Genomic DNA, 113186 nt, shown 5'->3' with positions numbered 1-113186 from the left:
CCAGCCGCTCGGCGATGAAATCGCGCGCGTGGGACAGGATCACCTCCCGCCCCTTGGCGTCGGCATAATCTCTTTCCCTGGGCCCGAGCCGGAAGCGGCTGCGGAACTTGGACCGGGCCAGCCGTTCGAAGAGCTGGTCCGGCGCGTTCATTCCATGCTCTCGAGATAGGTGCGCACTGCGTCCTGCACGTGGCGGAAGCGGTCGCCGCCGAGGTGCTTGCCGCCGTACCAGCGGGTCACCACGATGATGTGGTTGCGCAACTTCTCGCGCTCGAGCATGCGCAGGATCACCATGCCCGCGCCGCTCTCGCCGTCGTCGTTCTTGATCGGCGTCTCCTCGGTCAGCAGGCCCCAGGTGTTATGCGTGGCCTTGGCAAACTTCTTGTTGCGCTTGAGCTCCTTGAGAAAGGCCTTGGCCTCCTCTTCGGAGGCGCAGGGCCCGCCCGAGACGGCGTATTTCGAGCCGCGATCGCTGATGATGTTCTCGAGAATGCGCATGGCAGAGGGGTAAGCCGCACGGGGGCGGGGCGCAAGTCTTCAGCCCCCGAGATAGCCCCGCTCGATCTCCAGCAGCCGCTGCTTGCGCCAGAGGCCGCCGCCGTAGCCGGTGAGCGCGCCATCCGCGCCGATCACCCGGTGACAGGGGATCACCAGCGCGATCTGGTTGGCGCCATTGGCCTGCGCCACCGCCCGCGTGGCCGTGGGCCGCCCCAGCGCCTGCGCCAGCGCGCCGTAGCTGCGGGTCTCGCCCGCCGGGACCTCGCGCAGGGCGCGCCAGACCGACTTGGTGAACTCCGAGCCGTGCAGCGCCAGCGGCGTGTCGAAGGCGGCGCTCTCCCCGGCGAAGAAGCGCGCCAGCTCCTCGCGGATCTGTTCCGAGGGGCCGAACGTCCCCACGCCGATCTCGCCGCCCGCGCCCCTGCGCAGCTTTTCCAGCTCGCGCGGCAGCGCCTTGCGGTCCATGAACTCCAGCAGGTGCAGGTGCGACGTGGAGCACACGGACACCATGTCGCCGAGCGGCGTGGCGATCCAGTCCGCCCGCAGCAGCGCATCCGGCTTCAGCGCGCCCGGTGCCACGCCGAGCGCCTTGGCAAAGCCCGCGCGAAAGGCGCTGGCGCTCTCGAACCCGGCGTCGAGCTGCGCCTCGATCACCGGAGCCCCCGAGGCCAGCGCCATGAAGCCCTCGCGCAGCCGGCGCTGGCGGGCCATCTCGAGGAATGTCATGCCGAACTGCCGCTTGAAGGCGCGGCGCACGGTCGAGGGATCGAGCCCCATGGCGACGAGATCCGGTTCCGACCAGCGGAAAGCGGGGCGCGCGTCGAGCGCGTCGAGCATCCGGGCGATCACCGGGTCGCTCTCGGCCATGGGCTTCAGCGGGTGACAGCGCTTGCAGGGCCGGAAGCCGGCGGCGATGCAGTCGCCCGCTGTCTCATGAAAGGTGCAATTGGCGCGCAGCGGTTTGCGCGCCGGGCAGGTCAGCCGGCAGAAGATGCCGGTCGAAGCGACGCAGACATAGGCCCGGCCATCGTAGGACGGGTCTCGGTCGAGCAGCGCCTGGTAGAGCGTGTCGGGATCTGGAAGGGCAAACAGCATGGCACGAGTCTAGCCGATCCGCATGCGGCATGCCGCCGGAAATCGGGCGGCTATTCACATTCCTGCAGAGGCAGCGGCGCGGACCTCTTGCCAAGAGGGCAGGCGGGCCCACATGTGATAAAAGATCGAAATTTCGAGATATGAAAGGAGCCGAGCGATGAAGACCGAGGAAGTGGGCGCCGCCCTGCTGGAGACATGGTCCGTCGACGAGGTCGCCGAGGCTTTCGACCGCAACGAGATCGTGCTGATCGACGTGCGCACGCCGCAGGAATACATGTTCGAGCACATCGAGGGCGCGCTGCTGATGCCCATGGCCTTCTTCAAGCCCGAGAAGCTGCCGGGCCAGGGCGAGAAGCGCATCGTCTTCCACTGCGGCTCCGGGGTGCGCTCCGAGAAGGTCGCCCGCGCCGCCATCGCCGCCGGCCTCGCGCGCGTGGCCCACATGGAAGGCGGTTTCGGCGCCTGGAAGGGCAACCACAAGCCCTACATCGGCACCAACATGGCCACAGGAGCCCCGACGCCGATCAGCTGACCGCCCCCCAGCCCTTCTTCTCTTTCCAAATACGCCGGGGGTGAATTGGCCGTAAGGCCAAGAGGGGGCAGCGCCCCCTCCCCCGCGCGGATCAGCGCGTGCCGGCCTGCATCAGCCCCTGCGCCATGAGCTCGGCATGGGCCTCGTCCAGCGCCTTCCAGGCGCGGGAGATCAGCACGTCGATCTCTTCCTTCGAGATCACCAGCGGCGGCGAGATGATCATCCGGTCGCCGACATGGCGCATGATCAGGTTGTTGGCAAAGCAGCGCTCGCGCGCGATGTAGCCGGCGGTGCCCGCCTCGGCGGCGAAGGGCGCCCGCGCGGACTTGTCCGGGGTCAGAGCGATCGAACCCATCATGCCGGCGATCTTCGCCTCGCCGACCAGCGGGTGATCGGTCAGGCTCTCGAACTTCGCCTTGAGGTAGGGGCCGGTCTCCTCGCGCACGCGGTCGACGATCTTCTCCTCCTCGAGGATGCGCAGGTTCTCCAGCGCCACGGCGCAGGCCACCGGGTGGCCGGAGTAGGTGTAGCCGTGATTGAACTCGGTCTTAGCGATCACGCTGGCCACCTCGTCCGACAGGATAGAGCCGCCGATCGGCTGGTAGCCCGAGCTGAGACCCTTGGCGATGGTCATGATATCGGGCTCGATGCCCATGGTCTGCGAGCCGAACCAGTTGCCGGTGCGCCCGAAACCGCAGATCACCTCGTCGGCGATCAGCAGGATGCCATATTTCTTCACGATGCGGTTGATTTCCGGCCAGTAGGTCTCGGGCGGGATGATCACCCCGCCGGCGCCCTGGATCGGCTCGGCGATGAAGGCGCCGACGCGGTGCGGGCCGATTTCCTCGATCTTGGCTTCCAGCTGGCGCGCGCGCTCGAGGCCGAACTCCTCGGGGGTCATGTCGCCGCCCTCGGCGTACCAATGCGGCTGGTCGATGTGGTGAATGCCCGGGATCGGCATGCCGCCCTGCGCGTGCATGCCCTTCATCCCGCCGAGCGAGCCCGAGCCCACCGAGGAGCCGTGGTAGCCGTTCCAGCGGCTGATGATCACGTCGCGCTCGGGCTGGCCCTTCTCGGCCCAGTAGGTGCGCACGAGGCGGATGTTGGTGTCATTCGCCTCGGAGCCCGACGACGCGTAGAACACCGTGTTCAGATCGCCCGGCGCCAGCTCGGCGATCTTCGCCGAGAGCTGGATGACCGGCACGTGGGTCGTCATGAAGAAGGTGTTGTAATAGGGCAGCTCTTCCATCTGGCGGGCGGCGGCCTGCGCCAGTTCCTTGCGCCCGTAGCCGGCGTTCACGCACCACAGGCCGGCCATGCCGTCGAGGATGCGCTCGCCCTCGCTGTCGGTCAGCCAGCAGCCTTCGGCGCGGGTGATCACCCGCGCGCCGCGCCGCGCCAGGTCCGAGCCGGTGGTGAAGGGGTGCATGTGATGCGCCGCATCCAGAGCCTGCAGCTCGGAGGTCGGCGAGTTCACGGAGATGAGCGTCATGGCGGACACCTTTCGATTGTTCGGGTCGACTGTTCGGAAAGCTGCTGCCGATAATATGATCAAATTATTCCGCGTCAATCACCGTCGCGCGGCAGAGCATCCGAATCAGGAAAGCCCCTCACGGATCTGCGTCATCCCCTGCAGCACGTCGCCCTCCATCGCGTCCGCCGCCGCCTCGGGATCGCCCCGCTCCAAGGCCTCCAGCAGATCCTTGTGACGGTCCGGCAGGTTGCGCGTGCCGAACATGCCGCAGACCACCCGCAGCGACGGGCCGAAGCGCAGCCACAGCCCCTCGACCAGCTCGGTCAGGATCGGCGCGGCGGCAATGGCGTTCAGCTCGGCGTGGAAACGGTGATTCTCCTCGAGGTAGCCGCGCACGTCGCCACGCGCGATGGCGTGGTCGAGCCGGGCATCGGTCTCGCGCAGCCGCTCGATGTCCTCGGGGGTGCAGCGCTCGGCGGCGCGGCGCGCCAGCTGCGGCTCCAGCGCGACGCGGGCAAGAAGAAGCTGCTCCACCGCCTCTTGGTCGAGAACCGGCACGAGAATGCGGCGGTTGCCGCGAAACGCCAGCGCGCCCTCGGAAATCATCCGCCGCAGCGCCTCGCGCACCGGGGTCATGCCGGCACCGAGCTGCTCGACGAGGCCCTGGATGGTCACCGCCTGCCCCGGCTCCAGCTCGCCGAACAAAACCATCTCGCGCAAGCGCCGGTACACCAGCTCATGCGCCGGAGGCCCCGCACCTTCTGCCCTCATATTCATCAGCCGCCTTTCGTTTGATCATATCCGCCGCAACGTCATCTTGCACGCTGACGCGCCTCATGGAAACATCCGGGATGTTGCCAAGAGATGCAACATTTGATCAAATTCGGGAACGGGGCGAGGAAGACCCCGCCACCAACGGGAGCACATAATGAAGACATCTCTTCTGACTTTCACCGCGGGCCTTGCGCTCGTGGCCGCCTCGGCCCAGGCCGACGAGGTCCGCGTCTACAACTGGTCCGACTACATCGACGAATCGCTTCTCGAGAAATTCGAGGAAGAGACCGGCATCGACCTGATCTACGACGTCTTCGACAGCAACGAGGTTCTCGAGACCAAGATGCTCGCCGGCGGCTCGGGCTATGACGTGGTGGTGCCCACCGGCACCTTCCTGCAGCGCCAGATCGCCGCGGGTGCCTTCCAGAAGCTCGACAAGTCGAAGCTGCCGAACATCGACAACATGTGGGACGTGATCTCGGAGCGCACCGCCAAGTACGACCCCGGCAACGAATACGCGATCAACTACATGTGGGGCACCACCGGCCTCGGCGTGAATGTTCCCAAGGTCAAGGAGATCCTCGGCGAGGACGCCCCGATCGACAGCTGGGACCTGGTGTTCAAGCCGGAGAACATGGAAAAGCTCGCCGAATGCGGCGTCTACTTCCTCGATGCCCCCTCCGAGATGATCCCGGCCGCGCTGCAGTACATCGGCGAGGACCCGGACAGCCACGATCCCGACGTGATCGCCAAGGCAGAGCCCGTCTACATGGCGATCCGCCCCTACATCAGCAAGTTCCACTCGTCCGAGTACATCAACGCTCTGGCCAATGGCGACATCTGCGTGGCCGTGGGCTGGTCGGGTGACGTGCTGCAGGCGCGCGACCGCGCCGCCGAGGCCGACAACGGCGTCGAGGTGGCCTACAACGCGCCGAAGGAAGGCGCGCAGATGTGGTTCGACGAGATGGCCATCCCGGTCGATGCGCCGAACCCCGACGCGGCGCACACCTTCCTGAACTTCATCATGGATCCCGAGAACATGGCGGCGGCGTCGAACTACGTCTACTACGCCAACGGCAACAAGGCGTCGCAGGAGTTCCTGGCCGAGGACGTGATCGGCGATCCGGCGATCTACCCCTCAGAAGAGGCGCTGGGGAACCTGTTCACCACGACTCCTTACGAGCCCAAGGTTCAGCGCGTGGTGACCCGCCTCTGGACCAAGATCAAGTCCGGCTCCTGAGCCTGACAAATCCGGCCCGCCCTTCCCAACCGGGGGGCGGGCCATTTTCATGACAGGATCCTTCCGCATGGCTCAGACCGCCTTCGCCCCCTGGACCGACCCGGACCAGAAACCGATCATCGAGTTTCGCAACGTCACCAAGAGTTTCGGCGACTTCACCGCGATCCATGATCTGTCGCTGAACATCTACGAGCGCGAGTTCTTCGCCCTGCTCGGCCCCTCGGGCTGCGGCAAGACCACGATGATGCGGATGCTGGCGGGGTTCGAGACGGCCACCTCCGGCCACATCTTCCTGTCGGGCAAGGACATCGGCCACGTGCCGCCGAATCAGCGCCCGGTGAACATGATGTTCCAGAGCTACGCGCTGTTCCCGCACCTGTCGATCTGGGACAACATCGCCTTCGGCCTGAAGCGCGAGAGCAAGGACAAGAATTTCATCGGCGACCGCGTCGAGGAGATGCTGCGCCTCACCCGGCTGACCAAGTTCGCCAAGCGCAAGCCGCACCAGATTTCCGGTGGTCAGCGCCAGCGCGTCGCGCTCGCCCGCTCGCTCGCCAAGGCGCCGAAGCTGCTGCTGCTCGACGAGCCGCTCGGCGCGCTCGACCGCAAGCTGCGCGAGCAGACCCAGTTCGAGCTGATGGACATCCAGGAAAAGACCGGCACCACCTTCGTCATCGTCACCCACGACCAGGAAGAGGCGATGACCGTCGCCTCGCGCATCGCGGTGATGGACGAGGGCAACCTCGTGCAGGTCGCCACCCCCGCGCAGATCTACGAGGCACCGAACTCGGTCTACGTGGCCGATTTCATCGGTGACGTGAACATCATCGAGGGCCGCGCCACCCAACCCGGGGAAAAGACCGGCATCGCCTGGGCCGAGGGCCAGCCGCCGATTCTCGCCACGCCGACCAAGAGCCTGCAGGCCGGTCAAGCCGTGCATTTCGCCATCCGCCCAGAGAAGGTCACCATCGACGTCGAAAAGCCCGATCGTCCCAACACCTTCCGCGGCAAGGTCATCGACATCGCCTACCTCGGCAATATCTCGACCTACCACGTCGAGCTTGCCGGCGGTCAGATGATCAAGGCGCAGATGGTCAACGCCCGCCGCCTCGCCAACCGCCCGATCACCTGGGAAGACGAGGTCTGGGTCGGCTTCACCGACACCGCCGGTGTCGTGCTCGAGGAGTAAGCCATGCGCCGCCTCGTCCTCATCGCGATCCCCTACCTGTGGCTGCTGGCGCTGTTCCTGGTGCCTTTCCTGATCGTCCTGAAGATCTCCCTCTCGGACATCGCGCTGGCCCGCCCGCCCTACATGCCGCAGCTCGACCTGTCCGCCGGCTGGGAGGGGCTGAAGAGCTTCTTCTCCGAACTCGACTTCGAGAATTTCGTCTTCCTGACCACCGACGATCTCTACTGGAAGGCCTACCTCAGCTCACTGAAGATCGCCGTCGTCTCGACCTTCCTGACGCTGCTCGTCGGCTACCCGGTGGCCTACGCCATGGCGCGCGCCCCCGAGGAATGGCGCCCGACGCTGCTGATGCTGGTGATCCTGCCGTTCTGGACCTCCTTCCTGATCCGCGTCTACTCGTGGATGGGGATCCTGTCGAACGAGGGCGTACTGAACCAGCTGCTGATGTGGCTGGGGATCATCGACACGCCGCTGCAGATCATGAACACCACCACCGCGGTCTACATCGGCGTGGTCTACACCTACCTGCCCTTCATGATCCTGCCGATCTACTCGGCGCTGGAAAAGCTCGACGGCTCGCTGCTCGAGGCGGCGGAGGATCTGGGCTGCTCGCGGCTCGAGGCCTTCTGGCTGGTCACCTGGCCGCTGTCTCGCAACGGCATCATCGCCGGCTGCTTCCTCGTCTTCATCCCCACCATCGGCGAATTCGTCATCCCCTCGCTGCTCGGTGGATCCGACACGCTGATGATCGGCAAGGTGCTCTGGGAAGAGTTCTTCTCCAACCGCGACTGGCCCGTCGCCTCGGCCGTGGCCGTGGTGCTGCTGCTGATCCTGATCATCCCCATCGTGCTGTTCCAGCGCAACGAGCAGAAGCAGCGGGAGGCCGAAGGATGAGCCTCTCCAGCTTCTTCTCTTTCCAAATACGCACCGGCCCCACCGCCGGCCAAAACGCCGGAGGCCGGGCATGAGACGCTTCAGCTGGTTCAACACGGTCTCGCTGACGCTGGGCTTCGCCTTCCTCTACCTGCCGATGGTGCTGCTGGTCTTCTACAGCTTCAACGAAAGCCGCCTCGTCACCGTCTGGGCCGGCTTCTCGACCAAGTGGTACGGCGAGCTCTTGCGTGACGAGGCCTTCCTCGACGCCGCCTGGGTGACGGTGAAGGTGGCGGTCTTCTCGTCGACCCTCGCCACCATCCTCGGCACCATGGCCGCCTACGTGCTGGTGCGCGCGGGCCGCTTCCACGGGCGCACGCTGTTCTCGGGGATGATCTACGCGCCGCTGGTGATGCCCGAGGTGATCACCGGCCTGTCGCTGCTGCTGCTGTTCATCGGCATCAACCTCGACCGCGGCGTCTTCACCATCGTGCTGGCCCATACCACCTTCTCCATGTGCTACGTCTCGGTGGTGGTCTCCTCGCGGCTGACCACCTTCGACCGCTCGCTGGAGGAGGCCGCGCTGGACCTCGGCTGCTCGCCCTTCGAGGCGTTCCGGCTGGTCACCCTGCCGATCATCGCGCCCGCGGTGATCTCGGGCTGGCTGCTCGCCTTCACCCTGTCGCTCGACGACCTGGTGATCGCCAGCTTCACCACCGGCCCCTCGGCCACCACCCTGCCGATCAAGATCTTCTCGGCGGTGCGTCTCGGGGTCAGCCCGCAGATCAACGCGCTCTCGACGATCATGATCGCCATTGTCACCGTCGGGGTGATCACCGCCTCGATCCTGTCGAAACGTGCGGCGGTGGCACAGCGACGCGACGAACAGGCGGCGATCCGCGCCGAGTAACGAAAGACAGACATGAAACGCATCTACGAATCTGCGGCCTACGGGCCGCAGGGCGCCTGCTTCTGGGCCGACACGGTGCCGCCGATGGACTGGGCCCCGCTGACCGCGCCGCGCCACGCCGAGGTCGCGGTGATCGGCGGCGGCTTCACCGGGCTCTCGGCCGCGCTGCATCTGGCCCAGGACGGGGTCGAGGTGGCGCTGCTCGAGGCCGATCACCCGGGCTACGGCGCGTCCGGGCGCAACGGCGGCTTCTGCTGCCTCGGCGGCGCCAAGGCGCCCCACGCGCTGCTGCGCAAGCGCTTCGGCGAGGCGGGGCTGCGCGACTGGTGCCAGACCGAACGCGCCGCCATCGACACCGCCGCCGGGCTGATCGCCGACCACGGCATCGAGGCCGACACCCATTCCGAGGGCGAGACCCTGCTCGCCCACACCCCGCGCGCTTGGACGGCCCTGCAGGCCGAGGCAGAGGCGATGCCCGCGCTCTACGGCGTCACGCCGCGAATGATCCCGCAGGAAGGTCTTGTCGCCGAGGGGCTCGCCGGCCCGTTCCACGGCGCGATGACCACGCCGCTCGGATTCGCGCTCAACCCGCGCAAGTACCACGCCGGTCTCGCCCGCGCCGCGCTATCCGCCGGCGCCACGCTGCACGGCCATAGTCCGGTCACCGCGCTGCGCCGTGACGGCGACAAGTGGCACCTCACCACGCCACGGACGACGCTCACCGCCGAGCGGGTGATCCTGGCCACCAATGGCTACTCGTCGGAGGATCTGCCGGACTGGCTGCGCGGGCGCTACCTGCCGGTGCAATCGAGTGTCATCGTCACCGAGCCGCTCACCGAGATGCAGCGCGCCGCCGCCGGCTGGACCTCGCGCCAGATGGCCTATGACACGCGCCAGCTGCTGCACTACTTCCGGCTGCTGCCCGACAACCGGTTCCTCTTCGGCATGCGCGGCGGGCTCACCGCCACGCCCCGCGCCCAGCGCGCGATCAGCGCCCGCATCCGCCGCGAGTTCCACGCCATGTTCCCGGCCTGGCGCGATGTGAGCATCCGCCACGAATGGGCCGGGCTGGTCTGCCTGATGGCGCAGCTCACCCCCTTCGTCGGCCCGGTCCCGGATCATCCGGGCCTCTTCGCCGGCATGGGCTTTCACGGCAATGGCGTCGCCATGGGCAGCCACGCCGGGCTGCTGCTGGCCGACATCGCGCAGGGCAAGCCCGCCCGCGCGCCCTACCCCGCCGCGCTGCGGACACCTCCGACCCGCTTCCCCCTCGGCCGTTTCCGCCGCGCCCTGCTCGCCCCGGCCTATCTCGGCGCCACGTTGCTCGACCTCTGACAGCGCCCGCCGCTTCTTCTCTTTCAAAATACGCCGGGGGTGAATTGGCCTCCGGCCAAGAGGGGGCGGAGCCCCTCCATGCTTCTATCTGCCTAGATTTGCATCGGCTGCCTGATTTATAACCCCTTCCGCGCACGCCCCGCTTTACAAGCCCGCGCCGGCGTGGCCGATAGAAACTATGTCCTCCGCCCAGCTCTCCATCGCCATCGTGGAAACCGACCGGGAACGCGCCTTGCTGATCGAGCAGAGCCTGCGCGAAGCCGGGGAATTCACCATCCACGTCGTCTCTGAAATTCCCGGTCTCGCGCGCCGCATCCAGGCGCTCAGCCCCGACGTGGTGCTGATCGACCTCGAAAGCCCATCGCGCGACACGCTCGAGGAGCTGGCGCTGGCCTCGGGCCCGCTCGAGCGCCCGGTGGCGATGTTCGTCGACCGCTCCGGTGACGGGCTCACCGATGCGGCGATCGAAGCCGGGGTCTCTGCCTATGTGGTCGACGGGCTGAAGCCGCAGCGGGTGAAGCCGGTGCTCGACGCCGCCATCGCCCGCTTCCGCATGTTCCAGCGCATGCGCACCGAGCTGGCGGAAACCAAGCGCGCGCTGGAAGAGCGCAAGGTGATCGACCGCGCCAAGGGCATGCTGATGAAGGCCCGCGGCGTCGGCGAGGACGAGGCCTACGCACTGCTGCGCAAGGCCGCCATGGACCAGGGCAAGCGCGTCGCCGATGTGGCGCAGGCGCTGGTGACCGCGGCGGGGCTGCTGGGATGAAGACCACCACGCTCTCCGTCGGGTTCATCCCGCTCACCGATGCCGCGCCGCTGATCATCGCGCAGGAGATGGGCTACGCCGCCGAGGAAGGCATCGCCCTCGACCTCAAGCGCGCGCCGTCGTGGTCGAGCCTGCGCGACATGCTCAGCTTCGGGCGCGTGGATGCCGCGCATATGCTCTCGCCGGTGCCGGTCGCAGCGGCGCTGGGGCTTGGCGGGGCCGGCGTGCCGCTTTCGGCGGTCTCGGTGCTGTCGGTCAACGGCAATGTCATCGGGGTCAGCAACGCGCTGGCCGAGAAGCTGCGCCGGCAGGGCCATGACTTCGGCTTCAACGACGCGCGCGCTGCCGGTGCGGCGCTGATCGCGGCCACCGACGAGACCTTGCGCATCGGCGTGCCCTTCCCCTTCTCCATGCACGCCGAGCTGCTCTACTACTGGCTCTCGGCGCTCGGCCTGTCGGTGCCCGAAGCGCTGCAGGTGCGCACCGTGCCGCCGCCGCTCATGGCCGACGCCATGGAGGCAGGCGAGATCGACGCCTTCTGCGTCGGCGAGCCCTGGGGCAGCATGGCGGTGGAAAACGGCGTCGGCGCGCTGCTGCTGCCCGGCGCGGCGATCTGGTCCTTCGCGCCGGAAAAGGTGCTGGCGGTGCGCAGCGACTGGGCCGAGACCGAGCAGTCCCTGCTCGGCCGGCTGATCCGCGCAAGCTGGCGCGCCGGGCGCTGGCTGGCCGAACCCGACTCGCGCACGCTCGCGTCGGAGATCCTCAGTCGCCCCGACTACCTCGGGGTGCCCGCCGAGGTGCTCGACCGGGCGCTGACCGGGCGCATGGTGATCTCGTCGCAGGGCGAGGAACGGCAGGTGCCGCGGATGCTGGAGTTCCATCACGGCGCCGCCAGCTTCCCCTGGCGCAGCCAGGCGGAATGGATCGGTCGCCAACTCGCCGCCCGCGCGGGGCTCGACCCCGAAGGTGCGGGCAAGGCCGGTCGCGCCACCTTCCGCTCGGACCTGCACCGCGCCGCGCTGGCCGGAACCAGCGCCGATCTTCCCGGCGCCTCGTCGAAGCTGGAGGGCAGTTTGGCCGAGCCTCTGCCCGTCGCCTCAGAATCGGGACAGCTGTTTCTCGGGCCGGATCGATTCTTCGATGGCCGAATTTTTGAGCCCGACGGAAACTGATGCCGCGATTTTGCGCATGCAGCATGACCTGCGCGCGAAAACCTTCGTCTGAAGCGCATGATTGAAGATTTCCCTTTGATCCGTGACCCGCGCTGAGGCAAAAACTTCCTCACGGTCAGGCAATGGCGCCCGACCCGAAGATTTCTCCCAATGCCTGGGATCCATGAGCAAAGCCGCTCGACCTCTGTGATGTTCATCACGGTGTGTCAGCGGCTTTTCTGTATTTGGTCCGGGCTCTCCTCGCACCGGACCACCAACAAGGGACGGAACGACGAATGAAAAAACTTCTTATCGCTCTCGCCACCTCCACAGCGCTCATCTCGCCGGCGCTGGCGCAAGACCTCGAGAAGGACGAGCTGACCTTCGGCTTCATCAAGCTGACCGACATGGCGCCGCTCGCGGTGGCCTACGAGCAGGGCTACTTCCTCGACGAGGGCCTTTTTGTCACGCTCGAAGCGCAGGCCAACTGGAAGGTCCTGCTCGACGGCGTGATCGGCGGCCAGCTCGACGGCGCGCACATGCTGGCGGGCCAGCCGCTCGCCGCCACCATCGGCTACGGCACCGAGGCGCATATCATCACCCCCTTCTCGATGGACCTGAACGGCAACGGCATCACCGTGTCGAACGAGGTCTGGGAAATGATGAAGCCGAACATCCCCGAGACCGACGCCGGCCTGCCGCAACACCCGATCAGCGCCGAGGCGCTGGTGCCGGTGGTCGAGAAGTTCCGCTCCGAGGGCAAACCCTTCAACATGGGCATGGTCTTTCCGGTCTCCACCCACAACTACGAGCTGCGCTACTGGCTCGCCGCCGGCGGCCTAAACCCGGGCTTCTACTCGCCTGAGAACATCTCGGGCCAGATCAGCGCCGACGTGATGCTCTCTGTCACCCCGCCGCCGCAGATGCCTGCCACCCTCGAGGCCGGCACCATCTCGGGCTACTGCGTCGGTGAGCCTTGGAACCAGCAGGCCGTGTTCAAAGGCATCGGCGTGCCGGTGATCACCGACTACGAGCTGTGGAAGAACAACCCCGAGAAGGTCTTCGGCATCACCGCCGAGTTCGCCGAGGAGAACCCGAACACCACCAAGGCCGTGGTCAAGGCGCTGATCCGTGCCGCCATGTGGCTCGACGAGAACGACAACGCCAACCGCATGGAAGCGGTCGAGATGCTGTCGCAGCCGGAATACGTGGGCGCCGATGCCGAGGTGATCGCCAACTCGATGACCGGCACCTTCGAGTACGAAAAGGGCGACGTGCGCGAGGTTCCCGACTTCAACGTCTTCTTCCGCCACAACGCCACCTACCCCTTCTACTCGGACGCCGTCTGGTACCTGACCCAGATGCGCCGCTGGGGCCAGATCGCCGAGTCCAAGCCCGACAGCTGGTATGACGAGGTCGCCAAGTCGGTCTACAAGCCGGAAATCTACCTCGAGGCGGCGCGTGCGCTGGTCGACGAGGGGCTGGCGAATGAGGCCGACTTCCCCTGGGACAGCGACGGCTACAAGGCGCCGACCCCCTCCGAGGACATCATCGACGGCATCGCCTACGACGGCAAAGCCCCGAACGCCTACCTCGACAGCCTGCCGATCGGCCTGAAGGGCGATCAGAAGGTCATCGGCAACGAAGTTCAGGGCTGACCTCTTCAGCCGAGACTGAGGCCGGGCGGCGCTCCCTCCAAAGCCCGGCCATTTTTCCCAGACGCCCACCACACACCTCTCTTCCTCATCCCGATGCGCGCCGCTCCCTCCCTGCGCCATCCAGACCAAGGACCGGACCCATGACCACCGTCGACCCCGATTTCGCCCGAGACGCCGAACGCGAGGCTCGCCGGGCGCGTCTGTTCACCCGCATCAACAAGGCGGATGCCTGGTTCAAGGTCCTCGGCCTTGCCTGGATCACGCCGCTGCTCAAGGCCGCCGCCGGCGACAACCCCAAGTCCCAGATGAAGGATGTCTGGCGCCTGCTGGGCGTGCCGCTCGTGGCCATCGCCGCCTTCCTGCTGCTCTGGGGCACGCTGGCGCCGCAAGTGCAGACCTCGCTCGGCGCGGTCCCCGGCCCGGCGCAAGTCTGGGAGGAGGCGGTGAACCTGCACCACGACGCGCAGGCCAAGGCCGCCAAGCAGGCCAAGTTCGAGGCCATGGTCGACAAGCGCAACGAAAAGCTGATCGCCGCCGGCAAGGCCGACCAGGTCAAGGACGTCGCCTATACCGGCGCGCCGAGCTACTACCAGCAGATCTGGACCTCGATCAAAACCGTCTTCTTCGGCTTCCTGATCGCCTCCGCCGTGGCCATTCCGCTCGGCATCTGCGCGGGCCTCTCGCCCACCGCCAACGCCGCGATCAACCCGCTGGTGCAGATCTTCAAGCCGGTCTCTCCGCTGGCATGGCTGCCGATCGTCACCATGGTGGTCTCGGCCGCCTATGCCACCAACGACGGCATGTTCTCGAAATCCTTCCTGATCTCGGCGATCACCGTGACGCTCTGCTCGCTCTGGCCGACGCTGATCAACACCGCGCTTGGCGTGGCCTCGATCGACAAGGATCTGGTGAACGTCTCGAAGGTGCTCAAGATGAACACCTACACCAAGATCACCAAGCTGGTGCTGCCCTCGGCCCTGCCGCTGATCTTCACCGGCCTGCGCCTGTCGCTCGGTGTGGGCTGGATGGTGCTGATCGCCGCCGAGATGCTCGCCCAGAACCCCGGCCTCGGCAAGTTCGTCTGGGACGAGTTCCAGAACGGCTCGTCCTCCTCGCTGGCCAAGATAATGGTCGCGGTCTTCACCATCGGCATCATCGGCTTCCTGCTGGATCGCGTGATGTTCGCCCTGCAGTCCCTCTTCACCTTCTCGAACAACCGCTGAGCGGCGCTCAAGCAAGCGACCCCATAGCGCGAAAGGACATGCGATGAGCATCCTAGAGTTCCAGAACGTCTCGAAAAGCTTCGGCGAGGGTACCCACGCGACCCACGTGCTGAAGGACATCAACCTCTCGGTGGAAGAAGGCGAGTTCCTCGTGATCCTCGGCTTCTCCGGCACCGGCAAGACCACGCTGATCAACCTGATGGCCGGGCTCGAGAAGCCCTCCAAAGGCCGCGTCGCCTTCAAGGGCTTCGACATCGAGGGCCCCGGTCCCGAGCGCGGCGTGATCTTCCAGAGCTACTCGCTGATGCCGTGGCTGACGGTCGAGGGCAACGTGCGCCTCGCGCTCGACGCGGTTTTCCCCGAGATGACCAAGACCGAGAAGGCGAAGAAGACCGCCCATTACATCAAGATGGTCGGCCTTTCCCACGCCACTCACCGCCGCCCCGCCGAACTGTCGGGGGGCATGCGCCAGCGGGTCAACGTCGCCCGGGCCCTCGCCATGTCGCCCGAGATGCTGCTGCTCGACGAGCCGCTCTCGGCGCTTGATGCGCTGACCCGCGCCAACCTCGCCGATGAGATCGAGGCGATCTGGGAGCAGGACAAGAAGACCTGCGTGCTGATCACCAATGACGTCGACGAGGCGATCACCCTCGCCGACCGGATCATCGCGCTGAACCCCGACGGCACGCTTGGGCAGGAATTCCGCGTCAGCATCCCTCGCCCGCGCGAGCGCAGCGAGATGAACCACCACGAAGGCTTCAAGAAGCTGCGCGCCGAGGTCACCGGCTACCTCATGGATGTGGGCATCAAGGGCAAGGTCGAAGGCTCGCGCATCCTGCCCAACGTCACCCCGATCCACGCCGTGCCCGCCGCCGTGCAGCAGGCGCAGGAAGGGCTGATCGACGAGCGCTTCCTCGACTTCTCGCAGCTCCACAAGATCTACCCCACGCCCAAGGGTCCGCTCACGGTGGTCGAGGACTTCAACCTCAAGATCAACCGCGGCGAGTTCATCTCGCTGATCGGCCACTCGGGCTGCGGCAAGTCCACTGTGCTGACCATGGCGGCGGGGCTCAACGGCATCTCCAAGGGCGCGATCAAGCTCGACGGCCGCCATGTCGAAGGCGCCGATCCCGAGCGCGCCGTGGTGTTCCAGTCGCCGAACCTCTTCCCGTGGCTCACCGCCCGCGAGAACTGCGCCATCGGGGTCGACAAGGTCTATCCCAAGGCCAGTCAGGCCGAGCGTCAGGACGTGGTGGAATACTACCTCGAGCGGGTCGGTCTGGCCGATGCCATGGACCGCGGCGCCGCCGACATGTCCAACGGCATGAAGCAGCGCGTCGGCATCGCCCGCGCCTTCGCCCTGTCGCCCAAGCTGCTGCTGCTCGACGAGCCGTTCGGCATGCTCGACAGCCTGACCCGCTGGGAGCTTCAGGAAGTTCTCATGGAGGTCTGGAGCCGCACCAAGGTCACCGCGATCTGCGTCACCCATGACGTCGACGAGGCGATCCTGCTGGCTGACCGCGTGGTGATGATGACCAACGGCCCGCAGGCCACCATCGGCAAGATCACCGATGTGAACCTGCCCCGCCCGCGCACCCGCAAGGCGCTGCTCGAGCACCCCGACTACTACGCCTACCGGCAGGAAGTGCTCGATTTCCTCGAAGAGTACGAGCACGGCAACCAGTCCAAGCGCGCCTCCGGCGCGACACCTCAAGCCAAACCGGCCGCCAAGGCCATCGCAGCGGAGTGACCGAGATGACGAAGAAACTCATCGTGATCGGTGCCGGCATGGCCTCTGGCCGGATGCTCGAACACCTGATCGACGCGGCCCCCGGGGCCTATGAAATCACCCTCTTCAACGCCGAGCCGCGCGGTAACTACAACCGCCTGATGCTCTCGCCGGTGCTGTCGGGCGAGAAGACCTACGAGGAAATCGTCACGCACGACGCCGCCTGGTACGAAGAGCGCGGCGTGACCTGCCGCTTCGGCGAGAAGGTCGTGGCGATCGACACCGAGAAGAAGGTCGTGACCGGCGAAAACGGCGCCCTGCCCTACGACAAGCTGGTCATCGCCACCGGGTCGAACCCGTTCATCATCCCGCTTCCGGGTCACGATCTGGAAGGGGTGATCCCCTACCGCGATCTCGAGGACACCGAGGCGATGATGGCCCTCGGCGCTGGCAAGCGCGCGGTGGTCATCGGCGGCGGCCTTCTGGGGCTGGAAGCCGCCGCCGGCATGGCCGCGCGCGGCACCGAGGTCGACGTGGTGCACATCATGGGCCATCTGATGGAGCGCCAACTCGACGAAGCGGCGGGCTACCTGCTGCGCAAGTCGCTGGTCGACAAGGGAATTCGCATCCACTGCAAGGCCAACTCCAAGCAGATCCTTTCCGACGGCAACGGCCACGTCCGTGCCCTGCAACTCGACGACGGCACCGAGCTGCCCTGCGACCTGCTGGTCATGGCGGTGGGCATCCGCCCCAGCACCGCGCTTGGCAAGGAAGCCGGCCTCGAGGTGAACCGCGGCATCGTCGTCGATGATCACATGGTCACCTCGAACCCCGATGTTCTGGCGCTTGGCGAATGCGTTGAGCACGCAGGGGCGATCTTCGGCCTCGTCGCGCCGCTCTACGATCAGGCCAAGGTGCTGGCCAAGACCCTGCTCGGCGAGGAGGCCCGCTTCGTGCAGAAGGAGGTCGCCACCAAGCTCAAGGTCACCGGATGCGATCTCTTCTCGGCGGGCGACTTCGCCGAGGGCGAGGGCCGCGAGGACATCGTGTTCCGCGACCCGGCGCGCGGCGTCTACAAGCGCCTGATCCTCGAAGGGAACCGCCTGATCGGCGCGGTCATGTACGGCGACACCGCCGACGGCGCCTGGTTCCACGGCCTCATCAAGGACGCCAGCGATGTCGAGGAAATGCGCGAGACGCTGATCTTCGGCCCGGCTTATCAGGGGGGGGCCGCTGCGGACCCTATGGCGGCCGTTGCAGCCTTACCGCGTGACGCGGAGATCTGCGGCTGCAACGGCGTCTGCAAGGGGCAGATCGAAGACGCAATCAACGCCGGTGCGGGCGATCTCGGCGCGGTGCGCGCCAAGACCAAGGCCAGCGCCTCCTGCGGCACCTGCACCGGGCTGGTCGAGCAGATCCTCGGCGCAACGCTGGGCGACGACTTCGTCATCCCCGCCGCGCAATCCATCTGCGGCTGTACCGACCTGTCGCACGAGGACGTGCGCCAGCTGATCAAGTCGCAGGAACTGAAGTCGCAGGAGGCGGTCTGGCAGGAACTGGGCTGGACCACCCGCAACGGCTGCCATGTCTGCCGCCCGGCGGTGAACTTCTACCTGCTCGCCGACTGGCCGCTCGACTATGTGGACGACCCGCAAAGCCGCTTCGTCAACGAGCGCAACCACGCCAACATCCAGAAGGACGGCACCTATTCGGTGATGCCCCGCATGTGGGGCGGCATGACCACCCCGCAGGAACTGATGGCCATCGCCCAGGCGGCAGAGAAATACGGCGCCACGGTCAAGGTCACCGGTGGCCAGCGCATCGACCTGCTGGGCGTGAAGAAGGAAGACCTGCCCGCCATCTGGCACGATCTGAACCAGGCCGGCATGGTCTCGGGCCATGCCTACACCAAGGGTCTGCGCACGGTGAAAACCTGCGTCGGTTCCGAATGGTGCCGCTTCGGCACGCAGGACAGCACCGGGCTCGGCATCGCGCTCGAGCGGCGGCTCTGGGGCTCTTGGACGCCGCATAAGGTCAAGCTTGGCGTCTCTGGCTGCCCGCGCAACTGCGCCGAGGCCACCTGCAAGGATGTGGGCATCGTCTGCGTCGACAGCGGCTTTCAGATCGGCGTTGCCGGGGCGGCGGGCATGGACGTGAAAGAGACCGAGCGGCTGGTGGACGTGCGCACCGAGGAAGAGGCGATCGAATGGACCGTCGCCTTCGTGCAGCTCTACCGGGAGCACGCCAAGTATCTCGACCGGCCCTACAAGTGGGTCGCCAAGGTCGGGCTCGACTGGGTGAAGGAGACCCTCGCCGACGCCGCCGAACGGCAGGCGCTGGTCGAGCGCTTCGATATCTCCCAGTCCGTCTACCAAAAAGACCCCTGGGCCGAGCGGGCCAAGCCGGAGGTGGCACGCCGCTTCCACCCGCTCGCCGATCTCACGCTGGAGGCTGCGGAATGAGCTGGATCGACATCGGACATATCGACGACATCCCCCTGCGCGGGGCACGGCTGGTGAAAACCCCGGTGGGCTGCGTGGCGATCTTCCGCACCGCCGAGGCCGAGGTCTTCGCCGCCTCCAACGCCTGCCCGCACAAGGCCGGCCCGCTGTCCGAGGGCATCGTGCACGGCCAGAAGGTCACCTGCCCGCTGCACAACTGGGTGTTCGATCTGAACACCGGAGAGGCGCAGGGCGCCGACGAGGGCCGCATCGCCACCTTCCCGGTGCGCCTCGAAGGCGAACGCATCCTGCTCGACGGCGTGGCCGTCGGAAAGCGGAGCGCCGCGTGATGGACGGGTCGGGCCTGCCTGAAATCCGCTCGACCTGCGCCTATTGCGGCGTCGGCTGCGGCGTGCTGCTGCGCCCCGACGGGGCGGGCGGGCTCGATGTGCGCGGCGACCCCGCGCACCCTGCAAACAAGGGGCGCCTCTGCTCCAAGGGCTCGCAGCTGGGCGAGACGGTGGGACTGGCGGGTCGCCTGCTGGCCCCAAGGGTTAACGGAATCGAGACGGGTTGGGACGCCGCGCTCGATCTCGTTGCCCTGCGCTTCCGCGAGACCATCGCCGAGCACGGGCCCGACAGCGTCGCCTTCTACGTCTCCGGCCAGATGCTGACCGAGGATTACTACGTTGCCAACAAGCTGATGAAGGGCTTCATCGGCTCGGCCAATATCGACACTAATTCGCGGCTTTGCATGGCCTCGACCGTGGCGGGCCACAAGCGCGCCTTCGGCACCGACACCGTGCCAGGTACCTACGAGGACCTCGAAGAGGCCGACCTGGTGGTTCTGGTGGGCAGCAATCTCGCCTGGTGCCACCCGGTGCTGTTCCAGCGCGTCGCCGCCGCCAAGAAAGCCCGCCCGACCCTGAAGGTCGTGGTCGTCGATCCGCGCCGCACCGCCACCTGCGACATCGCCGATCTGCACCTGCCGCTGAAGGCCGGGACCGATGTGGCGCTGTTCAACGGGCTGCTGACCGAGATCGCCGTGCAGGGCGCGGCGGACGAAGCCTTCATGGCGCATGTCGAGGGCTTCGATGCCACGCTGGAGAGCGCCTCGGACGACGATCCGGCGCGCACCGGCCTCGACGCCGCCACGCTGCGCGAGTTCTACGATCTGTTTGTGCGGACCGAAAAAGTCGTCACCGTCTTCAGCCAGGGCGTGAACCAATCCTCCTCGGGCACCGACAAGGTCAATTCGATCCTCAACTGCCACCTGGCCACCGGCCGTATCGGCAAGCCGGGCATGGGGCCGCTTTCGGTCACCGGGCAGCCCAACGCCATGGGCGGGCGCGAGGTGGGCGGTCTGGCCAATATGCTGGCCTGCCATCTCGATATTGAGAATGTTTCCCACCGCTCGGCAGTGCGCGAGTTCTGGTCCTCTCCAACGATCCCCGACAAGCCCGGTCTGAAGGCGGTGGACCTCTTCCAGGCCGTGAGCGAGGGCAAGATCAAGGCGCTCTGGGTGATCCACACCAACCCCGCCGTGACCATGCCCGACGCCGACCGGGTGCGCGATGCGATCAAGGACTGCCCTTTCGTCGTGGTCAGCGACATCACCGCCGCCACCGACACCGCCCGGCTCGCCCACGTGCTGCTGCCCGCCGCCGCCTGGAGCGAGAAGGAGGGCACCGTCACCAATTCTGACCGCACCATCTCGCGCCAGCGCGCCGCCCTGCCCGCGCCGGGTGACACGAAGCCCGACTGGGAAATCCTCTCCGAAGTGGGAAAGCGCATGGGATGGCCCTCGGGTTTCGACTACGCCTCCCCCGCCGAGATCTTCCGCGAGTACGCCGCGCTCTCGGGCATCGCGGGCGGCTTCGGCAAGGATTTCGACATCTCCGGTCATGCGGGTCTCACCGATGGTGAATACGCCACGCTCGCCCCCTTCCGCTGGCCCTTTGCCAGGGCGCGCAGGGGCGGGCGGTTCTTCGCGGACGGTGCCTTCTACACCGAGAGCGGCCGCGCCCGCATGGTGCCCGTCAAGTGGAAGGACTTCGCCCAGAAGACAGCGCCACGCTTCCCCTTCCGCTTCAACACCGGGCGCATCCGCGACCAGTGGCACACGATGACCCGCACCGCTCGCTCGCCGCGGCTCTCGGCCCATCTCGCCGAGCCCTTCCTCGAGATTCACCCTGCGGACGCGGCGGACCTGGCGATCTCGCCTGCCAGCCTCGTGCGCGTCTCCTCCAACCGGGGCAGCGCCCTGCTGCGGGCGCTGATCACCGACAAGGTGCAGAAGGGCGAGGTCTTCGCGCCCATGCACTGGACCGGCGAGACCGCCCCCGCTGCGCGGATCGACGCGCTCGTGCCCCCGGTCACCGACCCGGTCTCGGGCCAGCCCGAGAGCAAGGGCGCGGTGGTCGCGCTCGCGCCCTATGAGGCCAAGTGGTACGGCTTTGCCGTGTCCTGCACCGAGATGGCCCCGCAAAGCGACTACTGGGCTGTTGCCCGCACCGAGAGCGGCTGGCGGCTGGAGATGGCCGGCAGCGACGTATCCGCCGATTGGGAAGCCGAGGCACGCCGGCTCTTCGGCCTGCCCCGCGCCGAGGCACAGGTGGTTGCCGACCCGCGCCGCGGTTCGGTCCGCATCGCCTTCCACGCCGAGGGCCGGCTGCTCGCCGCGCTCTTTGTTTCGCCGGAGCCGGTGGTGGTGATGCGCAGCCATGTCGCCGCCCTGCCGGGCGAAGAAGCACCACACGTGCTCACCGGCCGCGCCCCCGCCGACCAGCCCGACCCGGGCCCGGTGGTCTGCGCCTGCTTCAACGTGGGCGTGAACACCATCCTCGATGCGATCGAGGGGCAGGGCCTCATGAGCGTCGACGCCATCGGCGCGGCGTTGCAGGCGGGCAGCAACTGCGGCTCCTGCCGCCCCGAACTGGCCGCCCTGCTGGCCCGCGCCAAGACCCCCGCCCCCGAAGTCTCTCCCGAAGCCGCAGAATGAGGATCCCGAGATGAGCGTTCTTCCCAGCTTTCCCCTCGCCACGCCGGACGAGATGCCGGCCAAGGGGACCATTGCCCTCGTCGGTGCCGGGCCGGGCGCGGCGGACCTGCTCACCCTGCGCGCGGTCGCAAGGCTGCAATCGGCGGATGTGATTTTCTACGACCGGCTCGTCGATCCCGAGGTACTGGCGCTGGCCGGGCCGCGGGCCGAGCTGGTCTTCGTCGGCAAGGAGGTCGGGGCGCATTCCTGGCCGCAGGAGCAGATCAACGCCGTCATCGTCGCCGCCGCCCTGCAGGGCCGCAATGTCGTGCGCCTGAAGTCCGGCGATCCCGGCATCTTCGGCCGCGCCGCCGAGGAGCTCGAGGCCGCGCACATGCATGGCATCGAGACCGAGATCGTCCCGGGCGTGACCGCCGCCATGGCCGCCGCCGCGCGCGCCGGCATTCCGCTGACCACCCGCGGCGAGACCGATGCGCTGGTGCTGGCCACCGGCCACGCCCGCGCCGGCGACCCCATGCCCGACTGCGCCCGCCACGCCCGTCCCGGCGTCGCCCTGGCGCTCTACATGGCGGTGAGCCAGTCGGAGCGGATCACCCGCTCGCTGCTGGAGACCGGGATGCCCGAGGATGCGCCGCTGACCATCGCGGTGGAGGTCTCGAAACCCGGCGAGCGGATCATCACCGGGCGCCTTGTCGAGCTGCCGGAGCTGCTGGCGCGGCACGAGGTGAGCGGATGCGCGGCGATCATCGCCAGTTGGCCGAAGATGGCAAAGGCCGGGGTGGCGCTGGAAGCGACGGCGAAAGCCCTCGCCTGAGCCACTCCGTGTGACAGTAGCCGGGCGAGCGCCTGCCCGTGGGATGGCGCTGCAACGGGCGTGGTCGCCGCTTTATGCCAGCCAAGTCCGTGGGAATTCCGTTCGTTGCGCGAAGGTGACAAAGCGCCAGCCCGCCCCGCACGCCACAGGCGTGCAAATATTGATCGCGCACCTCTGGTGCCAAGTATTGGTCGCGCACCTCTGGTGCGACGGGCAGGCGCTCGCCCGGCGGGTTCGCCTTGATCCCGGCCAAATGAGCCCCTTTCCGAAAAGTCGAAATTTCTGGGGCTGTCAGAGCACCGAAATCAGCCGCGCCGCGCTTTCGACGCCGTCGATCACCGGCTTGTCGAAACGGTCCCGCAGGTGCGCCGTCAGCTTCGCCATGCCGGCGCAGCCGAGGATCACGCAATCCACCCCGTCCCCCGCCATGGCGCGGGCGGTCTCGGCGGCCACCGCCTCGGTCGCCGTCTCCGGATCCTCTTCCAGCGCCAGCACCGGCACGTCCGAAGCGCGCACCTTGCCCAGCAGGTGCTCGAAGCCGTAGCCGATGATGTTTTCCTCGAGGATCGGCACCGATACTGCGAGCGTCGTCACCACCGAGAAGCTCCATCCGCGCAGCGCCGCGGCGTGATAGGCCGCCTGCCCGATGCCGATCACCGGCACGCCGGAGCGCGCCTGGGCCTGCGCCAGCGCCGTGTCATCGAAACAGCCGACGATGATGCCGTCGACCCCCTGGGCATTGGCCTTGTCGATCAACTCCAGCAGCGACGGCGCGGCCTTCAGCCCGTCCTCGTGGCCCTGAATCGCGGGCGGGCCACCGGCGTTGGTCCAGCCCTCGATCGTCACGCCCGGCACGGCGGCGCGCGCGACCTCGAGCATGCCGTCGGTCATCGCCGCGGTGCTGTTGGGATTGATGATCACATAGGCCATCAGACCATGCCCTTGCCCGCATCCGATCCCTGCTTGGCGCGGCGCTTGTTCATCGACCAGACGGTCAGCAGGAAGACCCCGATGATCACCAGCGAGAAGGCGGTGGTCAGCGTGCCGAGCGCGAAGATCACCGGCGTGGTGACATTGGTGGTCATGCCGTAGATCTCCAGCGGCAGCGTGTTGTAGCTGCCGGCGGTCAGCAGGGTGCGGGCGAACTCGTCGTAGCTCAGGGTGAAGCCGAAGAGCGCGACCCCGATCAGCGAGGGCGCGATGATCGGCAGAACCACATGCTGCAGCGCCTGCCAGTTGCTCGCGCCCTGGTCGCGGGCCGCCTCCTCGAAGGATTTGTCGAAACGGTTGAAAACGGCGAACATGATCAGCAGGCCGAAGGGCAGCGTCCATGTCAGCTGTGAGCCGAACCCCGAGCTCGCCCAGTGGATCGGCAGCCCCGCCTGGCTGAAGATCAGACCGACGCCGAGCGAGACGAGGATCGAGGGGATCACCAAGGCGGTGATGACGAGATAGAAAAGTACCCCGTTGCCGGCGAAGCGCTTTCGGAAGGCAAGGCCGCCCATCACCGAGACAACCACCGTGGTGATCATCACCATCAGCCCGAGTACGAAGCTGCGGCGGAAGCTGCCCCAGATGTCGCCCACCGCCTGCTGCTGGAACAGATCGAAGAACCAGTGCAGCGAGGCGCCGCGCATCGGGAAGGTGAGCCCCCCCTGCGGACCCTGGAAGCTGAGGATCGCGATGGTGAAAGTGGGGCCGTAGAGGAACAGCAGGAACAGCACGAAGAAGGCGCAGAGAACGTAGAAGGAGCGGGGACGGGATTCCATGGATCAGAGCTCCTTGCGGATGTCGACGAAGCGCAGAAGGATGCCGATGACCATCAGCACGGTGATCAACAGCACCACCGCCGTGGCCGAGGCCGAGGGATATTGCAGCAGCGCGATGTCGTTCTGGATGAGGCGGCCGACGTTGGCCGATTGCGAGCCTGACATGAAGCGCACCGTAACGAAGTCGCCCATCACCAATGTGACAACGAAGATCGTGCCGATCATGATGCCCGGCTTGCACAGCGGGATGATCACGTTGGTCAGCGTCTGGAAGCCCGAGGCACCGCCATCATAGGCCGCCTCGATCAGCGACTTGTCGATGCGCATCATGGTGTTGAAGATCGGAACCACCATGAACAGCGTGTAGAGGTGCACGAAGGCTAGGATCACCGAGAAGTCGGAATAGAGCAGCCATTCCACCGGCTCGTCGACGATGCCCGCCGAGATCAGCGCCGAGTTGGCCAGCCCGTTGCGCCCGAGGAAGGGGATCCACGAGATCATCCGGATGATGTTCGAGGTCCAGAACGGGATGGTGCAGAGCAGGAAAAGCGCGATCTGCCAGGTCTGCGTGCGCACGTGGAAGGCGAGGAAATAGGCCACGGTGAAGCCGATCGCCAGCGTGAACACCCAGACGATCAGCGCGTATTTTATCGTGTTTCCGAACACCCGGTAGGTCACCGGAGAGCCGAACAGGAAATCGTAGTTCTCCCAGCTGAAGGCCGGGATGATCGAGAACTCCGTCGCCTGCCAGAAGCTGACGATGACGATCATCGCGATGGGCAGCACGAGGAAGAAGATCAGGACAAGCGTCAGGGGCGAGGCCAGCAGCCAGCCGGTCAGGTGTCGGTTCGTTTCGCCAGCGCGCATGGGGCCTCCGGGAGATGGGTCTTGAGATGCAGGAGCGGCCTGCATGGGGCCGCGCCCCGGGCTGTCCCCGGGGCGCGGCGATCTCGGTCAGGTCAGGAACCCGCGGATCAGGCCGCGATGAACTCGTTCCACTTGCGGACCATGTACTGGTTCTCGTCCATGACGGCGTTCCAGCAGGCCACCGAGCCCATGCGCTCTTCGAAGGAACCGCCGTCGCGCACTTCGCCGGCCTGTGCCATGGCGTCGCCGAACGGGTTGGTGATGGTGTCGGTGGCTTCCTTGCCCTCGAACCAGTAGCCCCACTCGTTTTCGCTCATGAAGTTCTTCGAGGTTTCCGGAACCGCCGAGTAGTAGCCCTGGCGCATCAGGAAGCCGCCGACCCAGCCGTCGAGGTACCAGTTGATGTACTCGTAGGCCGCATCCAGTTCGAGACCCGAGAGGTTCTTCGACAGGCCAATGCCACCGCCCCAGGAACGATAGCCTTCCTTCAGCGGCTGGTAGACGCAGTCGATGCCGCGCGATTTCACCGCGGTGATGGCGGGCGACCACATGGACTGGATCACCACCTCGCCCGAGGCCATCAGGTTGACGCTCTCGTCGAAGGTCTTCCAGAAGGCACGGAACTGGCCGTTGCGCTTGGCCTCGGTGAAGATCGCCATGGTCTTGTCGATCTCTTCACGGGTCATGTTGCCCTTGTCGCCGTACTGGATTTCACCCATGGCCTCGCAGACCATGGCGGCGTCCATGATGCCGATCGACGAAATGTCGAGGATCGACGCCTTGCCCTTGAATTCGGGGTTCAGCAGCTCGGCCCAGGTCTCGATCGGACGGCCGATGAGGTCGGGGCGGATGCCCAGCGTGTCGGCGTTGTAGATCGTCGGGATGAGCGTCATCCAGTTGGTCTGCTCGTCGGCGAAGGTGGTGCCGTCGGGACCATCGGTGAAGCCGACGGTGTGCGGCGCGGTGCCCTGGGCGATGGTCGACTCGGGGGTCAACTTGCCGTCCTTGAAGATGCCGACGATCTTGTCGTAGTTCTTGATCTTGCTGACATCCATCGCTTGCAGGTTGCCGGTCGGCCAGACCTTCTTGCAGATCCAGTACTCGATGTCGGCGATGTCGAAGCTGCCGGGCTGGGTGGCGGCGCGCTGGGTCACGGCGTCGGAGTCGAGCGCGGTCATCTCGAGCGTGAAACCGAGGTCTTCCTTCACCTTCTGCGCCACTTCGTTGAGGTTCGACACACCGGTGCCGAACTGGCGCAGGGTGACGTCCTTGATGTTCTGTGCCCAGATCATCGGTGCCGGGAAGGCGGTTGCCGCGCCTGCGGCGGCGGCGCCTTTCAGCAGGCCGCGGCGGCTGAGTTTCTTCGTCGTCATGTCCTAACTCCCTGTGTTGGACTTGTCTTGACCGGACCTTTTCGGCCCTTGACCCCTCCGGCCCCGTTCAGGCCGAAAGCGGATGCAGCGCCTGGTCGTCCCAGACCAGGCCGACCCCGTCGCCGGGGGATTTCGGATCGGAGAAGAATTGCTCCTCGGGCACCCAGGCGGTGACGTCCTGATCGCCCGCGGCGACCACGGTCACCGCCACATGCGTGCCCTGGAACTCCACCGAGGTGACCTTGCCGCCCAGCTTGGCACCGGCCTCGGGGGCGATGCGCGTCAGGTCGTTGCGGATCGCGAAATGGCCCTGCGGCAGCGCCAGCACGTTATGCCCGCCCATGAAGCGGGCGACGAACTCGGTCTTCGGCGCGTTGAACACGTCGCGCGCGCTGCCGGCCTGTTCGATGACGGCGTTGTTCATCACGACGATCTCGTCGGCCAGCGCCAGCGCCTCGTCCTGGCCGTGGGTGACGTGCACGAAGGTGATGCCGAGCTCGCGCTGCAGGCGCTTCAGCTCGGCGCGCATGCGGATGCGCAGGAACGGGTCGAGCGCCGAGAGCGGCTCGTCGAGCAGCAGGATCTGCGGCTCGGTGATCAGCGCGCGGGCCAGCGCGACCCGCTGCTGCTGGCCACCCGAGAGCTGCGAGGGCAGCCGCTCGGCGTATTGGGTCATGTCGACGAGCGCGAGCATCTCCATCGCCTTCTTGCGGCGGGTGGCGGCGTCGACGCCCTTCATCTTGAGGCTGAAGGCGACATTGTCGGCCACAGACAGGTGCGGGAAAAGCGCGTAGCTCTGGAACATCATCGCCGTGCCGCGCTTGGCCGGCGGCAGGTAGGAGATGTCGGCGCCGCCCAGCACGATCGATCCGTCGCTGACGCTCTCGTGGCCCGCGATCATCCGCAGCGTCGAGGACTTGCCGCAACCCGAGGGGCCGAGCAGGCAGGCGTAAACGCCCGAGCCGAAGTGGTGGTTGATCGCATCGACGGCCACGGTGTCCCCGTAACGCTTTGTCAGGCCGACGAGTTCGAGATCGAGTCCTTGGCGCATGTATCCCCCGGGTGGTCTGCCTTCAGGTCCGCATCTGCGGTGACTTCCCGATCCTGTCCCCGGCCCGCGCGGAAAACGAAGCACGGCCGACGTCGCGGGAGGTCAGATTCTGAAGCCCGCCCAAATTTTCACCAATACATGAGCCATATGTGCGCTTTTTGAGATCAGATTGTACACGATCTTAAAAATCATCACATGCAATGGGCCGTTCTCTTGTCTCCGGAGGCCCGTTCGGGAACATAGACCTCAAAGGAGACGCACGTGACCAAAGAGGCGGGGAAACCGGCAAGAGAGGCGGACAAGGCCGCGGACAAGGCCAAGGGGTCGAAAGCGCGGGCCGTGGCCGACGCGCTGACGCTTGCGGTGCACGAGCACCGTCTGGCGCCGGGGCTGAAACTGAATGAGGACGAGGTCGGCGAGATCTTCGGCGTCGGGCGGACCATCGTGCGCTCGGCCCTGCAGATGCTGGCACATGACCAGCTCGTGACGATCGAGCCGAACCGTGGCGCCTTTGTCGCCGAGCCCTCGATCCGCGAGGCGCGCGAGGTCTTCGAGGCCCGCGCCCTGCTCGAGCCGCGCACCGCCCGTTCCGCCGCCGAACGCATCACCCCGCAGGACGTCGCCACGCTGCGCGCCCACAACGCCGCCGAGCACGCGGCGCTGGATCGCGGCGATTTCGGCATGGCCGTGCGGCTGTCGGGCGAGTTCCACATCGAGCTGGCCCGCATCGCCGACCAGTCCACCATCGCGGAATTCATCGCGCAGTTGATCGCGCGCTCGTCGCTGGTCGTCGCTCTTTACTGGCGCAGACCCAAGGCAATGTGCGAAACTCACGCCCATGAGGCGCTGCTGACCGCCCTCGAACAGGGCGACGGCGCCACGGCGGAGGAATTGATGAAGGGCCACCTGCTCGATCTGCTGTCATCGCTCGACCTGCGCGAGACCCCGGCCGCGCCGCGGACCCTGCGCGACGCGTTGCGGCCATGATGCTGCGGACCATGACCCGGGCCGATCTCGGCCGGGCGCTCGACTGGGCCGCCGACGAGGGCTGGAACCCCGGCCTCGAGGATCTCGACGTGTTCTACGGCACCGACCCCGAAGGCTTTTTCTGCGCCGAGCTCGGCGGCAAGATGGCGGCGGCGATCTCGGTTGTGAACCATTCGGACAGCCTCGCCTTCCTCGGGCTCTACCTCTGCGCGCCCGCCTACCGCGGTCAGGGCATCGCGCACGCGCTGTGGACGCATGCGCTGAAACACGCGGGGGACCGCACGGTCGGGCTCGATGGCGTTCCGGCGCAGCAGGAGAACTACCGCAAGTCGGGCTTCGTGCTGGCCGGGCAGACCAAGCGCTACTCCGGGGTGCTGCGCGCCGGCCACGGCAAGGGGGTGACCTCGGCCTCGGCGACAGACCATCCGATCCTGATCGAGATGGAGCGCCGCGCCTGCGGCTACGCCAAGCCCACCTTCAGCGCTGCCTGGCTGGAGCCGGCGCAGACCCGCCACACGCTGGTGCACCGCAGCAACGGCGCGCCGGACGGCTTCCTGACCATTCGCCGCTGCCGCGACGGCTGGAAGATCGGCCCGCTCTGCGCGCCCGACATGGCGATCGCCGGGGCGCTGCTGGAAGCCGCGGCGCAGCACAGCGGCGACGATCCGGTGATGATCGACCTGCCCTCGGAATCGGCCCCCCTGGCGGCGCATTGCCTCGAGATGGGACTGGAGCCGATGTTCCACACGGCGCGCATGTACCGCGGCCCCGCGCCGCTGCCCGGCCCCGGCCTGCACGCGGTGGCGACGCTGGAATTGGGCTGAACCGCGCTTGCCGCTGCGCCCCGCACCGCTATCTCGGCGGTCATGACCCACGGCGACCCCAACGGCGAACGCGCACTTCTGATCGGATCGAGCGGCGGCATCGGCAGCGCGCTGCAGGCCGCTCTGACCGCGCGCGGCACAGAGGTCATCGGCCTGTCGCGCCGCGACCACGGGCTTGATGTGACCGCCCCAGAGTCGGTCGCCGAACACATCGGGGCGCTCGATGGAAAATTCGACCTGATCTTCGTCGCAACTGGCGCGCTGGCCCTGCAGGGCTCGGAGCCGGAAAAGACCCTCAAGGCGCTGGAGCCGGAGCAGTTCCTGCAGCAGATGGCGCTCAACGCGCTTGGCCCGGCTCTGGTGCTGAAACACGCGCGCCGCCTGCTGCCGCGCGACCGCCCTGCGACCTTCGCCGCGCTCTCGGCCCGGGTCGGCTCGATCGGCGACAACCGGCTGGGCGGCTGGTATTCCTACCGCGCCTCCAAGGCGGCGCTGAACCAGATGATCCGCAGCGCCTCGGTGGAGATGGCGCGCACCCACCGCCAGCTCGCCTGCGTCGCGCTGCACCCGGGGACCGTGGCCACGCCCTTCACCGCCGATTACCTCGGCCGCCACCCCTCGGTGGCGCCGGAGGAGGCCGCGCAGAACCTGCTGACCGTGCTGGACGGGCTGGGGCCCGAGCACACCGGCCGCTTCTTCGACTGGGCGGGCAAGGAGGTGCCCTGGTGAGCCGGCTGGTTCTGGTGCTGGGCGACCAGCTTTCGGAAGAGCTGATCGCCCTGCGCAAGGCCGACAAGACACGTGACGTGGTGGTCATGGCAGAGGTCGCCGCCGAGACCGACTATGCCCCGCACCACCCCAAGAAGATCGCGCTGATCTTCGCCGCCATGCGCAAGTTCGCGACCCGCCTGCGCGGGGATGGATGGGAGGTGCGCTACACCCAGCTCGACGACACCGACAACGCCGGCTCGATCCCCGGCGAGCTGCTGCGCCGCGCCGAGCAGACCGGCTTCGACAAGGTGCTGGCCACCGAACCGGGCGAATGGCGGCTGATCGAGGCTCTGCGGGACACCCCGCTCGACATCACGCTGCTGGAGGACGACCGGTTTCTCGCCTCGCATGCCGAGTTCGAGGGTTGGGCCAAGGGCCGCAAGGCGCTGCGCATGGAGTATTTCTACCGAGAGATGCGCCGCAAGACCGGGCTGCTGATGGCCGGCGGCAAGCCCGAGGGCGGCGAATGGAACTACGACAGCGAGAACCGCAAGCCGCCCCCCGATGGCATCTCCCACGGCGGCCCGATGAATTTCACCCCGGACGAGACCGTCGAGGAGGTGCTCGACCTGGTCGAGGCGCGCTTTGCCGACAACTTCGGCACGTTGCGCCCGTTCACCTTCGCCACCGACCGCGGGCAGGCCCGGCGCGCGCTGGCGCATTTCATCCGCCACGCCCTGCCCGACTTCGGCGCCTACCAGGACGCCATGGTGGACGGGCACAAGTACCTCAACCACGCGCTGCTCTCGCCCTACATCAACCTCGGGCTGCTCTCGCCGCTCGAGGTCTGCGAGGCGGCGGCAGAGGCCTACCGCAAGGGCGATGCACCGCTGAACTCGGTCGAGGGCTTCATCCGCCAGATCATCGGCTGGCGCGAATACGTGCGCGGCATCTACTTTCTTGAAGGGCCGGACTACCCGCGCCGCAACCGGCTGAACCAGCAGCGCAAGCTGCCGCCACTCTACTGGGGCGCCGAGACCAAGATGCGCTGCCTGTCGAAGGCGGTGGCGCAGACGCGGGACGAGGCCTATGCCCACCACATCCAGCGGCTGATGGTCACCGGCAACTTCGCCCTCATCGCCGGGATCGACCCGGCCGAGGTGCACGAATGGTACCTGTCGGTCTACGCCGATGCCTATGAGTGGGTCGAAGCGCCGAACACCGTGGGCATGAGCCAGTTCGCCGATGGCGGGGTGATCGCCTCGAAGCCCTATGTGTCGTCGGGCGCCTACATCGACCGCATGTCGGACCACTGCAAGCACTGCGCCTATGACGTGAAGCAGAAGACCGGCGAGGACGCCTGCCCGTTCAACCTGCTCTACTGGCACTTCCTGACCCGCCACCGCGAGAGGTTCGAGAACAACCCCCGCATGGGCAATATGTACCGCACCTGGGACCGGATGGACGAGGACAAGCGCGAGACCGTGCTGGCCGGGGCCGAAGAGTTCCTGGAGCGACTTTCGGCGGGTGAGACGGTCTGACAGCCCGGCGCCGTGCGGGGCGGCGAGGGCGGGAGATGCGTATTTGGAAAGAGAAGAAGGGCCGCCGCCGGCTCAGGTCTTCTCCAACTCGCTCTCCAGCTTGAGGACCCGGCCGCCGTCATCCTGCTCGATCAGGAAGGCCGGCGTGTCTCCGGAGCCGTTCCGAGTGATCTCCTCACCCTCGATCTGCCGGGTCACCCGCTTCTCGAAGCGTTCGGCGATCTTGCCGCGCGCGGTTCCCGCGCCCCAGTTCCACTGGACGATTTCTCCGACCTGAAACTTGCTCATCTTGGTTTCCCCCTGTTGCTTTACCTAGGGGAAAACACGTGCAGGGGCAGGATGTTCCGACCTTATTCGGTGGCGGGCGCCTCGTCCGGCGTGCCGGGTTCGGCGGGCACCTCCTCGTCGGCGGGAGCCTCCTCGTCGGCGGGAGCCTCGGCGCCGTCTCCCGCCGCCTCGGCGGGGCGTTCGCTGTCCTGTACCGGTGTGTCGGTGGTCAGCACGCCATTGACCCATTCGCCGGTGCTTTCCTCGCCGGTGGCATAGCGCATGGTGCCCTCGCCCTGGCGCTTGCCGTCGGCAAAGTGGCCCTCGTAGACGTCGCCGTTGGCATAGGTCGCCACGCCCTCGCCCTCGATCTCGCCCGCCGCCCAGGCGCCCTCGTAGCGGAAGCCGTCGGGCATGGTGATCGTGCCCTGGCCGTGGCGCTGACCGTCGCGGAAGGCGCCGGTGTAGACCGTGCCGTCGGGATAGGTGGCGGTGCCCTCGCCGTGGCGCTGGCCGTCCTGCCAGTCGCCCTCGTAGCGGTAGCCGTCGGGGTAGGTCATCACCCCCCGCCCGTCGTTGCGGGCGTTCTTGAAGTCGCCCTCGTAGACAAGGCCGTTGGCGTAGCGCGCCACGCCTTGCCCCTCGATCACCCCGTCGACCCAGTCGCCCTCGTAGGTCGAGCCGTCGGGATAGGTGATCTTGCCCTCGCCATTGGCGAGATCGCCGACAAAGGCGCCCTCGTAGACAGACCCGTCGGGATAGGTGACCTTGCCCTGCCCCTCGATCTGGCCCGAGACCCAGTCGCCCTCGTAGCGGTAGCCATCCTCGCCGATGAAGGCGCCGGTGCCCTGCCGCTGGTCGTTGTCGAACTGGCCCTCGTAGATGTCGCCGTTGGCATAGGTGACCTTGCCCTGCCCCTCGCGGCGGCCGTCGACCAGCTCGCCCTCGTAGACATCGCCGTTGGGTTGGGTAAGCGTGCCGACGCCGTCGATCTGCCCCTCGCGCCAGGTGCCCTCATAGACCAACCCGTCGGGCATGGTGAGCTTTCCCTGACCATCCCGCAGACCGTTGGCGACGCGACCCTCGTAGACCGAGCCGTCGGGATAGGCGATCTCGGCGTTGCCCTGCTTGACGCCGTTCACCCAGTCGCCCTCGTAGCGGTAGCCATTGGGGCCGGTCATCACGCCGCGCCCGTGGTGCAGCGCGTTGCGGAAGGCGCCCTCGTAGCGCATGCCGTTGGCGTATTGCATCACGCCCTTGCCGGTGATCTTGCCGTCGAGCCAGGAGCCCTCGTAGGTGCCGCCATCGGCAAAGACGATGCGGCCGATGCCCTCGGGCTTGCCCTTGGCGAACTGGCCCTCGTAGACCGAGCCGTTGGGGAAGCGCGCGACGCCCTCGCCGCGGATCTCGCCCTCGGCCCAGTCGCCGGTGTATTCATAGCCGTTGGGCAGCCGGTAGGTGCCGGTGCCGTGCTGCAGACCGTTCTGGAAGGTGCCCTCGTAGACCCCGCCGTCATCGTACTGCTTGGTCTGGACCTCGCCGCCCTCGACCTGCGCCAGAGCGGGATAGGTCAGCGCCGCAATCGCCGCCGCCGTGAGGATGGTTCTGCCTGAGAGCTTCATGCGCCTTCCCTGCCGGCCGCGTGCCGGATGCCTGTTGTTTTGCCCCGAAAATCTGTCCGAAATCGGCCTGTCTGCCGCCGCGAAACTAAACAACACCCCCTTGGCTGACAATCTCTTTTGCCCTCAGCTTCTTCCCCTCCGGCGTGGTTCTGCTATGTGGGCACGCGGATGTGACCAAAAGGATGTGGCTCATGGCCGACCGTTTCCGCCTGACCCTCGCGCAGCTCAACCCGACCGTGGGCGATCTTGCCGGCAATGCCGCCAAGGCCAAGGCCGCCTGGGAAAAGGGCCGCGAGGCCGGCGCGCAGCTCGTCGCCCTGCCCGAGATGTTCATCGCCGGCTACAACGCGCAGGACCTGCCGATGAAGCACGCCTTCACGCTCGACTGCATGGCGGCGGTGCGCAAGCTGGCCGAGGACTGCGCCGACGGCCCGGCCCTGGCGATCGGCTGCCCCTGGGTCGAGGGCACCGAGCTCTACAACGCCTATCTCATCTGCCGGGGCGGGCGCATCGTCACCCAGGTCTTCAAGCACCACCTGCCGAACTACGGCGTCTTCGACGAGGTGCGGGTCTTCGACAGCGGCGCCATCGGCGGCCCCTACGCGGTGGGCAACGTGCGCATCGGCTCGCCGATCTGCGAGGACGCCTGGTACGAGGACGTGGCCGAGACGCTGGCCGAGACCGGCGCCGAGTTCCTGCTCGTGCCCAATGGCTCGCCCTACCGCCGCAACAAGCACGAGACGCGCCTGAACAAGATGGTTGCGCGGGTCGTCGAGACCGGGCTGCCGCTGGTCTACCTCAACATGGTGGGCGGCCAGGACGACCAGATCTTCGACGGCGGCTCCTTCGTGCTGAACCCCGGCGGCCAGGCGGCGCTGCAGTTGCCCGTCTTCGAGGAAGACATCGCCCACGTCGACCTGGTGCGCACCCCCGAAGGCTGGCGCGCCGAGGATGGCGAGTTCGTCCAGCACCCCTGCGAGATGGAGCAGGACTACCACGCCATGGTGCTGGCCCTGCGCGACTATTGCCGCAAGACCGGCTTCGGCAAGGTGCTGCTCGGCATGTCGGGCGGTATCGACTCGGCGCTGGTGGCGACCATCGCCACCGATGCGCTCGGCGCCGAGAACGTTCGCTGCGTGATGCTGCCGTCTGAATACACCTCCGAGCATTCGCTCGAGGATGCCAAGGCCTGCGCAACCAACCTCGGCTGCCACTACGACTTCGTGCCGATCGCCGAGGGGCGCACGGCCATCGCCAACACGCTGGCGCCGCTGTTCGAGGGGCTGAAGCCGGACCTCACCGAGGAAAACATCCAATCGCGCCTGCGCGGGCTGCTGCTGATGGCGCTGTCGAACAAGTTCGGGGAAATGCTGCTGACCACCGGCAATAAGTCCGAGGTCTCGGTCGGCTATGCCACGATCTACGGCGACATGGCCGGCGGCTACAATCCGATCAAGGATCTCTACAAGACCCGGGTGTTCGCCATCTGCCGCTGGCGCAACGAGAACCAGCGGCCCTGGATGAAGGGCCCCGAGGGCGAGGTGATCCCCGAGCGGATCATCACCAAGCCGCCCTCGGCCGAGCTGCGCGAGGACCAGAAGGACAGCGACAGCCTGCCCGACTACCCGGTGCTGGACGGCATTCTCGAGATCCTCGTCGATCGCGACGGCTCGATCGACGATTGCATCGCGGCGGGCTATGACCGCGCCGATGCCAAGAAGGTCGAGCACCTGCTCTACATCTCGGAATACAAGCGTTTCCAGTCCGCCCCTGGCGCGCGGCTGTCGCAAAAGGCCTTCTGGCTCGACCGGCGCTACCCGATCGCCAACCGCTGGCGCGACAACGGGTGAGCGCGGTGCGGCCCCGGGTCCTTTTCGTCGTCCAGAGGTTCCACACCAACCTCTGGGAGGCGACGCGCGCCTTGAACGCCGCCGAGATCGACGTGGCGGTCTGGGGCGGTGGACAGGGCAATACCGAGGATCACAGCGTCGTCGCGCCGCGGCTGTTTCCCGATCACGTCGACCCCGCCGAGCTGCGCGCGGCCTGGGACGCGCTGAAGCCCGACCTGGTGATCCTGCGCAACGTCGCGCAGCACCGCCGCGCCGTGGCCCGGCTGGCCCGGCGCGATGGCGTGCCCGCCTGGTTCTACGACCTCAACCCCTACCATTGGCGCGAGCCGCTGAAGCGCCGACTGACCCGTCGTTTCCAGGGCCTGCCGCTGCGCCGGGTGACGCCGGTGCTGGGGCTCGACACCGCGATCCGCCCCGACACGGGCGCGCGCTATATCCCCTGGCCGGTCGTCGCCGCGCCCGATGTGCCGGAGCGGCGCGGCGATGGGCCGGTGACCGTGCTCTGCGTCGCCAAGCTCTACAACCCGCGCAAGAACCACGGCATGGTGATCGACGCGCTGCGGGCGCAGGGCCGCGCGGGCAAGGTAAAGCTGCTGCTGGCGGGCACCACCGGTGATCCGGTGCACAACGCCGCGCAGATCGCCGCGCTGGAAGAGGTGGCCGCCGCCGAGCCCTGGCTCGAGTTGCACGCCAACGTGCCCTTCAAGCAGATGCCCGACCTCTACCGGCAGGCCGATATCTGCATCCTGCCCTCGGTGCGCGAACCGCTCGGCTTCGCGCCGGTGGAATCCATGGCCTATGGCTGCGTGCCGGTGATCTCGACCGACGCCGGCTCGGCGGGATACGTGAAGCCCGGCGAGAATGGCCTGCGTGTGGACGTCACCGAGCCCGGCGCGGTCGAAGCGGTGCTGACCGCGCTCATCGACGACCCTGCGCTGCGCCAGCGCCTCGGCGCCGCCGCGAAGCGGACCGCCGAGGGCGAACTGGGCGCCGAGCGCTTCGTGGAACGGATGCGCGCGCTGCTGCGCGAGAGCGGCGTCACCGCCTAGGCGGTCTCACTCCCACCAGCGGTCGATGCTGGCGATGTCGTCGTCGGACCAGCCGAAGTGGTGGGCAAACTCGTGCACCGTGACATGGGTGACCAGCTCTTCCAGCGTCACGTCGTCCCGCTCGCGCCACTCCTGCAGGATCGGCTCGCGGAACAGCCAGACCGTGTCGGGATAGGGCGAGGGCCAGCTCGAGGATTTCTCGGTCATCGGGATGCCCTCGTAGAGCCCGGTCAGATCAAGCGGATCGTCGATCTCCATCTCGTCCAGGATCTCGTCCGGCGGCCAGTCCTCGATGCGCAGCACCACCTCGGCGGCGGCGGCGCGGAAGGGTTCGGGAAGGGCATCGACCGCGGCGCGGGCCAGGGTCTCGAAGGCGGCGAGATCGGGATCTTTCATGCAAGCGATATGGCGCGTCGGGCGGCGCTGGAAAAGGGGCAACCGCACAACGGACGCCCGGCGAAGACCTCCGGCCTCGGTGACGCAAAGACAGGTCGCTTTCCGCATATCGCGTCGCAAATGGCGCAGATTTTCCACGCCCCCGGCCTTAGCTGCGCGCTCCGCTTCCAGGAGAGTCGCATGATCACCGTCCACAGCATCCCCCAGGCCTTTTCCGAGACCGACTGCAACCGACTCATCGAGATCGCGCGCGGCGCCGAGGCCTCGGACGCGCGGCTCGTGGGACAGCAGCGCGCGCACAACCTGCGCCGCGCCGACCTCGTGTGGCTCGACGACGTCGAGGACACCGGCTGGGTCATGGACCGGATCATCGAGATCGTGCGCGATGCCAACCGCGGCGCCTACGATTTCGCGCTGGACGCCTTCGACGAGAGCGCGCAGCTGGCACGCTACGGCGCCGAGCGCGAGGGGCATTTCGACTGGCATTCGGACATCGGCGAGGGCCGTCTCGCGGCGCGGCGCAAGCTGACCATGGTGGTGCAGCTCTCGGACGCGGGCGACTACGAGGGCGGCGCGCTGGAGCTCATGCCCTCGAACCACATCGTCACGGCAAAGAAAGAGCGCGGCACCGCCACGCTGTTTCCCTCCTACATGCTGCACCGGGTGACGCCGGTCACCGGCGGCGAGCGCCATTCCCTGACCATCTGGGCGCACGGGCCGGCGTTTCGCTGAGGCCCGCGCGGCAAAGTCGCGCAAGTTCGCCTTTCCCGCGCGCGACAGGCGCACCGGATAGACTGTCCCGGCGCCACGGGCGCGTGGGACAGGCCCTCTAGGCGATGCAGGCGCGCCGGTCAGCCCGGCGCGTTCAGGTCATCAGCAACTGATAGCTGTGCGGGATATAGCGGAAACCGTCGCCCTCGGCCTCGACATAGCCGATCGCCGGGAACGGCATGTGGTAGCCAATGAAGGGGATCTTCTCTTCCGCCAGCGTTCCGAGGATCTTGCGGCGCGACGAGGCGGCGAGCTGCTTGTCCATGTCGAAGCGCACCTCCCAGTCCGGCTTGCCGACCGACCAGACGTAGTGGTTGGCCAGATCGGCGGTCAGCATCATCTTCTGCCCGCCGCTTTCGAGCATGAAGCACATGTGTCCGGGCGTGTGCCCCGGCGCGAGCACGGCGGTGATCCCCGGTGCCACCTGCCCGCCCGTGGTGAGGAAGCTGAAGCTGTCCCCGAGCGGACGCACCTTGCCGTCGAAGGTCTCGTTGCCGGCGGCGGACCAGTGATCCCATTCCTCCTGCCCGGCCAGCAGTTCGGCATTGGCAAAGGTCGGGGTGCCGCCGTCCGAGAGCCCGCCGATGTGGTCGCCGTGCATGTGGGTGAGCACCACGTGGGTCACGTCGTCGGCCGCGTAGCCCGCCGCCTCGACCGCGGCGACGATCCCGGCCGGGTCGAGCCCGGTGTCAAAGAGGATCACCGCGCTGCCGGTGTTGACCAGAGTCGGGGTGAAGAAGAACTGCGCCTTGTCGGTGGGGATATGCGCCGCCTTCGAGACCTCGGCGAATTCCTCTTCGCTGGCATTCGTCCCGAAGGTGCCCTGCGGATCGGGCACGGTGCGGGTGCCCGCCATCATCGCGGTGACCTCGAAGTCGCCGAGCGGCACGCGGTAGGTGCGCGGCACCTGCGGGCCCTGAGCCGCCTGCGCGCGGGCCGGCCCCGTGCTGCCGAGACCGGCGGCAATCGGCAGCGCTGCGGCGCAGGTCATCGCGGCGCGGCGCGTGATCTTGTCCTTCTCCATTGTCGTCTTCCTCTCCTGTGGGACTCGGGGGGCGTCTGGGCGCTTTCCCCAGCGGAAAGCCTAGCGCGCGCGAACCATCAGGCCAGAACGCGGCCCCTGACGCATGATCACATCCGCGTATTCGCATGACGTTAAGAATTCGCATGGCGTTGACCGGGCCGTCAGCAATCTCGCCTGCCGACGGATCGCTCCGGCGCCGCGCGCCGCCATCCGCAAAACCCGGTCAGCCCCGGATTTCGCTCGCCCCGCATTGCTCCAGGAGCCCGCGCACCATGGCCCGGGTGCAAAGCGTTGTGCCGGGCGTGGTCACCGTCGCGCTGGCCGCCGCCGCGCCCAGTGCCAGTGCCTCCGGCGCGCTCAGGCCCGAGGAAATGCCGAAGGCATAGGCCCCGACGAAGCTGTCCCCGGCCCCGACCGCCGAGAGCACCGAGACCTTGGCCGCGCTCACCTGCCAGAGCCCGTCCGGCCCGGCCATCACCGAGCCATCCGCGCCGCGCGCGAGGATCACCCGCTCGGCCGCGCCCCGCGCCACCAGCTCGGCGGCGAACCGAGCGGAGTCGGCGCGGGTCATCAGCGGCCGACCCGCCAGCTCCTCGGCCTCGAGACTGTCCATCCGCAGCACCGCCGGCGCCGGATCGGTGCCGCGTGCCAGAAGCTCCAGCACCGGCCCCGAGGTGTCGACGATCAGATGTGCCTCGCGATCCCGCAGCGCCCGGGCAAGCTCGACCGGAAAATCGTCGGGCACCCCCGGCGGCTGGCTGCCGCTGAGCACCACGATGCCGCCCGCGTGCACCGCGCTGGCGATCGAGGAGAGCGCATCGCGCACGTCGCCCTCGCTCCAGACCGGGCCGGGCATGACGAAGCGGTACTGCTCGCCACGGTTCCGGTCGTGCACCGCGAGGCTCTCGCGGGTCTCGCCCGGGGCGCGCATCCGCACCATCGGCAGTCCGAGCTCGGCCAATGCCGCCTCGAGCCGCATGCCCGTGGGCCCGCCGAGCGCCAGGAAAGCCCGCGCCGGGCCGCCAAGCTCGGCGGCCACCCGCGCCACGTTGATGCCACCGCCACCGGGATCGACGCTGGGTGTGGCGCAGCGCAGCTTCGGGCCGGCCACCACGCGGTCGGTGGTGGTCGACAGATCAAGCGCGGGATTGAGCGTGACGGTCAGAATGTCTCTCATAGGGCGGAGAATACACGGGTTCGGCACCTCGCCAAGGGCCGCGAACTGGACAAACCGCCGCGCTTGTGAAATTGCCACCCGCGTATGCAGGAGGCTAGCATGACCACCACCCGTTTCGCACCGTCGCCCACCGGTCACATCCATGTGGGCAACCTCCGCACCGCGCTGTTCAACTACCTGATCGCGCGCAAGGCCGGCGGCACCTTCATCCTGCGCATCGACGACACCGATGCCGAGCGCAGCAAGGAAGAATACGTCGACGGCATCAAGCGCGACCTCGAATGGCTCGGTCTGCACTGGGACAAGACGGAGCGACAGAGCACGCGGCTGGACCGCTACCACGCCGCCGCGGACGAGCTGCGCGCCATGGGCCGCTTCTACGAGGCCTTCGAGACGCCGACCGAGCTCGACCTGAAGCGCAAGAAGCTGCTCAACATGGGCAAGCCGCCGGTCTACGACCGCGCCGCGCTGGAGTTGTCGGAGGCCGAGAAGGACGCCCTGCGCGAAGAGCGCGGCAACGGCGTGTGGCGCTTCAAGCTCGACCAGCAGCGCATCGACTGGACCGACGGCATCCTCGGCGACATCTCGATCGACGCCGCCTCGGTGTCGGACCCGGTGCTGATCCGCGGCGACGGGCAGATCCTCTATACGCTGGCCTCGGTGGTCGACGACATGGACATGGGCGTCACCAACATCGTGCGCGGCTCGGACCACGTGACCAACACCGCGACCCAGATCCAGATCATCGAGGCGCTCGGCGGCACCCCTCCGGGCTTTGCGCACCACTCGCTGCTCACCGGTCCGCAGGGCGAGTCGCTGTCGAAGCGCCTCGGCGTGCTGTCGATCCGCGACCTGCGCGAAGCGGGCGTCGAGCCCGAGGCGCTGCTGTCGCTGATGGCCCGCCTGGGCTCCAGCCAGCCGGTGGAACTGCGCCTGTCGCTGGACGAGATCGCCGAGGACTTCGAGCTGAGCCAGTTCGGCGCGGCGCCGACGAAGTTCGACGAGCAGGACCTCTACCCGCTGACCGCGCGCAAGCTGCACCAGCTGCCGCTCGAGGCGGTGGCGCCGCAGCTCATCGAGATCGGCGTGCCCGCCGAGAAGCAGGAGCTGTTCTGGGGCGTCGCCCGCGACAACATCACCACCCGCAAGGACATTCCCGGCTGGTGGGCGCTGTTCCGTGACGGTGCCGAGCCGCTGATCGCCGACGAGGACCGGGAGTTCATCGCCGAGGCGATGGCGCTGCTGCCCGAGGGGCCCTACACGCGTGACACCTGGGGCGAGTGGACCAAGACGGTGAAAGAGGCGACGGGCCGCAAGGGCAAGGGGCTCTTCATGCCGCTGCGCAAGGCCCTGACCGGGCTGGAGCGCGGGCCGGAAATGGCCGACGTGCTGCCGCTGCTGGAGAAGATCCCGGCGAAAGGTCTGGCGAAGTAAGCGCCGTTCCATCGAAATGCGAAAGGCGGGCTCCGGGTCCGCCTTTTTCATGTATGCGTCGTCACGCGAGCCCGCCCGGGATCACGCCGAAGGTACCGGGCGCGCCGCCTCAGACCTCCTCGCGCTTCGCCTCCAGCCAGCGCCGGTCCGCCTCCACCTCCAGCGCCGCCCTGGCATGGGCGAAGGTGTAGTCCCGCGTGACCTCGGCTGCCTCGGCCAGAGCGGGCCACTCCGCGCGCCGCAGCACCTTCATCGCCGAGAGCACGCAGGAGACCACCTCGGGCCGCGCCGCGCCGTCGCGGATGAGCGGGTAGAAGCCGTCCTCGAGCAGGTGCGCCGGGTTGAGCGGCGCCATCTGCACGTGCGGGAAATCGGGCGGCGCCTCTTCGGGGCAGCCGAGCCCCATCAGCATCCGCTCCAGCCGCTGCACCACGTCGATCGCCGTGCCCGGATCGTTGACCGCGGGCGAGAGCGCACGGATGGCGACCTCGTTCATCACCATGACCCCGTAGCGGGCGTCCTGCTCCATGGTGCGCTCGGCCCCCAGGGTGAAGCACTCGGCAATCTTCTCGGGCGCGACATGGCCGCCCGCCACCATCCCCAGCGGCATCCCCGGCACCAGGTGCGCGCCGGGGTGGGCGATCACCCGGAACACCGCCTCGGAGGCCGCCAGTTTCTCCTCCAGCGCCTCGAGGTTGATGTATTGCACGTAGCCTGCGGTGGATGCCGGGACCTCCAGCGCGTCCGACGGCAGCGCATGCCCGGGCAGGGCCGCGCCCAGAGAGGGCTTGGCCATGGCGCGCTCCAGCGGCGGCAGGGCGCTTTCCACGACCCGGTCCAGCGTGTGATCCATGCTGCCCATGACGCTCAGGTGGCCGATCCAGCGCAGCATGGCGGCGATCACCGCGACGATGCTGGCGATGGTAAGGAAGAAGATCACCACCGCCGATTCCTCGGAGTAGAGCCCGGCGTTGAACAAAACCAGCGCGGTCAGCGAAAACAGGAAGGTGCCGGTGAAGGCCGCCAGCGCGGTCTGCGCCGTGCTGTCCTCAAGATGCAGCCGGTAGGCGCGCGGCGTGGCTTGGCTGGCCGCGGACTGGAAGGCCTGTACCATGACCGAGAGCGAGAAGGTGGTGACCGTCAGCATGGTCGTGGCGAGGATCGATAGGATCGGGGTCACCGCCTCTGCGCCGAAACGGTCCTTCATCCAGTCGGGGATCAACGGCTGGAACAGCGGCGCCAGTGCCACGGCGAGCAGCGCCAGCACCGCACCCATCAGCACCCGCACCCCGAGCCGCTTCGACAGGCGGTAGAGCAGCAGGAGCCAGCGCGGCGTCATCCGGCGAGCACCCGCGCGCCCAGCCCCGAGAGCGCCGCATCGACGAAGCCGCGCTCGTCATCCGTCAGGCTCTGCGCCCGCGGGTATTGCGGCGCGGCGCGGTCGTTGAGGATCGGCGCGTCCCAATTGGCGGTGCTGGCGAGGAACCGCTCTGCGCCCGCCTTGCCGAACTCGCCGAGGTAGCCCTGCAGCACCACGTCGAGATAGCTCAGCAGCACCGGGTGCTCCGCGTCGGGCGGCAGGCGGTCCGCCTCGGGCACCACGTAGATCGCCAGCGCCTCGACGGCCTCGGCGGGGTGACGCACGTCGCGCAGCGCATCGGTCCGGTCATAGCACGCCTCGCGCAGGTCGAGCGCCGTCCAGCCATCATCGTCGACGGGGGCGATCAGCCCCTCGATCTCGCAAGAGGGGTCGCGCAGCACCGTCAGCAGCGACACCGGCCGCCCCGGCACCTGGGCCCAGACCCGGCGCCAGCCCGAGGCCGAGGCCCGGTGCACCGGCGCGAACCCATGCGTGCGGCGGTTGACGAGAGAGCCATAACCGAAAAAATATGATGTGCTCATTTCGCGCTTTTCTTTCACCCAATTGATATGTGTCAAACCAGCCTTTGCCAGACCCCTGTATTTAACCCGGCAATCATTCAAAGCGAGGATATTTCCCGTGCGCGTGACCAAGAGAACGAATATCGCGATCCGCGTCTTGATGCATTGCGCGGCCAACACCGGGCGACTGGTGACCAAATCCGAGATCGCCAAGTGCTGCAACGCCTCGGAAAACCACCTCGCGCAGGTCATCAACCAACTGGCGCAACTGGGTTTCCTCAGCACGCACCGCGGCCGCAACGGCGGGCTCGAACTGGCACGACCGGCCAGCCAGATCCAGATCGGCGAAGTGTTCCGGACGCTCGAATCGCCGGTGCCGCTGGCCGAGTGCTTTGCCGACGCCGACAACACCTGCCCGCTGACCGAGGCCTGCCGCCTGCGACTCGCACTCACCGAGGCGGCGAACGCCTTCTACGCCACGCTCGACCCGATCACGCTGGATGCACTCGTGTGCGACAATGCCCCGCTGATCGACATCCTCGTGCCCGGCAAGGCCTGTTCGATCCCCTCGAGCGCGGGCGCGCTTGCGGCGACCGCGCAAGTATAATAGTTTCACCGCCATCGCGATGGGAGAACCGGCCTTGCCGGTGCCGAAGGAGCAACCGCCCCGGAAACTCTCAGGCCACAGGACCTTCGCGGCACTTGAAAACTCTGGAGAGAGGCGTTCCTAGCGCCCGCCGAAGGGATAACGATCTCAGGCGAAAGGACAGAGGGGGCATTTCGGGCGCGGACGGGATCCGCGCGGGAAATGTCCGGGGGCTCTGCGCCATTCCGGGCCGAGAGGATCGGGGAGCGCATGGACGAGCTGAAACGCACGCCACTACATGATCTGCACATCGAGCTGGGCGCCAAGATGGTGCCCTTCGCCGGCTACGAGATGCCGGTGCAATACAAGCTCGGGGTGCTCAAGGAACACCTGCACGCGCGCGAGAAGGCCGGGCTGTTCGACGTCAGCCACATGGGACAGGTGATCCTGTCCGGCGAGAGCGTGGAGAGCATCGCACTGGCGCTGGAATCGCTGGTGCCGGTGAACATCGCCGGGCTCGCCGAGAACCGCCAGCGCTACGGCTTCTTCACCAATGACGCCGGCGGGATCGAGGACGACCTGATGATCGCCAACCGCGGCGATCACCTGTTTGTCGTGGTCAACGCCGCCTGCAAGACCCAGGACATGGCCCATATGCGCGCCGGGCTCGAGCCCAAGGGCGTGACGCCGCGCCTGCTTGGCGACCGCGCGCTTCTGGCGCTGCAGGGTCCGGCGGCCGAGGATGCCCTGGCCGCGCTCAATCCCGCGGTGCGCGAGATGCGCTTCATGGATGTGGCAACGGTCGAGCTGGTCGGCGCCGAGTGCTGGATTTCGCGCTCGGGCTACACCGGCGAGGACGGCTTTGAGATCTCGGTGCCCGAGGACAAGGCGGTCGAGCTCGCCCGCGCCCTGCTGGCGCAGGAGGCCGTGGAGCCCATTGGCCTCGGCGCGCGCGACTCGCTGCGGCTCGAGGCGGGGCTCTGCCTCTACGGCCACGACATCGACAGCACCACCACCCCCGTCGAGGCGGCGCTGACCTGGGCGATCCAGAAGATCCGCCGCACCGGCGGTGCCCGCGAGGGCGGCTTCCCCGGGGCCGAAAAGATCCTCGCCGAGTTCGACAATGGCGCCCCCCGCGCCCGCGTCGGCCTGCGCCCCGAGGGCCGGGCCCCGATGCGCGAAGGCGTGGAGATCTTTGCCGAGGCCGAGGGCGGCGCGCCGATCGGCCATGTCACCTCGGGCGGATTCGGGCCGACCACCGGCGCCCCGGTCGCCATGGGCTACGTCGATATTGACCACGCCGCCCCGGGCACCAAGCTTTTCGGGGAGGTGCGCGGCAAGCGCCTCGCCGTCGAAGTGGCCCAGATGCCCTTCGTCACCCAGACCTACAAACGCTGACACAGACAGGGACAGCACGATGAAATTTACCGAAGAGCACGAATGGCTCCGCGTCGAGGGCGACCTGGTCGTCGTCGGCATCACCACCCACGCCGCCGAGCAGCTCGGTGACGTCGTCTTCGTGGAACTGCCGGAAGAGGGCACCACGGTCAGCAAGGACGACGAGGTCGTGGTGATCGAGTCGGTCAAGGCCGCCTCCGACATCCTCGCCCCGCTCGACGGCGAGATCGTCGAGGTGAACAGCCCGCTCGCCGACGAGCCGTCGAAGGTCAACGACGACCCCGAGGGCGAGGCCTGGTTCTTCAAGATGAAGATCGAGGACCTCTCGGCGCTCGACGACTACATGGACGAAGCCGCCTACAAGACCTTCATCGGCTGATGTCTCCGCGCCCTGCCCCGCCGCATCGCGCGGCGGTCACGCGGGGCCGGCGCCTCATTGAAGAAAGATGAAAGGGGCAGGGCCGTACCTTGCCCCCCAATCCCTGCTGAACCTGCTGTTTCGGGACAGATCCTCATGGCCTTCACGCCCACAGACTACCTGCCGTATGATTTCGCCAACCGCCGCCACATCGGGCCCTCGCCCAAGGAGATGGCGGAGATGTTCGAGGTGCTGGGGGTCCGGGACCTCGACGCGCTGATCAAGCAGACCGTCCCCGCCGGCATCCGCCAGGCCGAGGCGCTGGAACTTGGCAAGCCCATGTCCGAGCGCGAGATGCTCTGGCACATGCGCGAGGTCGCCAAGAAGAACAAGGTGCTGACCTCGCTGATCGGCCAGGGCTACCACGGCACGGTGACGCCGCCGGCGATCCAGCGCAACATCTTCGAGAACCCCGCCTGGTACACCGCCTACACGCCCTACCAGCCCGAGATCTCGCAGGGCCGCCTCGAGGCGCTGCTGAACTACCAGACCATGGTGTCGGACCTGACCGGGCTCGAGATCGCCAATGCCTCGCTGCTCGACGAGGCCACCGCCTGCGCCGAGGCGATGACCATGGCGCAGCGCGTGGCGAAGTCGAAGGCCAAGGCCTTCTTCATCGACGAGAACTGCCACCCGCAGAACATCGCCGTGATGCAGACCCGGGCCGCGCCGCTGGGGATCGAGATCATCGTCGGCAGCCCCGACGACCTGGACGCCGAGCAGGTCTTCGGCGCGATCTTCCAGTACCCCGGCACCCACGGTCACGTGCGTGATTTCACCGCCGAGATCGACGCGCTGCACGCCGCCAAGGCGATCGGCATCGTCGCCGCCGACCCGATGGCACTCTGCCTGCTCAAGGAGCCGGGCGCGATGGGCGCGGATATCGCCGTCGGCTCGACCCAGCGCTTCGGCGTGCCGCTCGGCTACGGCGGCCCGCACGCCGCCTACATGGCCACCAAGGATGCCTACAAGCGCTCCATGCCGGGCCGCATCGTCGGCGTCTCGATCGACAGCCACGGCAACCGCGCCTACCGTCTCGCCCTGCAGACCCGCGAGCAGCACATCCGCCGTGAAAAGGCGACCTCGAACGTCTGCACCGCGCAGGCGCTGCTGGCCGTCATGGCCGGCTTCTACGCCGTCTTCCACGGCCCCGAGGGGCTGAAGGCCATCGCGCAGCGCATCCACCGCAAGACCGAGCGGCTGGCGCGCGGGCTGGAAGAGGCCGGCTTCAAGGTCGAGCCCGAGACCTTCTTCGACACGATCACCGTCGACGTCGGCCTGCTGCAGCAGGGCGTGCTGCGCGCCGCGGTGAAAGAGGGCGTCAACCTGCGCAAGGTCGGCGAGACCCGCGTCGGCATCACCCTCGACGAGACCACCCGCCCGGCCACCATCGAGGCGGTCTGGCGTGCCTTCGGCCTGCTGCGCAAGGACGAGGATTTCGCCCCGCGCTACCGCCTGCCGGAGAACGCGCTGCGCACCAGCAGCTACCTGACCCACGAGGTCTTCCACATGAACCGGGCCGAGACCGAGATGATGCGCTACATGCGCCGCCTCGCAGACCGCGACCTGGCGCTCGACCGGGCGATGATCCCGCTCGGCTCCTGCACCATGAAGCTCAACGCCGCCGCCGAGATGATGCCGGTGAGCTGGCCCGAGTTCGCCGGGCTGCACCCCTATGTCCCCGAGGACCAGGCGCTCGGCTACAAGCAGATGATCGACGACCTCTCGGACAAGCTCTGCAAGGTCACCGGCTATGATGCCTTCACCATGCAGCCGAACTCCGGCGCGCAGGGCGAATACGCGGGTCTGCTGACCATCGCGTCGTGGCAGAAGGCGCGCGGCGAGGGCCAGCGCAACGTCTGCCTGATCCCGGTCAACGCGCATGGCACCAACCCCGCCTCGGCGCAGATGGTCGGCTGGAAGGTCGTGCCGGTGAAATGCGACGAGAAGGGCTCGATCGACCTCGTCGACTTCCGCGCCAAGGCCGAGCAGTACAGCGACACGCTGGCGGCCTGCATGATCACCTACCCCTCGACCCACGGCGTCTTCGAGGAGACGGTGCGCGACGTCTGCGCGATCACCCATGAGCACGGCGGCCAGGTCTATATCGACGGCGCCAACATGAATGCCATGGTGGGGCTCTCGCGCCCCGGCGATCTCGGCGGCGACGTCAGCCACCTCAACCTGCACAAGACCTTCTGCATCCCGCACGGCGGCGGCGGCCCCGGCATGGGCCCGATCGGCGTCAAGGAGCACCTGGTGCCGCACCTGCCGGCGCATCCTCTGGAAGAGGGCATCGCCGGTCCGGTCTCGGCCGCGCCCTACGGCTCGCCCTCGCTGCTGCCGATCTCCTGGGGCTACATCCAGATGATGGGCGGCGCCGGCCTGACGCAGGCGACCCGCGTGGCGATCCTCAACGCCAACTACATCGCGACCCGTCTGTCGGGCGCCTACGAGGTGCTCTACACCGGCCACGAGGGCCGCGTGGCGCATGAGTGCATCATCGACATCCGCCCCTTCGCCGACAGCTGCGGCATCACCGTGGACGATGTCGCCAAGCGCCTCATCGACTGCGGCTTCCACGCGCCGACCATGAGCTTCCCGGTCGCGGGCACGCTGATGATCGAGCCGACGGAGTCGGAGACCAAGGCCGAGCTCGACCGCTTCTGCAACGCCATGCTGGCGATCCGCGAGGAGATCCGCGCGGTGGAAGAGGGCAAGGCCGATGCCGAGAACAACCCGCTGAAGCACGCGCCGCACACGATGGAAGACCTCGTGCGCGACTGGGACCGGCCCTACAGCCGCGAACAGGGCTGCTTCCCGCCGGGCGCCTTCCGGGTCGACAAGTACTGGCCGCCGGTCAACCGCGTCGACAACGCCTGGGGCGACCGCAACCTGACCTGCACATGCCCGCCGATGAGCGACTACGCCGAGGCGGCGGAGTAAGACGGAAAGGGCGGGCGCGAGGGGCATCGTCCATCGGGCGCTCGAACCGATGGCACCACGATGTGTGCCCCGCGCGCTCCCCGCCCAACCTGAATCCGGAAGAGGGAAAGGCGGAACGCTCCGCTCTTCGTCTAGATGACAATATCGCCGCCGGAGGCAAGCCGAAGGCTTTCAACGCAAAAGGGCGGGACCTCGGTCCCGCTCTTTTCGCTTTGCTGCGCGGGCTGCCTCAGGCCTGCGCCGGCTCCAGCAGGCAAGCGAAGGCGTCGCGGATACGCTCCCAGGTCTCCTTGTTGGCGGCGCAGAGCAGCACCCCGTCGCGGTTGGCCGCGTTGTATTCCGAGCCGTCCAGCATCGCCACGTGGCCGCCGGCACATTTGGCGATCAGCGCCCCTGCCGCATGGTCCCAGGGGGTCAGCCGCGCGGAAAAATGGAAATCCACCGAACCCTGCGCGAAGAGGCGGAATTCATGCGCCGAGCAGCGCAGGGTGTAGCTGCGCTCGAAGCGTGGCAGCACCGCCGCGGCCTGCGCCTGTTTCTCCTCGGGAAAGAGGTAGAGCGGCACGAAACCGTGCAGTTCGGACAGCTGGCCGCCGGGCGACACGCCGATGTGGCGGCTGAGACGACGCTTCGGCAGGTACATCTCGGCGGGGCCGCCGGTCTCGGCCATCACCACGTCATCCATGATCGGATCGTAGATCATCCCGAAGACCGGAACGCCGAAACGGGTGGCCGACAGGATGATGCCGAAGGTTGCCAGCCCGTGCGCGTAGTTCCAGGTGCCGTCGACCGGATCGATGGTGAAGGCCAGTTCCGCGTCGCCGATCCTGTCGCGGATCTCGGGATGCTCGGCCACGGCCTCCTCGCCGACGATCAGCGCGTGCGGGTACATGCGCTGCAGCCCGCGCGCGATCATCGCCTCGGCGCCCTTGTCGGCGGCGGTCACCAGGTCCTGCCGCCCGGATTTCTCGGAGATCTCCGAAGGGTCGAGCGCGCGGAACCGGGGCAGGATCTCGGCCCGCGCGGCGCGGCGCAACAGGTTGAGGATGCTGGTCCGCTGCGCCGGGGTGATCGGGGCCGAGATCGGCATCGGCAGGGAATCGGTCATGGAGGAGGTCCGTCCTTTGCAGCCTTTGGTCGGGACTGACCTGCCAGCCCCCGCCCCGAGGATCAAGACACAAGGCCGAAGCCGGGGCCGACGCCGGGGGCGGGCCGCCTATTCCCGCGCCCGCAGAACCCGCGCCGGCCGCGTGCTGAGCGGGCGCCAGGCGAAGGCGAGCCCGGCCAGCAGCGTGGCCAACGCCCCGCCGAGGATGATCCCGAGCGCCGAGCCCCACATGACGCTGAACTCGGTTTCCATGAGGAAGTGGCTCACCGCCCAGCCCCCGAGGATGCCCGCCACCAGCGCCACGCCGCCCGCCGCCGCGCCAAGCAGGGCCGAGCGCAGCGCGAAGCTCTGCAGGATGCGCGCGCGCGAGGCGCCGAGGGTCTTCAGCACCGCCGCCTCGTAGCTGCGCGCCGCCTCGCCCGCCGAGGCCGCGCCGATGAGCACCAGGAAGCCGGTGAGCAGCGTTGCCGCCGCGCCCCAGCGGATCGCGCCCGCGACGCCCTCGAGCAGTTCCGACACCCGGTCGATGGCGTCGCGCACGCGGATCGCGGTGATGTTGGGGTAGGCATTCGCCAGGTCGCGCAGGATCGCCGCCTCAGCCTGCGGCTCGGCGTAGACCGTGGAAATCCAGGTGTGCGGCGCCCCGGCCAGCGCCGCGGGGTTCAGCGACATGACAAAGCCTATCCCGGCGGTGGAGAAATCCACCTCGCGGAAGCTGGTGATCGTGGCGGTGATGTCGCGCCCGAGGATATTGAGGGTGATCTCGTCGCCCAGTTCGAGGCCGATCTCCTCGGCCTCCTCGGCGGCGAAGCTCACCTGCGGCGGGCCGGCGTAATCCTCTGGCCACCATTCGCCAGCGGTGATCGTGGTGCGTTCGTCGGGCTGCGCCGCGTAGGTAATGCCCCGGTCGCCGCGCACCACCCAATGGCCGCCCGCCACCTCGCGCGCATCACGCCCGTTGATCTGGGTGACCACGCCGCGCAGCATCGGCGCGCTGTCGACCCGGCTCACCGCCGGATCCTCGGCGAGGCGGGTGCGGAAACCGTCGATCTGGTTCGGCTGGATGTCGACGAAGAAATAGGACGGCGCGACCTCGGGCAGGTCACGGGAAATGGCCGCGCGCAGGTTGCCGTCGATCTGCCCGATCGCGGCCAGCACCGTCAGCCCCAGCCCCAGCGAGAGCACCACCGAGGCCGCGGTCTCGCGCGGGCCGCCGATGGCCGAAAGCGCCCACCGCAGCGCGGGACGCCCGCGCGACAGCGGCGCCGCGCGATGCGCCAGCCAGCGGATGCCGGTCGCCGCGAGGGCAAGAACGGCCAGCGCGGCGATCAGCCCGGCGGCGGTCCAGAGGGTGATCTTGCGGTCCCCGGCAAAGAGCGTCGCCGCCCCCACCAGCAACAGCAGCAGCGCCAAGGTCGCGACCACGTAGCGCGTCGCGGGCAGGCCCCTGGCGCTGTCGAGCGCGTCGCGGAACAGGGTGGCAGCGCGCACCTCCTCGGTGCGGGCCAACGGCCAGAGCGTGAAGAGCAGCGCGGTCAGCACGCCGTAGAGCGCCGCCTCGGCCAGCGGCGCGGGGTAGAGCGTAAAGGCCACGGGCACCGGCAGCGCGCTCGAGATGATCGGCGCAAACAGCAGCGGGACGCCCGCGCCGAGGATCAGACCGAGCGCGATGCCGACCAGCGACAGCGCGCCGATCTGCAGGAAGTAGGTGAGGAAGATTGTGTTGCGCGAGGCCCCCAGCGTGCGCAGCGTGGCGATGACCGAGGTCTTGCGGGCAAGGTAGGCGCGCACCGCCGCCGAGACGCCGATGCCGCCCACGGCCAGCCCCGAGAGGCCGACCAGCACCAGGAAGCGTCCCAGCCGCTCGACGAAGCGCGCGACGCCCGGCGCGCCGTTGCGCGAGTCGCGCCAGCGGATGCCGCCCTCGCGGTAGCGCTCGGCCGCCTCGTCCTTCAACGCATCTAGGTCGCTGCCGGGGGGCAGCAGCAGGCGGTATTCGCTCTCGTAAAGCGAGCCGGGGGCGAGCAGGCCGCTGTTGCCGAGATCCTCGGTACGCACCAGCGTGCGCGGGCCAAGCCCGAAGCCGCCGCCCGCGTCATCGGGCTCGCGCAGGATCACCGCCGAGAGGGTGAACGCCTGCGTGCCCAGCTTGAAGCTATCGCCCGGCGTCAGCCCCAGCCGGTCGGCCAGCACCGGCGCCATGACGGCCCCCGGCAGATCGCCGCCCTCCAGCGCCTGCGTCAGGGGCATCGGCGGATCGAGCTCCATCTCGCCCAGCAACGGGTAGGCCCCGTCGACCGATTTCACCTGCGTCAGGCCCCGCTCGGTCTCGCCGTCCCGGGTCACCGTGGCCATCGAGCGGAAGTCGGTGACCACCGAGATATCGGTCGAGATGCCCTCTAGCCAGGCGCGTTCCTCGTCGCTGGCAAAGCGGTAGGTGAATTCCGCCTGCGCATCGCCGCCGAGCAGCACCGCGCCCTGGTCCGAGAGCCCGGCCTCGATGGCGGTGCGCACAGAGCCGACCCCGGCGATGGCGGCCACGCCGAGCGCGAGACAGGCGATGAAGATGCGGAAGCCGTGGACGCCGCCGCGCAGCTCGCGGCGGGCGAAACGGGCGGCGGTAGCGAGGCTCATTCCGCCGCCCTCGCACGGGCGGCGGTGGGGTCGACCCGCCCGTCGGTGAGCCGCACGACGCGGTCGCAGCGCTCCGCCAACCGGTTGGAGTGGGTCACCAGAACCAGCGTCGCGCCGTGTTCGTCGCGCAGCCCGAAGAGCAGGTCCATGATCGCCTGCCCGGTGCTGCCGTCGAGGTTGCCGGTGGGCTCGTCCGCCAGCAGGATCTGCGGCCGCGGCGCCGAGGCGCGGGCCAGCGCCACGCGCTGCTGCTCGCCGCCCGACATCTGCGACGGGTAGTGCCCGGCGCGGTGCCCGAGGTTGACCCGCTCCAGCTCGGCCTCGGCGCGGGCGAAGGCATCCTTCTGCCCAGCCAGTTCCAGTGGCGTGGCGACATTCTCGAGAGCGGTCATCGTCGGGATGAGGTTGAACGACTGGAACACCACGCCCATGTGGTCGCGCCGGAAGCGCGCCATCTTGTCCTCGTCCATGCCGGTGAAGTCCTGCCCCAGCACCGATACCTGGCCGGTCGTGGCGTTTTCCAGCCCGCCCATGACCATCAGCAGCGAGCTTTTCCCCGAGCCGGACGGGCCGATCAGCCCCAGCGTCTCGCCCCGCGCGACCTCCATCGAGATTCCGTGAAGGATTTCGACCGGACCGGCATTGCCCTTGAGGCTGAGGGTGACATCATGCAGGGCAATCACGGGATCGGGCATCGAAAGGGCCTTTCTGGAAAATGGCACGTTCACTGACATATGGGGGCTTTCCCCCTCTCAGCAAGGCCGCGGCCTGCCTTGCCTTTCTGCTCGCCCCCCTGCCCGCCTCGGCGCTGGAAATCCTCGCCTTGGGCGACAGCCTGACGCAGGGCTACGGCCTGCCCGCGCCCGACGGGCTGGTGCCGCAGCTCGAAGGCTGGCTGCAGGCCCGTGGCCACGATGTGACCCTGGTCAACGGCGGCGTTTCCGGGGATACGACCGCGGGCGGGCTGTCGCGGGTCGCCTGGTCGCTCACCCCCGAGATCGACGCGATGATCGTGACCCTCGGCGGCAATGACGTGCTGCGCGGCATCGATCCAGCAACCTCGCGCGACAACCTCGATGGCATCCTGCAGCAGGCGCAGTCCCAGGATGTGCCGGTGCTTCTGGTGGGGATGACCGCGCCGGGCAACTACGGACCCGAGTACAAGGCGGAGTTCGATTCGATCTACCCCGCGCTGGCCGAAACCTACGGCACGCTGCTCTTCGAGGATTTCTTCGCCGGGCTTCGCGAAGGTGGAGAGATGCCCGCGAATCTCGGCGCCGTGATGCAGGCCGACGGGATCCACCCCAACGCGGAGGGGGTGAAGAAGGTGGTTGCGGCGCTGGGACCGAGCGTCGAGGCGCTCATCGCCGAAGCCGAGGAGGATTAATGCCTCAGGTGCAGACCCGAGCGCAGACTCAGCGAGGCCAGCCTCAGGTGGAGGGCCAGCGACCTCGCCGCTCTCATGATCGCAATGCTACCGCCTTTTGCGCTCCGGCAACTCCGCCGCGCAGCGCAACGAAGACAATCGGCAGGACGCCCGACACGAGGCTGGCGGTGAAATAGAGACCGAACGCGTTCAACGCGCTGGCGTCGAGGAAAAGCCAGGAGAACAGACCGCACAGCGCACCGAAGATGCTGCCGGCCAACAGAGATATAATCGCCATACACATACCCTTCGAATTCAATGGGTCCCGTAGATCGGGGCCTCTTCTTGTGCTTCCATGCGTGACCTTGAATTCGGGCCCGAATATGGCAGGCCCCGTGGGAAAAGCAGGCAATTTGTCGTTTAATTACGGCACCTAATGCAAAGCGGCGCCTCCTTTCGGAACCGCCGCCCAGCACTTGAAGATGGAAAATCCAGGGTGACCCGGATCAGATCACCGTCACCTTCGTGCCCACGGGAACGCGCTGGTAGAGGTCGATCACATGCTCGTTGATCATCCGGATGCAGCCGTTCGACACCGACCGCCCGATGGTCTGAGGCTGCGTGGTGCCATGGATGCGGAAGAAGGTGTCGCGCCCGTTCTGGAACAGGTAGAGCGCGCGCGCGCCAAGCGGATTCCCGGGGCCGCCGGGCTCGACGTAGTCGTTGTCCTTGAACTTGGCGTAGGTCTGCGGCTCGCGCTCGATCATCTCGTTGGTCGGGCGCCAGGTGGGCCATTCCTTCTTCACCTGGATCACCGCCTCGCCGGTGAATTCAAGCCCGGCCTTGCCGACGCCGACGCCATAGCGCAGCGCTTCGCCGGGCGCGGTGATGAAGTAGAGGAAATGCGCGCGCGGCATGATGAGGATCTGACCCGGCTGCATGTCGCTGCGCATGCGCACGGGTTGCGGCGTGAACTTCGGCTCGAGCGCAAAGGCCGGGGCCGCGGTGGCCAAAACCGCCCCTGCGCTTGCCGTGGCGACGAATTTGCGACGGGTGATCATGGGCTGCTCTCCGGTTTTGTCTCAGGGCATAGGGAGTCTGTGCCTACCGCACATAAAATCAATGGGAAACCGCCGATGGCATTGTCACAATTGCGCGCAGAACACATATCAGGCGTAATGAATGTAAGGAGACCCAAAAATGGTCAAGCTTGTCTGTCTGGAATGTGGCCAGACCAATCGCGTCCCGCAAGAACGACTCTCCGCAGGCCCGAAATGCGGCACCTGCGGCGCGGCCCTGATGGACGGAAAGGCGCATGAGATCGATGCCGAGACGCTGGCAAAGGCCATCCGCACCGACGAAGCGCCCCTCGTGGTGGATTTCTGGGCGCCCTGGTGCGGCCCCTGCCGGATGATGGCGCCGGAATATTCCAAGGCCGCCACGGCGCTGAAGGGCAGGGCCCGGTTGGTGAAACTGAACACCGAGCAGCACCAGAAGGCAGCGGCGCAATTCGGGATTCGCGGCATCCCCACGTTGATCGCCTTCGGCAAGGGACGCGAGGCAGCGCGCCAGTCTGGTGCACTTCCTGCGGCGCAGATCGAATCCTTTGCCCTGCGCACTCCCGGCGCACAGGGCTGACCGCGCAGCGCAACCGGCTCACTCCTTCGGCGCGTTGGCGTTTCGCCCAGCCAGCATGACACTGATCGTATAGGCCGCCTGCGGGTCCATCCCCGAAAGGATCGCCGCGGCGGCATCCGGGCGCATGCGCCCGAGGAACCCGGCAGCGAAGTCGGGCTCCATCTGCGAGAACACTGCCGCCGCTTCGCGCGGCTTCATGTTGGCGTAGACCTGCGTGAGCTGGGCGACGTCATCCTCGGCCGCGCTCTCGGCAACCGCCAGCGTGGCGCGCAGGCGCTGCTCGCTTTCCTCGAGCGCCGCGAGCTTGTCGTCGATCGTGGTCTCGGCCAGCTGCAGGGCCTGCATCCGGCTGCGGATCTCGGTCTCGCGTTGCGCCATCTCCGCTTCGCGCGCCCGCAACGCCTCGAGCGCGGGCGCGAGATCCTCTTCGCCGACGCAGGCCCCGGGCATTTCAGCCGCGGCACCGGCATGGTCGGACATGCCCGCCGAAGCAATCTGCGCGTCCGCCCCCGTCTCCTCGGGAAGATTGTCCAGCGCCTGTGCCGCCCCGGCACCAAGCCGCACCAGCGCCGACGCGATCATCAGCGCGCCGATGATCGCAAGCACGCCGCGCCCGCGCGCTTTGCCCTTCCTCCGCAACATCACGCGGCCCCACTTCGGGAGTGGCGCAGGAAGACCGGCTCACGCCCTGGCTGCGGACCGTCCGCCGCCTCCGCCCCGGCGTCGGTATCCGATGTCTCGCCCGCCGGGGCCGGCGCGTCCGGAAGGTCGTGCATCGAGGCGATCAGCAGCTCCAGCCGCTGGGCCACCTGCTCACCCCGCGCGGTGAGATCGGACAGCTTGCTGCCCGATGTGCCCGCCGCCTCTTGCGCCGTCTCCAAGGTCCGGGTGAGGTCGTCGACCTGCGCCGAGAGCACCGCCACCGCACCCCCGACCCCTCTTTCGAGGTCGGTGAACCGGGTCAGGCGCCGTGACAGGACGAAGCAATAGAAGCCCGCCCCAAGAGCTCCGGCGGCCAGCAGGATATCCGCGATCAGCTCCATCTAAGATCCCTCAATTCAGCACAAATTCGGTTACCAGAAGGTCGCGCACGCTGCCGTCTCCGGCGACCAGCTGAATGCGCCTCAGCATCTGCGCGCGAAGGCGGATGAGCGCGCCCTGCGCCTCCACGTCCCCCGGTTCCAGCGCGCGCAGGTAGGTGTTCAGCACATCCAGAATGCGCGGCATCAACGCCTCGACCGCCGCGCGCCGCTCCGGCGCGACCTCGAGCTGCGCGGTGAAGCGCAGGTGGTGCAAAGCGGACACCGGCCCGAGCGACGCCACGAGTTGCGGCAGTTCGATGAAAGCCGCCGCCCCGGCGGCTTCATGCCCATCACCCTGCCCGTCGCCATGCCCGTCGCCATGCCCGTCACCGCTCGCGGCCGCTTGACTGGCCCCGGCATGGCTCGGCGCGTCATGGCCATCTGCCCCACCGACCTGCGCAGCGCCGCCGAAGGGCAGCAGTCCGGAGAAGGCGGCGTAGAACCCGCCGCCGCCCCCAAGCAGTGCGAGCAGAAGCCCGACAAGCAATGGAAGTTTCGATCCTTTCTTGGGCGGCGCATCGTCTTCGCCGGCCGCATCGGCGGTGGCGTCACTCATGGGGCACCTCACGTCTGGCAAGACGGTTATAGGCCCGCAGAGGCTAACCGAATGTTAAGTCTGCTCGGGCAAACATGCCTCTCACAGGTGGTGCGCCGGGGCCGCCACCGGAACGCCGCGGCCCCGGGGGCGGCACCCCGGTCCGGAACCAGAAGCGGAGGTCTTCTTGCAGCAGCTCGCGACAGTCTGGAACGCGCTCACCCCGCGCCGCCGTGCCGTGGTCGTCGGCGCCACGCTGGCGATGATCCTGGCCGTGCTCGGGCTCGCCCGGGTCGCCAGCGCGCCCCCCATGTCGCTGCTCTATGCCGGGCTCGAAAACGGCGCTGCGGGCGCTGTGGTCGAGGCGCTCGAGGCGCGGGGAATCCCCTTCGAGGTGCGCGGCGGCGCAATCTTCGTGCCCGACAGCCAGCGCGACGCGCTGCGGATGACCCTCGCCGGAGAGGGGCTGCCGGCCAATGGCACGCAGGGCTACGAACTGCTCGACACGCTCTCCGGCTTTGGCACCACCTCGCAGATGTTCGACGCCGCCTATTGGCGCGCGAAAGAGCGCGAGCTGGCGCGCACGATCGTCGCCAGCCCGCTGGTTAGCGCCGCCCGCGTGCATATCGCCAATTCCGGCACCAACCCGTTCCAGCGCGACGTCACCCCCACCGCCTCGATTTCCGTCACCGCCAGCGGCGCGGCCATTACACCGGTGCAGGCCCGCGCGCTGAAATACCTCGTCGCCTCGGCCGTTCCGGGCCTCGTCCCCGAGGAGGTCGCGGTGATCGACAGCGCCGCCGGCCTGATCGGCACAGAGGACGCGCCGGGCAGCGGCCCCAGCGCCGAAGATCGCGCGCTGGCGCTGCGCGACCGAGTGCAACGGCTGGTCGAGGCGCGCGTCGGCACCGGCAACGCTGTGGTCGAGGTCAGCGTCGATACGGTCACCGAAAGCGAATCGATCCGCGAGCGCCGCTTCGACCCGGAGGGCCGCGTCGCCATCTCCACCGACACCCAGGAAGAGACAAGCAGCAACCAGAACAGCGGCAGCCCCGACGTGACGGTCGCCTCGAACCTGCCCGATGGCCAGGCGGGCGGCGGCGGTGAAAGCTCGTCGAGCCAGAGCAGCGATTCGCGCGAACGGGTGAACTACGAGGTCTCCGAAACCATGCGCGAGATCACCCGCGCGCCCGGAGCCGTGCGCCGACTTACCGTCGCGGTTCTGGTCAACGGCAGCTTCGAGACCGCCGCCGATGGCACGCAGAGCTTCGTCCCCCTGCCGGACGCCGAGCTTGCCGCGCTTCGCGATCTCGTCGCCTCTGCGGTCGGCTTCGACGAGGCGCGCGGCGACCAGATCACCCTGCGCTCGTTGCCCTTCGAGCGCCCCGAGGGGCTCGGCACCGGCCCCATCGAGCCCGGCTGGTTCACCGCTCCGCTCGATCCGATGACGCTGATCCAGCTGGGTGTCCTGGCCACCGTCGCGCTGATCCTCGGGCTTTTCGTCGTGCGCCCGATCCTCGCCGGCTCCGGGGCCGCCCCTGCCCCGCTTTCGCTGCCCGGCTCGGAAACCGACCCCGAGGCCTTGAGCGGCGAGATCGAGGATGACGGCGGTTTCGCCGCCCTTCCCTCGCTTGGCAGCGGCCCCGATTTCGGCGGCCTCGGCATGGTGGATTTTGACACGCCCTCCGAGGAGGATCCGGTGGACCGGCTGCGCGCCTTGATCGAGGAACGCAAGACGGAAACGGTCGAGATCCTGCGCAGCTGGCTCGATGAGAAGGAGGAGGCGAAATGAGCGATCTGCGCAGCTTCCTCGAGGATTTCGCGGCCCCCCGCGCCGAGCCGGACGTCTCCACCGCCAGTATTGACGCTTCTGAGATCGAAACCGCCAAGCTCGACGCCTTCGACACCGGCTACCGCGCGGGTTGGGACGATGCGATCAAGGCGCAATCCGAAGATGCCGGCCGGATCGCCAGCGATTTCGCCCAGAACCTGCAGGACCTCGGCTTCACCTACAACGAGGCTTACCGGCAGGTGCTCGAGGGGGTGACGCCGCTGCTCGAGGAGATGCTGCAGGCGTTGCTGCCCCGCATGTTGCACGAAACCCTCGGACTGCACCTGCGCGACCAGTTGACCGCTCTGGCGCAGGAGATCGCGCACCGCGCGGTGGTGATCGCCGTGGCCCCGGGGACATCGGCGCGGATCGCGCCCCTGCTCGAGCAGGACTTCGGCTTTCCGCTCCGACTCGAGGAAGATGAGACCCTTGCCGAAGGGCAGGCCGACCTGCGGTTCGGCGAGACGGAACGGCAGATCGATCTGAGCGGCCTCCTCGAGGAGGTGACGCGCGCGGTCGAGGGATTTGCCCATGACACCCGGAGGAATGCGGCCCATGGATGAGTTTTCGGAAGAAGCCGGCCCGGCCGCCGATCGCCCCGGCGAGGCCGCGGCGCGCGGCACGCCTTTCACCTCGGTTCCGATCGAGATCACCGTGTCCGTCGGGCACGCCCGCCCGCTGGTGCGGGACCTCCTCAAGCTTGGCGAGGGCTCGGTGCTGACGCTTGATCGCCGGCTCGAGGACCCGGTGGAGCTCTACGTCGGCGACAAGCTGATCGGCACCGGCGCGCTGGAGGTCACCGGCGAGGGCGAGAGCGCGCAGCTCGCCGTGCGGCTGCTCGAGGTCATGGACATCCAGAGCCCGGGCTGAGCATGCGCAGCTGCCATCTTGCGCCCGATGTGCCGGCGCCGCGCCCAGAGTCGCGAAACCCGGCGAAGCTCCACGGGCCGCGATCAGGTTTCAGGGGCGGCCTAGGGCTCGCGGCGCGGCTGCTGATCCCGATGCCGTGGATCGCGATGCTGTGGATCGCGATGCAGCCCGGCGCCGCGGGCGCCCAGCAGATCTCGGTCGACTTCGGCGACGGTGGCTCGGTCTCCGCGGTCAGCCTGCAATTGATTGCGCTGGTCACCCTGCTCAGCCTCGCGCCGGGCATCGCGGTGATGGTGACGAGCTTTCCCTTCATCGTCACCGTGCTGGCGATCCTGCGTCAGGCACTGGGGCTGCAGCAATCGCCGCCCAACATGCTGATCGTCAGCCTCGCGCTGTTTCTCACCTTCTTCGTCATGGAGCCGACCTTCACCGCGGCCTGGCAGCAGGGGATCGCACCGCTGCTCGACCAGCGCATCGAACTGGTCGAGGCGACCGAGCGCACGCTCGTGCCGTTCCGGGGCTTCATGGCGGCGCGCTGCGATCCGGCGACATTCGAGACCATGGCGGCGCTGCGCCCCGAGACCGAGGCCGCCGCGCTCGCCCCCGAGGCACCGCTGGCGCTGCTGGTGCCGAGCTTCATGCTGTCGGAAATCGCGCGCGCGTTCCAGGTCGGCTTCCTGATCTTCCTGCCGTTCCTGATCATCGACCTCGTGGTCGCGGCGGTGCTGATGTCCATGGGCATGATGATGGTGCCTCCGGCAATCGTCTCGCTGCCCTTCAAGCTGGCCTTCTTCGTCATCGCCGACGGCTGGTCTCTGCTCTCCGCCGCGTTGGTGCGGAGCTATTTCTGAGCGCGCGGCAAGGACACCCGAGAGCAAGGTTGGGCAAATGTAGGATCGCAGATGGACAATGCAGGCTCAGGCAGGCGCGCGACGACGTCAGAGAGCGGCCTGCATGGAACGAGAAATTCCGCGGACGGGCGCTGCGGGATTGATCCAGTTGCTGCCGAACGGGGGACGCGGCCTAGAGCCCTTCGCCCTCGCCCGGCGTATCCGCGTGCAGGTGGCGCTCGCCGCGGGCCTTGGCCAGGGCAATTTGCTTCTGCCGCTCGCGGAAGCGCGCCTTGTCCTCCTCGGAGGTCTCGGCGATGCACTGGTGGCACGAGACGCCTTCCTCGTACTCGGGGCGGGCGCGGTCCTCGGGCAGGATCGGACGGCGGCAGGCGTGGCAGAGCTCGTGCGGCCCCTCGCGCAGCCCGTGCTCGACCGAAACGCGGCCGTCGAAGACGAAGCAGCTGCCCTGCCAGCTGCTGTCCTCCTCGGGCACCTCCTCGAGGTATTTCAGGATGCCGCCCTTGAGGTGGTAGACCTCCTCGACGCCCTGGCTCAGCAGGTAGTTGGTAGATTTCTCGCAGCGGATGCCGCCGGTGCAGAACATGGCGATGCGCTTGTTGTGGAAGCGGTCCTTGTTCTGCGCCCACCACTCGGGGAACTCGCGGAACGAAGCGGTCTGCGGATCGACCGCGCCCTCGAAGGTGCCGATGGCGATCTCGTAGTCGTTGCGCGTGTCGATCACCGCCACGTCGGGCGAGCGAATAAGATCGTTCCAGTCGGCAGGCGCGACGTAGTGGCCGACGCTGGCGCGCGGATCGACGCCGGGCTGGCCCATGGTGACGATCTCCTTCTTCAGCCGCACCTTCATGCGGGCAAAGGGGCGCTCGGCGGCCTCGGAGAATTTCCATTCCAGCTCGGCGCAGCCGGGCAGCGCCCGGATATGCGCGAGCACCGCATCGATCCCGGCGCGCGGGCCGGCGATGGTGCCGTTGATCCCCTCGCCAGCCAGCAGCAGCGTGCCGGTGACGGCATTGGCGAGACACAGGTCCAGAAGCGGCCCGCGCAGGGCGGCGGGATCGTCGAACCGGGTGAAGTGATAGAGGGCGCAGACTGTGAACATGCGGGCGCGTTTACGCCCAAGGGTCGAGTCGGGCAAGCGACCGGATTGCCGCAGCATTGACGCGCGCGCGGTACGGCGCGTAAGCCTTTGGCAAAAGCCCGGAGGCCCAAAGACATGCACGCGCTCATCGTCATCGACGTCCAGAACGATTTCTGCCCCGGCGGCGCGCTCGCCGTGCCCGGCGGCGACGAGATCGTCGCCCCGATCAACGCGCTGATGGCGGAGGCCGACGCGGTGGTGCTGACGCAGGACTGGCACCCGGCGGGGCATTCCTCCTTCGCCAGTTCGCATGACGGCAAGGCGCCCTATGACATGGTCGAGATGCCCTACGGCCCGCAGGTGCTCTGGCCGGACCATTGCGTCATCGGCAGCGACGGCGCGGCCTTTCACCCCGCGCTGAATACCGACCGCGCCGACCTGATCCTCCGCAAGGGCTACACCCCGTCGATCGACAGCTACTCGGCCTTCTTCGAGAACGACCGCCGCACGCCCACCGGGCTCGAAGGCTACCTGCGCAGCCGTGGCATCGAGCGGCTGACGCTGGTCGGCCTCGCCATGGATTTCTGCGTGAACTACTCGGCGCTCGACGCGGCGAAGCTCGATTTCAGCGTGACCGTGCGCGAGGATCTCTGCCGCGCCATCGACCTCGACGGCTCGCTCTCGGCGGCCCGGGCGGGCATGCAGGGCGCCGGGGTGAAGCTCTCGCACGCCGCCTGAAGGCGCCTCTCGGGGAACAAACTCCACCGCAAGCCGTTGCCCGGTAGGCAGAAAGCGCTTGGCCCTTCCTGTCACATTCGCGTAACAGGGGCTCCGACTGCCCGTGAGGAGTGTGCGCCGTGGAAATCGCAACCCGTGTCTGGAACCATCGCTGGAAGATCGACCCGATCGTCCGGTCGCTGATCGATACCGATTTCTACAAGCTTCTGATGTGCCAGTCGGTCTATCACAACCGGCGCGACACGCAGGTCACCTTCAGCCTGATCAACCGCTCCAGCAATGTGCCTCTGGCCAAGCTGATCGACGAGGGCGAGCTGCGGGAGCAGCTCGACCACATCCGCTCGCTCAGCCTGACCCGCGGCGAGAGCACCTGGCTGCGCGGCAACACATTCTACGGCAAGCGCCAGATGTTCCGCCCCGACTTCATGGAGTGGTTCGAGAACCTCCGCTTGCCGCCCTATTTCCTCGAGCGCGTCGGAGACCAGTACGAGCTGACCTTCGAGGGCTCCTGGCCCGAGGTCATGCTGTGGGAGATCCCCGCGCTGGCCGTTCTGATGGAGCTGCGCGGCCGCGCGGTGCTCAACCACATGGGCAAGTTCGAGCTTCAGGTGCTTTACGCGCGCGCCGCGACGAAGCTGTGGGAGAAGATCGAGCGTCTGCGCGGCCAGCCCGGCCTGAAGATCGCCGATTTCGGCACCCGCCGCCGCCACAGCTTTTTGTGGCAGGATTGGTGCGTGCAGGCGATGGTCGAGGGTCTGGGCGACGGGTTCACCGGCACCTCGAACTGTCTGATCGCCAAGAACCGCGACCTAGAAGCCATCGGCACCAACGCCCATGAGCTGCCGATGGTCTATGCCGCGCTGGCCGAGGACGACGCGGCGCTGGCGCGCGCGCCTTATGACGTGCTGGCCGACTGGCACCGCGAGCATGAGGGCAACCTGCGGATGATCCTGCCCGACACCTATGGCACCGAAGGCTTCCTGCGCAACGCGCCCGACTGGCTGGCCGGCTGGACCGGCATCCGCATCGACAGCGGAGATCCCGCAACCGGCGCCGAGATCGCCATCCGCTGGTGGCAGGAGCGCGGCGAGGACCCGCGCGACAAGCTGGTGATCTTCTCGGACGGGCTCGACGAGGAAAAGATCCTCGAGCTTTACCACCAGTTCGCCGGCCGGGTGCGCGTCTCCTTCGGCTGGGGCACGCTGCTGACCAACGATTTCCGCGGCCTCACCCCCGACGACCGGCTGGCGCCCTTCAGCCTCGTCTGCAAGGCGGTCAGCGCCAACGGGCGGCCCACGGTGAAGCTCTCGGACAACCCCAACAAGGCGATGGGCCCCGCGAGCGAGATCGCCCGCTACAAGCGCGTCTTCGAGGTCGGCGAGCAGGAGCGCCACGAGGTCGTCGTCTGAGGCCATCCCGCCCTTTCCGAGACTGGCATGTGACGCGGCGGCGCGCTATGCAGGCGCGGCACTCTTAGTCTGAGGAAAGACCGCATATGGCTGGCATCGAACCGCAACCTGGCATCATGGACATCGAGCTCTACGTGGGCGGCGCGTCGCATGTGGCGGGCGTCTCGAACGTCATCAAGCTCAGCTCCAACGAGAACCCCTTCGGCCCCTCCCCGGCGGCGCAGGAAGCGGTGCGGCGCGTGGTGCATGAAATGCATCGCTATCCTTCCTCGGATCACGGCGCGCTGCGCGAGGCGATCGGCGATGTCTGGGGCCTCGACCCGCAGCGGGTGATCTGCGGCGCGGGCTCGGACGAGATCATCGCCTTCCTCTGCCAGGCCTACGCCGGGCCGGGCACCGAGGTGATCCACACCGAGCACGGCTTCGCCATGCACAAGATCTCGGCCATGGCCGCCGGCGCGACCCCGGTCGAGGTGGCCGAACAGGACCGCGTGGTCAGCGTCGACAACATCCTTGCCGCCTGCACCGAGCGCACCCGGCTGGTGTTCGTCGCCAACCCCGCCAACCCCACCGGCACGATGATCGGGCTGGCGGAACTGGAGCGGCTGGCGAACGGCATTCCCGAGACCGCGATCCTGGTGATCGACAGCGCCTACGCCGAATATGTCGAGGGCTACGACGGCGGCGCCAAGCTCGCCACCGACCGGCCAAACGTCTTCATGACCCGCACCTTCTCGAAGCTCTACGGGCTCGGCGGCATGCGCATCGGCTGGGGCTACGGCCCGCAGGAGATCATCGACGTGCTAAACCGCATCCGCGGCCCGTTCAACGTCGCCGCGCTGACGCTGGCCGCCGCCGAGGCCTCGATCCGCGACACCGCTTATGTCGAGAAATGCCGCACCGAGAACGCCCGCATGCGCGCCTGGCTGGGCGAGGCGCTGGCCGAACACGGCGTGTCCTCGGACGCCTCGACCGCGAACTTCATCCTCGCCCGCTTCGGCTCGCAGACCGAGGCCGAGGCCTGCGACACCTACCTGCAATCGCAGGGCGTGCTGGTGCGCCGCACCACCGGCTACGGCCTGCCGCACGCGCTGCGCATCACCGTCGGCGACGAGGCGTCGTGCCGCCGCGTGGCGCATCTGGTGGGGCAGTTCAAGGCCGGCGCGCGATGAGCGAGACGCAGGGCCCCGAAAGCTATGGCAAGGTCGCGCTGATCGGCCTCGGCCTCATCGCCTCGTCGATCTTCTGGGCGATGAAGCGGGCCGGCATGGAGAGCCACGTCAGCGGCTACGCGCGCTCGGCAGAGACGCGCGAGACCGCGAAGCGCCTCGGCCTCTGCCACGAGATCGTGGACAGCGCCGAGGACGCGGTGAAGGGGGCCGACCTGGTGATCCTCGCGGTGCCGGTCGGCGCCATGGGACCGATCGCCGAGGCCATCGCGCCGCATCTCAAGCCCGGCTGCACCGTCAGCGACGTGGGCTCGGTGAAGAAGGAGGTCATCGAGGCGGTGCGCCCGCATCTGCCCGAGGGCGTGCACTTCGTGCCGACCCACCCGATGGCGGGCACCGAGCACTCCGGACCGGACGCCGGCTTCGCCTCGCTCTACGACAACCGCTGGTGCCTGATCGTGCCGGACGGCGCCCCCGAGCAGGCCACGGCGAAGCTCGAGGCCTTCTGGCAGGCGCTCGGCGCCAAGACCGAGCAGATGGAGGTCGAGCACCACGACCTCGTCTGCGCCGTGGTCAGCCACGTGCCGCACCTGATCGCCTACACCATGGTGGGGGTTGCCGACGACCTGCGCCGGGTGTCGGACCAGGAAGTGATCAAGTTCTCCGCCGCCGGTTTCCGCGACTTCACCCGCATCGCGGCCTCGGACCCGACCATGTGGCGCGACGTCTTCATGAACAACAAGCAGGCCACGCTGGAGATCCTCGGGCGCTTCACCGAGGAGCTCTTTGCGCTGCAACGCGCCATCCGCACGGGCGACGGGCAATTGCTCTTTGACTACTTCACCCGGACGCGGGAAATTCGACGCGGCATCCTGCAGGCCGGCCAGGACACGGATGCGCCGGATTTCGGACGGGTGAAGGTGGAAAAATGATCTCTCGGGCAGCGGCACTGGCGGCACTGATGTTCCTGACATCGCCGCTGGCTGCCGCGCCCGAGACCGCGCCCGCAGCCTCGCTGCGCCCTGTCGCGCGGACCCTTGTCGAGGCGACCCTTGTCGAGGCGCCGGACCCTGCCCCCGTCACCGCCACCGCAACCGGCGCGCTCGATCGCCCGAAAGCGCGGCCCGCGACGCTCGACGCCGCACTCGGAAGCCCCGACTCCGGTGAGCGGCGCGGCGACATTCCCGCCTTCGTCCCCGAGCCCGCCGCCCGCGAGATCGCCCTGCGGGTCGCCTTTGCCGCGCGCTCGCCGCTGGCCATCCCCCTGTCGCTTCGCCCCAGCCCGCGCAGCCGCGCCATTGTCGAAAAGGCGCTGGCGATCCGGCGCGAGCGCGCCCGTGGCGCGGTCTGCGGCGATCCCGACCTGCAGGGCAGCGTGGTCGGCGCCGTGCCCGGGCGCATCTCGGGCTGCGGCATAGACGAGGCGATCAAGCTGCGCTCGGTCTCCGGACTGAAGCTCAGCACCCGCGCCACCATCGACTGCCCCACCGCCCGCGCGCTGAAGACCTGGGTCGAGCGTTCGGTGAAGCCTGCGGTGGGCACGACCGGCGGCGGGGTTTCGGGGCTGCGCGTCGCCGCCAGCTACGCCTGCCGCTCGCGCAACAACCAGCCCGGCGCCAAGATCAGCGAGCACGCCAAGGGCCGCGCCATCGACATCGCCGCCATCCGCCTTAACGACGGCAGCGAGATCTCGGTGCTGGGCGACTGGGGCAGCGGCTCCGAAGGTCGCATCCTGCGCAGGCTGCACAGCGGCGCCTGCGGTCCTTTCGGCACGGTGCTCGGCCCCGACTCCGATGCCTTTCACAAGGATCACTTCCACTTCGACACCGCCCGCTACCGCGCTGGCAGCTACTGCCGCTGACGGCGCCGCGCCAGGGCGGGACCGATCCCGCGCGATTCGCTCTCCCTCGGAAATCTGGAAACAGTGGCGACGCTCATTCGGGAACCGTTGCCTCCCGACCCATAAATTTGGACATTTTTGCGTCAAATATTTGCCCTCTTCGCGACCAACCTGCAGGCTCGGCGCATGGCCCCGGACTGCTCGAGGGGTCGGTGAAGAGGAGCGCACTGCCATGCGTCTGTTTTTCTCTGCGGTTCTGGCGGCCCTGCCCTGCGCGCCGCTGCACGCCGATATCGCTATGGAGACCGCGCAACTCGCGCCGGGCTCGCTGCTGGTGATGCAGGACGATCAGGGCCACGTGGTCAGCCACCTCGCCCGCGGCGAGGTCGAGGGCCTGTACCGCTTCGATCTCTACGACGGGGCCACGGGCGATGCGCTCTACGCCGGGCGCTACTACACCGACGCCCGCGGCGAGGTGCTGCTGAGCGTCAGCGCGCAGGGCAACGTGACGCGCTTCGAGCCTTACAGCTGCGCCCGCACCCTCGGCGAATGCGAATACGAGATCATCCACGCGGATGGCTCGCGCGAGCTGCGCCTGCGCGAGACCCGGCAGACCGACACCGGGCTGGCGTGGAAGGAATGGGGCCGCGAGGGGATCATCGCCACCGGCGGCACCACGCTCGACGAGATCGGTGCGCCGCGCGAGAGCTGGCACCGCGACCTGCGCAGCGGCGACCGCGCGCGGGCCCACAGAATCTCGCTGGCATTGAAATAGAAACTTAACGAATTTTCGCGAGTTTTGCGGGGCTCACGCGACGGCGCCGACTCAGCGATGCGGTCGCCGCGCGGCATCAGTTCGGTAGCGAGTACCGCAGGTCATCTGTGAGCGTGTTTGACGAGTGTTCAGGGCGGGGGCTTCCCCGCCCTGTTTTCGTTTGCGTTTGCGGTCGCCCCGCGTCCGGCGGGGTCAGCTCTCGCCGCCGCCGATCGCCGCGGCCAGCACCGCGCGGGCGTTCTCCGACGACCAGTCGACATCGCCGGTGATGCGGGCAACTTCCTGCCCTTCGGGGTTGATCAGCACCGTGACCGGCAGGCCCAGAACCGCCATCTCGCGCGCCAGCGTCGATTTCGGGTCGCGATGGAGCGGCAGGTTGTCGACGCCGATCTCCTCGAAGAAGGTCTGCATCGCCGGCGGCGGGTTGCGGCCGGTGGCGATGGTCACCACCTCGAAGTCATCTCCGCCCATGTCGGCCTGCAGCGCCGAGAGCGCCGGCATCTCCTCGCGGCAGGGCGCGCACCATGTAGCCCAGAAGTTCACAAGCGCCCATTTGCCCTGCAGGTCCGCCAGCGCCTTGTCGCCGCCGTCGAAGTCGATGAAGCCGGAGGTGCCCACCGGCTTCGGCGCCGCGTGGAAGACCAGCTTCTTCATTTCGCCTTCCCGCAGGGCACTCGCGGCCTCGACATCGGCCAGCGCCGGATTTGCAAGCGCAACACCGGCGGTATAGAGGATCGCCAAGGCCAGTTTTTTCATCTTCCCTCCGGAAAGGCAGCACATGTCGGACAAGACCTCGAACCAGATGTGGGGCGGCCGTTTCGCCGCTGGACCCGATGCCATCATGGAGGCGATCAACGCCTCGATCGGCTTCGACAAGCGGCTGGCGGCGCAGGATATTGCCGGCTCGAGGGCCCATGCGGCCATGCTCGCCGCCACAGGCATCGTCGACACTAGCGACGCCGAGGCAATCCGGGAAGGTCTGCTCACGGTCTTGTCAGAGATCGAGGCCGGTGACTTCACGTTCTCCACCGCGCTGGAAGACATCCACATGAACGTCGAGGCGCGCCTGAAGGAGATCATCGGCGAGCCCGCCGGCCGGCTGCACACCGCGCGCTCGCGCAACGACCAGGTGGCGACCGACTTCCGGCTCTGGGTGCGTGACCAGTGCGACGCCGCCGAGGGCGGCATCCTCGCGCTGATGAAGGCGCTGCTGGGCCAGGCCGAGGCCGGCGCGGACTGGGTGATGCCGGGCTTCACCCACCTGCAGACCGCGCAGCCGGTGACCTGGGGCCACCACATGATGGCCTATGTCGAGATGTTCGCCCGCGACCTGTCGCGGATGCGCGATGCGCGCAAGCGGATGAACGAATCGCCGCTCGGCGCGGCGGCCCTCGCGGGCACCGGCTTCCCGATCGACCGCCAGATGACCGCCGAGGCGCTTGGCTTCGACCGCCCCATGGCCAACTCGCTCGACGCCGTTTCGGACCGCGACTTCGCGCTGGAGTTCCTCGCCGCCGCCTCGATCTGCGCCATGCACCTGTCGCGCTTTGCCGAAGAGCTGGTGATCTGGTCCTCGGCGCAGTTCCGCTTCGTGACCCTGTCGGACCGCTTCTCCACCGGCTCGTCGATCATGCCGCAGAAGAAGAACCCCGACGCCGCCGAGCTGATCCGCGCCAAGATCGGCCGCATCTTCGGCGCCAATGTCGCGCTGCTGATGGTGATGAAGGGTCTGCCGCTGGCCTATTCCAAGGACATGCAGGAAGACAAGGAACAGGTCTTCGATGCCGCCGACAACCTGGTGCTGGCGCTGGCCGCGATGGAGGGCATGGTCAAGGACATGACCGCCAATGTCGCCAACCTCGAGGCCGCCGCCGCCTCGGGCTTCTCCACCGCCACCGACCTTGCCGACTGGCTGGTGCGCGAGACCGGCCTGCCGTTCCGCGATGCCCACCACGTCACCGGCGCGCTGGTCGCCATGGCCGAGAAGAAGGGCTGCGATCTGAGCGATCTTTCGCTGGAAGAGATGAAATCGGTCAACGACACCATCACCGAGGGTATCTTCGATGTGCTCGGCGTGCATAACTCGGTGGCAAGCCGCATGAGCTATGGTGGAACCGCACCCGCCCGCGTGCGCGAGCAGGTGGCCCGATGGAAGGAAACCCTGGGATGACACGACTCGCCGGACTGACCCTGATCGCCGTGACCATGTTCCTCGCCGCCTGCGAGGATCCGAACCGCGGACCCAGGATGAGCACCGGCGTTTCGATCGGCCCCGGCGGCGTTAAGCCGCACGTCGGGGTCTCCGCAGGGCGCGGCCCGGTCCGTGTCGGCGTCGGCACCTGACGGGCCGCGGGCCCCGGCTCACTTGTCGAACCCGTCGTCCTGGGCGATGGTGCCCGCGCCCGGGGTCCCCGGGCGCGCAACCACCACGAGGACGACCATGATCTTCCGCAGCACCCTGGCCCTCGGCCTCGTCGCCCTGCTCGCCGCCTGCGGCGCAGATGGCGCCCCCACCCGGCCCGACCCCAAGGAAACCGCGCCTGAACCGGGTGTCAGCCTGCACGGCGCGGTGAAGATGGGCGTCGCCTATCCATGAGCCTGCGCCACCTGTGGCTGGCGCTCGCGCTCTGGGGCGCGGTGCACCCGATGATCCACATGCTGGGCTGGCTGTCGCAGAACGGCTGGTCCCTGGCCGGGCTCTTCGCCGCCTGGCAGGCCAATGGCGCGGTGACCGGGCTGAGCTGGGATCTGGTGATCGCCGCCGTCACCCTGACGCTCTGGATCCTCGCCGAGGTCGCCGTGCGCCGCAACTGGTCGGCGCTGCTGGCCATCCCCGCCACCTTCCTCGTCGGCGTGAGCTTCGGGCTGCCGCTCTACCTGTGGTTCCGCTCGCGGCCGGTGTGACACGTCGGAACGCCTGACGCCCGCGCCCACGGCCCCTGTTCCCTTCCCACGGGTTATCCATTATTCCCGCGCTGAAGCCCAAGCGCGGCAGCACTTATCCGGGGACCGACATGGACCATTTCCTCTATCGCAACGGCATTCTCCACGCCGAGGATGTGCCCCTGCCCGAGATCATCTCGCAGGTCGGCAGCCCGGTCTACGTCTACTCCACCGCCACGCTGCTGCGACACTTCCTGCTGTTCGACGAGGCGCTGAGCTGGGGCCCGCACCTGGTGTGCTACGCGATGAAGGCCGCTTCCAACCAGGCGATCCTCAAGACCCTCGCCAAGGCCGGCGCGGGCATGGACGTGGTCTCGGGCGGCGAATACGCCCGCGCCAAGGCCGCCGGCGTGCCCGGCGACCGCATCGTCTTTTCGGGCGTCGGCAAGACCCGCGCCGAGATCCGCACCGCGCTCGAGGGCGGCATCCGCCAATTCAACATCGAGAGCGAGCCGGAGATGGAGGTGATCTCGGAGGTCGCCGTCACCCTCGGCGTCACCGCCCCGGTGACCATCCGCGTGAACCCCGACGTGGATGCCAAGACACACGCCAAGATCGCCACCGGCAAATCCGAGAACAAGTTCGGCATCCCGATCGCCCGCGCCCGCGAGGTCTATGCCCGCGCCGCCGCCCTGCCGGGGCTGAAGGTGGTCGGCATCGACGTGCATATCGGCTCGCAGCTGACCGATCTCGACCCCTTCCGGCTCGCATACCGCAAGGTCGCCGAGCTCACCCACGCGCTGCGCGTCGACGGCCACACGATCGAACGCCTCGACCTCGGCGGCGGGCTGGGCATCCCCTACACTCGCAGCAACGAGGCGCCGCCGCTGCCCACCGACTACGGCCAGATGATCCGCGAGGAACTGGGCGATCTGGGCTGCGAGATCGAGATCGAGCCGGGGCGGCTGATCGCCGGCAACGCCGGCATCCTCGTGTCGCAGGTGATCTACCTGAAGCACGGCGAGGGGCGCGACTTCCTGATCCTCGACGCGGCGATGAACGACCTGATCCGCCCGGCCATGTACGACGCGCATCACGACATCGTCCCGGTGATCGAGCCCGTCCCGGGCGGCGAGCAGCGCACCTACGACATCGTCGGCCCGGTCTGCGAAAGCGGCGACACCTTTGCCAAGGGCCGCACCATGCCGCAGGTCAATCCGGCCGAACTGGTCGCCTTCCGCTCGGCTGGCGCTTACGGCGCGGTCATGTCCTCGGAGTACAATACGCGGGCACTTGTCCCCGAAGTGCTGGTGAATGGCGATCAATTCGCTGTCATTCGCCAGAGACCAAGCTTTGAGGAAATCATAAACCGCGATACGCTCCCCGAGTGGCTGTAAGACTCCGTCCCTGAGAGTCCCCTGCGGCCGCCGGACCGCAGGAGAGACCTCAGGAGACACCGATGGCCTCAAGGGACCGCGCGCCCGCCGACATCCTCAAGCCGGTAAAATGGCAGATCCGCCTGACCCATTGGGGCATGGCGGTCGAGCGTTTCGTGCGCGCCTTCTGGCCGCTGTGGTCGGTGATCTTCGTGGTGCTCGCCGCGCTGATGCTCGGTCTTCAGGATTTGGTGGACGTCGAATGGGTCTGGGCCGCCGGTGTCCTCGCGATCGGCAGCACCGGCTGGGCGCTCTGGCGCGGCATCCGGCGCATGCGCTGGCCGCACCGCGAGGAAGCCATGCTGCGCCTCGACGGCACCCTGCGCGGCAGCCCGATCCTCGCCGCGCTCGACAGCCCCGCCATCGGTGCCTCGGACCCCGGATCGCAGGCCCTGTGGAAAGCGCACCAGGAGCGGATGCGCGTCCGCATGCTCGAGGCCCGCGCCGTGCAGCCCGACCTGCGCGTTGCCCGCGCCGACCCCTTTGCCCTGCGCTACGTGGCGCTGCTGGCGCTCTTCGTCGCGCTGATCTTCGGCTCGGTGCTGCAGATGCGCTCGGTCACCGCCATGGGGACCTCCGGCGACGGCCTTGCGACGGGACCGACCTGGGAAGGCTGGATGGAGCCGCCGGCCTACACCCGTCTGCCCTCGGTCTACCTCAACGACATCACCGCCGCCTCGCTCGACGTGCCCGAGGGTGCGCGCATCACCCTGCGGCTCTACGGCGAGGTCGGCGCGCTCGACGTCACCGAAACCGTCTCCGGCCGCACGCCCGATCCGGCGGCGGACCCCGAGGCGCCCGCCGAAACTGCGCAGGACTTCGAGGTCACCCGCTCCGGCACGCTGGCCATCGACGGCCCCGGTGGCCGCGCCTGGGAGCTTGCGGTGATCCCCGACACCCGCCCCACCGTGGCGCAGCAGGGCGAGATCGAATCGAGCTACGAGGGCGACGCGCAGATCCCCTTCGCCGCCACCGACGACTACGGCGTGGTCTCCGGCACCGCCCGCATCGAGCTGGCGCTGGACGAGGTCGACCGCCGCTACGGGCTCACCACCGAGCCCGAGCCGCGCGCGGTGATCGAGCTGCCGCTGCCGATGCCCATCGCCGGCAGCCGCACCGAGTTCACCGAGACGCTGATCGAGAATTTCTCGACCCATCCCTGGGCCAACCTGCCGGTGCGGATCTCCTTCGAGGTCGCCGACGAGGCGGGCCAGACCGGCACCGCCGCGCCGCAGGTCATCACCCTGCCGGGGCGCCGTTTCTTCGACCCGCTCGCCGCCGCACTGATCGAGCAGCGCCGCGCCCTGCTGTGGAATCGCGGCAATTCCCGCGACGTGGCGCAGATTTTGCGCGCGGTCAGCTACAAGCCCGACGACATCTTCCGCTCGGCGGTGCCCTACCTGCGGCTGCGCACCATCCAGCGCCGGCTCGAGGCCTTCACCACCGAGGGCATGACACCCGAGCAGCAGGACGAGATCGCAGGCGCGCTCTGGGATCTGGCGCTGCTGCTGGAAGAGGGCGACCTGTCGGACGCGCTTGAGCGGCTGCAACGCGCCCAGGACCGGCTGAACGAGGCGATGAAGAACGGCGCCAGCGACCAGGAGATCGCCGAGCTGATGCAGGAGCTGCGCGAGGCGACCGACGACTACCTGCGCCAGCTCTCGCGGCAGGCGCAGCAGAACCCGGACCAGAACCAGCAGCAGATGGCGCAGGATCAGAACACGATCGAGATGAGCCAGAACGACCTGCAGCGGATGATGGACCGCATCCAGGAGTTGATGGAGCAGGGCCGCATGGCCGAGGCGCAGGAAGCCCTGCGCCAGCTGCAGCAGATGATGGAGAACATGCAGGTCACCCAGGGCCAGCCCGGCCAGGGCCAGACCCCGGGCGAGCAGGCGATGGAAGGGCTGGGCGAGACGCTGCGCAACCAGCAGGGCCTGTCAGACGAGGCCTTCCGCCAGTTGCAGGACCAGTTCAACCCCGGCCAGGGGCAAGAGGGTCAACAAGGCCAGCAGGGGCAACAGGGCGATCAGCAGGGCCAGTCCGGCCAGGGTCAGGCCGGAGACCAGCCCGGGCAGGGTCAGGGCCAGCAGGGTCAGGGCCAGGGCGGCGGCCAGCAGGGCGATGGCGGCACGCTCGAGGAGAACCTCGCCGACCGTCAGCAGGCGCTGCGCGACGAGCTGAACCGCCAGCGCCAGAACCTGCCCGGTGCGGGCACCGAGGCGGGCGAAGCCGCGCGCGAGGCGCTGCGCCGCGCCGACGATGCGATGGACGGTGCCGAGGAAGCCCTGCGCCAGGATGATTTCGCCGAGGCGCTGGACCAGCAGTCGCAGGCCATGGAGGCGCTGCGCGAGGGCATGCGCAACCTCGGCGAGGCGCTGGCACAGCAACAGCAGCAGGGACAGGGCCAGCAGGGCATGGCGCAGGGCGGCGATCCCGGCCAGCAGCGCGATCCGCTGGGCCGCAACTCCGGCAGCAACGGTCAGCTCGGCACCGACGAAACCATGCTGCAGGGCGAAGACGTCTACCGCCGCGCCCGCGAGCTGCTCGACGAGATCCGCCGCCGCACCGGCGAGGGCGAACGCCCGCAGGAAGAGCTCGACTATCTCGAAAGGCTGCTGGAGCGGTTCTGAGCCGCTCCGGCCCTGCCGCGACCAAGGCCCGGGACCCGGGCCGTGGACGGCGGCGGCCGGGACAGATCAGGAGCGCTCAGCCCTGCCCCAGCTTCGGCGAGGGGCGCGGCGCTGCCAGAGGCGTCTCCGACAGGCGGATGGGCGTGCGGATGCCGGGCACCCCGCCCGCCTCCACCTTCATGCCGCGCGCGATCACCTGCGGGTTCTCGAACACCTGATCGACCGAGTTGATCGGCCCGGCGGGCACGGTGGCCTTCTCCAGGGCCGCCAGCAGCTCGGCCCGGTCCCAGCGCGCCAACGCCGCGACCAGCGCCGGGCGGAGCAGCTCGCGATGCGCCACCCGCGCCTCGTTGGTGGCGAAGCGCGCGTCCTCGGCCAGCGTCAGCCCCAGCACGTCGCAGAGCCGGGCGAACTGCCCGTCGTTGCCCACGGCCAGGATCAGATCGCCCGAGCCGGTCGGCAGCACCTCGTAGGGCGCGATATTGGGATGCGCATTTCCGAGCCGGTGCGGCGCATTGCCCGTCGCCAAATAGTTCATCCCCTGGTTGGCCAGCACCCCCACGGCGCAGTCGAGCAGCGCCATGTCGACGAGCTGCCCCTGCCCGGTGCGCGCGCGCGCCGCCAGCGCCGCCTGAATGCCGATCACCGAATAGAGCCCGGTGAAGATGTCGGCAAAGGCAACGCCCACCTTCTGCGGCTCGCCCTCGGGGCTGCCGGTCAGGTCCATCCAGCCCGCCATGCCCTGAATGAGAAAGTCATAGCCCGCCCGCTCGGCATAGGGGCCGTCCTGCCCGAAGCCGGTGATCGAGCAATAGACCAGCCGCGGGTTCACCTCGCGCAGGCTCTCGTAGTCGAGACCGTATTTGCGCAGCCCGCCGAGCTTGAAGTTCTCGATGACCACATCGGCCTCGGCCACCAGCTCGCGCACTTTCGCCTGCCCCTCGGCGGTACGGAAGTCTGCGACCACCGAGCGCTTGCCGCGGTTGGTGGCGTGAAAGTAGGCGGCCGAGCGGTCGCCGTCGCGCTCGATGAAGGGTGGGCCCCAGCGGCGGGTGTCATCGCCCTCGGGCGCCTCGACCTTGATCACCTCGGCGCCTAGATCGGCCAGCACCTGCCCGGCCCAGGGCCCGGCGAGGATGCGCGCGAGCTCGATCACGCGCACCCCGTGCATCGGGGGCAACTGGGGTGGCAGTTGCATCAGAAGAACGCCTGGATGCCGGTCTGAGCGCGACCCAGAATCAGCGCGTGCACGTCATGGGTGCCCTCGTAGGTGTTCACCGTCTCGAGGTTGGCCGCATGGCGCATCACGCCGTATTCGATCTGGATGCCGTTGCCGCCGTGCATGTCGCGGGCCATGCGGGCGATATCCAGCGCCTTGCCGCAGTTGTTGCGCTTGATCAGCGAGACCATCTCGGGCGCGGCCCGGCCCTCGTCCATCAGCCGCCCCGTGCGCAGGCAGGCCTGCAGGCCAAGTGCGATCTCGGTCTGCATGTCGGCGAGCTTCTTCTGGAAGAGCTGCGTGCCCGCCAGCGGCTTGCCGAACTGCTTGCGGTCGAGGCCATAATTGCGCGCCTGATGCCAGCAGAACTCTGCGGCGCCCATGACGCCCCAGGCAATGCCGTAGCGCGCGCGGTTGAGACAGCCGAACGGCCCCTTCAGACCCTCGACATTGGGCAGCAGCGCATCCTCGCCGACCTCGACGTCCTCCATGACGATCTCGCCGGTGATGCTGGCGCGCAGGCTCAGCTTGCCGCCGATCTTCGGCGCGCTCAGCCCCTTCATGCCCTTCTCCAGAACGAAGCCGCGGATCTTGCCGCCATGCGCCTCGGACTTGGCCCAGACCACGAAGACATCTGCGATCGGCGCGTTCGAGATCCACATCTTCGAGCCCTTCAGCACATAGCCGCCCTCGGTCTTCACCGCGCGCGTCTTCATGCCCGCCGGGTCCGAGCCCGCGTCCGGCTCGGTCAGGCCGAAGCAGCCGATCCACTCGCCGCTGGCGAGCTTCGGCAGGTATTTCATGCGCTGCTCTTCCGAGCCGTAGGCGTAGATCGGGTACATGACGAGCGAGGATTGCACCGACATCATCGAGCGGTAGCCGCTGTCCACCCGCTCCACCTCGCGCGCGACGAGGCCGTAAGCCACGTAGCCCGCGCCGATGCCGCCGTAAGCCTCGGGGATGGTCGAGCCGAGCAGGCCCAGTTCGCCCATCTCGCGGAAGATCTCGGGGTCGGTCTGCTCTTCTAGGTAAGCGTGTTCGACACGCGGCAGCAGCTTTTCCTGCGCAAAGGCGTGCGCGGTGTCGCTGATCATCCGCTCTTCCTCGGTGAGCTGCTCGCGGAACAGGAACGGGTCCTCCCAGTTGAACGAGGCAAGCGCGGGCTGTTCCTTCGGCTTGAGATGGGACAGGTCGGTCATGGGGAGGCTCCTCCGGAAAATCGCCTTGGCGAGATCATGCGTTTGGCGCGCAGACTAGCGCCGCCGCGCCCCTCTGGAAAACGATTTGATTTGCTCAAGTCATGACGAAAACTCATAGTCTGCGTATCCAAGGAGGCCCTGATGCGCAAACCCTACATGCCCAGCGTCGGCGAGCTTGAAGCCTTCGTCGCCTGCGCCCGGCGCGGCACGACGACCATGGCCGCCGAGAGCCTGAACCTCACCCAGAGCGCCATCTCGCGCTCGCTCGCGGCGCTTGAAGACCGGCTTGGCGTCGCCCTCTTCCTGCGGGTCCGGCAACGGCTGGTGCTGTCCCCGGCGGGACAGGCGTTTCTGCTGCAGGCCGAGAAGGTCCTGGGCGAGCTGAACTCCGCCGCCATGGGGGTCATGGCGTTCGGCGGGCAGTCCACCGTGCTGCGCCTCGCCGTGCTGCCGAGCTTTGCCCGCACCTGGCTGATCCCGCGCCTTCCGAGCTTTGCCCGCGCCGCCCCAGGCATCACCCTCGATCTCACCGCGCGGCTGCAGCCGGTGGAGTTCGCCCGCGACCCCTTCGATCTGGCGCTTATGCGCAGCCAGCATGAAACGCCCGGCACGCAGGCCCAGACCGTCGCCCGCGAAGAGATGGTGATCGTCGCCGCCCCCGCCCTGCTCGCCGGCCGCGCCGAGCTGACCGATGCCGAGCTGCTCGAGCTGCCGCTGCTGCAGCAATCCACTCGCCCGACGCTCTGGCTCGACTGGTTCCGCGACAGCGACACCGATGCGCGCCGCATCCTGCGCGGCGCGCGTTTCGACCATTTCGACATGATCCTCGATGCCGCGACCGCCGGGCTCGGCGTCGGCATCGTGCCCGAGATCATCGCCCGCCCGGCGCTCGCCAGCGGCCACCTCGCCCTCGCCGCCCAGCGCCGCTTCGACACCGGCGAGAGCTACGCGTTGATCCTGCCCGAACGCAGCGCGGGCAGCCCCGAGCTCGACACCTTCCGCGACTGGATTCTGCACGAAATCTCCGCCGGAGCGGCCGCGACACACGCCTGACCAGAAACACCCGCTTGAGCTGCCCGATTATTCAGCACAGGCTTGCCCAAGGGGCCCCGGAGCCCCCGCACACCTTTGCAAGAGTCCGAACTTTCTTCTTCAGTACCGCAGACCCCCGGAAGGACACCATGGCCGAAGAGCTCACCCGCAACGCAGGCACCGATGATGCCTTCACGCTTGTCCTGAACGCGCAGGCCGTGCCCGGCTCGCAATGGACCGAAGGCCAGAATGCCATCCTCAGCGATGCGGGCTTCGCAACCGCCGCCACGACCATCCGCGCCTGGCCGGGCTACGCCGAAACCCCGCTCGCCGCCCTGCCGGCGCTGGCGGCGGAGATCGGTGTCGCGGCGCTGCACTACAAGGACGAGAGCACCCGCTTCGGCCTCGGCAGCTTCAAGGCGCTCGGCGGCGCCTACGCCGTGGCGAGGCTGCTGCAGAAGGAGCTTTCGGCGCGCCTCGCCCGAAACGTAAGCATGGAGGAGATCACCTCCCGCGCCCTGCCCGAAGCGGCGCAGATCACCATCTGCTGCGCCACCGACGGCAACCACGGCCGCTCGGTCGCCTGGGGCGCGCAGAGCTTCGGATGCGCCTGCGTGATCTTCATCCACGCCACCGTCTCCGAGGGCCGCAAGTCCGCCATCGAGGCCTTCGGCGCCGAGGTCCGCCGCACCCCGGGCAACTACGACGACTCGGTGCGCGAGGCGCAGGAGATGGCCAGCGAGAACGGCTGGTTCGTGGTCTCCGACACCTCCTATCCCGGCTACATGGACGTGCCGCGCGACGTGATGCAGGGCTACGAGATCATGGCCGCCGAAGCGCTCGACGCCCTGCCCGAGCCGCCCACCCACATCTTCCTGCAGACCGGCGTCGGCGGCATGGCCGCGGCGGTCACCGCACAAGCCGTCCGGCGCTATGGCGCGGACCGCCCGAAGATCGTGCTCTGCGATCCCGACCAGGCGGCCTGCTTCCTTGCCTCCTACCGCACCGGCGACCGCACCGCGGTGCATGGCGATCTCGATACGCTGATGGCGGGACTTGCCTGCGGCGAGGTCTCGGCCCTCGCCTGGGAGATCCTGCAGGACCATGGCGACGCGGTGATCGCGCTGACCGACGCCGCCGCCATCGCCGCCATGCGCCGCCTCGCTTACCCCGAGGGTGGAGACCCTGCGCTTGTCGCGGGCGAATCTGCCGTCGCCGGCATTGCCGGGCTGCGCCTCGTCATGGCCGACCCGGAGGCGCGCGCGCTGCTCGGTCTCGACGCCACCTCCCGCATTCTCACCTTCGGCACCGAGGGAGACACCGACCCCGAGCTCTACGAGCAGCTCATCGGCGCCCCGGCCTCCCGCATTCGCGCCTAGAAAGGATTGCTCCCATGAGCCGCAAGTTCACCGTCGCCGCCGCCCAGCTCGGCCCCATCGCCAAGGACGAGCCGCGCAGCTCCGCCGTCGCCCGCCTCTGCGCGATGATGAGAGACGCCAAGGCCCACGGCGCCAGCCTCGTGGTCTTTCCCGAACTTGCGCTCACCACCTTCTTCCCGCGCTGGTTCATCGAGGCGGGCCCCGAGCTCGACCAGTGGTTCGAGACCGAGATGCCGAACGCGGCCACCGCGCCGCTCTTCGCGCTCGCCAAGGAACTGCAGATCGGATTTCACCTCGGCTACGCCGAGCTGACCCCGGACGGGCATCACTTCAACACAGCGATCCTCGTCGGGCCGGACGGCGAGATTGCCGGCAAGTACCGCAAGATCCACCTCCCCGGTCACTGGGAGAACGAGGAATGGCGCCCCTTCCAGCACCTCGAGAAGCGCTACTTCGAGAAGGGCGACCTGGGCTGGCCGGTGTTCGAGATGCTCGGCGGCAAGCTCGGTATGTGCATCTGCAACGACCGCCGCTGGCCCGAGACCTGGCGCGTGCTGGGCCTCGGCGGCGCCGAGCTGGTCTGCCTCGGCTACAACACCCCGATCCATTTCGCCCCGGCGCCCGAGCACGACCACCTGCAGTACTTCCACAACGAGCTGTCGGTGATGGCGGGCTGTTACCAGAACGGCACCTGGGGCGTGGCCGTGGCCAAGGCGGGGCTCGAGGAAGGCTCGGTGCTGATCGGCGGCAGCCTCATCGTCGCCCCCACCGGCGAGATCGTCGCCAGGGCCACCACCTCCGGCGACGAGGTGATCACCGCCGAGGTCGACCTCGACCGTTGCGCGGAGATCCGCGCCAATGTCTTCAACTTCGAGGAACACCGCGAGCCGCAGGACTACCTGCCGATCACCGCCCCCAAGGCCAAGCGCCGCGCGGCGGAATAACCTCGCTCCCGAAGAGCCTCTTTGAAAAGAGAAGAAGCGGAGGACGCGCTGCCCTCCGCATCTTCGTCTAGATCGAAATATCCCGGGGGAGGCGCGCGCAGCGCGGTGGGGGCAAGGCGCCCTCTCCCCGCCCCTGCTCCGCCGCGCCTCAGAAGCCGTAGAAGAACCCGGCGTTGTTCGCGAGGATGATGCGGATCGCGTAGAGGCCGATCAGCGCCACCAGCGGCGCGAGGTCGAGCCCGCCCATCGGCGGCAGGACCCGGCGGATCGCCGAGTAGACCGGCTCGAGCAGGCGGTTCAACCCGTCCCAGATCTGGGCGACCAGCGGCTGGCGCAGGTTCAGCACCTGGAAGTTGATCAGCCAGCTCATGATCACATGCGCGATGATGATGAACCAGATCACGTCGAGGATCAGCATCAGGATCTGGAACAGAGATTGCATGCGGGTGTGCCCTTTGTCAGTAAAACCGACCCAAGACCTAGGCAGCCTCGGGGCAAAGCTCAAGAGTGCCGCGAGGTCGCGGTTGACGTTGGCGTCACCCTGCGACCCCTTTGCCCCGAAAGGAGCGCCCATGTACCCGTTTCTGCGCCTCGCCAAAGAACTCTTTCTCATCCGCAACGCCGCGCCGCTCGCCACTGGCGAGGTCAGCGTCACCCGTCACATCTGCTGGCCCTGGGATCTCGACATGTTCGCCGAGCTCAACAATGGCCGGGTGCTGACGCTCTACGACCTCGGGCGCATGCCGATGGCGAAACGCAGCGGGCTTCTGGCGATGCTGAAGCGCGAGCGCTGGGGCTTTGCCATCGCCGGCGCCATGGTGCGCTACCGCCAGCGGATCAAGCTGTTCGACCGGATCGAGATGCGCAGTCGGGTGATCGGCTGGGACCACCGCTTCCTCTACATCGAGCAGAGCATGTGGAAAACGGACGGGGCGTGCGCCAGCCACGCGGTCTACCGCGCCGCGGTCACCTCGAACGCGGGGATGATCGCCCCCGAGCGGGTGATGCAGATCCTCGGCAGCGACGAGACCTCTCCGGCCCTGCCCGGCTGGGTGGCGCGCTGGATCGAGACCGAGGCCGAGCGCCCCTGGCCGCCAATGCAGGAGCCCGTGCTCGCGCCCCTGCATCGGGCCCCCGGGATCGCCCCTGAAATCACCCATGAACTCCCCCCTGAAGTCACCCCGGACCTGGCCGAGGAAAGCGCGGCCTAAATTCCCGCGCAGCCCGGCCTCGGCCTTGCCTTGGCCACGGCGCCCCTGTTCTATCGGCCAGCAGGCAACCTCGGGGTGGGACGGGCAATGACAACGGGCAGGGCGGCGGGCGCGACAGAGGGCACGGCGGCGGGCAAGACGCTGCGCAGGCGCATCTGGGGCTGGTTCTTCTTCGACTGGGCCAGCCAGCCCTACAACACGCTGCTGATCACCTTCATCTTCGCGCCCTACGTGAAGGAGCTGATGGGCGACGGCAGCGCGGCGCAGGCGGCCTGGGGTTTCGGCATCGGCGCGGCGGGGATCGTCATCGCGCTGCTCGCCCCGGTGCTCGGCGCCCTGGCCGACAGCGGCGGCCACCGGCTGCGCTGGATCTGGCTGTTCTCGGCGCTCTACGTGGTGGGTGCAGGCATGCTCTGGTTCGCCGCCCCGGGAGATTTCAACCTCACCACCACGCTGGTCTTCTTCGCGCTGGGTCTGGTCGGCATGGAGTTCGCCACGATCTTCACCAATGCCATGCTGCCGGATCTCGGCCCGCGCGAGCAGATTGGCCGGATCTCGGGCAATGGCTGGGCCTTCGGCTACCTCGGCGGGCTGATCGCGCTGGCGCTGATGCTGGCGCTCTTCGCCGAGAGCGCGGCGACCGGCAAGACCTTCCTCGGCCTCGACCCGGTGCTCGGCCTCGATGCAGCGCAGCGCGAGGGCACCCGTGCCGTGGGCCCGCTCACCGCGCTGTGGTACGCGGTCTTCATGATCCCCTTCTTCCTGTGGGTGAAGGAGCCCCCCGCGAGCCGGCCCGCGACAGGCGCCGTGCGCCGCGGCCTCGCACAGCTCAAGGACACGCTCGCGCGGCTGCCACGCCGCCCCTCGCTCTTTGCCTATCTCGCCTCGTCGATGTTCTACCGCGACGCGCTGAACGGCATGTATGCCTTCGGCGGGATCTATGCCGCCGGGGTGCTGGGCTGGTCGGTGGTCGACACCGGGGTGTTCGGCATCCTCGCCATCATCTCCGGTGCGCTGTTTGCCTGGCTCGGCGGCCATGCCGACACGCGGTTCGGCCCGAAACCGGTGATCGCGGCGATGATCCTACTGCTGACGCTGGTGGCCGTGGCGATCGTGCTGGTCGACCGCTCCAGCGTCTTCGGCCTGCCGGTACCAGAGGGCTCCAATCTGCCCGACCTGGCCTTCTACCTCTTCGGCGTGCTGATTGGCGCCGCCGGCGGGGTGCTGCAGTCGGCCTCGCGCAGCATGATGGTGCGCCAGGCCGATCCGGCGCGGATGACCGAGGCCTTCGGGCTCTTCGCGCTCTCGGGCAAGGCGACCTCCTTCCTCGCGCCGCTGCTGATCGGCACCGTCACCGCGCTGAGCGGATCGCAGCGAATTGGGGTGACGCCGCTCATCGTCCTTTTCGTGGTGGGGCTTGCTCTGTTACGCTGGGTGAAACCAGACGGAGATCGAGCAGAATGATCCGCACCCTGACCCGCCTCACCCTAGCTCCAACGCTTGCGCTGACGCTCGCCCTGGCGCTCGCGTCCTGCAGCGATGACCGACCCGCGCCCCGGGCGACCAGCACCGACCAGTTGCCCAAGGTCACCGGCGTGATCTCCACCAAGAGCGCGAAGCAGCTCTTCGGAGCGCAGAGCGTGTCGGCAGAGCTGACGCCCGCCGCCTTCGGCTCCTATTCCAAGGGCTGCGTCGCCGGCGCCCGGCAACTGCCCGAGACCGGGCCGACCTGGCAGGCCATGCGGCTGTCGCGCAACCGCAACTGGGGCCACCCCGAGCTGGTCGACTTCCTGCAGGACCTGTCGCGCAAGGCCGCGCAACTCCCGGGCTGGAACGGTCTCTACGTCGGCGACATGAGCCAGCCGCGCGGCGGGCCGATGACCTCGGGCCACGCCAGCCACCAGATGGGGCTCGACGCCGACATCTGGATGCGCCCCACGGACAATCTGAATCTCACGCGCCAGCAGCGCGAAGACCTCTCGTCGATTTCCATGCAGCGCACCTCGGGTGCCTACGTCAACGGCAATTGGACGCCGCAGCACCACGCCCTGCTGAAGGCCGCGGCGCAGGATCCGCGGGTGGCGCGGATCTTCGTCTTCCCCGGTGCCAAGGTGCAGATGTGCAAGGACGAGACCGGCGACCGGGCGTGGCTGCGCAAGATCCGCCCCTGGTGGGGACACCACTACCACTTCCACGTGCGCCTGAACTGCCCGCGCGGCGATGCGAGCTGCGTCAACCAGGCGCCACCGCCCGCGGGCGACGGCTGCGCCGACGCCCAGGCCTGGGTGAACAATATCCTCAACCCGCCACCGCCCGATCCCAACGCCCCGGCGCCCAAGCCCAAGCGTGACCTCGTGATGGGAGACCTCCCGGCCCAATGCGCTTCCGTCCTCGCCGCGCGCTGAGCGCCGCGCTGGCCAGCCTGATGGCGGTCTCGGCCTGCGCCGAGACCCCGCAGGGCAGCGCCGGCACGCAGTACATCGGCAGCTTCACCTGGGATCACTGGCACGACCGCTTCGGCGGATTCTCGGGGCTCGAGGTCAGCGACGACGGGATGCAGTTCACCGCGATCAGCGACCGCGGCAGCATCGTCATGGGCAGGTTCGAGCGCGAGGGCGAGAGTGAAGGCACCGGCACCGAACCGGGCGGGCGGATCACCGGCCTCTCGGCGACGCCGGTGGAAAAGCTGCTCGGCGAGACCGGCACCCGCATGCACCCCGACATCGACGACGCCGAGGGGCTGGCGATCGGGGCGGACGGGCGCATCTACGTCTCCTTCGAGGGGCCACCGCGCATTCACGCCTCGGAGCGCTACGACCTGCCCGCCACGGTGCTGCCCAAGGGGCCGTTCTACCCGCATCTGCAGATGAACTCGGGCATGGAGGCGCTGGCCATCGACGCGCAGGGCCGGCTGCTGGTTCTGCCCGAGCGCTCGGGCCAGCTCACCCGCCCCTTCCCGGTCTGGCGACTGGACGGCGATACCTGGAGCCACGCCTTCGACCTGCCGCGCCGCGGCGGCTTCCTCGCCGTGGGCGCCGACATCGGCCCCGACGGGCGCTTCTACCTGCTGGAGCGCGAGTTCACCGGCTACGCCTTCCGCAGCCGGGTCCGGCGCTTCGACATTGCCGGCGACGAGGTCCGCCACGAGCAGACGCTCTTCGAAAGCGCCCCGCTCGAGCATGACAATCTCGAGGGGCTCGCGGTCTGGAGCCCGGCGCCGGGGCACATCCGACTGACGATGATCTCGGACGACAACTTCAAGTTCTTCCAGAAGACTCAAGTCGTCGAGTACGAGGTGACCGAAGACACGCGCACGGCGGAATCGCTTGATCCGCAGGCCCCCAGCCGCTAAGGACGCGCCCGTCCGCCCGTCAGGTGGGCCGAGTTCCCCGCCACCTTGTAAAACGGGTCACCCTCATGACACGCTCCTACCTTCCCGGCATCCTTGCCATGGCCGCCACCGTGCTGGCCTCGAACATCCTCGTACAGATCCTCTTCGGCCAATGGCTGACCTGGGGTGCCTTCACCTATCCCATCGCCTTTCTCGTCACCGACCTGATGAACCGCCTCTACGGCGTAAGGGCCGCGCGCAAGGTGGTGCTGGCCGGCTTCGTCACCGGGGTGATCTGCTCGCTCATCGGCACGCAGGTCATGCTGCAGGGCGACGGTTACAGCTACCCCGCCGTGACGCTGCGCGTCGCCATCGGTTCGGGCGCCGCCTTCCTCGCGGCGCAGCTCATGGACGTGACGATCTTCGACAAGCTGCGGGGCGGCGCCTGGTGGCGCGCGCCGCTGGCCTCTACCCTGGTCGGCAGCTCGCTCGACACGGCGATCTTCTTCACCGTGGCCTTCGCGGGCGCGCTGAGCTTCCTCGAGCCGGGCAACGACGTGTCCTGGGCCAACGAGGCGCTGCCCCTGCTGGGCGCGGGCCCGGTGGTGCCGCTCTGGGTCTCGCTGGGGCTCGCTGACTGGATGGTGAAGCTGTCGCTGGCGATCCTTGCCCTCGTGCCTTTCCGGATGATCGTTTCGAAGGCACTTGCGAGTCGTTCCCTCGCGTGAGCTGTTAAAAATGCTTTGCGGAGTCCACATTCCGTGGCACGCTGAACTTGCGTTTTTCAAACAGCTGAAAGGAGGTGATCCAGTGTCTAGAGTCACATTGGAGAAAGGTGTCGGAACAGTTCGGAGGGCAGTACGCTAGGGCAACCCCTGGCGTGAAGGAACCCGAATTGGCGCGACCTAACCGGCCCGCCTCCTTGACGTCTCGAATGGGTCACGCGACAGGCCGCGTGACCCATTTCCCTTTAAGGACGACCTTTCGGAACGTCCGTTCAGAAACGGCCTGCGCCCCTCCGGCGCGGGCCGTTTGGCATTTCGGGAGGGGCGACGACAGCGCACCGTTGCAGCCGACCAGCACGGCAACCGGCTTGCGCCGCTCCCGCGCCGCGCTAATGTCCGCCCCATGCTGCGCATCACCGACACCATAAGCATCGAGGACTGGGAACTCACCGAGCAGTTCATCCGCTCCTCCGGCCCCGGCGGGCAGAACGTCAACAAGGTCTCCACCGCCGTCGAGCTGCGCTTCGAGGCCGAACGCTCGCCGAACCTGCCGGGCCCGGTCAAGGCGCGGCTCAAGCGCCTCGCAGGGCGACGCTGGACCAAGGACGGCGCGCTGATCCTGCAGGTCGAGGACACCCGCAGCCAGGCCCGCAACCGCGAGATCGCCCGCGAGCGCCTCGCCGAGCTGATCCGCAAGGCGCTGGAAAAGCCGCGCCGCCGCATCCCCACCAAGCCGACGCTCGGCTCGAAGAACCGCCGGATCAAGGCCAAGAAGGAACGCGGCGAGGTCAAGGCCATGCGCGGCAAGGTCGATCCGGACTGAGACCGGGCAAGGGGGCGCTGCCCCCTCTTCGCTGCACGAATTCACCCCCGGGATATTTGCGCCTAGGCGAAAGCGCGAACAACCCCCGGCTTCTTCTCTTTCCAAATACGCAAACCCGCCGCCCGCCGGGCCGAACCGCGCGTCCGAGGCGCGCTCCGGGTCTTGTTCACCGAATCTTAGTGTGAGAGTCTGCGTTGTAGAGCAGAGACACATAATCAGGCCCCAGCCCATGCCACGCGACATTGCGCCCGCCGAGGCGCTGCTGAAGGATATTTTCGGCTATGACGCCTTCCGTCCGGGACAGGGCGAAATCGTTGACGCCGTGGCGGCGGGGCACAATGTTCTGGCCATCATGCCCACCGGCGGCGGCAAGTCGCTGTGCTACCAGCTGCCGGCGCTGCTGCGTGGCGGGCTGACGGTGGTGATCTCGCCGCTGATCGCGCTGATGCGCGACCAAGTGCGCGGGCTGCGCGAGGCCGGCGTGGCCGCCGGCGCGCTGACCTCCGGCAACACCCAGGACGAGACCGACGCCGTCTGGCAGGGGCTCGAGGACGGCTCGCTGCGGCTGCTGTACCTCGCCCCGGAACGGCTCGCCTCGACCGGCACGCAGCGCATGCTGGCGCAGGCCGGGGTCGGGCTCATCGCCGTGGACGAGGCGCACTGCGTCAGCCAGTGGGGGCACGACTTCCGCCCCGACTACCTGCGTATCGGCGAGCTGCGGCGCGCCCTGAACGTGCCGATCGCCGCCTTCACCGCCACCGCCGACCAGGAAACCCAGGCCGAGATCGTCACGAGGCTCTTCGACGGCCAGCAGCCCGAGACCTTCCTGCGCGGCTTCGACCGGCCCAATATCCACCTCGCCTTCGCGCCCAAGGACAGCCCGCGCGCGCAGATCCTGCGCTTCGCCGCCGCGCGCCGGGGCCGGTCGGGGATCGTCTACTGCGGCACCCGCGCCAAGACCGAGGCGCTCGCCAAGGCGCTCGGCGACGAGGGCCACCCGACCTGCTTCTACCACGGTGGCATGGAGGCCGAGGCCCGCCGCGCCGTCGAGGAGCGCTTCGCCACCGAGGACGGGCTGATCGTCTGCGCCACCGTCGCCTTCGGCATGGGGGTCGACAAGCCCGACATCCGCTGGGTCGCCCATGCCGACCTGCCGAAGAGCATCGAGGCCTATTACCAGGAGATCGGCCGCGCCGGGCGCGACGGCGCGCCCGCCGAGACGCTCACCCTGTACGGTGCCGACGACATCCGCCTGCGCCGCGCCCAGATCGACGAAGGCATGGCGCCGCCCGAGCGCCGCGCCGCCGACCACGGCAGGCTGAACGCGCTCTTGGGGCTGGCCGAGGCGCTGGGATGCCGCCGCCAGACCCTGCTGCGCTACTTCGGCGAGGCGGCGGAGCCCTGCGGCAACTGCGATCTCTGCGACAGCCCCCCCGAGGTCTTCGACGGCACCGAGGCGGTGCGCAAGGCGCTCTCGGCGGCGCTGCGCACCGGCGAGAATTTCGGCGCCGGGCACCTGATCGACATCTTGCTGGGCAACGAGACCGACAAGGTGCGCCAGCGCGGCCACGATGGCTTGCCGACCTTCGGCGTCGGCCGCGACCTCAAGAAGGGGCAATGGCAGGCGGTCTTCCGGCAGATGATGGGGCGCGACCTGGTGCGCCCCGATCCCGAGCGCCACGGCGCGCTGGTGATGACCGAGGCCGCGCGCCCGATCCTGCGCGGCGAGGAAAGCATCGAGCTGCGCCGCGACGTGATCGACAAGGCCGCGCAGCGCCGCCCGCAGGTCAAGACGCTGGTCAGCGAAGAGGATGCGCCGCTGATGTCGGCGCTCAAGGCCAAGCGCCGCGCGCTGGCCGAGGCCGCCTCGCTGCCGGCCTACATGATCTTTCCCGATCGCACGTTGATCGAGATGGCCGAGCGCCGCCCCGAGAGCCTCGACCAGATGGGCGCGATCTCGGGTGTCGGCGCCAAGAAGCTGGAACGCTACGGCGCCGAGTTCCTCTCGGTGATCACCGGCGGCGCCCCCGAAGAGACGCATCCGCTGCGCATGCGCGCCGCGGCGCGCGGCACCGGCGATCTCTACGACCGGCTGATGAGCGCCCAGGCCGAGCTGATCCGCGGCGAGGACGGCACCGAGAAGCCGCTCTCCTGCTCCGCCTCGCTGCTCGCCAAGATTGCCGGCCTGCGCGATCCCGCGCCCGAGGATCTGGAGCGGATTCTAGGGGAGCGACGTTTTGTCCGCTTCGGCCCGGCCTTTATGGACCTTCTCGCCGAAGCTGGTTAGAACGATTCCAAGTTCTGGATCTGTTCAAGGAGTGACCGCGCATGCTCGTGGTGATTTCGCCCGCGAAGAAACTGGATTGGGCCCCCCGTGAGACCGAGATGACGACGCCGGATTTCGGCGAGGACGCGCTGCGCCTGGTTGAGACCGCGCGCGACCTCACACCCGGTGACCTGAAGAAGCTGATGCACCTGTCAGACAAGCTCGCCGAGCTCAACCACGCGCGCTTCCGCGACTATGCCGAAGAGCCCGAGGTCGAGGCGCTGCGGCCCGCCGCGCTGGCCTTTGCCGGCGACACCTACCAGGGGCTCGACGCCACCTCTCTCGACCCCGAGGAGATGGACTACGCACAGGATCACCTGCGCATCCTCTCGGGTCTCTACGGCGTGCTGCGCCCGCGCGATGCAATCCAGCCCTACCGGCTGGAGATGGGCTCGCGCCTGAAGACCGAGCGCGGCAAATCGCTCTACGACTACTGGGGTGCGCAGCTTTCGGGCGCGCTGAACGCGCAGGGCGAGGCGACGGGGTCCGACGTTCTGGTGAACTGCGCCAGCCAGGAGTATTTCGGCGCGGTCGATCCCGAGGCGCTGAAGCTGCGGGTGATCACCCCGCAGTTTCTCGAGGACAAGGACGGTGCCCCCAAGGTGGTCAGCTTCTACGCCAAGCGCGCCCGCGGCGCGATGGCGCGCTTCATCGTCACCCGCCGCATCACCGACCCCGAGGCGCTGCGCGACTTCGACCTCGGCGGCTATGCCTATGACGAGGAACGCTCGACCGAGGACCAGCCGGTCTTCGTCCGCCCCTACTCCAACGCCGCCTGATCCGCCGGCGGCTCCGGCTGTGAGCCCGGCGCGGCCCCCGAGGCCGCACCCGGCATCCCCCAGCGGTCGATCAGCCGCGCCAGTTCGGCCTTGCGCAGGGGCTTGGTGAGGTAATCGTCGAGCCCCGCCGCGAGCAGCGCCTCGCGGTCGCCGCTCATCGCATGGGCGGTGACCGCGATGATCGGCACCCGCGGCCCCGCGCCCTCCAAAGCGCGGATGCGCTGCGTCGCCTCCTTGCCGTCCATCCCCGGCATCGAGATATCCATGAACACGATATCCGGGCGCCGTGCCTCGAATTCGCCCACCGCCTCGGCGCCGTCGCAGGCGAAGCGCAGCGCGAGATCCCGGCCCAGGGCCTCGGCCATCTTGCGGAACACCAGCTGATTGGTGCGGTTGTCCTCGGCCAGCAGCACGTCGAGCCTGGGCCGGGCGGGCGCCTCCGCCTCGGTCTCGCCCGCCTCGGGCACAGGCTGCCCCCCGGCCAGCGGCAACGGCAGGTGCAGCCCGAAGCGCGCGCCCCTGCCCAGTTCCGAAGAGACACGGAGCGCGCCGCCCATCATCTCCACCAGCCGCCGGGTGATGGCGAGCCCGAGCCCGGTGCCCTCGAAGGCGCGGTTGCGCGCGTCCTCCACCTGGTTGAATTCGCCGAAGATGTGCTCGATCTTGTCCGGCGCGATGCCGATGCCGGTATCCTCGACCTCGATCTCGAGCTGCGCCATGCCCGCCTCGACCTGCCCGGCCACCGAGATCGCCACATGCCCCTCGGCGGTGAACTTCACCGCGTTGCCCGCGAGGTTGGTGAGGATCTGCCGGAGCCGCCCGGCGTCGCCGACGAGCTCCCGCGGCAGATCCGCCGGGTAATCCACCCGCAGCGCCACGCCCTTCTCCTGCGCCGCAGGCAGCAGCAGCCGCGCCACTTCGTCGATGGTGCGGCCGAGATCGAAGGGCTCGGCCGCGAGCGCCATGCGCCCGGCCTCGATCTTCGAGTAGTCGAGGATGTCGTTGATGATCAGCAGCAGCGCCTCGCCCGAGCTGCGGATGGTCTCGGCATAGAGCCGCTGCTCCTCGCCGAGCGGACCCTCCATCAGCAGCTCGGCCATGCCCACGACGCCGTTCATCGGCGTGCGGATCTCATGGCTCATATTGGCGAGGAAGGTGGATTTCGCGTGGCTGGCGATCTCCGCCCGCTGCCGCGCCTCCTCCAGCTCATGCTGGATGCGCTTGGCCTCGGTGATGTCGATGCGCAGCCCGACGCGCCCGCCATCCGTCAGGGGCCGCTCGTAGACCCGCAGCCAGCGGCCGTCGCCGAGCTGCTGCTCGAGCGCCCGCTCGGCGCCGCGGTGCGCCGCCAGCCGCTCCTCGAGCCAGGCCTCCTCGCGCCCCTGCGCCTCGCGATACTGCCCCTGCTCGAGCCCGTAACGCAGGATGTCCTCGAAGCTGGCGCCGGGAAAGATCGCCGGCGCGCTGGCGGCGTAGATCGCGCGGTAGGTCTCGTTGCACATCAGCAGCCGGTCCTCGGCGTCGTAGAGCACGAAGCCGTCGGGCAGTTGCTCGAGCGCCGACCACATGCGCATCAGCTCGGTGATGTCGAAGCTGAGGGTTACCACGCCGCCGTCGGGCAGGTGCCGGTCTTGCAGCTGCAGGAACTGGCCGGTGTAGATGCGGATGGTCTCGGTGGGAATGGGGTCGGCCTGCCAGCGGGCGGCCATGCGGGCGCGCCAGTCATCGTCATGTTCGCCCTGCAGATCGACGATCCCCTCCTCGACCATCATGTCGAGCACATGCGCATAGCCCGCGCCGGGGCGGATCGTGTCGAGCCCGTCGAAGAGCGCCAGCCAGGCGGGATTGGCCATCTCCATCCGGCGCTCGGCATTGAACGAGGCCAACCCGTCGCGCATGCAGGCCAGCGCGGTCCAGAGCTGCCCCTCGACCAGTTCGATCTTCTGGTGCGCCGCGCCGAGCTGGGTCTTCACCCGCTGGTTCTCGTCGCGCACCGTGGCGACCTCGGCCCGAGTCTCGGTGATCTCGTGGCTGAGCTGGCGCGCATGGGAGTTGAGCTTGCGATTGGCGGCAAAAAGCTCCGCCTGCTTAAGTTCCAGCAGGCGCTCCGCCGCGAGGCGCGCGCGCCGTTCCTCGGCCAGCCGTGCCGCGATCTCCATGCCTCACATCCCCTGCGCCGCTGCCAGCATGGGCGCGGCAGGGTGAAGATCGCCTTAAGAAAACCGATGCAAAACGCCCGCTTGCCTTTACGCATGGGCAGGGGCACCATGGTACAGCCGACTTTGGGAGGAGTTGGACATGCCCCATTTCACCCCGGTTTCCACCGGTCGATGCAGCCCCCGGAGCAGCCCCAGGAGCGGCGCCCCCCGATGAGCGAAACGCTGGCAACGATCCACTGGCGCGCGCTTGACCGCGACGGCGAGGACAAGTGCCGGCTTGCCCGGCACGAGGACGGCTTCATGCTGGTCGGCCATGCGCGCTTTCGCGACGGCACCGGCTGGGCGGCGCTCGACTACGTGGTGCGCTGCGGTCCGGACTGGCTGACCCGCAGCGCCGATATCACCGGCACCAGCGGCGGCGAGGAGGTGCGCACGCGTCTCACCCGGAAGAACGGCGCCTGGCTGCTCAACGGCTCGGTGCAGCCCGATCTCGCGGCCTGCACAGACGTGGATTTCGCCTTCACCCCGGCCACCAACCTGATGCCGCTGCGCCGCCTGCCCGAGGTCGGACGGCTCGATGTCTGCGCCGCCTGGCTGCGCCTGCCCGGGCCGCGGCTCGACCCGCTCGACCAGCGCTACACCCGCGAGCGCGGCGGGCTGATCGGCTACGAGGCCGCGCAGACCGGGCACAACGCGCAGATCACCGTCGACCCGCAGGGCTTCCCGACGCTCTACCCGGGCCTGTGGAAGCGCGTCGAGGACTGAGCGTCCTCCGCACCACAGGCGCGTCGCGCCCTTCTTCTCTTTGAAAATACGCCGGGGAGCGCGAGGGGCAGCGCCCCTCGCTTCTTCTCACGACAATTCCCAGCGCGCCTGCGCGGCGCCGCGCGCTCAGACCCGCTCGATGGCCAGCGCGATGCCCTGTCCGCCACCGATGCACATGGTGATCAGGGCCTTTTTCCCGCCGATGCGCTCCAGTTCGTAGAGCGCCTTGACCGTCAGGATCGCGCCGGTGGCACCGATCGGATGGCCGAGCGCGATGGCGCCGCCGTTGGGGTTCACCTTCGCCGGGTCGAGCCCCAGACCCTTGTTCACCGCCAGCGCCTGCGCCGCAAAGGCCTCGTTGCTCTCGATCACGTCGAAATCGCCCAGCGACAGGCCGGTCCGCGCCAGCAGGTTCTCCACCGCCGGGACCGGGCCGATGCCCATGACCTCGGGCCGCACCCCGGCGTGGGCATAGCCCAGCACGCGGGCCTTTGGGGTCAGTCCCGAGGCCGCCGCCGCCTCGCCGCGTGCCAGCACCAACGCCGCCGCGCCGTCGTTCAGCCCCGAGGCATTGCCCGCCGTCACCGAGCCCTCGCGGTCGAAGGCCGGGCGCAGCCCGGCGAGCTTCTCCAGCGAGGTCGCCTTGGGGTGCTCGTCGGTGTCGAAGACCACGGTGTCGCGGCGCGAGGCGATCTCCACCGGCACGATTTGCTCCTTGAAGCGACCGGCCTCGATGGCTTTCGCGGCGCGCTGCTGGCTCTCCAGCGCAAAGGCGTCCTGCGCCTCGCGCGGGATGTCGTGTTCCTTGGCGACGTTCTCGGCGGTGATCCCCATGTGGCCGGTGCCGAAGGGGCAGCTCAGCGCGCCGAGCATCATGTCGACGGTGCGGATGTCGCCCATCTTCTGGCCCCAGCGCTGGTCGGGGATGATGTAGGGCGCGCGGCTCATGCTCTCGGTGCCGCCGACCAGCGCGAAGTTGGCGTCGCCCAGCATGAGCGCCTGCACGCCCGAGACGATGGCCTGCGCGCCGGAGCCGCAGAGCCGGTTCACGTTCATCGCCGGGGTGGTCTCGGGAATGCCCGCCTGCATCGCCGCGACCCGGCTGAGGTACATGTCGCGCGGCTCGGTGTTGAGCACGTGGCCAAAGACCACCTGACCGATTTGCCCGCCCTCGACGCCGGCACGCTCCAGCGCCGCCTTGGCGGCCACGGTGCCGAGCTCGATCGGCGGCACGGATTTCAGCGCCCCGCCAAAGGTGCCGATGGCGGTGCGCGCCCCGCCGAGGATGACGATGTCGTCAGAAAATTCGAAGGACATGACGGCTCTCCCTTTCCGCTGCGTCTGCAAGTCGCGCGGACCATGCCGCAGCGCGGCACGGCTGTCAGCCGGGACGTTCCGTCACCCCGTCCGGCCCCGGATCTGCGCGGGGGTCCGCCGGCGCCTCGCCCAGCATCCGCACCTCGCGCTGCGGAAAGGGGATCGAGATGCCGTTTTCCTTGAAGGCGTCCCAGAGCGCGAGGAACACGTTGCCGCGGATATTGGTCAGCCCCTGCGAGGGGTCGATGATCCAGAACCGCAGGATGTAATCGACCGAGCTGTCGCCGAAACCGGTGATATGGCACACCGGCGGGCGGCTGCTCAGCACCCGCTTCACGCTCTGCGCCGCGTCGATCGCCACCTTGCGCACCAGGTGCGGATCGTCGCCGTAGGCGGTGCCGAAATGGATGTCGACCCGGACCAGCTCGTTGGAGTGCGACCAGTTGACCACCTGCCCGGTGATCATGTCCTCGTTGGGGATGAGGTATTCCTTGCCGTCGCGCGTGGTGATCGACACGTAGCGCGCGCCCAGCGCGTTGATCCAGCCGAAGGTCTCGCCGATGGAGATCACGTCGCCCGGCTTGATCGACTTGTCGAGCAGGATGATGATGCCCGACACGAGGTTCGACACCACCTTCTGCAGGCCGAAACCGAGGCCGACGCCGATCGCGCCCGAGAGCACCGCGAGCCCGGTCAGGTCCACCCCCGCCAGCTTCAGCGCAAAGAAGAAGGCCGCGCCGTAGAGCGCCACCTGCAGGAATTTCACCGCCAGAACCTGCATCGAGGGGCTGATCCCCTCGTTGCGCCGGATGCTCGCAGCGCCCGCGGTGGTCAGGAAACGCGCCACCGCCACCAGCGCGATCAGGATCACCATCGCCTGCAGGATCAGCCAGAGCGAAAGCTTGGACTCGCCGAAGCTGACCGCCGCGCTTTCCAACAGCGCCTGCGCCTCGTCGGTGAGCCCGAGGATCCAGATGGTCACGTAGCCCCAGGCGCCGTAGCGCACCAGCGAGCGCAGCGCCGGGTTGCCGATCAGCCGGGTGATCAGCGCAATCACCAGCCAGGCGCTCGACAGTTGGGCAATGATTTCCAGAAGATAGGTGCGGGACGGCCAGGTGACCTGGTGCATGAAGCCGATCACGTGCCAGATCAGCGTCACGAAGATGATCATCCGCAGCCGCCTATGCAGCACCACCAGGATGCGCATCTGCCACTTCGGCCATCCCTCGCGGGCGCGCATCCATTCGTAAAGCAGGGGGCCCAACCAGGCCCGCAGAAGATGCGCCGCGGCAAACAGTCCTATCGCGATGACCAGCTGGTAGAACATCCACGGGCGCAGCACGATCGCGAGGAACGTGTCGATCTGGCCCAGAAGCGTCACGCCGGTCTGTTGCAGCGCCTCGAAGGGCGTCGGATCGGTTTGCGGCAGGTCGGTTTCCGGGTTCATGCGCTCGCGAGGCTCCTCAGGCCATCAGCGTGGCATCCCTGCCGTTTTCGCTCAAGGCCTTGTCCGTCAGGGCCTTGAGCGGCCGGTCGCCGGCTCAGCGTTTCGGCAGGTTCAGGGTGATCTCCTGCGCCTCGGCCTGCGGAAGGCTGAGCAGCAGCCCCCAGAGCAGCGTGGCGATCAGGATCAGGTGCATGGCGTTCATCAGGGTCATGGCGTCTCGTCTCCTCCCGTTCAGGACGGTCCGCTCAGGGCGGTAACAAAACTACGTCCGGCAGCACGAAAAGTTCCGATCCTTCCACCTCGGCGACCAGGATCGCGCGCGACGGGTTGATCGGCGCGCGCCAAAGGAGTATCCCCGCCGCATGACTCGGCTTCTTGACCTCGGTGACCGCGCGCGTCTGCGCGAAAGGTTCCACGGCGCGAACTTCACGGTTCTGGCGCGCCTATAAGGCTGTCTTAAGCCCGCCCCGGCGCGGGGGCTTCCGACCTGCGCCAAGCCCAAGCCAAATTCCAAGACATATACCCCGAGAGGACCCCCATGTCCGGCAAGACGCTCTACGACAAGATCTGGGATGCCCACGTCGTCCAGCAGGACGCAGATGGCACCTGCCTGCTCTACATCGACCGCCACCTCGTGCACGAGGTCACCTCGCCGCAGGCCTTCGAGGGCCTGCGCATGACCGGCCGCTCCGTACGCGCGCCGCAGCGCACCATCGCCGTGCCCGACCACAACGTGCCCACCACGCTCGACCGCGAAGGCGGCATCGAGAACGAGGAGAGCCGCATCCAGGTCGAGGCGCTCGACAAGAACGCCCGCGAGTTCGGCGTGAATTACTACCCGGTCAGCGACGTGCGCCAAGGCATCGTGCACATCGTCGGGCCCGAGCAGGGCTGGACCCTTCCGGGCATGACCGTGGTCTGCGGCGATTCGCACACCGCCACCCACGGCGCCTTCGGCGCGCTGGCGCATGGCATCGGCACCTCCGAGGTCGAGCACGTGCTCGCCACCCAGACGCTGATCCAGTCCAAGTCGAAGAACATGAAGGTCGAGATCACCGGCCAGCTCGCGCCGGGCGTCACCGCCAAGGACATCACCCTCTCGGTGATCGGCCACACCGGCACCGGCGGCGGCACCGGCTACGTCATCGAGTATTGCGGCGAGGCGATCCGCTCGCTGTCGATGGAAGGCCGGATGACCGTCTGTAACATGGCCATCGAGGGCGGCGCCCGCGCCGGCCTGATCGCGCCGGACGAGACCACCTTCGACTACGTGAAGGGCCGCCCGCATGCGCCGAAGGGCGCGCAGTTCGAGGCCGCGCTCGCCTGGTGGAAGACGCTCTACTCCGATGACGACGCACATTGGGACAAGGTCGTCACCATCAAGGGCGAAGACATCGCCCCCGTCGTCACCTGGGGCACCTCGCCCGAGGACGTGCTGGCGATCACCGACGTGGTGCCCGCGCCCGAGAGCTTCACCGGCGGCAAGGTCGAGGCGGCCAAGCGCGCGCTGTCGTACATGGGTCTCGAGGCCGGCCAGAAGCTGACCGACATCAAGATCGACACGGTGTTCATCGGCTCCTGCACCAACGGCCGGATCGAGGACCTGCGCGCCGCGGCCGAGATCCTCAAGGGCAAGAAGATCAAGGACGGCATGCGCGCGATGGTCGTGCCGGGCTCGGGCCTCGTCCGCGCCCAGGCCGAGGAAGAGGGCCTTGCGCAGATCTTCATCGACGCGGGCTTCGAGTGGCGGCTTGCCGGCTGCTCCATGTGCCTTGCGATGAACCCCGACCAGCTCGCCCCGGGCGAGCGCTGCGCGGCCACCTCGAACCGCAACTTCGAGGGCCGTCAGGGCAAGGGCGGGCGCACCCACCTGATGTCCCCGGCCATGGCGGCGGCGGCGGCGGTCACCGGCCACCTCACCGACGTGCGCGACCTCATGGCCGCGCCGGCCGAGGCGTAAGCGATCCCGGGGTCCCGGCAGGGACCCCTTCCCCTATTCCGGCGGATCCGGCCGGCCCCCTGCGTCATCGGCGCCGGACATGCCCCGGACCCGCCCCATCCCCAAGGAGGGACAGATGGAAAAATTCGAGAAGCTGACCGGGATCGCGGCGCCCATGCCGCTGGTGAACATCGACACCGACATGATCATCCCCAAGCAGTTCCTGAAGACGATCAAGCGCTCCGGCCTCGGCGTGCATGCCTTCGACGAGATGCGCTACCTCGACGACGGCTCGGAAAACCCCGAGTTCGTGCTGAACCAGCCCGCCTACCGCGAGGCGTCGGTGATCGTCGCCGGCGACAACTTCGGCTGCGGCTCGTCGCGCGAACACGCCCCCTGGGCGCTGGCCGACTTCGGCATCAAGGTGGTGATCTCCACCTCTTTCGCCGACATCTTCTACAACAACTGCTTCAAGAACGGCATGCTGCCCATCGTCATGCCGCAGGACGTCGTGGACGTGCTGATGAAGGATGCCGAGAAGGGTGCCAACGCCCGCATGACCGTGGACCTGGAGAACCAGGTGGTCACCACTTCGGACGGCGAGGAATTCGCCTTTGAAGTCGACCCCTTCCGCAAGCACTGCCTGCTCGAGGGCCTCGACGACATCGGCCTGACCATGGAAAAGGCCGGCGCCATCGACACCTTCGAAAGCGCCGCAGCCCAGTCCCGCCCCTGGGTCTGAGCCGGGGCTGAGCCGCATTTAGGCAAGAACATCGAAGGGCCGTCCCCGCGGGGACGGCCCTTTTTGCTGCGCGCTTCCAATTCTGAAACGCCCCGCCTGCCCGGCGCCGGGACTGCCTCCGGCGGGGATATTTTCACCTAGACGAACGGGCCTCGCGCCCTGCGTCGTCTAGATGCAAATATCCCGGGGGAGCCGCGCGCAGCGCGGCGGGGGCAGAGCCCCCATCCGTTTCAGCAGGACCGCGAGAGGTCCATCTCCGGCACCTCCCCCGTCACGATCAGATTCGCCGCCGTGGCGGCCCGCACCTCGGCCACGGTCACCCCGGGCGCTGTCTCGATCAGGTGCAGCCCGTCGTCCTCCGGGCGGATCACCGCCTTCTCCGTGACGATGAGATCGACCCGCCGCTCGGCGGTCAGCGGCAGGGAACATTCCGGCACGATCTTCGGCGTGCCGTCCTTGGCGCTGTGGATCATCGCCACGATCACCCGCTTCGCCCCGGTGACGAGATCCATCGCCCCGCCCATGCCGGGCACGTAGACGCCGGGGATCATCCAGTTGGCGAGATAGCCGCGCTGGTCCACCTGCAGCCCGCCCAGCACCGTCAGATCGAGGTGCCCGCCGCGGATCAGCCCGAAGGAAAAGGCGCTGTCGATGGTCGAGGCCCCCGGCACCGCCGAGACGAAGCTGCCGCCCGCGTCGGTGAGATGGCGATCCGACATGCCCTCGGGCGGGCGCCGACCCATGCCGACGACGCCGTTCTCGGCCTGGAAGAACACCCCCATGCCCTCGTCGAGGTGGTCCGAAACGAGCGTCGGAATGCCGATGCCGAGGTTGACCAGCGTGTGCGGCTTCACCTCGGCGGCGCAACGCCGCGCTATGAGTTCCTTGGGGTCCATTTTGCCGGCCTCCGTCATGCCACCCTCCGGATCACGTGGTCGACCAATGCGCCGGGGGTCTTCACCGCGTCGGGCGGGATCATTCCCACCGGCACGATCTCCTCGGGCTCGGCGATCACCGTCTTCGCCGCCAGCGCCATGATCGGATTGAAGTTCGTCGCGGTGAGCATGTAGGTCAGGTTGCCCACGTAGTCGCAGCTGCGCGCGGCGATCAGCGCGAAGTCGGCGCGCAGCGGCGGCTCGAGCAGGAACGGCTTGCCCTCGACCTCGATCACCTGCTTGCCCTCGGCCACCCTGGTGCCCAGGCCGGTCGGCGTCAGCACCCCGCCGAGCCCGACGCCCGCCGCGCGGATGCGTTCCACCAGCGTGCCCTGCGGCACCAGCTCGACCTCGAGCGTGCCCGCGGCCATCTGTTCCTGCACATCCGGGTTGAGCCCGATGTGGCTGCCGATGAACTTGCGCAGGCAACGCGCCTTGACCAGCGGACCGACGCCGCGGTCCGGCCGCGCTGCATCGTTGACGATCACGGTCAGATCCCTGCGCCCCGAGGCGGCCAGCGCCGCGACCACCCGGTCCGGCGTGCCCACCCCCATGAAGCCCGAGAGCATCACGCTCGCCCCGTCCGGGATCAGCTCCACCGCCTCGTCCACTGTCAGTGCCTGGTACATTGCCGCTCCCTCTCCCTCCGGGTGACGATCCGACGCGAGTCAGACCATGAAAACTTTGCGGGTGGCCTTGCCTCAGGTCAAATTTCTTGGAATTCGCGCTGAAGATGATTAAGAGGCTCCGAAGTTCGCGCGTAGCGCGGAAACCGGGCAAGTCCGGTCCTCCGCCGGTCCGCGCGCTGTCGGGTTTCGTGGCGATTTTCTTTTAAAAACAACGGAAGAGAGCAGCAGAAGGCTGCGAGCGCCGGGGCTGGCCCGAAAGCGCGGGCAGGGACGTCCACAGGCGCCTGTTCCAGCGGCAGCAATGGGAGTTGATGCAATTTCGCACCTTTTTCACCATGAAACTGCCGGATTTTGCCCGTCCCCTTCAGGCGATCTTGCCGCGCATTCAATAAGTAGGCACAAATTGGGCAACAATGAGGCAATCCGCCGGCGCGGCGGGGTCAGTGAACGACAAGGGCGCATCGCAGCGTCCGGCGGACAGCAAGGGTGCGGGACAGCATCCAGTCCGGCACGACCGAAAGGGCAGAACTTGTGATCACGCGCTTTGTCAAAGCCGGCATACGCGCCATTGCTGTGGCCTTGCTCATAGCAATGCCCGCAGTGCTGTTGCCCGGCGGCGCGGACGTGGCGCAGATCACCGCGCTGCTGGCGCTGGTGGCCGCCCTGCTCACCTTCGTCGAATATGTCGGCGACTACCCGTCGATCCTCGAGTTCCGAGATGCCCCGCCGTTCAACCGGCTGCGCTTTCTCGCGCTCCTGGCGACGGTGCTGACGCTCACCCTGATCTGCCGGGGCGAGATCGTCCCGACGCCGCTGTCGCGCGCGCTGGAGAGCATCGCCGCAGGGGCCGGGCGCTGGCTCGATTTCCCCTTCTCGCCCGTACGGCTGATGGTGCTTCTGGCCAGCGACGACATGAGTGCGCAGGAGGTCGCCCGCATCCGCAGCCACGCCGGGCTGGCCTATGCGCTCTCGCTGCTGAGCGTGATTGGCTTCGTGCTGGTGGTGCGCCTGCTGAACTGGCCGATCCGCCACGGCGCGTTCAATTTCTGGGTCAACCTGCCGCTCTTCGACCCGACGGTGGGCAAGGATGTGCTGCACCGCCTCAATCGCGACGGCAACATTAACGTCGCCTTAGGTATTCTTCTGCCATTCTTGATCCCGGCCGGGATGAAACTGGCGGCCCAGACCACCGGGCTGCTGAACCTGACCGAGCCGCAGACACTGATCTGGACGATGAGCGCATGGGCCTTCTTGCCGGCAAGCCTGGTGATGCGCGGCGTGGCGCTGGCGCGTATCGCCGCCCTGATCGAGGAAAAGCGCCGCCGCGCCTATGCGCAGGCGGAGGCCGAGGTTCAGACCGTCTGACCCGCCCGCGGGCGACCCCGCTCGCCTGCTTTCTACCCACCTGTTTCCTGTTTACCTGCCTCTTTTTTATCTGCCTCTTTCACGCCGCCGCTGCCCCCGCCCGCGCCGCAGAGATCACGGTCGCCACGTGGCACGGCGATTTCAGCCGCCGGGGACCGGGCCTGCTGCTGCGCGATCTTGCCGAGATGCGCCCGCCCCTGCCCGGGCTGCTGGACGAGATCGTCGCCGCAGATGCGGGGCTGCTGCTGCTAACCGACATGGATTTCGACCTCGGCCTCGCGGCGCTTGCGGAACTGGCAGCGCGACTCGAGGAGCGGGGCGTGCCCTATCCGCATCGCCTCGCGCTGCGCCCCAATTCCGGCCTGGCCAGCGGCGCCGATCTCGACGGCGACGGGCGGCTCGGCGGGCCGAGGGATGCGGAGGGCTACGGCGAGTTCACCGGGCAGCACGGGATGGCGCTGCTCTCGCGCTGGCCGGTAAGTCTGGTCGAGAATTATTCTGAGCTGCTCTGGCGCGACATGCCGGGCAATCGGAGGCTGCCCGCGGACCCGGCGGCAGATGTGCAGCGGCTGTCCTCCACCGGCCATTGGGTGCTGCGGCTGGAGTCCCCCGCGGGTCCGTTGCTGCTGCTCTGCTTCGCCGCCACCCCGCCGGTCTTCGACGGCCCCGAGGATCGCAACGGGCGGCGCAACGCCGACGAGATCGCGCTCTGGACGCGCTACCTGGACGGCGCGCTCGGGCCCGCACCGGACCCGCCTTACCTGTTGATCGGAAACGCCAATCTTGATCCGGACGAGGGCGAAGGGCTGCATGGCGAAATGCGGGCGCTGCTCGCCGATCCGCGTCTTCAGGATCCCCTGCCCGGTGAGCCCACCGCGCACTGGCAGAGCACCGGGCCGCTGCGCGTGAGCTACCTTCTGCCCTCTGCCGGGCTCAGGGTCGCAGGCGCGCAGGTGCGCCCGCCGCGCGAGGGCCAGGCGCACCGGCTGGTTTCGGTCACGCTTTCATTTCCCTGAAATTGCCAAACGCCCCTGATTTCTTGACCATTCCGCCCCTCTCGGCTAGGCGATTGCGCAACATTCCGAGGAGAGACTTCCCATGAGCAACCCTTCGCTTCTCATCCTGCCCGGCGATGGCATCGGCCCCGAGGTGATGGCCGAAGTCCGCCGCGTCATCGACTGGTTCGGCGACAAGCGCGGCCTGAAATTCGATGTCAGCGAAGACCTCGTGGGCGGCTGCGCCTATGACGCGCATGGCACGCCGCTGACCGACGAGACCATGGCCAAGGCGCAGGAGGCCGACGCCGTGCTGCTCGGCGCCGTGGGCGGTCCGAAATACGACGTGCTGGACTTCTCGGTGAAGCCCGAGCGCGGCCTGCTGCGCCTGCGCAAGGAGATGGACCTCTACGCCAACCTGCGCCCGGCGCAGTGCTTCGACGCGCTGGCCGACTTCTCGTCGCTGAAGAAGGACGTGGTGGCGGGCCTCGACATCGTCATCGTGCGCGAGCTGACCTCGGGCATCTACTTCGGCGAGCCGCGCGGCATCATCGAGGAAGGCAACGAGCGCGTGGGCATCAACACCCAGCGCTACACCGAGTCGGAAATCGACCGGGTTGCCCGCAGCGCCTTCGAGCTGGCCATGCGCCGGAACAAAAAGCTCTGCTCGATGGAAAAGGCCAACGTGATGGAATCGGGCATCCTGTGGCGCGAAGTCGTCACCGAGGTGGGCAAGGAGTATCCCGAGGTCGAGCTGTCGCACATGTACGCCGACGCCGGCGCCATGCAGCTCTGCCGCTGGCCCAAGCAGTTCGACGTGATCGTCACCGACAACCTCTTCGGCGACCTGCTGTCGGATGCCGCGGCGATGCTCACCGGCTCGCTCGGCATGCTGCCGTCCGCCTCGCTCGGTGCCCCGATGACCAACGGCCGCCCCAAGGCGCTCTACGAGCCGGTGCACGGCTCTGCGCCCGATATCGCCGGCCAGGGCAAGGCGAACCCCATCGCCTGCATCCTGAGCTTCGCCATGGCGCTGCGCTACAGCTTCGACAAGGGCGACGAGGCGACCCGCCTCGAGCAGGCGATCGAGAAGGTTTTGGCCGACGGCTACCGCACCGCGGACCTGCTGGGCGAGGAAGGCAAGCAGCCGGTCTCGACCTCGGAAATGGGCACCGCGATCCTCGAGGCGCTCGACGCGGGCCTCTGAGCCGCCTCGGCGGTCTCGGCCGCTGGTGAAGGCTGGCGGTGAAGGCCCGTGGTGAAGGCCCGTGGTGAAGGAATGAGCGGGGCGGCCGCAGGCCGCCCCGTTTTCATTTTCCGCGCGGTCGTTCGTTGAATTCCCACCATTTGGCGCTAACCCTTGTCCCCGAGGCGGAACAGGCGGACCAGGACCATGGGATCAAACGCAAAAGGCGCGCTGATCGCGCTGATTACCTTTGGCATCTACTCGACTCACGACGTCATCGTGAAATTCCTCGGGGCCGACTACAGCCCCGTGCAGATCGTCTTCTTCTCGGTGCTGCTGAGCTTCCCGCTGGTCAGCCTCATGCTGATCCGCGACACCACCGCCGGCAACCTGCGGCCGATCCACCCCTGGTGGACCGCCACGCGCACCATCTCGGCGGTGATCACCGGGCTTTGCGCCTTCTACGCCTTCTCGGTGCTGCCGCTGGCGCAGACCTATGCGATCATCTTTGCACAGCCGCTGCTGATCACCGTCCTGGCGATTCCCATCCTCGGCGAACAGGTGCGGCTGCGGCGCTGGATCGCCGTGCTGGTCGGCCTTGCAGGGGTGATCGTCGTGCTGCGCCCGGGCGCGACCGAGCTGACGCTGGGCCACGCGGCGGCGCTGGTGGCAGCGGTCTTCGGCAGCCTGTCGTCCATCGTGGTGCGCAAGATCGGGCAGGAAGAGCGCTCGGTCGTGCTGCTGCTCTACCCGATGATGGCGAACTTCATCATCATGGGCTGCGCCCTGCCCTTCGTCTACAAGCCGATGCCGATCGAGCACCTCGGCGGCGTCGGGCTGATGGCGATGCTCGCCTTTGCCGGCGGCGCGCTGCTGATCACCGCCTATCGCGCCGGCGAGGCGGTGATCGTCGCCCCCATGCAATATTCGCAGCTGCTCTGGGCCACGCTCTACGGGGCGATCTTCTTCAACGAGTACCCCGATTCGGTGACCATGCTCGGGGCGGCGCTGATCATCGGCAGCGGCGTCTACATCGTGCTGCGCGAGGGCCGCGCCAAGTCCTCCGAGAACACGCCGGTCCTGCGCACCCGCACCCGGATCGAGTTCGGCACCTCGCTGCGGATCGGCCCCTTGCTGCGCGCGATGAAAAGGCGTGAAAAAGGGATGAATAGGCCCTTGCCAAAGACCGGAGGCTAGGGTACTCCGCGCGGCACGGTCGGAGTGTAGCTCAGCCTGGTAGAGCACTGTCTTCGGGAGGCAGGGGCCGGAGGTTCGAATCCTCTCACTCCGACCATTTACGCCAAAGGCGCCCCTCGGGGCGCCTTTCGTGTTTCCGGCCTGCCGCGGAACCTCAGATCCCCTGCGCCATCCGCGCCTTTCGGGTCGAGCTGAGCTTCATGCCGGGCGTGGTCAGCCGCTCCTCCGAGCCAGTCCATGCATAGGCCAGCAGGCACGGATCAAGCTCGGCGGTGGTGATCCGGTGCTCCAGCCCCGGGCGGTTAAAGATCAGCGAGCCGGGCGCATGCACCGCTGCGTCGTTCTCGGACCAGGCGCCGGCGACCGAGATGTAACTTTCCTCGATCTCCCTGTGGCTGTGTTGCGGATAGGTGGTGTTCGGCGCGAAGAGCACGAAGCCCAGCACCAGCTTCTCGGCGCGCACCGGGCCGCGCGGGCCCAGCACCTCGCAATAGGCGTATTTGCGCGCCAGCGTCTTCGGCACCTTTTCGTAGCCGTACTCCCAAGTCAGCTGGCCCGCGACCCGCGACAGCGCCCGCGACATGCCCTGCACCGCGCCGCGCTCGCCGAGATCGAGCGCCCGGCCGAGATGGGCGGTGACCGGCTTTGCCTCGGGCGCGCGGGCGCTGATCTCGGGGTTGGCGTCGATGATCGAAGCCAGCGAGTCGCGCACCCGCTTGCGGTGCCCCCGGATCAGCCGGCTGCCCCCCGCCGAGCCATGGCGGTAGAGCGCGTCGAACTCGCGCAGCAGGTAGAGCCAGTTGGGACAGTCCTGCAGCCGCAGGACCTCGGCCGGCGTTTCGGTAAGCTCGTTCATCCTCGGGGACTCCGCAAAGATCAGCTGACCGGAACGACGATACGCCCGCGCACCGCGCCGTCGAGGAATTTCGGCGCGGTCTCGATCACCTCGGCGAAGGGCAGTTCGGTGACCATCTCCTCGAGCTTGCCGACGTCGAGATCGGAGGCGAGACGGCTCCAGGCCTCGAGGCGGTCAGGCTTGGGGCACATCACGCTGTCGACCCCCGCGAGGGTCACGCCGCGCAGGATGAAGGGCGCGACCGAGGCCGGCAGGTCCATGCCCGCCGCGAGGCCGCAGGCCGCCACGACACCGCGGTATTTCATCATCGAGATCATGTTGGCGAGCACCGTGCTGCCCGCGACGTCGATGCCCCCGGCCCAGCGTTCCTTGGCCAGCGGGCGCAGCTTGCCGGTCAGCTCGGCGCGGTCGATGACCGAAGAGGCACCAAGCCCGCGCAGGTACTCGGCCTCCGAGGCGCGGCCGGTCACCGCCGCCACCTCGTAGCCCTTCGCCGCCAGAAGCGCCGTCGCGACGCTGCCGACGCCGCCCGCCGCGCCGCTGACCACGATCTCGCCCTTCTCCGGCGTCACGCCGTGGCGCTCCAGCGCCAGCACGCAGAGCATCGCCGTGTAGCCCGCGGTGCCGATGGCCGCCGCCTGCCGCGTGTCGAGCCCCTCGGGCAGCGGCACCAGCCAGTCGCCCTTGACCCGGGCCCGCTCAGCCAGACCGCCCCAATGGGTCTCGCCCACGCCCCAGCCGTTCAGGACGACCCTGTCGCCGGGCGTGAAATCGGGGTGGCTGCTCTCGGCCACGGTGCCCGAGAAGTCGATGCCCGGCACCATCGGGAAGCGGCGCACCACCGGCGCGGCGCCGGTGATCGCCAGCGCGTCCTTGTAGTTCAGCGTGGAGTAGGCAACGTCGACCAGCACGTCGCCTTCGGGGAGCTGGTCCTCGGACACTTCGGTCACGGCGGCGGTCTGCGTGTCGCCGGGCTTCTCGATCAGTATGGCCTTCATGGGGTGGTCCTTTCGGCAATCTGGGGATCCCTGGGGATCAGCTTTCGATGAGGCGGAAGAAGGTGCCGGCGAAGCGGCGCAGGGGCCCGGGGCGCAGCTCGAGCTTGGCGCGCAGCACCGCGCCCTCCCAGCCGATCCAGAAGGTCTCGGCGAGCGCGTCGGGGTCGTGATGCGGACCCAGCTCGCCCTGCGCCTGCGCCGCGCGCAGCAGCCGCGCCGTGCGGGCCTGCCAGTCCTCGAGCACGCCGGTCAGGGCGGCGCGGAAGTCATCCGGCAGCGCGCCCATTTCCTGCCCGAGGTTGCCGACGAGACAGCCGCGCCGGAAGCCGTGGCGGGCCATGCCCTCCTCGGCTGTCTCGGTGAAGGCGCGGAGCCGGTCGAGCGGTGCGCGCGCCTCATCGAGAAAGGCGCGGTCGAGCAGGTCGACGAAGTAGGTGTTGTAGGCGGCGACAAGCGCGAGGCCGAAATCGGCTTTGCCCTTGAAGTGGTGGTAGAAGCTGCCCTTCGGCACGCCCGCCGCCTTGAGGATCTCGTCCACGCCGACCGAGGAGTAGCCTTTCTCGGTCAGGTGCTCGAGCCCGGCGCGGATCAGCTTCTGCCGCGCTTCGGAGGCATCCGGAGCCCCCCGCGGGCGTCCGCGGCGGGGTTTGTCAGTGGGGGAGAGGGGCGAGTCGGCTCGGGTCATGAATTATTATTAGACCGATTCGTCTAATAAATCTATGAACCGTTTCATACAGAGGCAACCCCGCCCGGAATCATGGCGAAGCCGGCGGGAGACCGCTTGCCCGTCCCGGCGGGCTCACGCTTTCGGATCGGCGCACGACGCTCGGATTTCGCACGGATTTGGCTGGGATATAGCGCCCAAGCCCACAGTCAGCCACACGCCCGGCTCCAATCCGCAAGACCCTGTTCTCGCAACGAAAAAGGGCGGGCCCGAAGGCCCGCCCCAGTCAGCACCGATAACGGCTCTTTCAGGCCGCGTCGGATGTCATGATCCGCTGCAGATCGTCGTGCTCGGCCACGTAGTGACCGGGTGCGATCTGGTCGAGTTGCGGAACGTAGTCCACGTCGCCCGCCGCCAGCCGCGAGGGCAGGAAGCGCAGCGCCGCCTTGGCGTCGAGCGGCGAGGGCAGCTCGCCGGGCAGGCGGATGCGGGTGCGTGCGCGCTCGGCCACCGGATCGGGGATCGGCACCGCCGAGATCAGCGATTGCGTGTAGGGGTGCGCGGGCTGCGAGCAAATCGTCTCGGCGTCGCCCATCTCGACCACGCGGCCGAGGTAGAGCACCATGATCCGGTTCGAGATCTCGCGCACCACCGACAGGTCGTGCGAGATGAACAGCATCGACATGCCGAACTCGGCCTGCAGCTCCTTCAGCAGCTTCACGATCTGCGCCTGGATCGACACGTCGAGCGCCGAAACCGCCTCGTCGCAGATGATCAGCTTGGGTCGGTTGATCATCGCCCGGGCAATGCCCACGCGCTGGTTCTGGCCGCCCGAGAGCTCGTGCGGATAGCGGTTGTACTTCTCCGGCTCCAGACCCACGCGGGTCATCATCCGCAGAACCTCGTCGCGCCGCTCGCTCTTGGTCAGCTCGGGGCGATAGGTCTTCAGCGGCTCGGCGATGGAGTCGGCGATGGTCATCCGCGGATCGAGGCTGGCCAGCGGATCCTGGAAGACGATCTGAAGATCCTTGCGCTCCTTCTTCAGCGCCTGCTTGTCCATCGCGTGCAGCGGCTTGCCCAGCCAGCTGACATTGCCGCCGGTGGGATCGACCAGACGCAGCACGGCGCGCGCCAGCGTGGACTTGCCGCAGCCCGACTCGCCAACGATGCCCAGAGTCTCACCGGCGCGCAGGCCGAAGCTGACGCCGTTGACCGCCTTCAGGGGCACGGTCTTGCCGAAGAGCCCGCCCTCGACCTTGATCGGGAAGTGCACCTTCATGTCGTCGACGCGGAGGATCTCGTCCCCCTCGACCTTGCCGCCGGCCTCGCCCTTGTCGATGCGGGGCATCGAGTCCAGCAGGCGGCGGGTGTAGTCGTGGCGCGGCGCGCTGAAGATCTCGTTCACTTCCCCCTCCTCGACGAATTCGCCGAGGCGCATGACCTTGATGCGGTCGCACATGCGCGCCACCACGCCCATGTCATGGGTGATCAGGGCGATCGCCGTGCCCAGCTCGCGCTTGAGCTGGTCCATGAGGTCGAGCACCTCGGCCTGCACGGTCACGTCGAGCGCGGTGGTCGGCTCGTCGGCGATCAGCAGCTTGGGCTCGCAGAGCATCGCCTGGGCGATCATCACGCGCTGGCGCATGCCGCCCGACAGCTCGTGCGGGTACTGCTTCAGGCGGCGCTTCGCCTCGGGGATGCGCACACGCTCGAGCCACTCGAGGCAATGCTTCTCGGCCTCGCGGCCCGACAGGCCCCGGTGCACCTTCAGCACCTCGGCCATCTGCTCGCCCACCTTGAGGTGCGGCGTCAGGGCGGTCAGCGGGTCCTGGAAGATCATCCCCACCTTGTCGCCGCGCACCTTGTTGAGCTGCGACACCGGTAGGTTGAGGATTTCCGAGCCCTGCAGGCTCACCGAGCCCGTGGCGCGGCCGTTCTTCGGCAGCAGGCCCATGGCGGCCATGAAGCTCTGCGACTTGCCGGAGCCGGACTCGCCGACGATGCCGAGGCATTCGCCCTCGCGGATGTCGAAGGACACGCCCTTCACCGCCTGAACGGGGCCGTCCTGGGTTTCGAAACCGACCTTGAGGTCTTTCACGGAAAGAATGGTCATGTCAGCGATCCTTCGGGTCCAGGGCGTCACGCAGGCCATCGCCGATGAAGAACATCGTGATGATGATGGTGACGTAGAAGAACAGCGGGAACAGAAGCTGCCACAGCGTGCCGTAGCCCATGGTCCCCGCGCCCTCGGCGATCAGACGCCCGAGCGAAGTCATCGGCTCGGAGATGCCGAGGCCGAGGAACGAGATGAAGCTCTCCGCCAGGATCATCTCGGGCACCAGCAGCGAGGCATAGACGATGACCACGCCGATGAGGTTGGGCAGGATGTGGCGGAAGATGATCGCCCCCTCGCTCACCCCGCCGGCGCGCGCCGCCTCGATGAACTCACGGGTCTTCAACGCCAGCGTCTGGCCGCGCACGATGCGCGCCATGGTCAGCCAGGAGACCGCGCCGAGCGCGATGAACAGCGTCACGAAGTTCCGGCCCGCCACCACGAGGATGAGGATCAGGATCAACGTCAGCGGGATCGCCAGCAGGATGTCGACGATGCGCATCATGACGCTGTCGAGCCTGCCGCCGTAGAAGCCCGCGATGACACCCCAGGCGGTGCCCACGAGCAGAGCCATGGCAGCGCCGATCAGCCCCACCAGCAGCGAGGTCTGGGTGGCCTGGATGGTGCGCGAGTAGAGGTCGCGCCCCAGCTCGTCGAGGCCGAAGAAGTGGCCGGTCTCGAGCGAGGGCGCACCCTGTCCGAGAATGTCGCCCATACGGGTCCAGTCGATCTCCTCGTTGTCCCAGGCGGCAAAATGCGGCCCGATGATCACGAAGGCCACGATCAGCCCCAGCACGACGACGCTGGCCATGGCGGCCTTGTTGCGCAGGAAGCGCCCCATGGCATCGCGGAAGAGAGAGCGGCCGCGGACGGCCTTGAAGTCGGTGATGTCGGCGGCCAGTTCCGCCGCCTTTTCGGATTTTCCGAACACGGGGTCAGCCTCCTCAGTAGCGGATTTTCGGATCGAACCAGGCGTAGGCGAGGTCGGTCAGAAGGTTAACGATGACGGTGAGCGCGCCGTAGAGGATGGTCACCCCCAGCAGCACCGCGTAGTCGCGGGTCAGCGCCGAGCTCACATAGGACTGGCCGAGGCCGCCCGTCGAGAAATAGAGGTCGACGAAGACCGAGCCGGTCAGCACGTAGACGAAGACCGGGCCGAGATACGAGATCACCGGCAGCAGCGTCGGCTTCAGCGCGTGACGCCAGACGATGGCCTTGTGCGACAGCCCCTTGGCCCGCGCGGTGCGGATGAAGTTCGAGTTCAGCACCTCGAGCATGGACGAGCGCGTGATCCGCGCGATCGAGCCCATGTAGGAGGTGGAAAGCGCGATCACCGGCATGATCAGGTACTGCCACTGCCCGCCGTTCCAGCCGCCGCCCGGAAGCAGACCGAGCCAGAGCGTGAAGGTCAGGATCAGGATCGGGCCCATGATGAAGTTCGGCAGCGCCTGCGCGGCGATGCCCAGCGACACGGCGAAATAGTCGATCCAGGTGTTGTGGCGGATGGCGGCGGCGATGCCGAGGCCGACCCCCACGATGCTCGCGGCGAGGAAGGCCAGCGAGCCGTAGGTCAGAGAGATCGGGAAGCCCTGCGCGATGATATCGTTCACGCTGCGGTCCTTCTGCACGAAGGAGGGGCCGAAATCGAAATGGGCGACGATATTGTAGAAATAGTCCCAGAGCTGTTTCCACAGCGGCTGGTCGAGCCCGTATTGCGCATTGATGTTGGCCAGCACTTCGGGCGGCAGCGGCCGTTCCGAGGTGAAAGGCCCGCCCGGCGCGACATGCATCATCAGGAAGGACGCGACGACCAGCAAAAGGATCGTCGGGATCGCGACCAGCAGGCGGCGAATGACATAGGTCAGCATTCTGGAGGATCCGGAAAAGGGCGCCGCCCCCGGCGCACGCGGCGCAGGGGCGGCGGGTTGGAGGTGGTTATTCGGCGATCTTGTACAGGTTGCGCGAATACCAGTTCTGCTCGACGTTCTCGGTCGGCCAGTTCCCCACGTCGCTGTCCATCATGTAGACGCCGGCGTAGTGGTAGATCGGGATCACCGGCATGTCGGTGGCGATGATCTCTTCGGCCGCGGTGTAGAGCGGGGTGGTGTCCTCGGCGGTCTTCGCCTCGGCCAGCAGCGCGTCATACTCGGCGTTGGCATACTTGCCGTCGTTGTAGCCCGAGTCGCTCTGCAGCAGGTCGAGGAAGGTCGAGGCTTCGTTATAGTCGCCACACCATGCGCCGCGCGCCAGGTCGAAGTCCTGCTGGCCACGGGTGTCGAGGAAGACCTTCCACTCCATGTTGGCGAGGTTCGCCTGCACGCCGAGCTTCTGCTTCCACATCTGGGTCATCACCACGGCGATCTTCTCGTGCGCCTCGGAGGTGTTGTAGATGACGTCGAAGCTGAGCGGGTTCTCGGGGCCGTAGCCGGCCTCGGCCAGGAGTTCCTTGGCCTTCTCGTCACGCTCGGCCTGGGTCATCGAGGCCATCTCGCTCTGCGGCGGGGTGAAGCCTGCGACCGCCTCGGGGGTGAAGCTGTAGGCCGGCGGCTCGCCGCCCGCTTTCACGTTGTTGGCGATGATGTCGCGGTCCACGGCCAGCGACAGCGCCTGGCGGACCTTCGGGTCCTTGAACGCCTCGGGACCGGAGTCACTGAGGTTGAACGTGTAGTAGTAGTTGCACAGGCGCGGGAAGCTGATCGCCTCTTCCGGGTGCTCTTTCTTCAGGCGCGGGAACTGTCCTGCGGGCACGTCGGTGCGGTCGAGTTCGCCGGCGAGGTAGCGGGTCAGCGCCACGTTCTCGTCGGTGATCACCAGCGCGACGGTCTTGTCGAGGATGGTGTGCTCGTTGTCCCAGTACTTGGTATTGCGCTCACGCACGATGCGCTCGCCCGGGCGGTACTCGGTCAGCACGTAGGCGCCGTTCGAGACGATGTTCTCGGGCTTGGTCCAGGCGTCGCCGAACTCTTCGACCACCTTCTGCGGTGCCGGGAAGGTCGTGGAATGCGTGGTCATCTGCACGAAGTAGGGCAGCGGCTGGCTGAGAGTCACTTCGAAGGTGTGATCGTCGATCGCCTTCACGCCCAGCTCTTCCGGGGACTTCTCGCCGGCAACGATCGCTTTCGCGTTGTTGATCGACATCAGTTCCATGAACCACTGGTAGGGCGAGGCGGTGGCGGGATCGACGGCACGGCGCCAGGCGAAGACGAAATCGCCGGCGGTGACCGGATCACCATTCGACCAGACGGCCGTGTCGCGCAGGTGGAACGTGTAGGTCAGCTTGTCGTCGCTGACATCGTAGCTCGTGGCGACGCCCGGCTCGAGGTTGCCCTGCTCGTCCTGGTTCATCAGGCCCTCGAACAGGTCGCGGGACACAGCCGAGCCGTCCACGTCCTCGACGATCTGCGGGTCGAGCGAGCTGATGTCGTCGAGCAGGCGATAGGTGAAGGTCTGGTCTGCGGCGAGTTCCTCGCCGGTTTCCGGATGGGTGGCGGCAGTGGCGGCGGTGATCCCGGCGGCGAGCATGGTGCTCGACAGAAGGGCCGTCATCGTCAGTCGCGAAATGCGGGTCATATCCTCTCCCTGTAGCGGTGACTTGCTGAATTCGGTGACTTGCGTATTCCGGCCTCGCGCTCTGCGAGACCGGCCCCCGGCGGTCCGGGGCGTCGAATTGCAGCAAAATACTCACCGCGCGCATACCCGCAATGCACTTGCGTGTGATGACGTTACGTAGCGTGAAAGGCATGTCGCCGAATGCCCCGAATAAATTCGTCATGCTGCAACCCACCGCTATATGACGCAATATCCTGTCTGGTTGATTTCGCATCGCGAGATCCGGCGGCGTAGTGCGCCGTGATTCGCCACCAAGCAGAACGCGAGGGAGGCTCACTGGGCCGTGCGTAGAGCGCTCTCAGGAGGCTATCAGGCCACGTTTCGATGGCGGTTTTTGACCGCTCTGGCTATGAATTGAAAGGGTGCTCTTTTAATGTTTGCAGCCAAGTCTGGCTAAATATCGAAATCATAATTTAAAAATTAACATCCCCATATCGCCACAGAAAGTGATTACAAGAGCATCAGCCATCTCTGAAATTCGAGGAGAAATATATGCGTTAAATCAATGATATCCACTATGGCTTCAAGACCTCCATTTAAAACTCGCGTGAACTACGTCAAAGCAATACGTATATTGGATTTCGCGATTTTGGACGTCATCCAAAATGTGAAACAGTGAAAATCCACAGGCACAGCTCCGGCTGACCGGCCCACTCTTTGCGCCGCAAAAGCAAAAAGCGCCCGTTGGGGCGCTTGCATGTGGTGTTTTGTAGATTTGGTTGCGGGAGCAGGATTTGAACCTGCGACCTTCAGGTTATGAGCCTGACGAGCTACCGGG

At 67.9% G+C, this 113186-nt stretch carries 107 protein-coding genes, 1 tRNA gene and 1 riboswitch (1 of these 109 running past the window's edge); of the genes, 64 read left to right on the top strand and 44 right to left on the bottom strand.

The window, feature by feature from the left end; genetic code table 11:
• The 3 genes in view from LC039_RS15075 to LC039_RS15065 are tightly spaced (at most 39 nt apart) and all read right to left on the bottom strand, a layout consistent with a single transcriptional unit that may run on beyond the window.
• Window positions 1-151, bottom strand: the 5' end (the start) of a protein-coding gene (locus LC039_RS15075) for a DUF4186 domain-containing protein (RefSeq protein WP_226625863.1). The gene continues 212 nt to the left of window position 1, outside the view; only the first 151 of its 363 coding nucleotides appear in the window; it begins with the start codon at window positions 149-151; its stop codon lies beyond the left edge, outside the window.
• Window positions 148-498, bottom strand: a complete 351-nt coding sequence (locus LC039_RS15070) for a YigZ family protein (RefSeq protein WP_226625861.1) — start codon at window positions 496-498, stop codon at window positions 148-150. The genes LC039_RS15075 and LC039_RS15070 overlap by 4 nt, the downstream gene beginning before the upstream one ends.
• A 39-nt stretch (window positions 499-537) precedes the next feature.
• Window positions 538-1593, bottom strand: a complete 1056-nt coding sequence (locus tag LC039_RS15065; RefSeq protein WP_226625859.1) for a bifunctional transcriptional activator/DNA repair enzyme AdaA — start codon at window positions 1591-1593, stop codon at window positions 538-540.
• A 157-nt stretch (window positions 1594-1750) separates the two neighbouring features.
• On the opposite strand from LC039_RS15065, the gene LC039_RS15060 reads away from it, so the two are divergent.
• Entirely contained in the window at window positions 1751-2125 is a 375-nt protein-coding gene (locus LC039_RS15060) for a rhodanese-like domain-containing protein (RefSeq protein ID WP_226625858.1), read from the top strand.
• 91 nt (window positions 2126-2216) lie between these two features.
• Here the strand turns inward: LC039_RS15060 and LC039_RS15055 are convergent, their stop codons facing one another.
• Both LC039_RS15055 and LC039_RS15050 read right to left on the bottom strand, forming a co-directional pair.
• Window positions 2217-3617: an aspartate aminotransferase family protein gene (locus LC039_RS15055; protein WP_226625856.1), complete on the bottom strand. Its 1401-nt coding sequence runs from the start codon at window positions 3615-3617 to the stop codon at window positions 2217-2219.
• A 105-nt stretch (window positions 3618-3722) separates the two neighbouring features.
• Entirely contained in the window at window positions 3723-4376 is a 654-nt protein-coding gene (locus tag LC039_RS15050) for a GntR family transcriptional regulator (RefSeq protein WP_226625853.1), read from the bottom strand.
• A 151-nt stretch (window positions 4377-4527) separates the two neighbouring features.
• On the opposite strand from LC039_RS15050, the gene LC039_RS15045 reads away from it, so the two are divergent.
• The 14 genes from LC039_RS15045 to cobA all read left to right on the top strand — a co-directional run bounded on the left by LC039_RS15045 (window position 4528) and on the right by cobA (window position 22703).
• Window positions 4528-5613, top strand: coding sequence for a polyamine ABC transporter substrate-binding protein (locus LC039_RS15045; RefSeq protein WP_226625851.1), 1086 nt, complete (start codon window positions 4528-4530; stop codon window positions 5611-5613).
• Window positions 5614-5680: 67 nt separating this feature from the next.
• Window positions 5681-6802 (top strand): ABC transporter ATP-binding protein, encoded by a 1122-nt coding sequence (locus tag LC039_RS15040; RefSeq protein WP_226625849.1) that lies wholly within the window; start codon window positions 5681-5683, stop codon window positions 6800-6802.
• 3 nt (window positions 6803-6805) lie between these two features.
• Entirely contained in the window at window positions 6806-7696 is an 891-nt protein-coding gene (locus LC039_RS15035) for an ABC transporter permease subunit (RefSeq protein WP_226625847.1), read from the top strand.
• 70 nt (window positions 7697-7766) lie between these two features.
• Window positions 7767-8585: an ABC transporter permease gene (locus tag LC039_RS15030; RefSeq protein ID WP_226625846.1), complete on the top strand. Its 819-nt coding sequence runs from the start codon at window positions 7767-7769 to the stop codon at window positions 8583-8585.
• Between the two features lie 12 nt (window positions 8586-8597).
• Window positions 8598-9920: an NAD(P)/FAD-dependent oxidoreductase gene (locus tag LC039_RS15025; protein WP_226625844.1), complete on the top strand. Its 1323-nt coding sequence runs from the start codon at window positions 8598-8600 to the stop codon at window positions 9918-9920.
• Between the two features lie 178 nt (window positions 9921-10098).
• The gene (locus LC039_RS15020) at window positions 10099-10686 is read left to right on the top strand and encodes an ANTAR domain-containing response regulator (protein ID WP_226625843.1); all 588 of its coding nucleotides are present in this window, start codon (window positions 10099-10101) and stop codon (window positions 10684-10686) included.
• Window positions 10683-11858 carry an ABC transporter substrate-binding protein gene (locus tag LC039_RS15015; RefSeq protein ID WP_226625841.1) on the top strand — a complete coding sequence of 392 codons (1176 nt, stop codon included), beginning with the start codon at window positions 10683-10685 and terminating at the stop codon, window positions 11856-11858. Before LC039_RS15020 ends, LC039_RS15015 begins: the two co-directional genes overlap by 4 nt.
• Before the next feature lie 275 nt (window positions 11859-12133).
• The gene (locus LC039_RS15010; RefSeq protein ID WP_226625840.1) at window positions 12134-13495 is read left to right on the top strand and encodes a CmpA/NrtA family ABC transporter substrate-binding protein; all 1362 of its coding nucleotides are present in this window, start codon (window positions 12134-12136) and stop codon (window positions 13493-13495) included.
• A 140-nt stretch (window positions 13496-13635) separates the two neighbouring features.
• The gene (locus LC039_RS15005; RefSeq protein WP_226625838.1) at window positions 13636-14718 is read left to right on the top strand and encodes an ABC transporter permease; all 1083 of its coding nucleotides are present in this window, start codon (window positions 13636-13638) and stop codon (window positions 14716-14718) included.
• Between the two features lie 43 nt (window positions 14719-14761).
• Window positions 14762-16468 carry an ABC transporter ATP-binding protein gene (locus LC039_RS15000; protein ID WP_226625836.1) on the top strand — a complete coding sequence of 569 codons (1707 nt, stop codon included), beginning with the start codon at window positions 14762-14764 and terminating at the stop codon, window positions 16466-16468.
• Window positions 16469-16473: 5 nt separating this feature from the next.
• Entirely contained in the window at window positions 16474-18909 is a 2436-nt protein-coding gene (gene nirB, locus LC039_RS14995; protein ID WP_226625834.1) for a nitrite reductase large subunit NirB, read from the top strand.
• The gene (gene nirD, locus LC039_RS14990) at window positions 18906-19238 is read left to right on the top strand and encodes a nitrite reductase small subunit NirD (protein ID WP_226625833.1); all 333 of its coding nucleotides are present in this window, start codon (window positions 18906-18908) and stop codon (window positions 19236-19238) included. The genes nirB and nirD overlap by 4 nt, the downstream gene beginning before the upstream one ends.
• Window positions 19238-21889 (top strand): nitrate reductase, encoded by a 2652-nt coding sequence (locus LC039_RS14985; protein ID WP_226626160.1) that lies wholly within the window; start codon window positions 19238-19240, stop codon window positions 21887-21889. Before nirD ends, LC039_RS14985 begins: the two co-directional genes overlap by 1 nt.
• Before the next feature lie 10 nt (window positions 21890-21899).
• Window positions 21900-22703: a uroporphyrinogen-III C-methyltransferase gene (gene cobA / locus LC039_RS14980; protein ID WP_226625831.1), complete on the top strand. Its 804-nt coding sequence runs from the start codon at window positions 21900-21902 to the stop codon at window positions 22701-22703.
• A 291-nt stretch (window positions 22704-22994) separates the two neighbouring features.
• Here cobA and LC039_RS14975 read toward each other — a convergent pair whose 3' ends face one another.
• The 5 genes from LC039_RS14975 to LC039_RS14955 form a co-directional block, all read right to left on the bottom strand.
• Complete coding sequence (locus tag LC039_RS14975) at window positions 22995-23633, bottom strand: aspartate/glutamate racemase family protein (RefSeq protein WP_226625829.1); 639 nt, start codon at window positions 23631-23633, stop codon at window positions 22995-22997.
• A complete protein-coding gene (locus tag LC039_RS14970; protein WP_226625828.1) occupies window positions 23633-24472 on the bottom strand; it encodes an ABC transporter permease in 840 nt (279 codons plus the stop codon). The genes LC039_RS14975 and LC039_RS14970 overlap by 1 nt, the downstream gene beginning before the upstream one ends.
• Before the next feature lie 3 nt (window positions 24473-24475).
• Entirely contained in the window at window positions 24476-25339 is an 864-nt protein-coding gene (locus LC039_RS14965) for an ABC transporter permease (RefSeq protein WP_226625825.1), read from the bottom strand.
• Between the two features lie 107 nt (window positions 25340-25446).
• Entirely contained in the window at window positions 25447-26712 is a 1266-nt protein-coding gene (locus tag LC039_RS14960; RefSeq protein ID WP_226625822.1) for an ABC transporter substrate-binding protein, read from the bottom strand.
• Between the two features lie 67 nt (window positions 26713-26779).
• The gene (locus LC039_RS14955) at window positions 26780-27763 is read right to left on the bottom strand and encodes an ABC transporter ATP-binding protein (protein ID WP_226625820.1); all 984 of its coding nucleotides are present in this window, start codon (window positions 27761-27763) and stop codon (window positions 26780-26782) included.
• A gap of 339 nt (window positions 27764-28102) precedes the next feature.
• Between LC039_RS14955 and LC039_RS14950 the strand changes: the two genes are divergently transcribed.
• From LC039_RS14950 to LC039_RS14935, 4 genes are read left to right on the top strand one after another with little or no spacing between them, the layout of a single operon-like run.
• Window positions 28103-28750, top strand: a complete 648-nt coding sequence (locus LC039_RS14950; protein ID WP_226626157.1) for a GntR family transcriptional regulator — start codon at window positions 28103-28105, stop codon at window positions 28748-28750.
• A gap of 11 nt (window positions 28751-28761) precedes the next feature.
• Window positions 28762-29574, top strand: coding sequence for a GNAT family N-acetyltransferase (locus LC039_RS14945; RefSeq protein ID WP_226625818.1), 813 nt, complete (start codon window positions 28762-28764; stop codon window positions 29572-29574).
• A gap of 42 nt (window positions 29575-29616) precedes the next feature.
• Window positions 29617-30303: an SDR family NAD(P)-dependent oxidoreductase gene (locus tag LC039_RS14940; RefSeq protein ID WP_226625817.1), complete on the top strand. Its 687-nt coding sequence runs from the start codon at window positions 29617-29619 to the stop codon at window positions 30301-30303.
• Window positions 30300-31826: a cryptochrome/photolyase family protein gene (locus LC039_RS14935; RefSeq protein ID WP_226625815.1), complete on the top strand. Its 1527-nt coding sequence runs from the start codon at window positions 30300-30302 to the stop codon at window positions 31824-31826. Before LC039_RS14940 ends, LC039_RS14935 begins: the two co-directional genes overlap by 4 nt.
• A 72-nt stretch (window positions 31827-31898) precedes the next feature.
• On the opposite strand, the gene LC039_RS14930 is transcribed toward LC039_RS14935, so the two are convergent.
• Window positions 31899-32114, bottom strand: a complete 216-nt coding sequence (locus LC039_RS14930) for a DUF2945 domain-containing protein (RefSeq protein WP_226625811.1) — start codon at window positions 32112-32114, stop codon at window positions 31899-31901.
• 62 nt (window positions 32115-32176) lie between these two features.
• A complete protein-coding gene (locus tag LC039_RS14925; RefSeq protein WP_226625808.1) occupies window positions 32177-33715 on the bottom strand; it encodes an MORN repeat-containing protein in 1539 nt (512 codons plus the stop codon).
• A gap of 191 nt (window positions 33716-33906) precedes the next feature.
• Between LC039_RS14925 and LC039_RS14920 the strand changes: the two genes are divergently transcribed.
• Together LC039_RS14920 and LC039_RS14915 are read left to right on the top strand one after the other, a co-directional pair.
• Window positions 33907-35565: an NAD+ synthase gene (locus LC039_RS14920; RefSeq protein WP_226625804.1), complete on the top strand. Its 1659-nt coding sequence runs from the start codon at window positions 33907-33909 to the stop codon at window positions 35563-35565.
• Between the two features lie 5 nt (window positions 35566-35570).
• Complete coding sequence (locus LC039_RS14915) at window positions 35571-36614, top strand: glycosyltransferase family 4 protein (protein ID WP_226625801.1); 1044 nt, start codon at window positions 35571-35573, stop codon at window positions 36612-36614.
• A 6-nt stretch (window positions 36615-36620) separates the two neighbouring features.
• On the opposite strand, the gene LC039_RS14910 is transcribed toward LC039_RS14915, so the two are convergent.
• A complete protein-coding gene (locus LC039_RS14910; RefSeq protein ID WP_226625800.1) occupies window positions 36621-37010 on the bottom strand; it encodes a metallopeptidase family protein in 390 nt (129 codons plus the stop codon).
• 180 nt (window positions 37011-37190) lie between these two features.
• Between LC039_RS14910 and LC039_RS14905 the strand changes: the two genes are divergently transcribed.
• Window positions 37191-37742, top strand: a complete 552-nt coding sequence (locus LC039_RS14905) for a 2OG-Fe(II) oxygenase (RefSeq protein WP_226625796.1) — start codon at window positions 37191-37193, stop codon at window positions 37740-37742.
• Window positions 37743-37875: 133 nt separating this feature from the next.
• Here LC039_RS14905 and LC039_RS14900 read toward each other — a convergent pair whose 3' ends face one another.
• Together LC039_RS14900 and LC039_RS14895 are read right to left on the bottom strand one after the other, a co-directional pair.
• A complete protein-coding gene (locus LC039_RS14900; RefSeq protein WP_226625794.1) occupies window positions 37876-38805 on the bottom strand; it encodes an MBL fold metallo-hydrolase in 930 nt (309 codons plus the stop codon).
• Window positions 38806-39028: 223 nt separating this feature from the next.
• Window positions 39029-39982 carry a 1-phosphofructokinase family hexose kinase gene (locus LC039_RS14895; protein ID WP_226625792.1) on the bottom strand — a complete coding sequence of 318 codons (954 nt, stop codon included), beginning with the start codon at window positions 39980-39982 and terminating at the stop codon, window positions 39029-39031.
• Window positions 39983-40081: 99 nt separating this feature from the next.
• On the opposite strand from LC039_RS14895, the gene gltX reads away from it, so the two are divergent.
• Window positions 40082-41416 carry a glutamate--tRNA ligase gene (gene gltX, locus LC039_RS14890; protein ID WP_226625791.1) on the top strand — a complete coding sequence of 445 codons (1335 nt, stop codon included), beginning with the start codon at window positions 40082-40084 and terminating at the stop codon, window positions 41414-41416.
• 109 nt (window positions 41417-41525) lie between these two features.
• On the opposite strand, the gene LC039_RS14885 is transcribed toward gltX, so the two are convergent.
• Together LC039_RS14885 and LC039_RS14880 are read right to left on the bottom strand one after the other, a co-directional pair.
• Window positions 41526-42755, bottom strand: a complete 1230-nt coding sequence (locus LC039_RS14885) for a DUF2254 domain-containing protein (protein WP_226625789.1) — start codon at window positions 42753-42755, stop codon at window positions 41526-41528.
• The gene (locus tag LC039_RS14880; protein ID WP_226625770.1) at window positions 42752-43318 is read right to left on the bottom strand and encodes a gamma-glutamylcyclotransferase family protein; all 567 of its coding nucleotides are present in this window, start codon (window positions 43316-43318) and stop codon (window positions 42752-42754) included. Before LC039_RS14880 ends, LC039_RS14885 begins: the two co-directional genes overlap by 4 nt.
• Window positions 43319-43415: 97 nt before the next feature.
• Here LC039_RS14880 and LC039_RS14875 point away from each other — a divergent pair, with 97 nt between their 5' ends.
• From LC039_RS14875 to gcvP, 4 genes are all read left to right on the top strand, one after another.
• A complete protein-coding gene (locus tag LC039_RS14875) occupies window positions 43416-43904 on the top strand; it encodes an RrF2 family transcriptional regulator (protein WP_226625767.1) in 489 nt (162 codons plus the stop codon).
• A gap of 10 nt (window positions 43905-43914) precedes the next feature.
• A riboswitch (glycine riboswitch) is annotated at window positions 43915-44000 on the top strand.
• Window positions 44001-44153: 153 nt separating this feature from the next.
• Window positions 44154-45281 (top strand): glycine cleavage system aminomethyltransferase GcvT, encoded by a 1128-nt coding sequence (gcvT, locus tag LC039_RS14870; RefSeq protein WP_226625764.1) that lies wholly within the window; start codon window positions 44154-44156, stop codon window positions 45279-45281.
• Window positions 45282-45300: 19 nt separating this feature from the next.
• Window positions 45301-45660: a glycine cleavage system protein GcvH gene (gcvH, locus tag LC039_RS14865; protein ID WP_226625761.1), complete on the top strand. Its 360-nt coding sequence runs from the start codon at window positions 45301-45303 to the stop codon at window positions 45658-45660.
• 135 nt (window positions 45661-45795) lie between these two features.
• Window positions 45796-48645 carry an aminomethyl-transferring glycine dehydrogenase gene (gcvP, locus tag LC039_RS14860; RefSeq protein ID WP_226625759.1) on the top strand — a complete coding sequence of 950 codons (2850 nt, stop codon included), beginning with the start codon at window positions 45796-45798 and terminating at the stop codon, window positions 48643-48645.
• 229 nt (window positions 48646-48874) lie between these two features.
• Here the strand turns inward: gcvP and LC039_RS14855 are convergent, their stop codons facing one another.
• The 3 genes from LC039_RS14855 to LC039_RS14845 form a co-directional block, all read right to left on the bottom strand.
• Entirely contained in the window at window positions 48875-49753 is an 879-nt protein-coding gene (locus LC039_RS14855; protein WP_226625756.1) for an inositol monophosphatase family protein, read from the bottom strand.
• Window positions 49754-49861: 108 nt separating this feature from the next.
• Window positions 49862-52387 carry an ABC transporter permease gene (locus tag LC039_RS14850; protein WP_226625755.1) on the bottom strand — a complete coding sequence of 842 codons (2526 nt, stop codon included), beginning with the start codon at window positions 52385-52387 and terminating at the stop codon, window positions 49862-49864.
• The gene (locus LC039_RS14845; protein WP_226625753.1) at window positions 52384-53082 is read right to left on the bottom strand and encodes an ABC transporter ATP-binding protein; all 699 of its coding nucleotides are present in this window, start codon (window positions 53080-53082) and stop codon (window positions 52384-52386) included. The genes LC039_RS14850 and LC039_RS14845 overlap by 4 nt, the downstream gene beginning before the upstream one ends.
• 20 nt (window positions 53083-53102) lie before the next feature.
• On the opposite strand from LC039_RS14845, the gene LC039_RS14840 reads away from it, so the two are divergent.
• Window positions 53103-53774 carry an arylesterase gene (locus tag LC039_RS14840; protein WP_226625752.1) on the top strand — a complete coding sequence of 224 codons (672 nt, stop codon included), beginning with the start codon at window positions 53103-53105 and terminating at the stop codon, window positions 53772-53774.
• A gap of 73 nt (window positions 53775-53847) precedes the next feature.
• Here LC039_RS14840 and LC039_RS14835 read toward each other — a convergent pair whose 3' ends face one another.
• Both LC039_RS14835 and LC039_RS14830 read right to left on the bottom strand, forming a co-directional pair.
• Complete coding sequence (locus LC039_RS14835; RefSeq protein ID WP_226625750.1) at window positions 53848-54033, bottom strand: hypothetical protein; 186 nt, start codon at window positions 54031-54033, stop codon at window positions 53848-53850.
• Between the two features lie 226 nt (window positions 54034-54259).
• Window positions 54260-54814 (bottom strand): L,D-transpeptidase, encoded by a 555-nt coding sequence (locus LC039_RS14830; protein ID WP_226625749.1) that lies wholly within the window; start codon window positions 54812-54814, stop codon window positions 54260-54262.
• Between the two features lie 139 nt (window positions 54815-54953).
• Here LC039_RS14830 and trxC point away from each other — a divergent pair, with 139 nt between their 5' ends.
• A complete protein-coding gene (trxC, locus tag LC039_RS14825; protein WP_226625747.1) occupies window positions 54954-55391 on the top strand; it encodes a thioredoxin TrxC in 438 nt (145 codons plus the stop codon).
• 18 nt (window positions 55392-55409) lie between these two features.
• On the opposite strand, the gene LC039_RS14820 is transcribed toward trxC, so the two are convergent.
• From LC039_RS14820 to fliL, 3 genes are read right to left on the bottom strand one after another with little or no spacing between them, the layout of a single operon-like run.
• Window positions 55410-56033 carry a MotE family protein gene (locus LC039_RS14820; protein ID WP_226625744.1) on the bottom strand — a complete coding sequence of 208 codons (624 nt, stop codon included), beginning with the start codon at window positions 56031-56033 and terminating at the stop codon, window positions 55410-55412.
• Window positions 56033-56434: a hypothetical protein gene (locus LC039_RS14815; RefSeq protein WP_226625742.1), complete on the bottom strand. Its 402-nt coding sequence runs from the start codon at window positions 56432-56434 to the stop codon at window positions 56033-56035. The genes LC039_RS14820 and LC039_RS14815 overlap by 1 nt, the downstream gene beginning before the upstream one ends.
• Before the next feature lie 10 nt (window positions 56435-56444).
• Complete coding sequence (fliL, locus tag LC039_RS14810) at window positions 56445-57029, bottom strand: flagellar basal body-associated protein FliL (protein ID WP_226625739.1); 585 nt, start codon at window positions 57027-57029, stop codon at window positions 56445-56447.
• A 166-nt stretch (window positions 57030-57195) separates the two neighbouring features.
• Here fliL and fliF point away from each other — a divergent pair, with 166 nt between their 5' ends.
• The 4 genes from fliF to fliP all read left to right on the top strand — a co-directional run bounded on the left by fliF (window position 57196) and on the right by fliP (window position 60560).
• On the top strand, window positions 57196-58800 hold the full coding sequence (gene fliF / locus LC039_RS14805; protein ID WP_226625736.1) for a flagellar basal-body MS-ring/collar protein FliF: 1605 nt from the start codon (window positions 57196-57198) through the stop codon (window positions 58798-58800).
• Window positions 58797-59402 (top strand): ABC transporter ATP-binding protein, encoded by a 606-nt coding sequence (locus tag LC039_RS14800; protein WP_226625734.1) that lies wholly within the window; start codon window positions 58797-58799, stop codon window positions 59400-59402. The genes fliF and LC039_RS14800 overlap by 4 nt, the downstream gene beginning before the upstream one ends.
• On the top strand, window positions 59395-59709 hold the full coding sequence (locus LC039_RS14795; RefSeq protein ID WP_226625729.1) for a FliM/FliN family flagellar motor switch protein: 315 nt from the start codon (window positions 59395-59397) through the stop codon (window positions 59707-59709). Before LC039_RS14800 ends, LC039_RS14795 begins: the two co-directional genes overlap by 8 nt.
• 131 nt (window positions 59710-59840) lie before the next feature.
• The gene (gene fliP, locus LC039_RS14790; protein WP_226625726.1) at window positions 59841-60560 is read left to right on the top strand and encodes a flagellar type III secretion system pore protein FliP; all 720 of its coding nucleotides are present in this window, start codon (window positions 59841-59843) and stop codon (window positions 60558-60560) included.
• A gap of 172 nt (window positions 60561-60732) precedes the next feature.
• On the opposite strand, the gene LC039_RS14785 is transcribed toward fliP, so the two are convergent.
• Window positions 60733-61662: a rhodanese-related sulfurtransferase gene (locus tag LC039_RS14785; RefSeq protein ID WP_226625723.1), complete on the bottom strand. Its 930-nt coding sequence runs from the start codon at window positions 61660-61662 to the stop codon at window positions 60733-60735.
• Window positions 61663-61776: 114 nt separating this feature from the next.
• Between LC039_RS14785 and pncA the strand changes: the two genes are divergently transcribed.
• From pncA to LC039_RS14755, 6 genes are all read left to right on the top strand, one after another.
• Window positions 61777-62379 carry a bifunctional nicotinamidase/pyrazinamidase gene (gene pncA / locus LC039_RS14780; RefSeq protein WP_226625721.1) on the top strand — a complete coding sequence of 201 codons (603 nt, stop codon included), beginning with the start codon at window positions 61777-61779 and terminating at the stop codon, window positions 62377-62379.
• 119 nt (window positions 62380-62498) lie between these two features.
• The gene (gene pncB, locus LC039_RS14775; RefSeq protein ID WP_226625718.1) at window positions 62499-63788 is read left to right on the top strand and encodes a nicotinate phosphoribosyltransferase; all 1290 of its coding nucleotides are present in this window, start codon (window positions 62499-62501) and stop codon (window positions 63786-63788) included.
• 86 nt (window positions 63789-63874) lie between these two features.
• The gene (gene hisC, locus LC039_RS14770) at window positions 63875-64960 is read left to right on the top strand and encodes a histidinol-phosphate transaminase (protein WP_226625716.1); all 1086 of its coding nucleotides are present in this window, start codon (window positions 63875-63877) and stop codon (window positions 64958-64960) included.
• Window positions 64957-65889, top strand: coding sequence for a prephenate/arogenate dehydrogenase family protein (locus LC039_RS14765; protein WP_226625714.1), 933 nt, complete (start codon window positions 64957-64959; stop codon window positions 65887-65889). The genes hisC and LC039_RS14765 overlap by 4 nt, the downstream gene beginning before the upstream one ends.
• Window positions 65886-66818, top strand: a complete 933-nt coding sequence (locus tag LC039_RS14760; protein ID WP_226625711.1) for an extensin family protein — start codon at window positions 65886-65888, stop codon at window positions 66816-66818. Before LC039_RS14765 ends, LC039_RS14760 begins: the two co-directional genes overlap by 4 nt.
• Window positions 66819-67029: 211 nt before the next feature.
• A complete protein-coding gene (locus LC039_RS14755) occupies window positions 67030-67572 on the top strand; it encodes a hypothetical protein (protein WP_226625708.1) in 543 nt (180 codons plus the stop codon).
• A 192-nt stretch (window positions 67573-67764) separates the two neighbouring features.
• Here the strand turns inward: LC039_RS14755 and LC039_RS14750 are convergent, their stop codons facing one another.
• Window positions 67765-68328 carry a TlpA family protein disulfide reductase gene (locus tag LC039_RS14750; RefSeq protein WP_226625705.1) on the bottom strand — a complete coding sequence of 188 codons (564 nt, stop codon included), beginning with the start codon at window positions 68326-68328 and terminating at the stop codon, window positions 67765-67767.
• A 22-nt stretch (window positions 68329-68350) separates the two neighbouring features.
• Here LC039_RS14750 and argH point away from each other — a divergent pair, with 22 nt between their 5' ends.
• The 6 genes from argH to LC039_RS14720 all read left to right on the top strand — a co-directional run bounded on the left by argH (window position 68351) and on the right by LC039_RS14720 (window position 74524).
• The gene (gene argH, locus LC039_RS14745) at window positions 68351-69742 is read left to right on the top strand and encodes an argininosuccinate lyase (RefSeq protein ID WP_226625701.1); all 1392 of its coding nucleotides are present in this window, start codon (window positions 68351-68353) and stop codon (window positions 69740-69742) included.
• The gene (locus tag LC039_RS14740; protein WP_226625699.1) at window positions 69739-69915 is read left to right on the top strand and encodes a hypothetical protein; all 177 of its coding nucleotides are present in this window, start codon (window positions 69739-69741) and stop codon (window positions 69913-69915) included. The genes argH and LC039_RS14740 overlap by 4 nt, the downstream gene beginning before the upstream one ends.
• A 97-nt stretch (window positions 69916-70012) precedes the next feature.
• Window positions 70013-70168 (top strand): argininosuccinate lyase, encoded by a 156-nt coding sequence (locus LC039_RS14735; protein ID WP_226625697.1) that lies wholly within the window; start codon window positions 70013-70015, stop codon window positions 70166-70168.
• Window positions 70165-70476 (top strand): DUF2834 domain-containing protein, encoded by a 312-nt coding sequence (locus tag LC039_RS14730; RefSeq protein WP_226625694.1) that lies wholly within the window; start codon window positions 70165-70167, stop codon window positions 70474-70476. The genes LC039_RS14735 and LC039_RS14730 overlap by 4 nt, the downstream gene beginning before the upstream one ends.
• A 110-nt stretch (window positions 70477-70586) precedes the next feature.
• A complete protein-coding gene (lysA, locus tag LC039_RS14725; RefSeq protein ID WP_226625691.1) occupies window positions 70587-71852 on the top strand; it encodes a diaminopimelate decarboxylase in 1266 nt (421 codons plus the stop codon).
• Window positions 71853-71914: 62 nt separating this feature from the next.
• Entirely contained in the window at window positions 71915-74524 is a 2610-nt protein-coding gene (locus LC039_RS14720; RefSeq protein ID WP_226625689.1) for a TIGR02302 family protein, read from the top strand.
• 76 nt (window positions 74525-74600) lie between these two features.
• Here LC039_RS14720 and LC039_RS14715 read toward each other — a convergent pair whose 3' ends face one another.
• Both LC039_RS14715 and LC039_RS14710 read right to left on the bottom strand, forming a co-directional pair.
• On the bottom strand, window positions 74601-75722 hold the full coding sequence (locus tag LC039_RS14715; RefSeq protein WP_226625686.1) for a CaiB/BaiF CoA transferase family protein: 1122 nt from the start codon (window positions 75720-75722) through the stop codon (window positions 74601-74603).
• A complete protein-coding gene (locus LC039_RS14710) occupies window positions 75722-76942 on the bottom strand; it encodes an acyl-CoA dehydrogenase (protein WP_226625683.1) in 1221 nt (406 codons plus the stop codon). Before LC039_RS14710 ends, LC039_RS14715 begins: the two co-directional genes overlap by 1 nt.
• A gap of 141 nt (window positions 76943-77083) precedes the next feature.
• Between LC039_RS14710 and LC039_RS14705 the strand changes: the two genes are divergently transcribed.
• From LC039_RS14705 to LC039_RS14695, 3 genes are all read left to right on the top strand, one after another.
• On the top strand, window positions 77084-77995 hold the full coding sequence (locus tag LC039_RS14705; RefSeq protein WP_226625680.1) for a LysR substrate-binding domain-containing protein: 912 nt from the start codon (window positions 77084-77086) through the stop codon (window positions 77993-77995).
• Window positions 77996-78123: 128 nt separating this feature from the next.
• Window positions 78124-79353, top strand: coding sequence for a diaminopropionate ammonia-lyase (locus tag LC039_RS14700; protein WP_226625678.1), 1230 nt, complete (start codon window positions 78124-78126; stop codon window positions 79351-79353).
• Between the two features lie 14 nt (window positions 79354-79367).
• Window positions 79368-80297: an N-carbamoyl-D-amino-acid hydrolase gene (locus LC039_RS14695; RefSeq protein ID WP_226625675.1), complete on the top strand. Its 930-nt coding sequence runs from the start codon at window positions 79368-79370 to the stop codon at window positions 80295-80297.
• Window positions 80298-80445: 148 nt separating this feature from the next.
• On the opposite strand, the gene LC039_RS14690 is transcribed toward LC039_RS14695, so the two are convergent.
• Window positions 80446-80739 carry a YggT family protein gene (locus LC039_RS14690; protein WP_226625672.1) on the bottom strand — a complete coding sequence of 98 codons (294 nt, stop codon included), beginning with the start codon at window positions 80737-80739 and terminating at the stop codon, window positions 80446-80448.
• Window positions 80740-80869: 130 nt separating this feature from the next.
• Here LC039_RS14690 and LC039_RS14685 point away from each other — a divergent pair, with 130 nt between their 5' ends.
• From LC039_RS14685 to yaaA, 8 genes are all read left to right on the top strand, one after another.
• Window positions 80870-81508 (top strand): acyl-CoA thioesterase, encoded by a 639-nt coding sequence (locus tag LC039_RS14685; protein WP_226625670.1) that lies wholly within the window; start codon window positions 80870-80872, stop codon window positions 81506-81508.
• A gap of 87 nt (window positions 81509-81595) precedes the next feature.
• The gene (locus LC039_RS14680; RefSeq protein WP_226625668.1) at window positions 81596-82972 is read left to right on the top strand and encodes an MFS transporter; all 1377 of its coding nucleotides are present in this window, start codon (window positions 81596-81598) and stop codon (window positions 82970-82972) included.
• Complete coding sequence (mepA, locus tag LC039_RS14675; protein ID WP_226625666.1) at window positions 82969-83913, top strand: penicillin-insensitive murein endopeptidase; 945 nt, start codon at window positions 82969-82971, stop codon at window positions 83911-83913. The genes LC039_RS14680 and mepA overlap by 4 nt, the downstream gene beginning before the upstream one ends.
• Window positions 83886-84860: an esterase-like activity of phytase family protein gene (locus LC039_RS14670; RefSeq protein WP_226625655.1), complete on the top strand. Its 975-nt coding sequence runs from the start codon at window positions 83886-83888 to the stop codon at window positions 84858-84860. Before mepA ends, LC039_RS14670 begins: the two co-directional genes overlap by 28 nt.
• A gap of 65 nt (window positions 84861-84925) precedes the next feature.
• A complete protein-coding gene (locus LC039_RS14665) occupies window positions 84926-85567 on the top strand; it encodes a queuosine precursor transporter (protein ID WP_226625653.1) in 642 nt (213 codons plus the stop codon).
• 400 nt (window positions 85568-85967) lie between these two features.
• Window positions 85968-86387 carry an alternative ribosome rescue aminoacyl-tRNA hydrolase ArfB gene (gene arfB, locus LC039_RS14660; protein WP_226625652.1) on the top strand — a complete coding sequence of 140 codons (420 nt, stop codon included), beginning with the start codon at window positions 85968-85970 and terminating at the stop codon, window positions 86385-86387.
• A gap of 229 nt (window positions 86388-86616) precedes the next feature.
• Window positions 86617-88674 carry a DNA helicase RecQ gene (gene recQ / locus LC039_RS14655; RefSeq protein WP_226625650.1) on the top strand — a complete coding sequence of 686 codons (2058 nt, stop codon included), beginning with the start codon at window positions 86617-86619 and terminating at the stop codon, window positions 88672-88674.
• A 41-nt stretch (window positions 88675-88715) separates the two neighbouring features.
• Entirely contained in the window at window positions 88716-89492 is a 777-nt protein-coding gene (gene yaaA / locus LC039_RS14650; RefSeq protein WP_226625649.1) for a peroxide stress protein YaaA, read from the top strand.
• Here yaaA and LC039_RS14645 read toward each other — a convergent pair.
• On the bottom strand, window positions 89474-91651 hold the full coding sequence (locus LC039_RS14645; RefSeq protein ID WP_226625647.1) for a PAS-domain containing protein: 2178 nt from the start codon (window positions 91649-91651) through the stop codon (window positions 89474-89476). The genes yaaA and LC039_RS14645 overlap by 19 nt on opposite strands.
• Window positions 91652-91861: 210 nt before the next feature.
• On the opposite strand from LC039_RS14645, the gene LC039_RS14640 reads away from it, so the two are divergent.
• Window positions 91862-92416 (top strand): putative glycolipid-binding domain-containing protein, encoded by a 555-nt coding sequence (locus LC039_RS14640; RefSeq protein WP_226625634.1) that lies wholly within the window; start codon window positions 91862-91864, stop codon window positions 92414-92416.
• Window positions 92417-92542: 126 nt separating this feature from the next.
• On the opposite strand, the gene LC039_RS14635 is transcribed toward LC039_RS14640, so the two are convergent.
• The 3 genes from LC039_RS14635 to LC039_RS14625 form a co-directional block, all read right to left on the bottom strand.
• On the bottom strand, window positions 92543-93733 hold the full coding sequence (locus LC039_RS14635; protein WP_226625627.1) for an acetyl-CoA C-acyltransferase family protein: 1191 nt from the start codon (window positions 93731-93733) through the stop codon (window positions 92543-92545).
• 64 nt (window positions 93734-93797) lie between these two features.
• Entirely contained in the window at window positions 93798-95180 is a 1383-nt protein-coding gene (locus tag LC039_RS14630) for a mechanosensitive ion channel family protein (protein ID WP_226625625.1), read from the bottom strand.
• 245 nt (window positions 95181-95425) lie between these two features.
• Window positions 95426-95596 carry a hypothetical protein gene (locus LC039_RS14625; protein WP_226625611.1) on the bottom strand — a complete coding sequence of 57 codons (171 nt, stop codon included), beginning with the start codon at window positions 95594-95596 and terminating at the stop codon, window positions 95426-95428.
• Window positions 95597-95718: 122 nt separating this feature from the next.
• On the opposite strand from LC039_RS14625, the gene leuC reads away from it, so the two are divergent.
• Together leuC and leuD are read left to right on the top strand one after the other, a co-directional pair.
• Entirely contained in the window at window positions 95719-97140 is a 1422-nt protein-coding gene (gene leuC, locus LC039_RS14620; protein ID WP_226625608.1) for a 3-isopropylmalate dehydratase large subunit, read from the top strand.
• A 115-nt stretch (window positions 97141-97255) separates the two neighbouring features.
• Window positions 97256-97861 (top strand): 3-isopropylmalate dehydratase small subunit, encoded by a 606-nt coding sequence (gene leuD / locus LC039_RS14615; RefSeq protein ID WP_226625605.1) that lies wholly within the window; start codon window positions 97256-97258, stop codon window positions 97859-97861.
• A gap of 230 nt (window positions 97862-98091) precedes the next feature.
• Here the strand turns inward: leuD and LC039_RS14610 are convergent, their stop codons facing one another.
• A complete protein-coding gene (locus LC039_RS14610; protein ID WP_226626155.1) occupies window positions 98092-98757 on the bottom strand; it encodes a 3-oxoacid CoA-transferase subunit B in 666 nt (221 codons plus the stop codon).
• Window positions 98758-98771: 14 nt separating this feature from the next.
• On the bottom strand, window positions 98772-99425 hold the full coding sequence (locus LC039_RS14605) for a CoA transferase subunit A (protein WP_226625602.1): 654 nt from the start codon (window positions 99423-99425) through the stop codon (window positions 98772-98774).
• 591 nt (window positions 99426-100016) lie between these two features.
• Here LC039_RS14605 and LC039_RS14600 point away from each other — a divergent pair.
• From LC039_RS14600 to LC039_RS14580, 5 genes are all read left to right on the top strand, one after another.
• A complete protein-coding gene (locus LC039_RS14600; protein ID WP_226625599.1) occupies window positions 100017-100790 on the top strand; it encodes a hypothetical protein in 774 nt (257 codons plus the stop codon).
• 185 nt (window positions 100791-100975) lie between these two features.
• Window positions 100976-101806 (top strand): endonuclease/exonuclease/phosphatase family protein, encoded by an 831-nt coding sequence (locus LC039_RS14595; protein WP_226625597.1) that lies wholly within the window; start codon window positions 100976-100978, stop codon window positions 101804-101806.
• Window positions 101807-101888: 82 nt separating this feature from the next.
• Window positions 101889-102992, top strand: coding sequence for a 3-isopropylmalate dehydrogenase (gene leuB / locus LC039_RS14590; RefSeq protein ID WP_226625582.1), 1104 nt, complete (start codon window positions 101889-101891; stop codon window positions 102990-102992).
• A 186-nt stretch (window positions 102993-103178) separates the two neighbouring features.
• Window positions 103179-104168, top strand: coding sequence for a DMT family transporter (locus tag LC039_RS14585; protein ID WP_226625579.1), 990 nt, complete (start codon window positions 103179-103181; stop codon window positions 104166-104168).
• Window positions 104169-104188: 20 nt separating this feature from the next.
• Window positions 104189-104265: transfer RNA gene (locus LC039_RS14580), tRNA-Pro, on the top strand.
• Window positions 104266-104322: 57 nt separating this feature from the next.
• Here LC039_RS14580 and LC039_RS14575 read toward each other — a convergent pair.
• The 8 genes from LC039_RS14575 to LC039_RS14540 form a co-directional block, all read right to left on the bottom strand.
• Window positions 104323-105024 carry a dimethylsulfonioproprionate lyase family protein gene (locus tag LC039_RS14575; protein ID WP_226625576.1) on the bottom strand — a complete coding sequence of 234 codons (702 nt, stop codon included), beginning with the start codon at window positions 105022-105024 and terminating at the stop codon, window positions 104323-104325.
• A 20-nt stretch (window positions 105025-105044) separates the two neighbouring features.
• The gene (locus LC039_RS14570; protein ID WP_226625573.1) at window positions 105045-106022 is read right to left on the bottom strand and encodes an MDR family oxidoreductase; all 978 of its coding nucleotides are present in this window, start codon (window positions 106020-106022) and stop codon (window positions 105045-105047) included.
• A gap of 37 nt (window positions 106023-106059) precedes the next feature.
• The gene (locus LC039_RS14565) at window positions 106060-106707 is read right to left on the bottom strand and encodes a TetR/AcrR family transcriptional regulator (protein ID WP_226625570.1); all 648 of its coding nucleotides are present in this window, start codon (window positions 106705-106707) and stop codon (window positions 106060-106062) included.
• A gap of 286 nt (window positions 106708-106993) precedes the next feature.
• Window positions 106994-108799: a dipeptide ABC transporter ATP-binding protein gene (locus tag LC039_RS14560; protein ID WP_226625568.1), complete on the bottom strand. Its 1806-nt coding sequence runs from the start codon at window positions 108797-108799 to the stop codon at window positions 106994-106996.
• Window position 108800: 1 nt separating this feature from the next.
• Window positions 108801-109730 carry an ABC transporter permease subunit gene (locus LC039_RS14555; protein ID WP_226625564.1) on the bottom strand — a complete coding sequence of 310 codons (930 nt, stop codon included), beginning with the start codon at window positions 109728-109730 and terminating at the stop codon, window positions 108801-108803.
• Between the two features lie 13 nt (window positions 109731-109743).
• Complete coding sequence (gene oppB / locus LC039_RS14550) at window positions 109744-110667, bottom strand: oligopeptide ABC transporter permease OppB (RefSeq protein ID WP_092431467.1); 924 nt, start codon at window positions 110665-110667, stop codon at window positions 109744-109746.
• Between the two features lie 67 nt (window positions 110668-110734).
• Window positions 110735-112369 (bottom strand): peptide ABC transporter substrate-binding protein, encoded by a 1635-nt coding sequence (locus LC039_RS14545; RefSeq protein ID WP_226625562.1) that lies wholly within the window; start codon window positions 112367-112369, stop codon window positions 110735-110737.
• 591 nt (window positions 112370-112960) lie between these two features.
• A partial coding sequence (locus LC039_RS14540; RefSeq protein WP_226625559.1) for a hypothetical protein occupies window positions 112961-113186 on the bottom strand: 226 nt, incomplete at its 5' end.

Origin of the sequence: Alloyangia pacifica (assembly GCF_020524285.1) — a bacterium.
Lineage (GTDB): Bacteria > Pseudomonadota > Alphaproteobacteria > Rhodobacterales > Rhodobacteraceae > Salipiger > Salipiger pacificus_B.
The sequence above is the reverse complement of the archived record's forward strand: the minus strand, read 5'-3'. Positions and strand labels throughout refer to the sequence as shown.

Coding starts and splice junctions, on each gene's coding strand:
- leuC (WP_226625608.1), top strand. CDS start 95,719: ATGTCCGGCAAGACGCTCTACGACAAGATCTGGGATGCCCACGTCGTC.
- LC039_RS15015 (WP_226625841.1), top strand. CDS start 10,683: ATGAAGACCACCACGCTCTCCGTCGGGTTCATCCCGCTCACCGATGCC.
- LC039_RS14750 (WP_226625705.1), bottom strand. CDS start 68,328: ATGAAAAAACTGGCCTTGGCGATCCTCTATACCGCCGGTGTTGCGCTT.
- LC039_RS14565 (WP_226625570.1), bottom strand. CDS start 106,707: ATGACCCGAGCCGACTCGCCCCTCTCCCCCACTGACAAACCCCGCCGC.
- gcvH (WP_226625761.1), top strand. CDS start 45,301: ATGAAATTTACCGAAGAGCACGAATGGCTCCGCGTCGAGGGCGACCTG.
- LC039_RS15020 (WP_226625843.1), top strand. CDS start 10,099: ATGTCCTCCGCCCAGCTCTCCATCGCCATCGTGGAAACCGACCGGGAA.
- LC039_RS14850 (WP_226625755.1), bottom strand. CDS start 52,387: ATGAGCCTCGCTACCGCCGCCCGTTTCGCCCGCCGCGAGCTGCGCGGC.
- LC039_RS14965 (WP_226625825.1), bottom strand. CDS start 25,339: ATGCGCGCTGGCGAAACGAACCGACACCTGACCGGCTGGCTGCTGGCC.
- LC039_RS14710 (WP_226625683.1), bottom strand. CDS start 76,942: ATGACCGACCTGTCCCATCTCAAGCCGAAGGAACAGCCCGCGCTTGCC.
- LC039_RS15070 (WP_226625861.1), bottom strand. CDS start 498: ATGCGCATTCTCGAGAACATCATCAGCGATCGCGGCTCGAAATACGCC.
- gcvT (WP_226625764.1), top strand. CDS start 44,154: ATGGACGAGCTGAAACGCACGCCACTACATGATCTGCACATCGAGCTG.
- nirB (WP_226625834.1), top strand. CDS start 16,474: ATGACGAAGAAACTCATCGTGATCGGTGCCGGCATGGCCTCTGGCCGG.
- mepA (WP_226625666.1), top strand. CDS start 82,969: ATGATCCGCACCCTGACCCGCCTCACCCTAGCTCCAACGCTTGCGCTG.
- LC039_RS14715 (WP_226625686.1), bottom strand. CDS start 75,722: ATGCAACTGCCACCCCAGTTGCCCCCGATGCACGGGGTGCGCGTGATC.
- LC039_RS14720 (WP_226625689.1), top strand. CDS start 71,915: ATGGCCTCAAGGGACCGCGCGCCCGCCGACATCCTCAAGCCGGTAAAA.
- LC039_RS14730 (WP_226625694.1), top strand. CDS start 70,165: ATGAGCCTGCGCCACCTGTGGCTGGCGCTCGCGCTCTGGGGCGCGGTG.
- leuD (WP_226625605.1), top strand. CDS start 97,256: ATGGAAAAATTCGAGAAGCTGACCGGGATCGCGGCGCCCATGCCGCTG.
- LC039_RS14920 (WP_226625804.1), top strand. CDS start 33,907: ATGGCCGACCGTTTCCGCCTGACCCTCGCGCAGCTCAACCCGACCGTG.
- argH (WP_226625701.1), top strand. CDS start 68,351: ATGTCGGACAAGACCTCGAACCAGATGTGGGGCGGCCGTTTCGCCGCT.
- LC039_RS14600 (WP_226625599.1), top strand. CDS start 100,017: ATGCCCGCAGTGCTGTTGCCCGGCGGCGCGGACGTGGCGCAGATCACC.
- LC039_RS14680 (WP_226625668.1), top strand. CDS start 81,596: ATGACAACGGGCAGGGCGGCGGGCGCGACAGAGGGCACGGCGGCGGGC.
- LC039_RS14665 (WP_226625653.1), top strand. CDS start 84,926: ATGACACGCTCCTACCTTCCCGGCATCCTTGCCATGGCCGCCACCGTG.
- LC039_RS14670 (WP_226625655.1), top strand. CDS start 83,886: ATGCGCTTCCGTCCTCGCCGCGCGCTGAGCGCCGCGCTGGCCAGCCTG.
- LC039_RS14705 (WP_226625680.1), top strand. CDS start 77,084: ATGCGCAAACCCTACATGCCCAGCGTCGGCGAGCTTGAAGCCTTCGTC.
- LC039_RS14885 (WP_226625789.1), bottom strand. CDS start 42,755: ATGACGCCGCGCTGGCTCCTGCTGCTCTACCGCCTGTCGAAGCGGCTC.
- LC039_RS14985 (WP_226626160.1), top strand. CDS start 19,238: ATGGACGGGTCGGGCCTGCCTGAAATCCGCTCGACCTGCGCCTATTGC.
- LC039_RS14740 (WP_226625699.1), top strand. CDS start 69,739: ATGACACGACTCGCCGGACTGACCCTGATCGCCGTGACCATGTTCCTC.
- LC039_RS15065 (WP_226625859.1), bottom strand. CDS start 1,593: ATGCTGTTTGCCCTTCCAGATCCCGACACGCTCTACCAGGCGCTGCTC.
- LC039_RS14910 (WP_226625800.1), bottom strand. CDS start 37,010: ATGAAAGATCCCGATCTCGCCGCCTTCGAGACCCTGGCCCGCGCCGCG.
- LC039_RS14690 (WP_226625672.1), bottom strand. CDS start 80,739: ATGCAATCTCTGTTCCAGATCCTGATGCTGATCCTCGACGTGATCTGG.
- LC039_RS15005 (WP_226625838.1), top strand. CDS start 13,636: ATGACCACCGTCGACCCCGATTTCGCCCGAGACGCCGAACGCGAGGCT.
- oppB (WP_092431467.1), bottom strand. CDS start 110,667: ATGCTGACCTATGTCATTCGCCGCCTGCTGGTCGCGATCCCGACGATC.
- LC039_RS14630 (WP_226625625.1), bottom strand. CDS start 95,180: ATGAACCCGGAAACCGACCTGCCGCAAACCGATCCGACGCCCTTCGAG.
- LC039_RS14815 (WP_226625742.1), bottom strand. CDS start 56,434: ATGGAGCTGATCGCGGATATCCTGCTGGCCGCCGGAGCTCTTGGGGCG.
- LC039_RS15035 (WP_226625847.1), top strand. CDS start 6,806: ATGCGCCGCCTCGTCCTCATCGCGATCCCCTACCTGTGGCTGCTGGCG.
- LC039_RS14545 (WP_226625562.1), bottom strand. CDS start 112,369: ATGACCCGCATTTCGCGACTGACGATGACGGCCCTTCTGTCGAGCACC.
- LC039_RS14610 (WP_226626155.1), bottom strand. CDS start 98,757: ATGGACCCCAAGGAACTCATAGCGCGGCGTTGCGCCGCCGAGGTGAAG.
- LC039_RS14975 (WP_226625829.1), bottom strand. CDS start 23,633: ATGGCCTATGTGATCATCAATCCCAACAGCACCGCGGCGATGACCGAC.
- LC039_RS14855 (WP_226625756.1), bottom strand. CDS start 49,753: ATGACCGATTCCCTGCCGATGCCGATCTCGGCCCCGATCACCCCGGCG.
- LC039_RS14880 (WP_226625770.1), bottom strand. CDS start 43,318: ATGAGCACATCATATTTTTTCGGTTATGGCTCTCTCGTCAACCGCCGC.
- LC039_RS14640 (WP_226625634.1), top strand. CDS start 91,862: ATGAGCGAAACGCTGGCAACGATCCACTGGCGCGCGCTTGACCGCGAC.
- LC039_RS15000 (WP_226625836.1), top strand. CDS start 14,762: ATGAGCATCCTAGAGTTCCAGAACGTCTCGAAAAGCTTCGGCGAGGGT.
- LC039_RS14940 (WP_226625817.1), top strand. CDS start 29,617: ATGACCCACGGCGACCCCAACGGCGAACGCGCACTTCTGATCGGATCG.
- LC039_RS14585 (WP_226625579.1), top strand. CDS start 103,179: ATGGGATCAAACGCAAAAGGCGCGCTGATCGCGCTGATTACCTTTGGC.
- LC039_RS14930 (WP_226625811.1), bottom strand. CDS start 32,114: ATGAGCAAGTTTCAGGTCGGAGAAATCGTCCAGTGGAACTGGGGCGCG.
- nirD (WP_226625833.1), top strand. CDS start 18,906: ATGAGCTGGATCGACATCGGACATATCGACGACATCCCCCTGCGCGGG.
- LC039_RS15030 (WP_226625846.1), top strand. CDS start 7,767: ATGAGACGCTTCAGCTGGTTCAACACGGTCTCGCTGACGCTGGGCTTC.
- hisC (WP_226625716.1), top strand. CDS start 63,875: ATGGCTGGCATCGAACCGCAACCTGGCATCATGGACATCGAGCTCTAC.
- LC039_RS14645 (WP_226625647.1), bottom strand. CDS start 91,651: ATGGAGATCGCGGCACGGCTGGCCGAGGAACGGCGCGCGCGCCTCGCG.
- pncA (WP_226625721.1), top strand. CDS start 61,777: ATGCACGCGCTCATCGTCATCGACGTCCAGAACGATTTCTGCCCCGGC.
- LC039_RS14695 (WP_226625675.1), top strand. CDS start 79,368: ATGAGCCGCAAGTTCACCGTCGCCGCCGCCCAGCTCGGCCCCATCGCC.
- LC039_RS14845 (WP_226625753.1), bottom strand. CDS start 53,082: ATGCCCGATCCCGTGATTGCCCTGCATGATGTCACCCTCAGCCTCAAG.
- LC039_RS15040 (WP_226625849.1), top strand. CDS start 5,681: ATGGCTCAGACCGCCTTCGCCCCCTGGACCGACCCGGACCAGAAACCG.
- LC039_RS14760 (WP_226625711.1), top strand. CDS start 65,886: ATGATCTCTCGGGCAGCGGCACTGGCGGCACTGATGTTCCTGACATCG.
- LC039_RS14820 (WP_226625744.1), bottom strand. CDS start 56,033: ATGTTGCGGAGGAAGGGCAAAGCGCGCGGGCGCGGCGTGCTTGCGATC.
- trxC (WP_226625747.1), top strand. CDS start 54,954: ATGGTCAAGCTTGTCTGTCTGGAATGTGGCCAGACCAATCGCGTCCCG.
- LC039_RS14560 (WP_226625568.1), bottom strand. CDS start 108,799: ATGACCATTCTTTCCGTGAAAGACCTCAAGGTCGGTTTCGAAACCCAG.
- LC039_RS15055 (WP_226625856.1), bottom strand. CDS start 3,617: ATGACGCTCATCTCCGTGAACTCGCCGACCTCCGAGCTGCAGGCTCTG.
- LC039_RS14945 (WP_226625818.1), top strand. CDS start 28,762: ATGACCCGGGCCGATCTCGGCCGGGCGCTCGACTGGGCCGCCGACGAG.
- LC039_RS15050 (WP_226625853.1), bottom strand. CDS start 4,376: ATGAATATGAGGGCAGAAGGTGCGGGGCCTCCGGCGCATGAGCTGGTG.
- fliL (WP_226625739.1), bottom strand. CDS start 57,029: ATGAGTGACGCCACCGCCGATGCGGCCGGCGAAGACGATGCGCCGCCC.
- LC039_RS15060 (WP_226625858.1), top strand. CDS start 1,751: ATGAAGACCGAGGAAGTGGGCGCCGCCCTGCTGGAGACATGGTCCGTC.
- LC039_RS14795 (WP_226625729.1), top strand. CDS start 59,395: ATGGATGAGTTTTCGGAAGAAGCCGGCCCGGCCGCCGATCGCCCCGGC.
- gltX (WP_226625791.1), top strand. CDS start 40,082: ATGACCACCACCCGTTTCGCACCGTCGCCCACCGGTCACATCCATGTG.
- recQ (WP_226625650.1), top strand. CDS start 86,617: ATGCCACGCGACATTGCGCCCGCCGAGGCGCTGCTGAAGGATATTTTC.
- leuB (WP_226625582.1), top strand. CDS start 101,889: ATGAGCAACCCTTCGCTTCTCATCCTGCCCGGCGATGGCATCGGCCCC.
- LC039_RS14830 (WP_226625749.1), bottom strand. CDS start 54,814: ATGATCACCCGTCGCAAATTCGTCGCCACGGCAAGCGCAGGGGCGGTT.
- LC039_RS14895 (WP_226625792.1), bottom strand. CDS start 39,982: ATGAGAGACATTCTGACCGTCACGCTCAATCCCGCGCTTGATCTGTCG.
- LC039_RS14635 (WP_226625627.1), bottom strand. CDS start 93,733: ATGTCCTTCGAATTTTCTGACGACATCGTCATCCTCGGCGGGGCGCGC.
- LC039_RS14925 (WP_226625808.1), bottom strand. CDS start 33,715: ATGAAGCTCTCAGGCAGAACCATCCTCACGGCGGCGGCGATTGCGGCG.
- LC039_RS14595 (WP_226625597.1), top strand. CDS start 100,976: ATGCGCCCGCCCCTGCCCGGGCTGCTGGACGAGATCGTCGCCGCAGAT.
- LC039_RS14900 (WP_226625794.1), bottom strand. CDS start 38,805: ATGGAGAAGGACAAGATCACGCGCCGCGCCGCGATGACCTGCGCCGCA.
- LC039_RS14905 (WP_226625796.1), top strand. CDS start 37,191: ATGATCACCGTCCACAGCATCCCCCAGGCCTTTTCCGAGACCGACTGC.
- yaaA (WP_226625649.1), top strand. CDS start 88,716: ATGCTCGTGGTGATTTCGCCCGCGAAGAAACTGGATTGGGCCCCCCGT.
- gcvP (WP_226625759.1), top strand. CDS start 45,796: ATGGCCTTCACGCCCACAGACTACCTGCCGTATGATTTCGCCAACCGC.
- LC039_RS14700 (WP_226625678.1), top strand. CDS start 78,124: ATGGCCGAAGAGCTCACCCGCAACGCAGGCACCGATGATGCCTTCACG.
- LC039_RS14575 (WP_226625576.1), bottom strand. CDS start 105,024: ATGAACGAGCTTACCGAAACGCCGGCCGAGGTCCTGCGGCTGCAGGAC.
- arfB (WP_226625652.1), top strand. CDS start 85,968: ATGCTGCGCATCACCGACACCATAAGCATCGAGGACTGGGAACTCACC.
- LC039_RS14755 (WP_226625708.1), top strand. CDS start 67,030: ATGCGTCTGTTTTTCTCTGCGGTTCTGGCGGCCCTGCCCTGCGCGCCG.
- LC039_RS14785 (WP_226625723.1), bottom strand. CDS start 61,662: ATGTTCACAGTCTGCGCCCTCTATCACTTCACCCGGTTCGACGATCCC.
- LC039_RS14570 (WP_226625573.1), bottom strand. CDS start 106,022: ATGAAGGCCATACTGATCGAGAAGCCCGGCGACACGCAGACCGCCGCC.
- LC039_RS14765 (WP_226625714.1), top strand. CDS start 64,957: ATGAGCGAGACGCAGGGCCCCGAAAGCTATGGCAAGGTCGCGCTGATC.
- LC039_RS15045 (WP_226625851.1), top strand. CDS start 4,528: ATGAAGACATCTCTTCTGACTTTCACCGCGGGCCTTGCGCTCGTGGCC.
- LC039_RS14960 (WP_226625822.1), bottom strand. CDS start 26,712: ATGACGACGAAGAAACTCAGCCGCCGCGGCCTGCTGAAAGGCGCCGCC.
- LC039_RS15025 (WP_226625844.1), top strand. CDS start 8,598: ATGAAACGCATCTACGAATCTGCGGCCTACGGGCCGCAGGGCGCCTGC.
- LC039_RS15010 (WP_226625840.1), top strand. CDS start 12,134: ATGAAAAAACTTCTTATCGCTCTCGCCACCTCCACAGCGCTCATCTCG.
- LC039_RS14800 (WP_226625734.1), top strand. CDS start 58,797: ATGAGCGATCTGCGCAGCTTCCTCGAGGATTTCGCGGCCCCCCGCGCC.
- LC039_RS14970 (WP_226625828.1), bottom strand. CDS start 24,472: ATGGAATCCCGTCCCCGCTCCTTCTACGTTCTCTGCGCCTTCTTCGTG.
- LC039_RS14735 (WP_226625697.1), top strand. CDS start 70,013: ATGATCTTCCGCAGCACCCTGGCCCTCGGCCTCGTCGCCCTGCTCGCC.
- lysA (WP_226625691.1), top strand. CDS start 70,587: ATGGACCATTTCCTCTATCGCAACGGCATTCTCCACGCCGAGGATGTG.
- LC039_RS14840 (WP_226625752.1), top strand. CDS start 53,103: ATGGCACGTTCACTGACATATGGGGGCTTTCCCCCTCTCAGCAAGGCC.
- LC039_RS14685 (WP_226625670.1), top strand. CDS start 80,870: ATGTACCCGTTTCTGCGCCTCGCCAAAGAACTCTTTCTCATCCGCAAC.
- fliP (WP_226625726.1), top strand. CDS start 59,841: ATGCCGTGGATCGCGATGCTGTGGATCGCGATGCAGCCCGGCGCCGCG.
- LC039_RS14955 (WP_226625820.1), bottom strand. CDS start 27,763: ATGCGCCAAGGACTCGATCTCGAACTCGTCGGCCTGACAAAGCGTTAC.
- LC039_RS14605 (WP_226625602.1), bottom strand. CDS start 99,425: ATGTACCAGGCACTGACAGTGGACGAGGCGGTGGAGCTGATCCCGGAC.
- cobA (WP_226625831.1), top strand. CDS start 21,900: ATGAGCGTTCTTCCCAGCTTTCCCCTCGCCACGCCGGACGAGATGCCG.